At 70.9% G+C, this 115,343-nt stretch carries 89 protein-coding genes, 2 pseudogenes and 1 riboswitch (2 of these 92 running past the window's edge); of the genes and pseudogenes, 58 read left to right on the top strand and 33 right to left on the bottom strand.

The window, feature by feature from the left end; genetic code table 11:
• From ABEA24_RS08370 to ABEA24_RS08355, 4 genes are all read left to right on the top strand, one after another.
• Positions 1 to 178, top strand: partial view of a type VII secretion system-associated protein gene (locus ABEA24_RS08370; protein WP_345430095.1) — the 3' end only. Its footprint begins 554 nt before the window's first position; 178 of the gene's 732 nt are visible here — the last part of the coding sequence; its start codon lies beyond the left edge, outside the window; its stop codon occupies positions 176 to 178.
• 257 nt (positions 179 to 435) lie between these two features.
• A complete protein-coding gene (locus ABEA24_RS08365; RefSeq protein ID WP_345430094.1) occupies positions 436 to 3,483 on the top strand; it encodes a serine/threonine-protein kinase in 3,048 nt (1,015 codons plus the stop codon).
• Between the two features lie 201 nt (positions 3,484 to 3,684).
• Positions 3,685 to 4,890 (top strand): RICIN domain-containing protein, encoded by a 1,206-nt coding sequence (locus ABEA24_RS08360; protein ID WP_345430093.1) that lies wholly within the window; start codon positions 3,685 to 3,687, stop codon positions 4,888 to 4,890.
• Positions 4,891 to 4,972: 82 nt separating this feature from the next.
• Entirely contained in the window at positions 4,973 to 7,177 is a 2,205-nt protein-coding gene (locus ABEA24_RS08355) for an ATP-binding protein (RefSeq protein ID WP_345430092.1), read from the top strand.
• 29 nt (positions 7,178 to 7,206) lie between these two features.
• Here the strand turns inward: ABEA24_RS08355 and ABEA24_RS08350 are convergent, their stop codons facing one another.
• The gene (locus tag ABEA24_RS08350; protein ID WP_345430091.1) at positions 7,207 to 8,085 is read right to left on the bottom strand and encodes a maleate cis-trans isomerase family protein; all 879 of its coding nucleotides are present in this window, start codon (positions 8,083 to 8,085) and stop codon (positions 7,207 to 7,209) included.
• Between the two features lie 235 nt (positions 8,086 to 8,320).
• Here ABEA24_RS08350 and ABEA24_RS08345 point away from each other — a divergent pair, with 235 nt between their 5' ends.
• Together ABEA24_RS08345 and ABEA24_RS08340 are read left to right on the top strand one after the other, a co-directional pair.
• Positions 8,321 to 9,241 (top strand): LysR family transcriptional regulator, encoded by a 921-nt coding sequence (locus tag ABEA24_RS08345; RefSeq protein ID WP_345430090.1) that lies wholly within the window; start codon positions 8,321 to 8,323, stop codon positions 9,239 to 9,241.
• 116 nt (positions 9,242 to 9,357) lie between these two features.
• Entirely contained in the window at positions 9,358 to 9,843 is a 486-nt protein-coding gene (locus ABEA24_RS08340; protein WP_425551166.1) for a DUF3830 family protein, read from the top strand.
• A 93-nt stretch (positions 9,844 to 9,936) separates the two neighbouring features.
• Here ABEA24_RS08340 and ABEA24_RS08335 read toward each other — a convergent pair whose 3' ends face one another.
• Both ABEA24_RS08335 and ABEA24_RS08330 read right to left on the bottom strand, forming a co-directional pair.
• Positions 9,937 to 11,406 (bottom strand): amidase, encoded by a 1,470-nt coding sequence (locus tag ABEA24_RS08335; protein ID WP_345430088.1) that lies wholly within the window; start codon positions 11,404 to 11,406, stop codon positions 9,937 to 9,939.
• Positions 11,406 to 12,410 carry a D-2-hydroxyacid dehydrogenase gene (locus tag ABEA24_RS08330; protein WP_345430087.1) on the bottom strand — a complete coding sequence of 335 codons (1,005 nt, stop codon included), beginning with the start codon at positions 12,408 to 12,410 and terminating at the stop codon, positions 11,406 to 11,408. The genes ABEA24_RS08335 and ABEA24_RS08330 overlap by 1 nt, the downstream gene beginning before the upstream one ends.
• Before the next feature lie 259 nt (positions 12,411 to 12,669).
• Here ABEA24_RS08330 and ABEA24_RS08325 point away from each other — a divergent pair, with 259 nt between their 5' ends.
• The gene (locus ABEA24_RS08325) at positions 12,670 to 13,434 is read left to right on the top strand and encodes a maleate cis-trans isomerase family protein (protein ID WP_345430086.1); all 765 of its coding nucleotides are present in this window, start codon (positions 12,670 to 12,672) and stop codon (positions 13,432 to 13,434) included.
• Between the two features lie 18 nt (positions 13,435 to 13,452).
• Entirely contained in the window at positions 13,453 to 14,163 is a 711-nt protein-coding gene (locus ABEA24_RS08320) for a GntR family transcriptional regulator (RefSeq protein ID WP_345430085.1), read from the top strand.
• Between the two features lie 96 nt (positions 14,164 to 14,259).
• Here ABEA24_RS08320 and ABEA24_RS08315 read toward each other — a convergent pair whose 3' ends face one another.
• The 6 genes from ABEA24_RS08315 to ABEA24_RS08290 form a co-directional block, all read right to left on the bottom strand.
• Complete coding sequence (locus ABEA24_RS08315) at positions 14,260 to 17,859, bottom strand: discoidin domain-containing protein (RefSeq protein ID WP_345430084.1); 3,600 nt, start codon at positions 17,857 to 17,859, stop codon at positions 14,260 to 14,262.
• Between the two features lie 246 nt (positions 17,860 to 18,105).
• The gene (locus ABEA24_RS08310; protein WP_345430083.1) at positions 18,106 to 19,293 is read right to left on the bottom strand and encodes a glycoside hydrolase family 64 protein; all 1,188 of its coding nucleotides are present in this window, start codon (positions 19,291 to 19,293) and stop codon (positions 18,106 to 18,108) included.
• A gap of 364 nt (positions 19,294 to 19,657) precedes the next feature.
• A complete protein-coding gene (locus tag ABEA24_RS08305) occupies positions 19,658 to 20,308 on the bottom strand; it encodes a Rieske (2Fe-2S) protein (protein ID WP_345430082.1) in 651 nt (216 codons plus the stop codon).
• 3 nt (positions 20,309 to 20,311) lie between these two features.
• Complete coding sequence (locus tag ABEA24_RS08300) at positions 20,312 to 20,914, bottom strand: RNA polymerase sigma factor (protein ID WP_345430081.1); 603 nt, start codon at positions 20,912 to 20,914, stop codon at positions 20,312 to 20,314.
• Between the two features lie 45 nt (positions 20,915 to 20,959).
• Positions 20,960 to 21,913, bottom strand: a complete 954-nt coding sequence (locus tag ABEA24_RS08295) for a metallophosphoesterase family protein (RefSeq protein WP_345430080.1) — start codon at positions 21,911 to 21,913, stop codon at positions 20,960 to 20,962.
• Positions 21,910 to 22,371, bottom strand: a complete 462-nt coding sequence (locus ABEA24_RS08290; RefSeq protein ID WP_345430079.1) for a plastocyanin/azurin family copper-binding protein — start codon at positions 22,369 to 22,371, stop codon at positions 21,910 to 21,912. The genes ABEA24_RS08295 and ABEA24_RS08290 overlap by 4 nt, the downstream gene beginning before the upstream one ends.
• 270 nt (positions 22,372 to 22,641) lie before the next feature.
• Here ABEA24_RS08290 and ABEA24_RS08285 point away from each other — a divergent pair.
• Positions 22,642 to 22,815 (top strand): annotated as a pseudogene (locus ABEA24_RS08285) (DUF5999 family protein); the annotation flags it as partial.
• Positions 22,816 to 22,859: 44 nt separating this feature from the next.
• Here ABEA24_RS08285 and ABEA24_RS08280 read toward each other — a convergent pair.
• From ABEA24_RS08280 to ABEA24_RS08270, 3 genes are read right to left on the bottom strand one after another with little or no spacing between them, the layout of a single operon-like run.
• Positions 22,860 to 25,445, bottom strand: a complete 2,586-nt coding sequence (locus ABEA24_RS08280; RefSeq protein WP_345430078.1) for an NACHT domain-containing protein — start codon at positions 25,443 to 25,445, stop codon at positions 22,860 to 22,862.
• Positions 25,442 to 26,110, bottom strand: a complete 669-nt coding sequence (locus ABEA24_RS08275) for a hypothetical protein (protein WP_345430077.1) — start codon at positions 26,108 to 26,110, stop codon at positions 25,442 to 25,444. The genes ABEA24_RS08280 and ABEA24_RS08275 overlap by 4 nt, the downstream gene beginning before the upstream one ends.
• Before the next feature lie 35 nt (positions 26,111 to 26,145).
• Positions 26,146 to 29,826 carry an nSTAND1 domain-containing NTPase gene (locus ABEA24_RS08270; protein WP_345430076.1) on the bottom strand — a complete coding sequence of 1,227 codons (3,681 nt, stop codon included), beginning with the start codon at positions 29,824 to 29,826 and terminating at the stop codon, positions 26,146 to 26,148.
• Between the two features lie 221 nt (positions 29,827 to 30,047).
• Between ABEA24_RS08270 and ABEA24_RS08265 the strand changes: the two genes are divergently transcribed.
• On the top strand, positions 30,048 to 31,025 hold the full coding sequence (locus ABEA24_RS08265; RefSeq protein WP_345430075.1) for a LysR family transcriptional regulator: 978 nt from the start codon (positions 30,048 to 30,050) through the stop codon (positions 31,023 to 31,025).
• 148 nt (positions 31,026 to 31,173) lie between these two features.
• The gene (locus tag ABEA24_RS08260; protein ID WP_345430074.1) at positions 31,174 to 32,427 is read left to right on the top strand and encodes an extracellular solute-binding protein; all 1,254 of its coding nucleotides are present in this window, start codon (positions 31,174 to 31,176) and stop codon (positions 32,425 to 32,427) included.
• A gap of 29 nt (positions 32,428 to 32,456) precedes the next feature.
• Here ABEA24_RS08260 and ABEA24_RS08255 read toward each other — a convergent pair.
• Positions 32,457 to 33,660 (bottom strand): annotated as a pseudogene (locus ABEA24_RS08255) (RNA-guided endonuclease InsQ/TnpB family protein).
• 140 nt (positions 33,661 to 33,800) lie between these two features.
• Here ABEA24_RS08255 and ABEA24_RS08250 point away from each other — a divergent pair.
• The 14 genes from ABEA24_RS08250 (at position 33,801) to ABEA24_RS08185 (ending at position 45,151) form a co-directional block, all read left to right on the top strand.
• A complete protein-coding gene (locus ABEA24_RS08250; RefSeq protein ID WP_345430073.1) occupies positions 33,801 to 34,787 on the top strand; it encodes a carbohydrate ABC transporter permease in 987 nt (328 codons plus the stop codon).
• Positions 34,784 to 35,695, top strand: coding sequence for a carbohydrate ABC transporter permease (locus tag ABEA24_RS08245; protein ID WP_345430072.1), 912 nt, complete (start codon positions 34,784 to 34,786; stop codon positions 35,693 to 35,695). Before ABEA24_RS08250 ends, ABEA24_RS08245 begins: the two co-directional genes overlap by 4 nt.
• A 135-nt stretch (positions 35,696 to 35,830) precedes the next feature.
• Positions 35,831 to 37,021: a cytochrome P450 family protein gene (locus tag ABEA24_RS08240; RefSeq protein WP_345430071.1), complete on the top strand. Its 1,191-nt coding sequence runs from the start codon at positions 35,831 to 35,833 to the stop codon at positions 37,019 to 37,021.
• Positions 37,022 to 37,059: 38 nt separating this feature from the next.
• Positions 37,060 to 39,333 carry an FdhF/YdeP family oxidoreductase gene (locus ABEA24_RS08235; RefSeq protein WP_345430070.1) on the top strand — a complete coding sequence of 758 codons (2,274 nt, stop codon included), beginning with the start codon at positions 37,060 to 37,062 and terminating at the stop codon, positions 39,331 to 39,333.
• 204 nt (positions 39,334 to 39,537) lie between these two features.
• On the top strand, positions 39,538 to 40,125 hold the full coding sequence (locus ABEA24_RS08230) for a hypothetical protein (protein ID WP_345430069.1): 588 nt from the start codon (positions 39,538 to 39,540) through the stop codon (positions 40,123 to 40,125).
• Between the two features lie 5 nt (positions 40,126 to 40,130).
• Entirely contained in the window at positions 40,131 to 41,390 is a 1,260-nt protein-coding gene (locus ABEA24_RS08225; protein WP_345430068.1) for an SRPBCC family protein, read from the top strand.
• Positions 41,391 to 41,449: 59 nt separating this feature from the next.
• Positions 41,450 to 41,812 (top strand): gas vesicle protein GvpJ, encoded by a 363-nt coding sequence (gvpJ, locus tag ABEA24_RS08220; protein WP_425551154.1) that lies wholly within the window; start codon positions 41,450 to 41,452, stop codon positions 41,810 to 41,812.
• Position 41,813: 1 nt separating this feature from the next.
• Complete coding sequence (locus ABEA24_RS08215) at positions 41,814 to 42,599, top strand: GvpL/GvpF family gas vesicle protein (protein ID WP_345430066.1); 786 nt, start codon at positions 41,814 to 41,816, stop codon at positions 42,597 to 42,599.
• A 4-nt stretch (positions 42,600 to 42,603) separates the two neighbouring features.
• A complete protein-coding gene (locus ABEA24_RS08210; RefSeq protein ID WP_345430065.1) occupies positions 42,604 to 42,846 on the top strand; it encodes a gas vesicle protein GvpG in 243 nt (80 codons plus the stop codon).
• A gap of 45 nt (positions 42,847 to 42,891) precedes the next feature.
• Complete coding sequence (gene gvpO, locus ABEA24_RS08205; RefSeq protein ID WP_345430064.1) at positions 42,892 to 43,296, top strand: gas vesicle protein GvpO; 405 nt, start codon at positions 42,892 to 42,894, stop codon at positions 43,294 to 43,296.
• Positions 43,293 to 43,775 (top strand): gas vesicle protein, encoded by a 483-nt coding sequence (locus ABEA24_RS08200; protein ID WP_345430063.1) that lies wholly within the window; start codon positions 43,293 to 43,295, stop codon positions 43,773 to 43,775. The genes gvpO and ABEA24_RS08200 overlap by 4 nt, the downstream gene beginning before the upstream one ends.
• Positions 43,768 to 44,559, top strand: coding sequence for a GvpL/GvpF family gas vesicle protein (locus ABEA24_RS08195; RefSeq protein ID WP_345430062.1), 792 nt, complete (start codon positions 43,768 to 43,770; stop codon positions 44,557 to 44,559). Before ABEA24_RS08200 ends, ABEA24_RS08195 begins: the two co-directional genes overlap by 8 nt.
• Positions 44,556 to 44,801 (top strand): gas vesicle protein, encoded by a 246-nt coding sequence (locus ABEA24_RS08190; RefSeq protein WP_345430061.1) that lies wholly within the window; start codon positions 44,556 to 44,558, stop codon positions 44,799 to 44,801. The genes ABEA24_RS08195 and ABEA24_RS08190 overlap by 4 nt, the downstream gene beginning before the upstream one ends.
• Positions 44,798 to 45,151, top strand: a complete 354-nt coding sequence (locus tag ABEA24_RS08185) for a gas vesicle protein K (RefSeq protein WP_345430060.1) — start codon at positions 44,798 to 44,800, stop codon at positions 45,149 to 45,151. Before ABEA24_RS08190 ends, ABEA24_RS08185 begins: the two co-directional genes overlap by 4 nt.
• A gap of 19 nt (positions 45,152 to 45,170) precedes the next feature.
• Here ABEA24_RS08185 and ABEA24_RS08180 read toward each other — a convergent pair whose 3' ends face one another.
• A complete protein-coding gene (locus ABEA24_RS08180; RefSeq protein ID WP_345430059.1) occupies positions 45,171 to 46,190 on the bottom strand; it encodes a LacI family DNA-binding transcriptional regulator in 1,020 nt (339 codons plus the stop codon).
• A 97-nt stretch (positions 46,191 to 46,287) separates the two neighbouring features.
• On the bottom strand, positions 46,288 to 48,654 hold the full coding sequence (locus ABEA24_RS08175) for a hypothetical protein (protein WP_345430058.1): 2,367 nt from the start codon (positions 48,652 to 48,654) through the stop codon (positions 46,288 to 46,290).
• 156 nt (positions 48,655 to 48,810) lie between these two features.
• Here ABEA24_RS08175 and ABEA24_RS08170 point away from each other — a divergent pair, with 156 nt between their 5' ends.
• From ABEA24_RS08170 to ABEA24_RS08160, 3 genes are read left to right on the top strand one after another with little or no spacing between them, the layout of a single operon-like run.
• A complete protein-coding gene (locus ABEA24_RS08170; protein WP_345430057.1) occupies positions 48,811 to 49,170 on the top strand; it encodes a response regulator in 360 nt (119 codons plus the stop codon).
• Between the two features lie 59 nt (positions 49,171 to 49,229).
• A complete protein-coding gene (locus ABEA24_RS08165) occupies positions 49,230 to 51,002 on the top strand; it encodes a sensor histidine kinase (protein ID WP_345430056.1) in 1,773 nt (590 codons plus the stop codon).
• Positions 50,993 to 51,643: a LuxR C-terminal-related transcriptional regulator gene (locus ABEA24_RS08160; RefSeq protein WP_345430055.1), complete on the top strand. Its 651-nt coding sequence runs from the start codon at positions 50,993 to 50,995 to the stop codon at positions 51,641 to 51,643. Before ABEA24_RS08165 ends, ABEA24_RS08160 begins: the two co-directional genes overlap by 10 nt.
• Before the next feature lie 9 nt (positions 51,644 to 51,652).
• On the opposite strand, the gene ABEA24_RS08155 is transcribed toward ABEA24_RS08160, so the two are convergent.
• Positions 51,653 to 54,136, bottom strand: a complete 2,484-nt coding sequence (locus ABEA24_RS08155; protein WP_345430054.1) for an ATP-binding protein — start codon at positions 54,134 to 54,136, stop codon at positions 51,653 to 51,655.
• 216 nt (positions 54,137 to 54,352) lie between these two features.
• On the opposite strand from ABEA24_RS08155, the gene ABEA24_RS08150 reads away from it, so the two are divergent.
• A complete protein-coding gene (locus ABEA24_RS08150; RefSeq protein WP_345430053.1) occupies positions 54,353 to 56,737 on the top strand; it encodes a xanthine dehydrogenase family protein molybdopterin-binding subunit in 2,385 nt (794 codons plus the stop codon).
• A gap of 4 nt (positions 56,738 to 56,741) precedes the next feature.
• Here ABEA24_RS08150 and ABEA24_RS08145 read toward each other — a convergent pair whose 3' ends face one another.
• Positions 56,742 to 58,127, bottom strand: a complete 1,386-nt coding sequence (locus ABEA24_RS08145; protein WP_345430052.1) for a cytochrome P450 — start codon at positions 58,125 to 58,127, stop codon at positions 56,742 to 56,744.
• 233 nt (positions 58,128 to 58,360) lie between these two features.
• On the opposite strand from ABEA24_RS08145, the gene ABEA24_RS08140 reads away from it, so the two are divergent.
• Complete coding sequence (locus ABEA24_RS08140; protein WP_345430050.1) at positions 58,361 to 59,221, top strand: haloalkane dehalogenase; 861 nt, start codon at positions 58,361 to 58,363, stop codon at positions 59,219 to 59,221.
• 198 nt (positions 59,222 to 59,419) lie between these two features.
• Positions 59,420 to 61,021, top strand: coding sequence for an FAD-dependent oxidoreductase (locus tag ABEA24_RS08135; protein ID WP_345430049.1), 1,602 nt, complete (start codon positions 59,420 to 59,422; stop codon positions 61,019 to 61,021).
• 412 nt (positions 61,022 to 61,433) lie between these two features.
• Here ABEA24_RS08135 and ABEA24_RS08130 read toward each other — a convergent pair whose 3' ends face one another.
• Positions 61,434 to 62,768, bottom strand: a complete 1,335-nt coding sequence (locus ABEA24_RS08130) for a hypothetical protein (RefSeq protein ID WP_345430048.1) — start codon at positions 62,766 to 62,768, stop codon at positions 61,434 to 61,436.
• 303 nt (positions 62,769 to 63,071) lie between these two features.
• Positions 63,072 to 63,269, bottom strand: coding sequence for a hypothetical protein (locus ABEA24_RS08125; RefSeq protein WP_345430047.1), 198 nt, complete (start codon positions 63,267 to 63,269; stop codon positions 63,072 to 63,074).
• Positions 63,270 to 63,430: 161 nt separating this feature from the next.
• Between ABEA24_RS08125 and ABEA24_RS08120 the strand changes: the two genes are divergently transcribed.
• Complete coding sequence (locus ABEA24_RS08120; protein WP_345430046.1) at positions 63,431 to 65,755, top strand: ATP-binding protein; 2,325 nt, start codon at positions 63,431 to 63,433, stop codon at positions 65,753 to 65,755.
• A gap of 26 nt (positions 65,756 to 65,781) precedes the next feature.
• On the opposite strand, the gene ABEA24_RS08115 is transcribed toward ABEA24_RS08120, so the two are convergent.
• A complete protein-coding gene (locus tag ABEA24_RS08115; RefSeq protein ID WP_345430045.1) occupies positions 65,782 to 66,132 on the bottom strand; it encodes a DUF3054 domain-containing protein in 351 nt (116 codons plus the stop codon).
• Positions 66,133 to 66,157: 25 nt separating this feature from the next.
• A complete protein-coding gene (locus ABEA24_RS08110; RefSeq protein WP_345430044.1) occupies positions 66,158 to 66,706 on the bottom strand; it encodes a TetR/AcrR family transcriptional regulator in 549 nt (182 codons plus the stop codon).
• Between the two features lie 131 nt (positions 66,707 to 66,837).
• On the opposite strand from ABEA24_RS08110, the gene ABEA24_RS08105 reads away from it, so the two are divergent.
• Together ABEA24_RS08105 and ABEA24_RS08100 are read left to right on the top strand one after the other, a co-directional pair.
• Positions 66,838 to 67,677 (top strand): oxidoreductase, encoded by an 840-nt coding sequence (locus ABEA24_RS08105; RefSeq protein ID WP_345430043.1) that lies wholly within the window; start codon positions 66,838 to 66,840, stop codon positions 67,675 to 67,677.
• A gap of 367 nt (positions 67,678 to 68,044) precedes the next feature.
• Positions 68,045 to 69,349, top strand: coding sequence for a cation:proton antiporter (locus ABEA24_RS08100; RefSeq protein ID WP_345430042.1), 1,305 nt, complete (start codon positions 68,045 to 68,047; stop codon positions 69,347 to 69,349).
• 3 nt (positions 69,350 to 69,352) lie between these two features.
• On the opposite strand, the gene ABEA24_RS08095 is transcribed toward ABEA24_RS08100, so the two are convergent.
• Genes ABEA24_RS08095 through ABEA24_RS08085 form a run of 3 tightly spaced genes read right to left on the bottom strand, consistent with a single transcriptional unit; the run spans position 69,353 to position 71,816 of the window.
• A complete protein-coding gene (locus tag ABEA24_RS08095) occupies positions 69,353 to 69,847 on the bottom strand; it encodes a VOC family protein (protein ID WP_345430041.1) in 495 nt (164 codons plus the stop codon).
• Complete coding sequence (locus ABEA24_RS08090) at positions 69,844 to 70,500, bottom strand: hypothetical protein (RefSeq protein WP_345430040.1); 657 nt, start codon at positions 70,498 to 70,500, stop codon at positions 69,844 to 69,846. The genes ABEA24_RS08095 and ABEA24_RS08090 overlap by 4 nt, the downstream gene beginning before the upstream one ends.
• The gene (locus ABEA24_RS08085) at positions 70,497 to 71,816 is read right to left on the bottom strand and encodes an APC family permease (protein ID WP_345430039.1); all 1,320 of its coding nucleotides are present in this window, start codon (positions 71,814 to 71,816) and stop codon (positions 70,497 to 70,499) included. The genes ABEA24_RS08090 and ABEA24_RS08085 overlap by 4 nt, the downstream gene beginning before the upstream one ends.
• 1,201 nt (positions 71,817 to 73,017) lie before the next feature.
• Here ABEA24_RS08085 and ABEA24_RS08080 point away from each other — a divergent pair.
• The 16 genes from ABEA24_RS08080 (at position 73,018) to ABEA24_RS08005 (ending at position 91,832) form a co-directional block, all read left to right on the top strand.
• Positions 73,018 to 73,818, top strand: coding sequence for a streptomycin biosynthesis protein (locus ABEA24_RS08080; RefSeq protein ID WP_486303920.1), 801 nt, complete (start codon positions 73,018 to 73,020; stop codon positions 73,816 to 73,818).
• Between the two features lie 95 nt (positions 73,819 to 73,913).
• Complete coding sequence (pepN, locus tag ABEA24_RS08075; protein WP_345430037.1) at positions 73,914 to 76,424, top strand: aminopeptidase N; 2,511 nt, start codon at positions 73,914 to 73,916, stop codon at positions 76,422 to 76,424.
• A 30-nt stretch (positions 76,425 to 76,454) separates the two neighbouring features.
• Positions 76,455 to 77,468 carry an FAD-dependent oxidoreductase gene (locus tag ABEA24_RS08070; protein ID WP_345430036.1) on the top strand — a complete coding sequence of 338 codons (1,014 nt, stop codon included), beginning with the start codon at positions 76,455 to 76,457 and terminating at the stop codon, positions 77,466 to 77,468.
• Between the two features lie 305 nt (positions 77,469 to 77,773).
• On the top strand, positions 77,774 to 78,739 hold the full coding sequence (locus ABEA24_RS08065; RefSeq protein ID WP_345430035.1) for a 3-oxoacyl-ACP synthase III family protein: 966 nt from the start codon (positions 77,774 to 77,776) through the stop codon (positions 78,737 to 78,739).
• 17 nt (positions 78,740 to 78,756) lie between these two features.
• Positions 78,757 to 80,580, top strand: a complete 1,824-nt coding sequence (locus tag ABEA24_RS08060) for an HAD-IIIC family phosphatase (protein WP_345430034.1) — start codon at positions 78,757 to 78,759, stop codon at positions 80,578 to 80,580.
• 1 nt (position 80,581) lies between these two features.
• Entirely contained in the window at positions 80,582 to 80,842 is a 261-nt protein-coding gene (locus ABEA24_RS08055) for an acyl carrier protein (RefSeq protein ID WP_345430033.1), read from the top strand.
• Between the two features lie 38 nt (positions 80,843 to 80,880).
• Positions 80,881 to 82,167 carry a lysine N(6)-hydroxylase/L-ornithine N(5)-oxygenase family protein gene (locus ABEA24_RS08050; protein WP_345430032.1) on the top strand — a complete coding sequence of 429 codons (1,287 nt, stop codon included), beginning with the start codon at positions 80,881 to 80,883 and terminating at the stop codon, positions 82,165 to 82,167.
• A gap of 9 nt (positions 82,168 to 82,176) precedes the next feature.
• Positions 82,177 to 82,542 carry a cupin domain-containing protein gene (locus ABEA24_RS08045; protein ID WP_345430031.1) on the top strand — a complete coding sequence of 122 codons (366 nt, stop codon included), beginning with the start codon at positions 82,177 to 82,179 and terminating at the stop codon, positions 82,540 to 82,542.
• Positions 82,539 to 84,137, top strand: coding sequence for a class I tRNA ligase family protein (locus ABEA24_RS08040; RefSeq protein WP_345430030.1), 1,599 nt, complete (start codon positions 82,539 to 82,541; stop codon positions 84,135 to 84,137). Before ABEA24_RS08045 ends, ABEA24_RS08040 begins: the two co-directional genes overlap by 4 nt.
• A gap of 24 nt (positions 84,138 to 84,161) precedes the next feature.
• On the top strand, positions 84,162 to 85,406 hold the full coding sequence (locus tag ABEA24_RS08035) for an ATP-grasp domain-containing protein (RefSeq protein ID WP_345430029.1): 1,245 nt from the start codon (positions 84,162 to 84,164) through the stop codon (positions 85,404 to 85,406).
• Positions 85,407 to 85,422: 16 nt separating this feature from the next.
• Positions 85,423 to 86,295 carry a dimethylargininase gene (gene ddaH / locus ABEA24_RS08030; RefSeq protein WP_345430028.1) on the top strand — a complete coding sequence of 291 codons (873 nt, stop codon included), beginning with the start codon at positions 85,423 to 85,425 and terminating at the stop codon, positions 86,293 to 86,295.
• Positions 86,288 to 86,614 carry an avidin-fold protein gene (locus tag ABEA24_RS08025; protein WP_345430027.1) on the top strand — a complete coding sequence of 109 codons (327 nt, stop codon included), beginning with the start codon at positions 86,288 to 86,290 and terminating at the stop codon, positions 86,612 to 86,614. Before ddaH ends, ABEA24_RS08025 begins: the two co-directional genes overlap by 8 nt.
• A 13-nt stretch (positions 86,615 to 86,627) precedes the next feature.
• Positions 86,628 to 88,433 (top strand): ABC transporter substrate-binding protein, encoded by a 1,806-nt coding sequence (locus tag ABEA24_RS08020; RefSeq protein WP_345430026.1) that lies wholly within the window; start codon positions 86,628 to 86,630, stop codon positions 88,431 to 88,433.
• Positions 88,434 to 88,448: 15 nt separating this feature from the next.
• Positions 88,449 to 89,690, top strand: coding sequence for an ATP-grasp domain-containing protein (locus tag ABEA24_RS08015; protein WP_345430025.1), 1,242 nt, complete (start codon positions 88,449 to 88,451; stop codon positions 89,688 to 89,690).
• Entirely contained in the window at positions 89,687 to 90,919 is a 1,233-nt protein-coding gene (locus ABEA24_RS08010; RefSeq protein ID WP_345430024.1) for an MFS transporter, read from the top strand. Before ABEA24_RS08015 ends, ABEA24_RS08010 begins: the two co-directional genes overlap by 4 nt.
• Before the next feature lie 22 nt (positions 90,920 to 90,941).
• On the top strand, positions 90,942 to 91,832 hold the full coding sequence (locus tag ABEA24_RS08005) for a TIGR03621 family F420-dependent LLM class oxidoreductase (RefSeq protein ID WP_345430023.1): 891 nt from the start codon (positions 90,942 to 90,944) through the stop codon (positions 91,830 to 91,832).
• A 61-nt stretch (positions 91,833 to 91,893) separates the two neighbouring features.
• Here ABEA24_RS08005 and ABEA24_RS08000 read toward each other — a convergent pair whose 3' ends face one another.
• From ABEA24_RS08000 to ABEA24_RS07990, 3 genes are all read right to left on the bottom strand, one after another.
• Positions 91,894 to 92,241: a hypothetical protein gene (locus ABEA24_RS08000; protein ID WP_345430022.1), complete on the bottom strand. Its 348-nt coding sequence runs from the start codon at positions 92,239 to 92,241 to the stop codon at positions 91,894 to 91,896.
• The gene (locus tag ABEA24_RS07995) at positions 92,231 to 93,460 is read right to left on the bottom strand and encodes a metal-dependent hydrolase family protein (protein ID WP_345430021.1); all 1,230 of its coding nucleotides are present in this window, start codon (positions 93,458 to 93,460) and stop codon (positions 92,231 to 92,233) included. The genes ABEA24_RS08000 and ABEA24_RS07995 overlap by 11 nt, the downstream gene beginning before the upstream one ends.
• Before the next feature lie 83 nt (positions 93,461 to 93,543).
• Positions 93,544 to 94,320 (bottom strand): DUF4386 domain-containing protein, encoded by a 777-nt coding sequence (locus ABEA24_RS07990; RefSeq protein WP_345430020.1) that lies wholly within the window; start codon positions 94,318 to 94,320, stop codon positions 93,544 to 93,546.
• 107 nt (positions 94,321 to 94,427) lie between these two features.
• Here ABEA24_RS07990 and ABEA24_RS07985 point away from each other — a divergent pair, with 107 nt between their 5' ends.
• Both ABEA24_RS07985 and ABEA24_RS07980 read left to right on the top strand, forming a co-directional pair.
• The gene (locus tag ABEA24_RS07985; protein WP_345430019.1) at positions 94,428 to 96,569 is read left to right on the top strand and encodes an ATP-binding protein; all 2,142 of its coding nucleotides are present in this window, start codon (positions 94,428 to 94,430) and stop codon (positions 96,567 to 96,569) included.
• On the top strand, positions 96,526 to 96,714 hold the full coding sequence (locus tag ABEA24_RS07980) for a response regulator transcription factor (RefSeq protein WP_345430632.1): 189 nt from the start codon (positions 96,526 to 96,528) through the stop codon (positions 96,712 to 96,714). The genes ABEA24_RS07985 and ABEA24_RS07980 overlap by 44 nt, the downstream gene beginning before the upstream one ends.
• Before the next feature lie 9 nt (positions 96,715 to 96,723).
• Here ABEA24_RS07980 and ABEA24_RS07975 read toward each other — a convergent pair whose 3' ends face one another.
• A complete protein-coding gene (locus ABEA24_RS07975; protein WP_345430018.1) occupies positions 96,724 to 98,802 on the bottom strand; it encodes an ATP-binding protein in 2,079 nt (692 codons plus the stop codon).
• Between the two features lie 6 nt (positions 98,803 to 98,808).
• Complete coding sequence (locus ABEA24_RS07970; RefSeq protein WP_345430017.1) at positions 98,809 to 101,127, bottom strand: LuxR C-terminal-related transcriptional regulator; 2,319 nt, start codon at positions 101,125 to 101,127, stop codon at positions 98,809 to 98,811.
• 123 nt (positions 101,128 to 101,250) lie between these two features.
• On the opposite strand from ABEA24_RS07970, the gene ABEA24_RS07965 reads away from it, so the two are divergent.
• From ABEA24_RS07965 to ABEA24_RS07950, 4 genes are all read left to right on the top strand, one after another.
• Positions 101,251 to 102,702 (top strand): purine-cytosine permease family protein, encoded by a 1,452-nt coding sequence (locus tag ABEA24_RS07965; protein WP_345430016.1) that lies wholly within the window; start codon positions 101,251 to 101,253, stop codon positions 102,700 to 102,702.
• Between the two features lie 200 nt (positions 102,703 to 102,902).
• A complete protein-coding gene (locus tag ABEA24_RS07960) occupies positions 102,903 to 104,990 on the top strand; it encodes a GH36-type glycosyl hydrolase domain-containing protein (protein WP_345430015.1) in 2,088 nt (695 codons plus the stop codon).
• 143 nt (positions 104,991 to 105,133) lie between these two features.
• A complete protein-coding gene (locus ABEA24_RS07955; RefSeq protein WP_345430014.1) occupies positions 105,134 to 107,341 on the top strand; it encodes a glycoside hydrolase family 15 protein in 2,208 nt (735 codons plus the stop codon).
• 631 nt (positions 107,342 to 107,972) lie between these two features.
• Entirely contained in the window at positions 107,973 to 108,794 is an 822-nt protein-coding gene (locus tag ABEA24_RS07950; RefSeq protein WP_345430013.1) for an SAM-dependent methyltransferase, read from the top strand.
• 14 nt (positions 108,795 to 108,808) lie between these two features.
• On the opposite strand, the gene ABEA24_RS07945 is transcribed toward ABEA24_RS07950, so the two are convergent.
• Positions 108,809 to 109,174: a hypothetical protein gene (locus ABEA24_RS07945; protein ID WP_345430012.1), complete on the bottom strand. Its 366-nt coding sequence runs from the start codon at positions 109,172 to 109,174 to the stop codon at positions 108,809 to 108,811.
• Positions 109,175 to 109,531: 357 nt separating this feature from the next.
• Positions 109,532 to 109,752, top strand: a riboswitch (cobalamin riboswitch).
• A gap of 98 nt (positions 109,753 to 109,850) precedes the next feature.
• Between ABEA24_RS07945 and ABEA24_RS07940 the strand changes: the two genes are divergently transcribed.
• The gene (locus tag ABEA24_RS07940; protein ID WP_345430011.1) at positions 109,851 to 112,112 is read left to right on the top strand and encodes a ribonucleoside-diphosphate reductase subunit alpha; all 2,262 of its coding nucleotides are present in this window, start codon (positions 109,851 to 109,853) and stop codon (positions 112,110 to 112,112) included.
• The gene (locus tag ABEA24_RS07935; RefSeq protein ID WP_345430010.1) at positions 112,109 to 113,107 is read left to right on the top strand and encodes a ribonucleotide-diphosphate reductase subunit beta; all 999 of its coding nucleotides are present in this window, start codon (positions 112,109 to 112,111) and stop codon (positions 113,105 to 113,107) included. The genes ABEA24_RS07940 and ABEA24_RS07935 overlap by 4 nt, the downstream gene beginning before the upstream one ends.
• Positions 113,108 to 113,138: 31 nt before the next feature.
• Here the strand turns inward: ABEA24_RS07935 and ABEA24_RS07930 are convergent, their stop codons facing one another.
• The 3 genes in view from ABEA24_RS07930 to ABEA24_RS07920 are tightly spaced (each overlapping or abutting the next) and all read right to left on the bottom strand, a layout consistent with a single transcriptional unit that may run on beyond the window.
• Entirely contained in the window at positions 113,139 to 113,960 is an 822-nt protein-coding gene (locus tag ABEA24_RS07930; protein ID WP_345430009.1) for an ABC transporter ATP-binding protein, read from the bottom strand.
• Positions 113,957 to 115,084 carry a FecCD family ABC transporter permease gene (locus tag ABEA24_RS07925; RefSeq protein ID WP_345430008.1) on the bottom strand — a complete coding sequence of 376 codons (1,128 nt, stop codon included), beginning with the start codon at positions 115,082 to 115,084 and terminating at the stop codon, positions 113,957 to 113,959. The genes ABEA24_RS07930 and ABEA24_RS07925 overlap by 4 nt, the downstream gene beginning before the upstream one ends.
• Positions 115,081 to 115,343, bottom strand: the end of a protein-coding gene (locus ABEA24_RS07920; RefSeq protein WP_345430007.1) for a FecCD family ABC transporter permease. It continues 742 nt past the right edge of the window; only the last 263 of its 1,005 coding nucleotides appear in the window; its start codon lies off the right edge, out of view; the stop codon is at positions 115,081 to 115,083. Before ABEA24_RS07920 ends, ABEA24_RS07925 begins: the two co-directional genes overlap by 4 nt.

Below are 115,343 nucleotides of genomic sequence, written 5' to 3'. Positions count from 1 at the left end.
CCACGTCCTCTATCTCAACCCCTCGGCCCCGGTGAGCATGACCGTGGACACCGGCATGCTCCTGGCGGCGCTGGAACAGACCGGCGCGGACGCCGACGAGGCCGGTGATCAGGACGACGTCGTCGAGCCGCCGGCGCGTCCGGCCACCGTCGGCGGCTCTGCCGGTGAGGATGCCTGATCCCACCCCCGCCGCTGGGCCGAGACCGTCGAAAACAGTCGCAAACGGGCGTGACCGGAAAAATACGGTCGCCTGCGGTGAACGAAAGCGCCATCGGGTCCGTATGCGTATGCGGGGCCACCTTTCGCCGAATCGCCTCCTTACGGACCGAAAGGTGACCTTAGTTCGCTGTGCGTAACGCCAAGGAGGCGCGCGGTGACGGATCCGCCGACCGGGCGGCCCTTCGCCGCGACCGCAGCCGTCGCCGGAGGTGAATCGTGACCCGCTGGAGAAGAGCGCCCGGCCGCCGGCCAGGACAGGGCGGGCAGGACGCCTCCGCCTCGACCGGGCCGGGAGACCGCGGCGCCGCCCGCGCGAAGAGCCGGGCAGCGGTCGTGGTCGACGAGTACGACGGTCTGATCCTGCTGCGCCCCTCTCCGGACGCGACGCCGCGCCGCGAGGACGTCGCCGAACTCGCCCGCGCCCTCGCCGGCGTGGACGAGTACTTCACCCTCGTCGTCGGTGCGGACGACGCGGGCGGTGAGCTCTGGGCCCGGCTCGGCACCGTGCTCGACTCCCTGCGCGCCAAGGGGGTCACCGCGGTTCGGCTCGTGCTGTCGGGCGCGGGTGCTCGACGCGCCGGCCGCCCCGCCCTCGCGCAGCGGATCGCCGACGGCTGGGGGATCGAGGTGATCGCTCCGGACGCGGGCGTCCTGATCCTGCCGGGCGGATCCCTGTTCGCCCTCGGTGCCGACGTGCCCGGCCACGGCTGGCGGGCGTTCACGCCGGGCGCGGAGCCGAGGCTCCTCGGGCCGCGCAGCCCGGTGCCGGCCTGGCAGTCCGCGCTGGCGCGGCTGCCCGGCCGTACCGCCGGTGGATACATCGTGGAGCAGGTTCCCGCCGGCGTCCTCGTGCGGTCGGCGCGCGAGCCGAGAGCCTGGGCGGCGAACCTCTGCTACTCGGTCCCGGTGGACGGTGAGCGCCTCACCGTTCTCGTCGGCGCCCCCCGGCTCAGCGGCGACGCGGAGCTCCGGGCCGACGAACTCGCCTCCCTGCTGACGGCCCTGCCCACGGCGACCCGTGCATCGGTCCGTCTCGCCCCGTGCGGCCCCATCGACCTGCTGTCCGTCGCGCAGGACACCGCCGAGATCCTGGGCGCCGAGCTGGAGATGTGGACCGGCCTCCCGCTGGTCGTCGGCTCCGAGACCGAGCCCGTCGTCCGGCCGGTCCTGATCGGTGCCGACGCCGAACCGACCTGGGCGCCGTTCGTCGAGACCGTCGCCTGCCGGCCGTACGGCGCCGACGGCACGGACGGTCCCGCCGCGCCCCGGCTGCTCCGCTGGCGCTCACCCCTGTCCGGAGGCGTCCAGACGGACGATGGCGTCATCCGCCTCTCGGATCGCTGGCAGGTCGCCGTGACGAGGTCCGGGCTGATCGTGGGGCCCCACGGCGAGCCGCCCACCCTCGCCGGACGGCCCGTGGCACCGGAACAGTTGGCCATCGAGGTGAACCTCCGCGGCGCGCCGGCCGACGACGCGCTCTTCGCCGGTCTGTCCCGCGTGCTCGCTGACCTGGACGCCGATGTCCGTGAGTTCGTCGCCCTGCACCGGGTCGCGCAGCCGGAGGGGTCGGACGACGATGGGTTCCGCCTGCTCCGGCTGGCCATCGAGCACAACGTGTCGCTCGTGGAGCCGACACCGGTCGAGGCGGCGCCCGCTCCCGCGTCGCCCACCGTACGGACCGTCGCGACGCCGCACACGACCCGGGCTCAGGCGGAGCCGTCCGCCTCTCCACCGGCGGCGAGAGCGGAGGCTTCCGCCTTCGCGGCCGAACACTCGGCGCCCGCACGAGCCAACGCCGCAGGACCGGCTGCCGACGGCTTCCCTTCGCCCACGCGGCCGTCCCTTCCCGATCGCGTGGCCTTCCCACCGTCCGCGCAGGCGAGTTCGCCCGCGCCTGTACCCGAAGAGTCCGTGGCCCCCGGGCGAGCGAATCCTTCCGGGGACCCGACGGAGGGCTCCGCACCGCCTCCGAACGGCGATCCGTCCCACGCGCCGGAACCGCCGGTCCCTCCGTCCTCCGCGGTCACGGACCCGACGCGTACCGATTCGTCGGCGCCGACCGGGCCGCGGCAGGGGAGTGACGCGAAATCGCTCCCGCCGAACCTGGCGGGGATCCCGCTGACCCCCGTTACGCCGAGAGAACCGGCCGAGCCCTCGGCACCGGCCGCCCCCGCACGGCCGGTGGAGCCTGAGACACCCGTACGGCCGGCGGAGTCTCAGGCTCCCGTACCGACGGCCGAATCCCAGGCTCCCGTACGGCCGACGGAGTCTCAGGCCCCCGTACCGTCGCCGAACCCTCGGCCGTCGGCGCCGTCCGCCGAGCCCATCGCCGCCGAGCGGCCGTCGACGACGACGGTCGCCGGCCCGGCCGCCTCCGATCCCGTGACGCCCTCCCGTACCGCCGAGCCGTCCCCGGCCGACCGGGCCGTGCCGCCGGCTCCGCCCGCCGAGCCACAGCCTGGTCCGGCCTCCGTCGCGGGGGGAGCGCGGCCCGGACCTGTCGCGAGACCCCTCCGCCGCAGCACCGAGGCGGAACGAGCGGAGTTCCGGTCCCTCATACAACCGATTTGGGAGCGGCACAGCGCTGCGGTGAACCGGGCGTTGACGCGGATGCCGGCGCTGCGCGGCGGGCAGGTGGACGCGGCACGGATCGATCTCGTCGCGGTGCACGTCCACCTGTCGGGCGGGCTCGGCGAGCCGTACGGCCGTGAGTCGGGATCACCGGGCGGACCCGGATTCCCCGACTCGTACCGCGCCTGCCTCACCTCCGGTCTGAGCCGTCTGCCGTCGTACCGGGGGGCGGCGGTTCGCGGCGGACTGTCCGCCGGCGCCGGTCTGGAGCGGTTCGTGCCGGGAACGGTCCTGCGCGGACCCGGGCCGGTCAGCGCGCTGCCGATCGGCGGCGCCGCGGGTCTGTCGGCCGCGGTGGGCGGATACGTCATCTGGTCCTCGACCGGTCGGCGGGTGCGCCCGCTGCTCGGCTCCGGATCAGGTGCCGGCTCCGAGGAGGTCGTGTTCTCCCCGGGAACCGCCTTCCGCGTGCTCGGCGTACGGTCCGACGGCCAGGCCCCGATCGTCCTCCTGAGCGAGGTCCTCGGCGGGGGATCGAAGACAGACGACCGGCCCGGCGTGCTCGGCGCCGCCGATCAGGCCGTTCTGGAGAAGCTCGGTGAAGCGCTGCGCCGGCACCCGGCCGCGGCCGAGGGAGCGTCTCCGGGCGGCTGGCCCGTCCGCTGCGCCGAGCCACTGGGCGGAGCCATGTGATGGAGGCCGCCTCGGGAAACGGCGAACAACCGGCCCCATCCGTGACTCTAATTTACAAATATGTAAGGAGAAAATATCGTGCCCTCCCAGTCGGGATCCGGCGAACCCACGGAGTCGCTCGGCGTCCGTCGACCGGTCAAGTTGCCTGAAGCGGACATAGATGCGGCAGAGGACCTGGCACCGGCCTCCGGTCCGACGTCCGTGGACGAGCCGGCGCCGGCCTCCGATCCCGCGTCCGCGGAGGAACAGGCTCCCGCGTCCGCTTCTCCTCCCGCGGAGGAGCAGACCCCGGCCTCTGAATCCACGTCCGAGCGGGAGGACGACAAGCCCGCCTCCGCCGGAGGGGAGACCGCCGACGCCGGTGAGGCCGCGCCGGAGGAAGAAGGCTCCGGCGGTGCTCAGGAACCGGCGGCGTCACCGGACGAGGCCACGAAGCCGGCGGCCGACGGCAAGGCACCTGAGGACGGCAAGAAGGACGACAAGGCCGCCAAGAAGGAGAAGCGCACCGCGTGGCTGCGGAACGTCGCGGTGGCGCCGGCGTCCCCGGACGGCGCTGCGGCGGCCGGCGACGAGATGCCGCCGGACCGGCCGCGCAAACCCGTTCTCGCCGCCGTGGCGATCGGCGGAGTCGTCCTGCTCTCGATCCCGATCTTGCTGGTCGGGAAGGGGTCCCACGACGGCAAGAAGCAACGCACCACCGCCGCGGCGGACAGGGTGATGACCGGCGGCGGGCAGGGCGCGGCAGGCGCGTACGCCTCCGCCTCGCCGACCGCCACCGCGTCACCGTCACCGTCGGCGTCCGCGTCTCCGAAGAAGGGCACGAAGGCCGGCACGGCCGGGTCCAAGGACGCCGCCGGGAAGCACGGGACCAAGGCGGGCAAGGGCAAGGTCGGCGTGACGAGCGGCGGGGGACGCTTCCCTACCGGGCCGAACTTCTCCACGACCACGCGCGTCCTGCTCCACAACACGATGACCGGCCTGTGCGCCGACGTCCCCGGCTACGGCAATGGCAGCATCGAGGGCCCGATCAACCAGTTCACGTGCACCCGGTCAAATAGTGACAACCAACTCTGGGATCTCGTCGTCAATATGAAGGGCGGCGGACCGCACGGGGCCGACCTGTTCACCATCCGCAACAGTAAGGACGACTACTGCTTCGATGTGCCTGGTGCGGGGCCCGCGCCCGCCCGTACCGCTCTGTCGGAAAACCTTTGCTATCCCGGGCTGAGCGACAACCAGATGTGGTATCTCGACGAGAGAAGCAGTGGCCACTTCTGGATCCGCAACTACGTCAGCCACAAGTTGTGCCTGGATGTGTCGGGCTATTACGGGTCCGGGGGGAAGGACGCCCGGCTCACCCTCTTCCCATGTGATCCCAAGGACGATCACATCTGGTCCTTCGGCTGATCGATCAGCGGGCTTGCCGATCCCCGACAAGCCATGCCCCGAGCCGGCCGAGCAGGCGAACGCGGCTGTGGAAGGCGAACGATTGAGCGACCACCTCAGGTTCGTGCTGTTGGGCCCGCTGGAGGCCTGGTCGGGTGACACCCGGCTCGACCTGGGCCCGCCTAAACGCCGTGTCCTCCTCGCCCGGCTGCTGATCGCCGACAGCCGTCCGGTGTCGGCGGACCGCCTGGGAGAGGACCTGTGGGAAGGGAATCCGCCTGCGGGTGCCCTGTCCTCCATCCACTCGCACATCAGTCGGCTGCGCGCCGTGCTGGAGCCGGATCGTACGCGGCGGGGAGGGCACACCGTCCTGCTCAGCGGATCGGCGGGGTACACGCTCAACGCGGCGCCCCACATCCGGGACTCGACCCGGTTCGAGGAGGCGGTCAACCACGCGCGCGGGCTGCTGACCCGCGGACGACTCACCGAGGCCCGCCGGGAGGTGCAGCGCGGCCTGACCCTGTGGCGCGGCACCGCCCTGGCCGACGCCGCCAACTACGCCTTCGCCGAGAGAGAGATCGCCCGGCTGGAGGAGATCCGGCTGGCGGCCGGTGAGCTGCACGCCACCGTTCTCCTCCACGAGGGCCGTCCCGATGAGGCGGCCGTCATCGCCGAGGAACTCACCACGCGGTCTCCGCTGCGCGAGGCCGCCTGGGCGCTGCTGCTGCGCGCCCTGTACCTGGTGGGCCGGCCCGCGGAGGCGCTACGGCGTTTCGAGACGATCCGTGCGCTGCTCGCCGATGAGCTGGGCACCGTGCCGGGACCCGAGCTCAGCGACGTTCACGTGGCGGTGCTCCGCCAGGACCTGGCAGCCCTGGCTCCCCGCCGCTCGCACGCGGCACCCGTCCCACTGGTGCGCCCGGCGGGCGCGGCCTCGGTCATCGTCGGCCGGACCGGCGAACTGACCCGGTTCGACGAGATCCTGAGCGACGCGGGCCAGGGCCGTACCCGCTGGGTGGTGCTGTCCGGGGAAGGGGGCATCGGCAAGACGCGGCTGGCCGAGGAGTTCGCGGCCCGTGCCGCGGACGCCGGGTTCAAGACCGTGTGGGTCCGGTGCGGCATCGACATCGGTTCGGAGGCGGACGGCGGGGACGGGGCGGACCCCATGGGCCGGCTGATCTCGATGGCGTACCCGGACATCCGCCTGGATGTCGGATCCGAGGCGGTCGTCGGCGAGCTGACGGAACGGCTGACCCGGCAGCCCACCATCTGCCTCATCGAGGATCTGCACCGGGCCGGCCCGCGTTTCCGGCGCCTGCTCGCCAGCTACGCCGCACTGCTGCGGGATGTGCCGCTCATCGTCGTCTGTACGACGCAGGACACCGACGACGCCGGCCTGCGCGAGCTCCTGGCCCTGCTCGTCCGGCAGACCCGCGCCACCCTCCTGCCGTTGGACCCGCTCACCGTCGCGGACATCCACGAGCTGATGCGACATCGGTCCACCCCGTTCAACCCGAGCGCACCGGGCAGCGAGCTCCATCAGCGAGAGGCGGCCGCGCTGCATCGGCGCGGCGAGGGGAACCCCTTCCTCATCACCGAGATCCTCGAGCTGCCCAGTGAGGAACGGACGGGACCGGGGGCGCGGCTTCCCGCGTCCGTCAGCAGGGTGCTGCGCGCACGCATGGACCTGCTGGACGACCGCGTGCTCACGATGCTGCAGGCCGTCGCGGTGACGGGTGGAGAGCTCGATCCCGAGCTCCTCCTCCGGATCCGGACGATCAGCCGCGAAGAGCTGCTGTCCCTCATCGACGCGGCCGTCACCACTCGGGTGCTGAACTGGGAGGACGGCACCGGCCCCGGCCGCCCAGGGCGGTACCTCATGCCCGATCTCGTCCGCGAGCTGGTGCTGCAGGACCTCACCCCGGCACGCCGTCAGTTGCTGCACACGGCCGCGGCCCGCGCGCTGGCCGAGTTGCCGCACCGCCATCCCGTGCACATCGCCCGCCATCTCATGGCCGCCGGTCCGCTCATCGCCCGTGAGGAGCTGGTCGACGCGGCGTTCGCGGCCGGCAACCGTTGCGCCGAGGACGACCAGCACGCCGAGGCGGCACTCTGGTTCGACCACGCCGCCGCGCTGGCGGACGATCCCGGCGTACGGGCGGAGGCCCGGCACGCGGCGGACACGGCTCGCCGACAGCTCGACCAGCTCGAGCGATGGATCGGCCATCCGTGCGATCCCGCCGATCTCCCCGGCGGCCCGGCGTGGCCGACGGACCCCGAATCCCGTGCCGGCCGACATAGCTCATAGGTCCCTCGGTACTCCGGACGCACACCCCCTCAGTTGAGGAGCGGATCATCCGGCACAGGAGGCGGGTCCAGCGCCTCGAGCACCTCCCCGTCGCCGAGCGTCTGACCTGCCAGCGCGACCTCGGGGAACGGCTGACCGGCGGGTAGTTGCGGCACAGGGCCGATCCCGATGCGTGTGGCCGGGTCGATCAGCGTCTGATTCGGACCGACCGCCGATATGTTCATGCGCCGGAGTGCGGCCCATATCGTCACCTGGTTGGCGGAGAGCACCGGACGTTGCAACTCGGCCTCAAGGTGCGGGATCACGTCGTACGTGGGCAGATTCGTGCAGCTGATGAACAGCGCGTCGGCGGTGTCGACCGCCGCCTGGCGAGCCATCTCCGCGACGTCGCGATACGGCACCTTCCATATCTCCCGGGTCAACCCGAGGTAGGCCCGCCCGGTCACCGCGACACCCGCCTCGCCGAGAAAGTCCTCCAGTGAATCGGTCACCGATTTGGTGTACGGGGTGACGATCGCGATGTTGCGCGCACCGATCTCCGCCAGCGCTTCGAGGAGCGCGCCCGAGGTGGTCACCGCGGGCAGTTCCGCGGCCTCGCTCATCGCCGTGGACATCGCCCGCTCGCCCGTCGTCCCACCGACGAAGCTGCCGGAGGTGCACGCGTAGGCGATCACCTCGGGCCGCACCGCGTGGAGCGCGCGGACGGCCTCACGCAGCGTCTCGTGCTCGCTGACGATCCGCGCCATGTCGAGGCTGACCTCGACCGGGACGAACGGCGTACGCGTCAGATGCAGCGACGTATCGTCCGGTACCCATCGCCACAGCTCGCGGTCGAGCGCGAAGTCGAACGGCGCGACGATGCCGATGCCGCGCTGCGGGATCGGACCGCCGAGAAAAGCGATCTGCAAGAAGACCCCCTTAGGGGCGGAGGGTACCGGGAAGGGCGAACATTGCTGACTGTTGACAATCTCCTACCGTCAGGGGTGCACGGCAAGGCGGACGGCCGGGAGTGGTCGAAGCGAGAAACACGAGGCCGGCGGGTGTGGACCGCCGGTAAGAGCTCGGGCGTCACGGGTTCAGTCTGCGATGCGGCCCGTCACCGCACCAGCAAGAATTTCCACGGTCTGCCATTAGCATCCCTACATGTTCGAGGTGCGTCGGCTCAGGCTGCTCTGGGAGTTGGCCGCGCACGGGACGATCGCAGCCGTGGCCGAGGCCTGCGCGCTGTCACCGTCGGCCGTGTCGCAGCAGTTGTCGTTGCTGGAGCGGGAGGTGCGCACCCCGCTGCTCATCCGGGACGGCAGACGGCTGGTACTGACCGAGGCCGCCCGCATCCTCGTCGCACACACCGAGCGCGTCCTGGCCGAGCTGGAACAGGCGCGCGCGGAGGTGGCGGCGCTCGATCACAACGTACGGGGGACGGTGGGGTTGGTCGCCTTCCCGAGCGCGGCGGGCGTGCTCGCCGCGCCGGCCATCGCCGAGTGCCAGGCGACCTATCCGGATCTGCGCGTCCTGCTCGGCGAAGAGGAGCCCGAGCAGAGCGTGGCGGGTCTCCGGGCCCGGCGAATCGATGTGGCACTGGTGTACGAGTACAACGTCCTGCCACGGCTGCATGACGCGGGTATCGAGCTACAGCCGCTGCTGCACGAGCCCCTGCTGCTGGCCCTGCCGCCGAGACGCGCCACCCAGATGGGGGACGGTGGTCCCGGCAGCCTCGAAGGGCTCAGCCAGGCGCGCTGGATCGCGCCGGGCAGCGACAGTGCGCTGCGGTCCGTGCTGGTGCGGGCCTGTAACGCCGCGGGGTTCGATCCGCAGCTGGACTACATCAGCGACGACTACAGGGTGATCATGGCACTCGTGCAGGCCGGAGTCGGAGTGTCGCTGATCCCTCGTCTCGCGGCGGAACAGCTGGCCGCCGAGGTGCGCCTGCACCCGGTCACCGACCTGCGTCTGACCCGTACCGTGTCGGTGGCCGTGCGGTCGGGCAGCGGCGGCGACCCGGCGATCGCCGCGCTCGTCCGCTCGCTGCGTCGCGTGGCCGGCCCCTTGCCAAACGGTGGCTGAGGCTGTTCTCATGACCGGACCATGTCGACATTCGATTGTCGACAAGAGGGCGGTCGGCTGCAGCGGGGCTCCGGCTGCCGATCCGAACGATCGGAGGATCGACAGTGGATCGCTACATCGAGATCACGCTTGAGAAGCGCGGCGTGAGCTGCGTTGCGAAGCTGCTGGACGACAAGGCCCCGCGGACCTGCGAGGCGGTCTGGAACGCCCTGCCCCTGGGCAAGGACGTCTTCCACGGCAAGTACGCCCGCAATGAGATCTACACGCTGGTACCGGCGTTCGCCGAGGTCGAGCCGGGCACCGAGAACCCAACGATCACCCCGATTCCAGGCGACGTCGCCTACTTCACCTTCGCCAACTGGCAGCTGAGCACCAGCTCGCACGGCTATGCGCAGGGAGGCCGTCCGCAGGAGGCGGAGAGCATCGTCGACCTCGCGTTGTTCTACGAGCGCAACAATCTGCTGCTCAACCCGGACACCGGCTTCGTGCCCGGCAACATCTTCGCCACCATCACCGAAGGCCTGGACCGGATCGCCGAGGCGGCGCAGGACCTGTGGCTGTCCGGCGTGATCGGGGAGTCCCTGACCTTCAAGCGCGCCTGACCGGTATCCGGCATTCCGCACGAAAGCCCGGAACCGGCAGGCAAGAAGGGGCGGGGAACGAGTGAACTCCCCGCACCGCCCCGCCCTGCTCGATCAGCCGTGCGGCCGGACCGGGCCCGCGGATACGACCCCATCGCTCACCAGCGCCTCGAAGAGGGTGTGGGAGGCGCGCAGCACCAGCGCGTCCTGGTGCCGGGCGGCGACCAGTTGCACACCCACCGGAAGTCCCTCCGCGGTCGTGCCACAGGGCACGCTGGCCGCCGGCTGCTGGGTGAGGTTGAAGGGGTAGGTGAACGGCGTCCAACCGGTCCAGCGCTCGAGACCGCTGTCCTCGGGGACCTCCCGGCCGGCCTCGAAGGCGGGTATCGGCAGGGTCGGGGTCACCAGCAGGTCATGGCGTTCGTGGAACGCGCCCATCCGCCGGCCCAGCGACATGCGCTCGTCCACCGCGCCGAGGTAGTCGAGCGCGCTCATGGCCGCCCCCTGCCGGCATATCTCCCGCAGCCCGGGGTCGAGTCGCTCCGACTGCTCGGACGTCAGGTGCTCGACCACCTTGGCCGCTCCGGAGAACCACAGGGTGTGGTAGGCCTGCACCGGATCGGCGAATCCGGGGTCCACCTCCTCGACGTGCGCACCCGACTCGGCGAGCAGCGCGACCGCCCGTCGCACCCGGACGGCCACCTGCGGGTCCACCGGCGCGCCCGCCAGGGTCGGGCTGTAGGCGACGCGTAGGCCGCGCACCCCGCCGGCCTGGGGAGCGATCTCAGCCCGGAAGCTGCCCGCGTACGGCGCCAGGGCCGACCAGTCGCGGCCGTCGGCGCCACAGATCACGTCCATCATGAGGGCCGCGTCCGCCACGGTACGGGTCATCGGCCCGGCATGGGCCAGCGTGCCGAACGGGCTCGCCGGATAGAGCGGGATCCTGCCGTACGTGGGTTTGAGACCGAAAATGCCGCAGAACGCGGCGGGGATGCGCACCGAGCCGCCGCCGTCGGTACCCACGGACAGCGGGGCCAGGCCCAGCGCGACAGCGGCCGCGCTGCCCCCGCTGGACCCACCGGAGGTGCGCGAGGGATCCCACGGATTACGCGTCACTCCGGTCAGCGGATTGTCGGTGACTCCCTTCCAGCCGAATTCCGGAGTCGTCGTCTTGCCGACGAAGACCGCTCCGTGCTCGCGCAGCCGGGCCACGCTCGGCGCGTCCTCGTCCCAGTCGCGGTCGGGGTCCACGCTCAGCGAGCCGCGCAGCGTCGGCCGGCCCTTGGTGAGCAGCAGGTCCTTGATGGACACCGGAACGCCGTCGAGGAGGCCCTGTGGTTCACCTCGGCGCCAGCGCTCCTGCGATGTCCGCGCCTGCGCGCGCGCCGTGTCACGGTCGACCAGGCAGAAGGCGTTCACCAGGGGATCGAGCCGCTCGATGCGGTCGAGCACGGCATCGACAACCTCCACGGGGGACAGGCTCCGGTTCGCGTACGCCGTGACCAGCTCCGTCGCGGTGTACGCACAGAGTTCGTCGGTGCCGGTGCCCTCCGTCTCGGTCCTGCCACGGTCGAGCTCGGTCATCACATGCCCTCCTCGATCTTCGGCGTGTCCGCCGCGGCCACGGGTACGTATCCCAGCTTCTTGTCCACGATGTTGTGCAGGGGGCGACCGGACACCCAGCGCTCGAAGTTGCTCAGGAAGACCTCGGCGAGATCTTCCAGCCAGCCGTGCGTGTCGGCCGACATGTGCGGGGAGACGAGCAGCCCGGGGGTCTGCCACAGCGGGCTGTCGCCGGGCAGTGGCTCCTCCCGGAACACGTCCAGGGCCGCCCCTCCCAGCCGGCCCTCGCGCAGCGCCGCCACCAGGTCGTCCTCGACGACCAGCGGGCCGCGGCCGACGTTGATGAAGCGTGCGCCCCGCTTCATCCGGCCGAACGTCGCGGCGTCGAACATGTCGGCCGTCTCGTCGGTCAGCGGCGCGGCACTGACCACCCAGTCCGCCTCCGGAAGCAGCCGGGGCAACTCGCCGAAGCCGTGGACGCGGCCGAAGTCCGGATCGGCCTCACGGGCGGTGCGTGCCACGAGTGCCGTTCGCAGGCCGAGCGCGGACAGCAGGCGGGCCGTGGCGCGCCCGATGGGACCGCCGCCCACCACCACGGCACGGGTGCCGGCCACTCGTTCCGTCTCTCGGTGCCGCCAGATTTGAGAGCGCTGCAAGTCGTACGTGCCGGGGAGATCCTTGGCCATGGCCAGGACCAGACCGGCCACGTACTCGGCGATCGGCCGCTCGAAGACCCCACGGGAATTGGTGATCACGGCGTCCGAGTCGATCAGCGCGGGGAAGATCAGGCGATCCACGCCGGCGCTGGCGGTGTGCACCCACCGCGGTCCGCCGTGTTCGGGCCAGGCCTCGGGCAGGGCATCGGTCAGGAAGTCCCACACCAGGAGGACGTCGGCCTCCGCCAGCGCCTCCCGCAGGCCCTTCTGTGTGACCTGCCGTAGCCGGGCCGCCTGACCTAGACGTTCCAGGAGCGGGGGCCTGTCGTCCCCGAGAACCACGACGACAGGGGGTCCGGTCTCGCTCATCAGGCGCCCTTCATTTCGCTGCGACGTGCTGGGGGTCCCGCATGCCCGGGCGGGGAGTCGTCAGGGCATCCGAAAACGCCGCCTCGTCATGGTGTTGACACGCTAGGTACCCGTTCCTACTGTTGTCAACAATCTACAGATCGGCGTCGAGGCGGTTCGGCGCCGACCGCTTTCCTCGGCCAAGCTCGCGGCTTATTGCCGAATGTCAACAGGCTTCAAGGCGACTTAGACTGTCCCCCGTTCGAAAGGGCGCTGACGCATGACTGACCGGACCGCGACGGTGGGATTCCTCTACCCGGGATACTCCGCGGAGGACGACTACCCGCTGCTGGAGAGCAAGGTCGCGGGCGGGGTCCGGCTTCCCCTCGTGCACACGGACATCGGGGAGGACGCCCACCGTGTGGACGCTCTGCTGGAGATGGGGGCGATCCACCGGTTGGCCGACCGGGTGGGACGGCTCAGGGAGCACGACGTCGATGCGGTGGTGTGGGCCTGCACCAGCGCGAGTTTCATCTACGGATGGGACGGCGCCCGGCGGCAGATCGAGGAGCTCTCGCGGGTGAGCGGCCTGCCGGCGTCCAGCACTTCTTTCGCCTTCGCGCACGCGGTGCGGGCACTGGGCGTGCGCCGCCTCGCGGTGGCCGCCACCTATCCCGAGGATGTCGCGGCCTATTTCGTCCGCTTTCTCGAGGCCTCGGGCGCCGAGGTGATCCAGGTCTCCGGCCGGGGCATCATCACCGCGGCGGAGGTGGGCACGCTCGGGCGCGAGCAGGTGCTCGAACTGGCGTGCTCGAACGATCACCCGGACGCCGATGCCGTGCTTCTTCCCGATACCGCGCTGCACACCGCCGCATGGCTCGACGAACTGGAGGAGGCCGTCGGCAAGCCGGTCCTGACGGCGAATCAGGTCAGCGTGTGGGAAGGTCTTCGGCTGGCGGGCGACACCCGGCCGCGGAATGGGCTCGGTTCCCTTTTTCGAAGTACCCACATCACCGCTCCTGTGGGAATTGAGGAGCGGCCTTGACGAAGGAACGAACTCATCATGGCGGAATCGAGAACGCTGCGGCCGCTCAAACGAGAACCGGCGGTGACCATCATCGCGTCCCGGCTGACCGACGCGATCATGGACGGCACGCTTCCACCGGGCAGTCAGCTCGGTGAGGCGGAGCTGGCCGCGCAGCTCGGCGTCAGCCGCGGCCCGTTGCGCGAGGCCATGCAACGCCTCGTGCAACAGGGCATCGCCCGCAGTGTGCCCCACCGCGGCGTGTTCGTCATGAGCCTGGACGAGGACGATGTGCGCGACATCTACCTGGCCCGGACGGCCATCGAGTCCGCCGCCTGCCGCCTGGTGCTACAGCAGGATCCACAACGTACCGCCGACCGTTTGGCCACGGTGCACCGTGCCATGGCCACCGCTGCTCGCAACGGAGACCCGGCCGCCCTCAGCGCGGCCGACATGGAGCTGCACCAGGTGCTCGTCGAGGAGTCGGGCAGCGTCCGGCTGAAGCGGATGGCGGAGACGCTGTTCGTCGAGACCCGGATGTGCATGACCGCGCTGGCGGACGAATACCCGATGCCGGTGGAGATGGTCGAGGAGCACGCCGCGATCATCGAGGCCCTGCGCGCGGGCGACGAGGAGCGGCTGTACGCCCTGCTGGACGAGCACATGCAGGACGCCGTCCGCCGGCTGACCGGTCACGGCCAGATCACCGATCCGTCCGGAGCGATCGCGGCGGCCGACCGGACGGCCTGACGCGTACTGGCGCCAGGTGCTCACCCGGTTACCCGCGACCGCCGACACGAACGCGCCCCCGGCCGGGTCCAGGCCGGGGGCGCGATTCCGCTTCTGCTACGGCTGGACGTCGATGGTGAAGGTGGACGTCGTGTTCCTGATGTCGACGGCGTTGTCGCTCATCTTGAGGTTGTGGAAGGTCACCGAGCCGACCGCCGGGCCCTGGCCGGCCTCGGGCAACTCATTCGCCCAGAGACCGAACCCCGACTTGGCGTCGTAGGCGTCGCCGCTCTTGTGCGCACCCGTGATGGTGATGTTGGTGAGCACGGTGTCGGTGACCGGGTTCAGCGGCGCTCCGTTGACGTAGTCGGTCTGGAACATGATCCCTGAGTACGTCGGGTCGATGATGTCGACGTCACTGACCCGGATCGCCCGGAACTGCTTCGAGGCCGAGAACATCCAGATTCCGGGGAAGGTCTGCGCGCCCCAGAAGTGGCCGCCGGCCCGCACGATCGAGATGTTGCTGAAAGTCGTCTGGTCCGGTCCGAAGTCCTCCATCGGGTAGCCGAAGTCCAGCGAGCTGATCGTGATGCCGGAGTAGGTCAACGTGTCGGCGATGTAGATGTTCTTGACGGTGTTGTCCTGCCCGCCGTACACCGCGACGCCCGCCGCACGCCACGGCAGGATCGCCGTGAGGTTCTGGAAGACGTTGTTCTTCTCACCGGTGCCGCCGGAGTCGGTCGCGGCGAACAGCGCGAAGCTGTCGTCGCCGGTCGCGCGGGCCTCGTCGTTGGACACCAGGTTGTCCGAACTGCCGTTGGTCATGTTGATGCCGTCGGCGAAGGTGTCCCGGATCCGCGCGTTGGTGATCGTCATGTGGTCGGTGTTGTTGCCCCAGTACATGCAGACCATGTGCTCGACCCAGAGGTTGTCGATCGTGTCGTTCGCGACGTTCTGGAGGTCGAACACCTTGCCCGGCCCGTCGATCCGCGAGGTGTAGTTGCCGAAGTAGGCGAAGCCGGAGAAGGTCGAGCCGTTCGCGGTCGCGTCCGCCCGGATCCCGATGTCGGTGTTCTCCTGGCCGGTGGGCGCCTGGAATTGTGTGTACCAGGGACCGGCGCCGATCAACTTGATCGCCTTGCCGTACACCTGGAGCTTGCCGGACGTCTCGTACGTGCCTGCGGGCAGGTAAACGCCGACCAGGGTGGAGTCCTGCCGCACCTTGTCCAGCGCGTTCTGCACGTCCTGCTGGGTGAAGCCGGCCGGCACGGCGTACTTGGCCGGGTCGGGGTTGGCGATGGGGGAGACCTGCTCGGTGTTGATGAAGTCGATCGAGTAGTAGGCCGCCGTGTTGGCCGCGTCCTTCTGCAGCCTGATCTTGTGCCCGGCCGGTACGGTCGTGCCGAGCATGACGTGCGCCTCGTCGTAGATGTGCCGCGGCGAGGAGTCCGGCGAGTTGCCCGGGCCCGTCTCGCTGCCGTAGAGCCACGCGAAGTGCGAGGTCAGGTCGATGGTCTTGAGGAACGTCCCGTCGACGTAGACGTCCAGGGTCGAGTTGATCCCGCCGCCGCCCGACGCGTCGGGGATCGCGAACCGGGTCACGAGCGTGTTGGTGCTCGCCTTGGTGGTGAACTCCACGCTGCTGCCGGTGGTGGCCAGCTTCACCGCGCGGCGGCCGGACGCCTCACCGGCCAGGTCGCCGATCGTACGGTTCGGTCCGACGGTCGTCGCTCCGCCGGCCAGGGCGCCGTCCTCGGCCTCGTACGTGTCGTACGGCATGTTCGCGCCGCGTCCGACGAAGAACGGCGTGCTGCTGGTGTTGTTGGCCTGTTTGACCGGCAGCTCGTTCGTGTCGTTGGCCAGCACGACCTTGACGGTGTACTTGCCGTTCACCGCCGTCCACGATCCGAGGTCCACAGGGGCCGCGGTGGCGCCCGCAGCGATGGTCCCGCTGACCGAGCCGGTGAACGTCTTCACGGTCGCGTTGTTCGCGTCGAGGAGTGTGAGCGTGATGCCGTGTGAGCCGGAGCCGGAGGCCACGGTGCCCTGGTTCTTCACCGTGACGCTGAACGTCACGTTGTTGCCGCTCGCGGGGTTGCCGGGTGTCCAGGTCACCGACGACGCGATCAGGTCGGAGCTGGCGACCGGCGCCACCGTCAGTGACGTCGGGTTGGTGTAGGAGTTGTTGTCCTCGTTCAGCTCCAGGACGTCGTCGGCCTCGTCGACCTTCGCGCTGAGCTGGTAGGTCCCCGCGTCACGGGTCCCGGCGGACGCGGAGACCGTGGTCGAGGCCCCGGCCGCGAGGGCGCCAACGTCCGCGGTGCCGACCTTCTGTCCGGCCAGGTAGAAGTTGACGTTGGTCGGGTCGGACGCCGCCGTCCCGGTGTTCTTCACCGTCGCCGTGAGCGAGACGGCGTCGGTCTCGGTCGGCGACGCCGGGCTCCAGGACATGCCGCCGATCGTCAGGTCGGGCGCGGGGGCCGGGGTGCCGATGACCTGGAGTTCGGCGACCTGACCACCGGTGGCGCCGGAGTTGGCGGTGAACTTCAGCTGCACCTCGGCAGCCGTGGTGGTCACCGGGATCGTCACCGTATTGCCGGACGCCGGGTCGAAGGTGTACGTCTTGGCCGCGACGACGCTGGTGAAGTCGCCGGAGTGCTTCGGCCGGGCGAGTACCTCGATGGTCTGGGTGCGCCGGCTCCAGGCGGCGTCCGGGTTGAGCTTGACGACGACGGAGCTGATGTCGGCCTTCACCCGGAGGTTCACCGTGAGGGTGTCCGGGTAGCTGTTCGCGGCCGCCTCCCAGTACGTGCCCACGTTGTCGTCGTTCGCGTTCGTCTCCACGAAGTCGTAGATGTGGGACGAGGCCGTGATCGGCTTACCGGACGCGAGGTTGGTGCCGGTGCCGCCGCTGCCCGTACGGGTGACCGAGCCGCTGTCGGGTGACTGGTTGCCGGCGGCGTCCTTCGCCCGGACGAAGTAGGTGACGGTCACGGTGGTCGGCTGGGTGTCGGTGTAGGTCAGCACGTTCCCCGCGACGCTGCCGCGCAGTGCGCCGTTGGCGTACACGTCGTAGCCGGTCACGCCCACGTTGTCCGTGGCGGCGTTCCAGGTCAGCTTGATCTGACCCGCGCTGGGCTCGGTGTAGGCCAGGTTCGTCGGCGCGGTCGGCGGCTGCTGGTCGCCGGTGCTCGGCCCGTACACCTCGAACTCCGACACCTGCCCGGCCGGCCAGCCGGTGTTGGCGGTGATGTTCAGGCGCAGGTACCGCGTGACGACGGTGTTGAACCCGATGGTCACCGTGTTGTTGCTCGCGGGGTCGAACGTGTGCCCCGCCGAGCCGACGATGTCGGTGTAGTTCGTGCCGTTGGTGCTGCCCTGGATCGCGAAGGTCTCGGTCCGGGCGCCCCAGTTGGCGGTCGGCAGCTTCAGCACGACCTTGTCGGTGCTGACCGCCGCGCCGAGGTCCACCTGGATCCACTGCGGGAAGGCGTTGTTGGCGCTCTCCCAGTAGGTCGACTGGTTCCCGTCGTTGGCGTTGGCAGGGGTGTACACGTCGGTGTAGCTGCTGGCGGAGACGGTCTTTCCCGCCGCCAGGTTGGGGCCGTCCGCGGCGGACGCGGGCGATACCAACCCGAGGACGGCGGCTGCGGAGGTGAGGAGGCTGATGACAGCGCTTCCAGCGAGGAACCGCAGCCGTGCGTGCTTCGGTTTCATTGCGCCTCTCGTTTCGGACAGCGCCGACCCGGATCGCGGGCGGGCGCCTGGGCGGGGCCACATGCCAGCGAGGCATGTGGGGGGCACAACACCGAGGCTAAATTTCTTGACAATTCATTGCAAGAACGGAACAGGTAGATGAAATCGCGCTCAGGCGAAGGCGTCGAGGCCTGTGCGAGGCTCCAGTCCGGAGACCGACCGGGAAGGGCCGCCGCCGACCGTCCGGCGGCGACCTTCCCTATCGGCTCAGTCGAGCGGGTCCAGCGTCACGTATGCCGTGGTCGGGTTTGAATCGTTGACGAGCGACTCGAAGTTGCCCACGTCGTCGAAGGCGAACGCGTACGCCTTGCCGTCCTGCATCTGGGCGTGGATCTTGCGCGCGTAGTGGTTGGTCACCACGTCCGTGTAGAAGTCCGCGGCGTTGGTGTCCGGTTGGGTGGTGCTGGTGAGCAGCGTGCTGCGGTTGAAGCCCGCGCACAGCGTCCGGGAGATCGGGCCGCGGACCTGGTCGTTGGGCGCGTCGAGCAGCTTGTAGCAGCCGAAGATGCTGTCCGAATCGGGCTTCTGGAAGCTGGTGACGACCTGGCCGGCGCCGTTGGTGAAGTTCATGACGTTGCCGGAGACGCGGCCGTAGTACCGGACGCCGGGCTGGTCGGCGAACGGCTGCACGGTGAGGGTGGCCGAGCTGTACTTGGCCCAGACCCGGTTGACGTAGTCGTTCATCACGTCCGCCGGCAACGCGCCGGCGGCGATCCCGTGGCCGGGCGCTATGGCCCGAAGGATGTTGCCGCTCGGGTCGCGCTGGATCAGGTTGGCCCAGCCGCCGGGCTGTCCGGTGAGAGCGTTGAAGAAGCCGCGGTATCCGCCGGATTTGAGATGACCGGTGTTGCGCACCGTCCCGCTCGTGTTCTTGACACCGACGGCGTACGGCGCGGAGAACATGTCGACCTGCGTGCTGTTGATCCACAGGCCGGAGTCGTTCAGCGTGTACTCGCTCCAGTTGAACAGGATGTTGCGGTTCGGATCGGACGGGTTGTTGACGTCCGGCTGGACCAGCCCACCGGTCGTCACGAAGAACTTGAGCTTCTGGCCGTAGGAGAAGTACACGCGCCCGGAGAACTTGGGCAGCCGGATGGTGATCGACTGGCCGTTCGCGGGTCCGGGGATCGACGCGTCGGGCGCGGGCGTCGGCGGTGTACCGCCCGCCGGCCACGCATGGAACCCGCCACCGGCGTCCGCCCATCCCTGCTGACCGGTCGCCAGGTTGGTACCCAGCACGTAGAGGTAGACGGCGTCCGTCCGGCCGGACTTGTTCGCCACCTCCAGCGGAACGGTCGCGGCGGTGACGTTGGCCTCCGCCGCGGGCGCGACGGTCGTGATCGAGCCGCCTGCCACGACCATGGCTGCGATCAGCAGTCCATGCAGTTTGCGCATCCTCATGTCCCTCTTCTCTCTTCTGGAGAGCAGGTAGAAGCCGAACGGGCATGCGATCGCCGTCTCGCGGGCTGATGGCCTCCGCGGCCGACCTCAGCTGCGGTTCGTCTGTATACGATCGAACCTTTCCTCGCGAGAGCGCCTTCAGGATGGCTTCTTTACTATTTCCCGTCAATAGCAAAGTTAGTTTTCTGTTAACTCCTCTCGGGTGGCGGCCGAGCCTCGAACATCACGTTCGACAACATCGACATCGAGCGCCTGACCCACACGAACGAGAACGCCTGCACACCGTGGACGGCGTCAAGATCTACTGGGAGGTGGCGTACGCAAGGGCACTCGTCACCACGGTGACCGGCTCGGCGCCTCAGGCGGAGGAGACGTACACCTGGACGACGCCGCCCGCCTCGCGTACGGCCAGCCGGGGCAGAGCCGGAATCGGTGCCGGAAGCCGGTGATGGAGGACGGCGCCGTTGAGCGCGAAGAGCGCCTGGTGGCAGGGGCACCGCAGCCGTGCGCCGCCCTCCACGTGCAGACGGCACCCCTGGTGCGTGCACACACCGGAGACGGCGCGCAGCCGGCCGCCGTCTCGGGTCACGAAGCCGGTGGTGCTGCCGGCGTCGAAGGAGTGCACCGCGCCGTCCGGCAGGTCGGCCGCGGCGACCACCGGATGCCACCTGCCGCTGTCGGGGGTCATCGTCCCGTCGCTCGGCGGCGTCTCGCCGCCAGTGATCGCGCGATCGATCGTCACTCCCGCCACGGCGCCGACCCCGGCGAGCGCGCCGCCCAGGACCAGGCGGCGCCCGACCGGCATCGGTGCTCGCGCGACGTTGTCCGGCTCCGCAAGGCGACGGTGCAGGTCGGCGACGAACTCCTCGCGGGGCGCGTCCGATCCCGGACGCGCGGCACGCAGCTCGATGGCGAGGCGGAGCGCGTCGGCGTCCGCCTCCTCGACCGGGAAGGAACGCGGGCGGCGGCCCTTGAGCAGATCCTCGACGTAACGCCGTAGACCCTTCACGGGTCACCTCCCCATCCTGTCGTCCGAATGATCCTCCCGCACGACCTCGGCCGCGAGCCTGAGCGCACGGTGCTGCAGGACCTTCGCGTTGCCGACACTGACCCCCAGCTCCCGCGCCGCCTCACGGATCGTGTAGGACCGGAGGAACCGCAGCTCCAGGACACGCCGGTACCGATCGGGCAGTGCCGCCAGGATCCCGGCCACGCGTTCGGCCGAACGACCCGCCTCGGGCGGCCGGCCGAAGTCGGCCGCCACGCGTTCGATGTCGATGGCGGTGATCTCCTGCCCGAGCGTCCGGCGCCAGTGCGCGGCCAGCACCGAACGCGCGGTCGCCAGCAGGTACGCGCGGACCTCGCCCACACTGGCGGAGGTCCGCAGCGGGCGCAGCGCGGAGAGGAAGACCTCGGCGGTGAGGTCCTCGGCGTCCGGCCGGTTGCCGACCTTGGAGAACATCAACCGGTAGATCCGGTGAACGTTGTCCAGGTAGATGGCCTCCCACCCGGTGTAGGTCTCACCCTCCACCAGGCGGAGCGGCGTCCGGGGCTCAGGCGGAGTCTCGGCATCCGGCCCCGGGCGCTCGCGTCTGCCCGGGATCCAGCGGTTCATGACCAGCCCCCTTCACCATCTTCACATGGCGCTACGGCCGGGGTGTCATCCGAGCCTCTCGTCGCGGATCGCCAGGGCGTGCCGGCCCCGTACGTAACCGACCTCGCGGATGCCGAGGGCATGCCGCAACCGGCCGGCCGGAAGGGTGACCGGAGTGGGCGCCGGGCCGTCCCCGGGATGTGGCAGCGGGTAGGCGGTGGTCGTCGCGCTGTGGAAGGTGACGTTGCCCTCGGTCTTGGTGAACAGCTGGTGGATGTGGCCGTTGAGGCAGGTCACGGAAGCGAAGCGGCGCAGGAGACCCAGCGCCTGTACCGAGTCGTCGGTCGCCCATCCCCAGCTCGGGTACAGCGCGAACATCGGGATGTGACTGAACACGACGATCGGCGTGTCGCTCGACAGACCGGCCACGTCCTTGCGGATGAAGTCGAGCTGCTCGGTGCCGAGATGGCCGAGCTTGCTCATGTGCAGCGTGTTCACCAGCGCGATGAAGTGCATCCCCTTCATGTCGAAGCTGTACCAGCCCTCACCGCGGGTGCCGCTGCCGAAGGCCCGGCGGTACTTCTGGCCCGCGTCGTCGATGGAGTCGTGCTCGCCCGGCACCGTGAAGACGTGACCCGTCTTCAGCCCGGTCATCATCTGCTTGACCTGGTCGAACTGGCCCGGTGTGGCCAGGTGGGTCAGGTCCCCGGTGTGAATGACGAAGTCCGGCCGGTGCTCCAGCGCGTCGATCCGGTGCAGCGCGTCGGAGAACGAGTCGGCGACGTCGGTGTTCGCCGGTCCGTGGAAGCCGATGTGGCTGTCGCTGATCTGCGCGAACCGTAGCGTGGCGTCGGCGGGCAGGGCGTCGCTCGATCCGGCGACGCGGCTGACCACCTCACCCGCGGCGACCGCGAGGACGACCGCGCCGCCGAACCACGCGCTGTGCCGGAGCAGTTGGCGTCGGGTCATGCCGGCCGGGTCGTTCTGGTCTTCGGGCGGTGGAATGTTCGGCGCGTTCACGGCCGCACCACCACCGTTCCGCGCATGAACGGGTGGATCGTGCAGGAGTACGGGTAGCTGCCGGGCTTGGTGAAGGTGTACCGGAAGGTCTTCCCGGCTGTCAGCGGTGCGGAGCGGAACGAGCCGCCGTCGGCCGTCACCGTGTGCGGTTCCTCGTCCTTGTTCGTCCAGGTCACGGTGGTGCCGACCTTGACGGACGCCGACGCGGGCGTGAACGCGAAGCTCTTGATCGACACCGTGTTCGCGGCGACGGGAGCGCCTCGCGGCGCCGTTCCGGAGCCGCCGGCCATTCTCATCCCGGGCATCGAATCGGCGGGCGCGTTCGCCCGAGGGGCGGGCCGGGCCCCGGTCGAGGTGCTCGGCCCCCAGCCGCAGGCGGCCTGCACGGCCAGCCCGCCGATGGCCACGAGCGCCGCGGGCCGGCGTCGCCCGCGCGCGAAGTATGTGGAGAGGTTCATCTGTCGTCCCATCCGTTCCGCCTGGGCGGACGTCGTCGCGTATCCGCTGTTCGCGGACCTTCGACCACAGATAGGACCGGGGGTTACACCGTGATCTCCGTACGCCGCCCGTAACCTCCGCGCCTATCTCCTTTTGAAGACGGTCGCCGCCGGGCGACGCCCGACCCGGCCGCCGCTGCCGTCTCGGCCAGGGCCCTGGCGGCGGCACGTACTCGACAAGATCACCTTCATGCCGCGGACTCACGTCCACGGGTTTTCAGGAGATATGCCATGTGCTGCCATCGACCGCAATGTCCACCGGCCGACGCCGTCGACCGGGACGCCGCGCACACCGTCGCGTCCCATCCCGAGCAGGGATGGAGCCTGCTGTGCAACGGCGTGATCGTCTTCGACGACACGGGAGAGCTTCTGCCGGACGGCGGCGTCGTCCCGCCGCACCGTCCGACCGACGTCCCTCGCGGACCCGTACCCGGACCGCGGATCAGGTCTCAGTCGCCACCGGCGTCTCGGGGAGGGGTGAGGAAGTCCTGGAGCTCGCGGTGCCGAAACTGATAGGTGGCGCCGCTGACGCGGAGCAGCCGTGCCTCGCAGGCCCAGTCGAGAAAGGCCCAGAGCCGCAGTGGCAGCAGGCCACGTGCGGCCGCCACGATCAAACCGATCATGGCGCGGGACCAGGTGATCGCGCCGAAGGCCAGGCCGAACGCCACACCGCCGATCAGCGCACAGGCCAGCGACTCGACGACGCCGTTGTTCATGACGAACACGAGAATGGCCGCGACGCCGCCGGTGAGGCCGAAGGCCACCCCGATGATCGGGTTGCGGCGGAGCGCCTCGCGCGGGTGGGCCAGTTCCGCGTCCTTGCTCCACCCGCCCGTCGCGATTTCGAAGACGACCCCGAGCGCGAACGCCAGGGCGAAGGCGCCGATGCCCCCCACGACCAGGGGGAGCGGGCCCGCGCCGGCGAGCCGTAGCGGCGGCAGTCCGGTGAGCGCACCGCACAGGCCGAAGCCCAGGAGGGTGACGGGCTCCGCGCGGATCACCTCGGACACGGCCAGGTGCTCGGTCCGCGGCCGCCCGGCGGCGGTCAGCCCGATGAGCGCCCCGAACACCGAGCCCCCGGCCGCCCCCGAGGCGACGGCGAAGACCGGCCCGAAGACCCGGCCGTCCGTGAGCACGAGCCCGGCCAGTCCGCCGAGCACTCCCAGCGGGCCGCCCGCGAGAGCGCCGAGCAGCCCGCCGATCACCCGCCGTCGGCGGGGTACGTTGGCGCGCCCGCCGGCGGCGGCCGGCCACGGCGACAGCGACACGCCGACGGCGATGGCCACCCAGCCCGCCATGAGCGCCAGGGTGAGCCCCTCACCCGCGCCGATCCCGTGGCGGAGGCCGGAGTGACGATCGACGGCCGATCCCGCCCAGAACGCGAGCATGGCGGTGATCGCCAGTACCGCGCAGCACAGAGCGTGGAGCGCCCGGACCCGGCGCCGGCCGCCGATCGGCCACAGCAGGTGCGGAACGACGTCGATCGCCGTCAGGCCGGGCGGCGGCCGATCCGTCGCGGCGGCGCGGGCCGCCTGCCAGCGCAGGTGGCCGGCCAGGCGCATGAGCCATGCGCGCACCTGCGCGGGGTCGTACGGAGTGCCGTGCGCGGTGCGCGGAGTGAGCCCGGTCGCGGCCGGGACGTACGCATCGAGGAGACGCCGGCCTATCGCGGCCGCGGCTTCGCGGGGATCGGCGGCAGGGTCGACGCGCACCAGTTCGGCCGGGTCCGCGCCGGACTCCACGGCGGTCGCGGTCAGCGACAACCGCCACGGTGTGCGGAGGGCGGAGTGGACCGCCGTTCCCGATTCTCCGGACAGTGCCGCATGGATGTCGTCGCGGTACGGACGGCACGGATGGTCGTCCGGCCAGCGGGCGCGCAGGTACGCGCCGATCTGTTCGACGGTCAGGTCGCGCAGACGTATGCGGGCGGCGTCGTCGAGTCCGCATCGGGCTTCGACCAACTGGGCATGGCGGTCGGCCCGGCAGGTCACGACGACCGCCCCCGGCCGCCGGCCGGAGAGGTCGCTGTACCGGTTGAGCTCGCTCAGCAGCGCGATCGCCCGGCGGGGCGGGCCTGGGGACGGTTCGGGGTCCAGCTCGTCCAGCCCGTCCAGTACCGGCAGCACGCGGCGGTCCCGCACCAGCCGCGCCGCGTCGGTGGCAGCGAGCCCGAAGACCTGCATCAGCTGATCGCCCAGCCACCGCTCGAACGGGTTCCCCGGGGTCCATCGGGCGGCGTTCAGGCGTACCGGCACCATCGGCCGACCGCCGGGCCGCTCGCCGCCGTCCACGAAGGGCTCCACCAACTGCAGCACCAGTTCGATGGCGAGCACCGTCTTGCCCGCCCCTGATCCGCCCACGACCATCAGGCGCTGAGGGCGCAGGCCGCTGAAGAAAGGGCCGATCGAGTGCAGGCCGTCCCGTACTTCGTCGGCGGCGTCGTCGCGGACCGTACCGGCGTGCGGTTCGAAGGAGACCGGTGCGACGCTGTAGCCGCCGAGCAGCCCTTTACGTGCCCTGTCCTCCTCCCGGGCCACTCGCCGTGCGAGCAGTTCGAGGGCGTGGTCCGGTTCGGGACGAGCGGTGATGTCCCCCTGAGCCGTCGTGCCCGCCGCCTCGACGTCCGGCCTTCCGGGTTCGGGCGAGGCCTGTGCCGTGACCACCGGGGACGTCCCGGCCGCGTCGCCCGGTGGGGGCGACGCGGCCAGGGCGCTTCTGGCCGCCCGCCAGCGTTCGATCTCACCGGGGATCAGCTCGGCCGGATGGTCGCCGTAGCGCAGGCACGCGGTGACGAACGCCTTGACGAAGTCCCATCGCGGCAGCTTGTCGGCCTGCCGCAGGACATGGGAGGTCGTGCTCTTGGGCAGCGCGTCGACCATGGTCCCGTCCGGGGTCACCATGCTGCCGCCGAGTGATCGCAGCTTGCTCAGCGGCGGATCGCCCGCCCACTGCTTGAGCCGGATCAGGGACCGGACGAAGTCCTCCACGGTGTCGATACCGGCGGGATCCGGGGGACGCGGGCGGTCCGCGGTCACTGCCGGCCCGTCCTCACCAGCGACCATGCGAAGGCCGCCGCGCCGCGCCGGGGCCACCGGCGGTCCGGCACGGTGCCCGCCAGCGTCTGGACATGACGAGACTCCATCAGGAAGTTGCGTGCGTCGTCGGAGTCGACCAGCTCCCGGCCGACGGCGATGGGGACGAACCCATGCCGGGGAATGTAGACCCAACGGCCACGGTCCCAGTCATAGGGGTCGAACCAGTGGTGGCGGACCGTACCGGACACCTCCACGTTCGGGCCGGTCCGGGTGAGGATGAACGATCCCTGTGAGCGCAGCAGGCTCATTCTGCTGACGTAGAACAGCTCGGTGCCGATGAACGCGTTGATCCGGGCGTCCCAGTGGTCGTGGAGCCAGGTCGAGGCGCCGTCGGGCAAGCGCCTCGCCTCACGCGCGAGCTGGCGTTCGAAACGGCGCTGGTTCTTCCGCTCGGCCTCCTGGATCACTCTGAAGGAGCGCAGCCAGCGCGGCGACAGTGTCCTGGAGGCACCGGCGCCGTCCATGAAGTGCTGCAGGAAGTCGGACGCGATCGGATGGACGTCACGCCCGTCGTCGATGATCGAGCGGAACAACGCGGCCAGCTCCGGGGCGGACCGGCCGGTTCGCCGCCGGAAGCCGCGCAGGAACATTCTTGTCTTATCCATGCGGAGTCAGTGGGGGCTCATCCTCTGGGGCAGGGTCACGAACATGTCCGCCGATACGTCTCGTGCGGCGCGTAACGCTTCCACTCGGCGCGGGTGAGGGAGCGGCCGGCGATGGCGCACGCGGTGCTGACCGGATCGGCGGGCACGGCGACGTTCCACAGCCTCGCGGTCCCGTCGTCGCCCACCGATGTGAGGGTCGTGCCATCCGGGCCGTAGACGATGTCGGTCACGGCGTCGGCATGTCCGATCAGCGGAGGCCCGATCTGACGGTAGCTTTGCAGATCCCAGAGCCGCACGGTGTGATCCGTGGAACCCGTCGCGAGGACCTTGCGGTCCGGACTGAACGCGATCGTGGTGATCCGACCGGTATGACCGGTCAGGGCGGCCCCGACCAGGCGGTGGCCCGCCACGTCCCACAGCCGTACGGTGTCGTCGTCGGCCGCGATGGCCAGGAACCTGCCGTCGGGGCTGAACGTCATCGAGGCGAAGATCCCGCTGCTGGCGACGGGCACCGAGCCGCCGATCTGGCGGCGCGTGGCCACGTCGAAGAGCCGCACGCCGCGATCGAAGTCGGCGGCGGCAAGGGTGGTGCCGTCGCGGCTGATGGCCATCGCCACGATGACATCGCTGTGGGGAAGGCGGATCCGCGTCCCGATCTCGCGGCGGGCGGCGATATCCCAGAACGCCACTGAATCGTCCCGTTGGACGGCGAGGAACCTGCCGTCGGGGCTGAGTTGCCCGACACCGCTGCGCTTGTCCGCATAGACGGTGGAACCGACCTGACGTCCGCTCGCCACGTCCCATGTCCTTACGCCGCCGGGGCCGATGGTGGTGAGTGTGCGCCCGCCGGGGCCGAAGACGATGTGGTACGGGGGTCCGGCGTTCGCCGGGCCGTCCGTCGGCGTCAGCGGGCGGCCGACAGGACGTCGGGTGGCCACGTCCCAGAGGCGGACCGTCGGATCGTTCTTGCCGGCTCCGCCGATGGCGAGCGTTCTTCCATCCGGGCTCAGCGCGATGGCCGACCCTCCGGGCACGGTGCCGCCGATCTGCCAGTGGGCCACGGGCTCCCACAGCCGCACCACGCCGTCGTCGCCCGCGGCGGCGACGAGTCTCCCGTCAGGGCTGAACACCGCTCGCGAGAGGGAGAAACGGTTGTCGCCCAGCGCGCTGCCCACCTGCTGATGGTCGGCCACGTTCCAGAGGCGGGTGAGACCGTCGCCTCCGGCGGTGACGAGCCGCGTGCCATCCGGGCTGAAGGCGATCGCATGGAAGGGGGCCTTGCCGAGCCTGCCGCCGGCCGTCGTCAGGGCGGCACCGATCTGTCGATGAGCGGCCACGCTCCACAGCCGCGCGGTTCCGTCCGTGCCCGCGGTCGCGAGAGTCGCTCCGTCCGGGCTGAAGGCGACGTCATCGACCGCTTTCGCGTGTCTGAACGGGGCGCCGATCTGGTCGTGGGTCGCGGTGTCCCAGAGGCGGGCGGTCCCGTCCGCGCTCCCCGTGGCCAGGCGCTTTCCGTCGGGGCTGAACACCACCGCGTTGACGTTGGTGTCCCCGCCCGACCCGGCACGGCCCAGGTCTCCGCCGCGCGGACGCCGGGCGGCCACGTCCCACAGCCGGACGGTGCCCTGGAAGCCCGCGGTCGCCAGAGTCCTCCCGTCCGGGGCGAACGCGATCGCCGACACCACGCCCCGGTCGCGCAGCGGACCGCCCACCGGCTGGTGGGTGGACACGTCCCAGAACCGGACGGTCCGCACGCACGCCGAAGCCAGCGTCCGCCCATCGGGACTGAGGGCCGCTCGCACGGTCGAGGCGAAGCACTCCTGCTGGGGCGGGACGATCGGGGCTCCAAGTTGCCGATGCGAGGCCGTGTCCCAAAGGCGAACGGCCCCGTCCGCGCGCCCGGTGACGACGACCCTGCCGTCGCGACTGAACGCCAGTGTCGTGATGGACGACGTGCCCCCGACGAGGGTCCCGCGATCCGCGCTCGCCGCAGCGATCAGCAGACGGTAGCGGGCCTCCGTGGTGGGAGCGACCCGCCACGCCCCGATGGCCAGCAGCGCGGAGGTGACCGGGTCGCCGACGACCTCGCTCTGCGCGGCCATCTGGCGGGAGACCGCCAGGTCGCGTTGGTGATCCGCCTCGTCCGCCACGCTGACGGCGGTGCCGGCGGCGATGAGGGCGAAGACCGTCAGCACCGCGAGACCGGCCATCACGAGACGGCGGCGGCGGACCGTTCGCCGCGCCTCCCGCGCCGATGCCGCGACGAATCCCTCCACCGTGGGACCGGGCGGCGGAAAGCTGTCGGGATCGCGTTCCCAACGGGGCCGGCTGTCCTGGACGGACAGCAACCGCGCGCCCCGGTAGAGGAAGGCGGGATCGCCGTGGTGATCGGCCCACTCCGTGGCGTCGTCGATGAGCCCGTCGTACACCGCCTGAGCGGTCAGATCGGGGGCGAGCCACTGACGGAGCGCCGGCCAGGCGGACAGCAGCGCGTCATGCGCGATCTCGACGGCGTCCTCGTACAGCGTGATCAGCCGCCGGTCGGCGAACGCCGAGAGCAGCGCCTCGATCCGCTGTCGCCGCTCCGCCGAGTCCGCGGACGCGGCGGCATGGATCTCGGCCAGCGTCACCTTGCGCCGCGCCACGCGGCCGCCCGCGGTGATCAAGGTCATCCGCCGGAACAGTTTGAGCGCGGTCCTGCGGTCCTCCGCCGGCAGCCGCTCGAGGACCTCGTCGGCCGTACGCCGGATGGAGTCGCGGATCCGGCCGGACTCCTCATACCCCCGGACGGTCAGCCGGCCGTTCTCCCGCCTCTCCCAAATGTTGCGCAGGGCCTGCGAGAGCAGGGGCAGGGCTCCGGCCTCGTACCGCTCGCCGGCGGCCCGGTCGGCGCGCAGCTCGCCCAGGATGGTCTCGACCAGGCCGGACTCGATCTCCAGGCCCACGGCGGCCGCGGGCCCGGTGATGGCCAGCCGCAGATCTTCCTCCGTCATCGGCTCGACGATGACCTGGCCGTCCTGGATGGCCTCGGCGAACTGCGGGTAGGCCGCGCACCGGTCCCAGTAGTCCGCGCGCACACCGATGATCACTCCGGCGCGCGCCGGGCCCTCGGCCAGGGCATGCAGAGCCCCGACGTACGCCTGGCGCTCTCGCTCGTCGGTGACCAGGGTGAACAGTTCCTCGAACTGATCGATCACCAGTACGGGCCGGCCATCCGGTGGGAGGTCTCCGGACAGGGCCTCCCACGGATCGTCCCGCAGCCGTTCGTGCACCGTTTCGCGGTCCCCGCCGAGCGCCTCCGCCCAGCCCTCGGCCAACGCGCGCAACGGGTGGGCCGTGGGCGTCACGAGCAGGACCGGAGAAGGCTGCGACGCGACCGCCGGCAGCATGCCTTTGGCCAGCGCCGGGATGAGCCCGGCCCGCAGGAGCGACGACTTGCCGACACCGGAGGCACCCGAGACCAGCAGGATGGTTCCCCGCTCCGTCAGACGCGGCCCCAGGCGCTCGAGGACGCCGCGCGTCGCACGCGCGCGTCCGAAGAAGAAATCGGCTCCCTCCGCGTCGAACGGCGCCAGGCCCTGGTACGGGCAGAAATCGTCGGCGGCGGCGGTCGGCGACGGGGGACCGTGATGACGCGGAGGACGGACTCCTGCGGGCATCCCCGACCGCACCGGTGCCCGCGGCCGGCGGTGGCCGCGGTGGTCCCCTTGAGGCATGGCGCTCATTCTGGCCAATTGCCGCGGTATCGACCAATCGCGGCGGCGCCGGTCGATCCGGCGGCCGCCGGCGACGATCCGCAGGCCACCTGGGCCAGGGGTGGATTCGCGACGCTTGGGAGAGCGTCCGATTCCGTGCGCTTCCGTCCGAGCGATGGCTTGAACGGCTGGAACGCCCCTTGTATGTACCTGTCGGTCGGCCATTCTTTCCGGGGGAGATCATGGAACTGCGGGACGTCGAGACGTTCCTGGTGCTTTCGGAGGAATTGCACTTCGGCCGGACGGCCCGGCGTCTGCACGTCACACAGGGCCGGGTCAGCCAGATGATTCAGGCACTCGAGCGCGAGATCGGCGGGAGGCTGTTCGAGCGCACGAGCCGGCAGGTACGGCTGACGGCCCTCGGCCGGCACTTCCACACCGACGCGGGCGCCGGACACCGGACGCTGATGCGGAGCCTTCGGGAATGCCAGGCCATGGCCCGCCACAGTCTCGGTCGGCTGCGCATCGGCTACGCGGCGACGATCGGTGCGGAACTGGCCGTCGGCGCGGCGGACGCCTTCGAGGTCGGTCATCCCGAATACGAGGTGAGCCTGACCGCGATCAGGATGTTCCGGCCGGATCTGGCCCTGGCCCGCACCGAGGCCGACGTCGTCCTGGCGTGGTCCCCCGGCGGTGACGGCGCCGCCCTGCGGAAGCTGGGGCTGGAGGTCGGGCCGGTGCTCGCCGAGGTGCCTCGCGGACTTCTGGTTCCGGCCGGCCACTCGCTCGCCGCCCGCCGTGAGGTCGGTCTGGAGGACCTGACCGACTACGAGCTGCTGTGGCCGCCCGCGGACACCGCCACGCCAGAGCTCTGCGACCTGTGGGTTCCGCGGTTCGCCCCCTCCGGCCGGCCCCTCCGGCGCGCCGCCGACGATCTGGTCACCATGACCGGCGCGGCAGAGCTCGTCGAGGACGACGTGATCACGCTCGTCGCACGTGGCCGTGGACTGCACTGCACGGTGATCACGCTGCTGGAGCATCTGCCCTTCCCCGGCCTGACCGTCATTCCGATCAGCGACATGCCTCCGATGGTCGTCGTCCCGGCATGGCCGGCCGGCGGCGAGAACGCCGCCATCCGGGACTTCGCCGACTCCCTCGCCGGCTTCCGGAGCCGTCGCCACGACCGGCCGCCAGTGGCGGCGATCGGTGGCCGGCCCTGAACGACGCGGCGGCCTGTTCGTCCGGTGAAAGCGGATGAAAGGCCATTGCGGGTTGATCGTCCGATTGTTGTGCTTTTCGCAGCCCGGCGAAGTCCTCCGTCCGTGACCGTCCCGTCACGGACGGATTCCAGAGGATCGGAGACCCGGTATGCGAAGGACCCTGGCCGCCTGCGCCGCCCTGCTCGCCGTCCTCGGCGCGGGCTGCGCGACCAGCGGCACGTCCGGTCAGAAGCAGGCCGACCAGAACGCCCCGGCCACGCTCACCTACTGGTCGACCGGAGGCGACGACGACACCGCCATCTTCCAGGGGGCGGCCGACCTCTACCACCGGTCGCATCCCCGGGTGACGATCAGGGTCCAGACGCTGACCTGGGACGACGCGTACGCCAAGATCCTGGCCGCGGTGACCGCTCGCAATGGACCGGACATCATCTCCGGCGGCATGACGTGGGGCATCCAGTTCGGCCGCAGAGGCGGCATGGTCGACCTGCGCAAGTACGGGATCGACGCGCTCAAGGCGCAGGCGCATCCGGCCCAGTGGAAGTCGGCCGTCTCGCCCGACGGGACCATCTACGGCGTTCCGCTCGACATGTCCACCGAGCTTCTCTACTACCGCACCGACCTGCTGAAGAAGGCGAAGGTGGCCGCGCCGCCGAAGACCTGGGAGGAGCTGACCGCCGACATCGGCCGGCTCAAGGCGGCCGGGGTCACGCGGCCGTTCAGCATCGACTGGGGCAACCTCGACTGGATCGGCTACTTCAACTTCCTCTACCAGGCGGGCGGCTCCTTCTACACGCCGGACTGCAAGCCCGCGTTGGAGACGCCGCAGGCGCGCCGGGCCCTGGACTTCTGGGTCGGCCTCTACCGGACGTACGGCGCGCCGACCGCGAACATCAGCGGCGAGAACGCCCTGGAGACCGGGACCGCGATGACGTACGCCGGGAACTGGATCGGCAACACGATCACCGCCTCCAAGCCGAGGTTGAAGGGCCGGTGGGCGGTGACGACGATCCCGGCGGGGCCGACGAGTCCGACGGCGTTCATCGGCGGGCGCGCGATCGGCGTGATGTCGTCCAGTAAGCACGTCGCGCAGACGGTCGACTTCATCAAATTCCTCTACACCGATCAGGCGATCGAGACGATGGCCGGCGTCGCCAAGGGCCGCGGTGTGCCCTACATCCCGCCCCGGCCCGACCGGCTGGACCGGGTGGATCTGACCCCCGGCGAGCGCACGGCCATCGCCGAGGCGTTCAAGACCGGCGTCGCCGCGCCCGGCTGCCCGGGCTGGGACGAGAGCGCGCCGGAGGTGGGCAAGCAGCTGCAGGCGGCCATCCTCGGCAAGACCGATGCGGGGACGGCGCTACAGCGCAGCGCACAGGTGATGCAGCGGAACGCGGGTTGACTTCCTTCCCCTCGTGAACGAGGGGATTCCTACAGCTCGCGCAGTAGAGCTTCCTGCTTCAGCGCCGACAGCCCCGTCCGGGAGGACTCCCAGTTGAGGTCTTACATCGGCTCCACAGGCCGACACCGCCAGCCCGGCGGCCAAAAGGTTCTTCGCCGCGTTCACATCGCGGTCATGGGTGATATCGCAGGCGCACGTCCACTCCCGGACGCCCAGCGGCATCGCCGGTTGCAGGGTGCCGCAAGCCGAACACAGCTTGGAGGAGGGGAACCAGCGGTCCGCCACGATCACGTGCCGCCCGTACCAGGCGGCCTTGTACTCCAGCATGCTGCGGAACTCGCGCCATGCGGCATCGGAGATCGCCCGGGACAGGCTGCGGTTCTTCAGCATGTTCCGGACGGTGAGGTCCTCGATCACGATCGTTTGGTTTTCACGAACGAGCCGAGTCGTCAGTTTGTGCAACAGATCCCGGCGCCGGTCGGCGATCCGGGCATGGATACGGGCCACCTTCCGACGTGCCTTAGCCCGGTTGGCTCCATCACCGGGGGCCTTGCGGGAAAGTTCCCGCTGCGCCCGGGCCAGGCGCTTGCGGTCTTTGCGTTCGTGGCGGGGGTTGGTGACCTTCTCGCCAGTGGACAAGGTGAGCAGGTGATCCAAGCCCGCATCCACGCCGACCGCAACATCCGTCGCTGGCAGCGGATTCACACTGGGGTCCTCCACCAGCAACGAGACGAACCACCGCCCCGCCGCATCCTGGGAGACGGTCACGGTCGAGGGCTCCGCGCCATCCGGCAATGGCCTCGACCAGGCGATGGCCAGCGGCTCGATCATCTTCGCGAGAGTGAGCCGACCGTCGCGGAATCGGAACGCGCTGCGGGTGTACTCCGCCGACTTCCTGCTCCTCTTCTTTGCTTTGAAGCGCGGGTACTTCGCCCGCTTGGCGAAGAAGTTGTTGAACGCCGTCTGCAGGTGGCGCAACGCCTGCTGCAGCGGCACGCAGGAAACCTCGTTGAGGTAGGCCAGTTCCTCGGTCTTCTTCCAGGCCGTCAACAACGCGGAGGTGGCGTTGAAGTCAATCCGTTCACCCCGGGTGTGCCAGGCATCGGCGCGGGCCGTGAGCGCCATGTTGTAGACCTTCCGCACGCACCCGAACGTCCGCGCAAGCTCGGCGGCCTGCTGCGGGGTCGGGTAGAAGCGGTACTTGAACGCCCGCTTCACACGTCTGGTCGGCATGGCGCGAAAGCTAACAGCGAACTGCGAGCAGCCGCAGGCGGACGACCAGTCGTCCTCACAATTCGCCTTCGCCCGCCTTATGTGACAGAAGTGCGATTCACCCCCGCCCTGAACGAGCGGGTTCTCCTCGGAGGCCTCTGATGACAGGCGGCGCAGCGGACACCTCCGGCGAGGTCGGAGGCCGTCCGGCCGGGAGAACGGCGAAGGCGGGCGCGGGTGAGCAGCGCGATGCGCGGGCGCGCGTGCGGCGTGGCGCCGTGTCGTACGTGATGCTGCTGCCGTTCGCCGCGCTGTTCGTCGCGTTCCTGCTGTGGCCGCTCGCCAACTCGCTGTACCTCAGCCTGACCGACTTCGACGGGATCAACGCCCCGCGGTTCACCGGGCTCGGGAACTTCCGCCGGATGCTGCACGACGACCGGTTCCGGCACGCCCTGGCCAACACCGCGCTGTACGTGGTCGCGACGGTCGTGCTCACGACGGTGCTGTCGCTGGCGATCGCGCTGGCCTTCCGGGGTTCGGCCTGGCGGGACCGCGTGATGCGGACGATCTTCTTCCTGCCGTCGGTCACCTCCACGATCGCGATCATGCTGATCTGGAAGTGGATCTTCGATCCGAACGACTTCGGGCTGGCCAACACGGTCATCGGCTGGTTCGGCCACGGGCCGGTCCAGTGGCTGGCGACCCCCGGCCTGAGCGTGCCGATCCTCGTGCTGATGGCGGTCTGGGGCGGCATGGGCTACGGGATGGTCATCTTCGTGGCCGGCCTGAACGCCATTCCCGAGGAGTACTACGAGGCCGCCCGGATCGACGGGGCGTCCACGTGGCAGCAGTTCCGCCGGATCACCCTTCCGCTGCTGCGCCCGGTGACGACGTACGTCGTCGTGACCTCGCTGATCGGCGCCTTCCAGGTGTTCGAGGCGGTTTACATCGTCTACCGCACACAGGCCAACACCATCGGCGGCGTCCTGGACTCGGCGCTGATGATCGTGCCGTACCTGTACGACATGGGGTTCACCCACTTCCAGCTCGGCTACGCCTCGGCGATCGCCTGGGTGCTGTTCGCCGTCATCTTCGGGATCAGCCTGGTCAACCTGCGCGCCGGCCGGGCGCTGGAGGAGATTCGATGACCGCCGTGGGAGCCACCGGCCGCCGCCGGGACGTACGGGGACAACTGCTGCGGCTGCCGTTCTACCTGCTCGCGCTGACGATGATCATGCCGTTCTACTGGATGCTGATCACCGTCTTCAAACCGTTCTCCGAGGTGACCCGCCAGCCGCCCTCCTTCGTGCCGGAGCATCCGACGTTCGACTCCTTCTACGACCCGGCCTGGACACCCCACCGGACCTCGGCCGCGCACACCAACGGGCTGTTCCAGCGCTTCCCGCAGGTGTCGCTCGGGTTCTGGCGCTTCCTGATCAACAGCCTGCTCATCACGACGACGATCACGGTCGGCTCGCTCCTGATCTGCTCCCTGGCCGCCTACGTCATCGCCAAGCACCGGATCCGCGGCAGGCGGGTGATCTTCCTCGTGATCGTCGCGTCGATGATGGTGCCGTGGCAGACGACCCTGGTGCCGAACTACGTGATCGTCCGCAACCTCGGCTGGCTCGACACCTACCAGGGGTACATCGTGCCCGCGCTGGCCAAGGCGTTCGTCGTGTTCTTCCTCGTGCAGTACCTGCACGCGATCCCCGACGAGCTGATCCACGCCGCCCGCGTCGACGGCGCGGGGGAGTGGCGGATCTGGTGGCGGATCGTGCTGCCGTTGCTCCGGCCGGCCCTCGCCGCCATGTCGATCCTTATCGTGCTGGCGGAGTGGAACAACTTCCTGTGGCCGCTGATCATCGTGCAGAGCGACCGGATGGCGAACGTCCCGGTCGCGCTGGCCCGGATGAACTCCTACTACGTCGGCGCGCAGAGCGAGGGCGCGATCATGGCAGGGGCCCTGCTGGCGTCGCTGCCGACGATCGTCTTCTTCCTGGCCTTCCAGCGGCACTTCACCCGCGGGATCGTCCTGTCAGGCATGAAGGGCTGAGCCGCGGGCGCGGAATCCATGTGCGTGAGCGCCTCTGCACTTCGCTCTTGCCGTCCGCCTCGGGCCGGCGGCAGGCGGCGCGGCGCGGCGCGACGGTTCCGTCCTCGCCCGCGGCCACCCGGTACATTCAGGGCGGTGCAGCCGGTAAAGATCGACAGCGAGTTCGTCACGAGTCCACGCGCCGTATACGCCCGCCTCCGCGAGGAGGGACCGGTGCATCGCGCCCTGGCCCCGGACGGCACGCAGGTCTGGCTGGTCACCCGGTACGAGGACGTCCGCAAGGCGCTGGCCGATCCGCGGTTGTCGCTGGACAAGGCCCGGTCCAACGGCGGGTACAAGGGGTTCTCGCTGCCGCCCGCCCTGGACGCGAACCTGCTGAACATGGACCCGCCGGCCCACACGCGGCTGCGCCGCATCGTGGCGAAGGGGTTCACGCCGCGCCGGATCGAGCGGCTCCGGCCACGCGTACGGGTCATCGCCGAGGAGTTGCTGGACGCGCTCGACGGACGCGAGGAGGTCGACCTCCTCGCCGCGTACTGCGCGCCGCTGCCGATCATCGTGATCTGCGAGCTCCTCGGCGTCGACGCGGCGGACCGGCCGGATTTCCGTTCCTGGACCGATGGCCTGCTCGCGCCCGCGACACCGCAGCACGCGCGCGACTCGCTGGGCTCGTTGTACCGCTTCATCCTCGACCTCATCGCGGCCAAGCGGGCGGCGCCGGGCGAGGACATGCTCAGCGCGCTGATCCAGCTCCGTGACGAGGAGGACCGGCTCAGCGAGGACGAACTGACCTCCGCCGCCTTCCTGGTCCTGTTCGCCGGCTACGAGAACACCATGCACCTGCTGGGCAACGGCCTCGTCGCGCTGCTGACCCGGCCGGACGCGCTGATCGCGGCGCGCGCGGAGCTCACCCCGGCCGTGGTGGACGAGTTGCTGCGGTTCGATCCGCCGCCACAGCTCGCCATCCGCCGGTTCCCGGTGACGGACGTGGAGATCGGCGGGGTGACGATCCCGGCGGGAGAGACGGTCATGCTCTCCCTGGTGTCCGCCCACCACGACGCGGCCCGGTTCCCCGATCCGGACCGGCTGGACCCGGGCCGCACCGACAATCCGCACCTGGGCTTCGGGCACGGTCCGCATTACTGCCTCGGCGCGTCGCTGGCGCGCATGGAGGTCGAGGCGGGCATCGCCGTGCTGCTTCACCGGTTCCCGCACCTCGCGCTCGCCGTCGCCGAGGAGGATCTTGAGTGGCGCGATTCCTTCCGCAACCGCGGGCTCCGGGCCCTCCCGGTCACGCTCCGCCAAATCGGGGAATGTCATCCTTGACTCGGACGGGCGCCGAACCCGGGAACAGGAGAACAGCGATGTCATGGCGCAGGCCTCCAACCGACGATGCCGACGACGCGGGGATGGAGGTCAGTTCGCCGGAGCACGTCGCCGCCGGTCTCCCCGGCGTCCGCGCCGGTCTGGGCGGTGCGCTGCGGGAGATGGGGACGCGCCGCACGGCCCTCACCCTGCTCCGGGTGAACCAGAAGGACGGGTTCGACTGTCCCGGCTGTGCCTGGCCGGAGGGCGACCACCGGCACGTGGCGGAGTTCTGCGAGAACGGCGCCAAGGCCGTCGCGGAGGAGGCCACGACCCACCGGGTGACGCGGGAGTTCTTCGCCGCCCACCCGGTGACGGAGCTGGCGGAGCGGAGCGACCACTGGCTCGGAAAGCAGGGCCGGCTCACCGAGCCGATGCTGAAGCGGGCCGGGAGCGACCACTACGAGCCCGTCTCGTGGGACGAGGCGTTCGCGCTGGTGGCGGCCGAGCTGAACGCGCTGTCCTCGCCGGACGAGGCCGTCTTCTACACCTCCGGCCGTACGAGCAATGAGGCCGCGTTCGCCTACCAGCTCTTCGTCCGGGCCTTCGGCACGAACAACCTGCCGGACTGCTCGAACATGTGCCACGAGTCGTCGGGTTCGGCGCTGACCGAGACGCTCGGCGTCGGCAAGGGATCGGTGCTGCTGGAGGACCTGCACACCGCCGACCTCATCTTCGTGGTCGGGCAGAACCCGGGAACGAACCATCCGCGCATGCTGACCGCCCTGGAGCGGGCCAAGAAGGCCGGGGCGCGGATCGTGGCGGTCAACCCGCTGCCCGAGGCCGGGCTGATCCGCTTCAAGAACCCGCAGACGGCGTCCGGGCTGGTGGGGAAGGGCACGCCGCTGGCCGACCTGTTCCTGCAGATCCGGGTGAACGGCGACCTGGCGCTGTTCCAGGCCCTGAACCGCCTGCTGCTGGACAAGGACGCGGTCGACCACGAGTTCCTGGCGGCGCACACGAGCGGGTTCGACGAGCTCGCCGCCCACCTGCGCGCCCTGGACTGGGAGCAGGTCCTGGAGGCGACCGGGCTGTCGAGGGAGCAGATCGACGAGGCGCTCGCCGAGGTGCTGCGGGCCGACCGGATCGTCGTCTGCTGGGCGATGGGGCTGACCCAGCACAAGAACTCCGTACCGACGATCCGCGAGGTCGTGAACTTCCTGCTGCTGCGCGGCAACATCGGCCGGCCCGGCGCCGGGGTGTGCCCGGTGCGCGGGCACTCGAACGTCCAGGGCGACCGGACGATGGGCATCAACGAGAAGCCGCCCGCGGGGTTCCTGGACGCGCTGGGCGCCGAGTTCGGGTTCGAGCCGCCGCGCGAGCACGGCGTCGACACGGTCGCGGCGATCCGGGCGATGCGGGAGGGCCGGATCAAGGTCTTCTTCGGCATGGGCGGCAACTTCGTCCGGGCGGCCCCGGACTCGGCCGTGACCGAGGCGGCCATGCGGGCCTGCCGGCTCACCGTCCAGGTGTCCACCAAGCTCAACCGTTCGCACGCGGTCGCGGGGGAGCAGGCGCTGATCCTGCCGACGCTGGGCCGGACGGAGCTGGACGTACGGGCGGGCGGCCCGCAGTTCGTGTCGGTCGAGGACTCGATGGGCATGGTGCACGCCTCGCGCGGCCGGCTGCGGCCCGCCTCCCCGCACCTGCTGTCGGAGGTCGCGATCGTGTGCCGCCTGGCCCGGGCCGCCCTGCCCGGCGCGGGGATCGACTGGGCGGCGCTGGAGGACGACTACGACCGGATCCGGGACCACATCTCCCGCGTCGTCCCGGGCTTCGCGGACTACAACGCCCGCGTCCGCGCGCCGGGTGGGTTCACACTGCCGCACGCTCCGCGCGACGAGCGGCGCTTCCCGACGGCCTCGGGGAAGGCCCGGATCACGGTCAACCCCCTGGAGGTGCTGCGGGTGCCGGAGGGGCGTCTGTTGCTGCAGACCATCCGGAGCCACGACCAGTACAACACGACCGTGTACGGCCTGGACGATCGCTACCGGGGCGTACGGGCCGGACGCCGGGTGGTGTTCGTCAACCCGGCCGACCTGGAGGCGCTCGGGATCGCCGAGGGTGCCGTCGTCGATCTGGTCGGCGAGTGGGCCGACGGCGTGGAGCGGCGGGCGCCCGCCTTTCGCGCCGTCGGGTATCCGACGGCGCGCGGCTGCGCGGCGGCCTACTTCCCCGAGACGAACGTCCTGGTCCCCCTGGACAGCACGGCCGACGTCAGCAACACCCCGACGTCCAAGTCCGTGATCGTCAGGCTCGAACCGGTGGGGTGACGGACGGGCATACCCGGCCGCTCGCGGAGCGTGTTTTGGGGGCGACCTTGCGGGTAAGGCGAAGCGTGTTAGACGTACGAATTGATCGTATGTGCGCCTGATTTCGACGTCTTCGGCATCGGGGGATGGCCGAGTTCGGGATCGGTCCGGGGCGGTGCGGGGGCACGGCATCCGCCCCGGCGACGGCGCCAAAGGGGGACGATCATGAAGGACGGACTGCGGATTGCCCTGGCCGTCGGCGCGGGCTACCTGATGGGGCGCAGACGCAAGATGAAGCTCGCGTTGACGCTCGCGGCGGCCGGGGCGTCCGGCCGTATCGCCAAGGACCCGGCCGGACTGGTCAAGCAGGGCACCAAGCTGCTCAGCGGCTCTCCCGAGCTCAAGACCCTGACCGACACCGTTCGCGTACGCCTCGTCGAGGCGGGCAAGGCGGCCGCCGTCACGGCGGCGAGCAGCCAGATCGACGCGCTGAGCGACCGCCTCGAGCGGCGGACCGACTCTCTGCTCCGGCCACGGATGCCCGGTGGCGCGCGGGAGGAGGAAGAGGACGTCGCGGACCGGGGCGCGTACGAGGACCATGACGAGGAGCGCGAGGAACGGCCGAGGCGCCGGCCTCCTGCGGGCCGCGGCAGGCCCCGCGCCTCCCGGGAGGACACCGAGGACGTCGAGCGGCCGCGCGCCGCACGGCGCGGAGCGGGGGCGGAGCCCGAGGACGAGTTCGACGAAGAGCCCGAGCGGCCACGCCGGGCCGGCCGGTTCGGCGGGTCGCCCGTCCGGCGGACGCGGAGGTGAGCGCCGTGACGGAGGCAAGACGCGCGGCAAGGGAAGCGACGCGCTCGGCGACCAGGCCGCTGGAAGAGGCCACGGAACGCCTTCCCGGCGGCGAACTGCTCAAGGACCTGCACGCCGACCGGCTGTTCGACGAGTTCCAGGGCCTCGTCACCGCGATGGCCACACGCGCCGCGCTCTCCCTGCTCGCCAAGGTCGAAGGCGCGGCGGAGCGGCTCGGTGACTACTCCGAGCGCGGTGGGGGAGGCCTGCTGTCCGCGCTGACGGGAGGCGCGGGAGGAGGGCTGCTGTCCGCCGTGACCAAGGGCGGCGGCGAGGGCCTGCTGTCCGCGGTCACCAAGGGCGGGGGCGGCCTGCTGTCCACCCTGACGGGGGGAGGCGAGGGCGACGGCGGGGGATCGCTGAAGGACCGGCTCGCCCCCGGCTTCAACGCGCTGAAGGCGTACGCCAAGACCAAGCTCGAACAGAAGGCGCGCGGAGGCAAGGGCGGCAAGGGCAAGAAGCTCAAGGTCATCAACATCGTCGAGACGCTCGACGTCGGCGTGCCGCGGCGACTGGCCTACGACCAGTGGACCCGGTTCGAGGACTTCCCGTCGTTCACCAAGAAGGTGGAGGACGTCCACCAGGAGTCCGACGAGAAGGTCCGCTGGAAGGCCCAGATCTTCTGGTCGCACCGCAACTGGGAGTCGACGATCGTCGAGCAGGTCCCCGACCGGCGCATCGTCTGGCGCTCCCGGGGACCCAAGGGGTACGTGGACGGCGCGGTGGTGTTCAGCGAGATCGGGCCGGACATGACCCGCATCGCGCTCGTGCTGGAGTACCACCCGCAGGGGCTCTTCGAGCACACCGGCAACCTGTGGCGCGCCCAGGGACGCCGCGCGCGCCTGGAGTTCAAGCACTTCCGGCGGCACGTCATGACCCAGGCGATCCTGCGCCCGGACGATATCGAGGGCTGGCGCGGGGAGATCCGCGACGGTGAGGTGGTCAAGGACCACGAGACCGCGCTGCGAGAGGAGCGGGAGGCCGAAGGCCGGCCCGCGGAGCGCGAGGAGTACGGCGAGGAAGAGCCGGAACGCGCGGAGCGGCGCGGACGCGAGGAACGGTATGAGGGCGAGGAGGAGCCCGGGTACGAGTACGACTACGAGGAAGAAGAGCCTGGGGAGGAGGAGCCCCGGCGCCGCGAGACGGTGCGCTCCGGGCGGGGGAGGGGCGAGGCCGGGCGCGGGGATCGGCCCGACCGCCCGGCACACCGCGAGCGCCGCGGCTGACCGAGGACACATTGGGGGGGACCATGACCACGGCAGTACAGCCGGCGGGCGGAGGCGGCATGGGGCGGCCTTCGGGAGGCGGCCTGGCCGACGTGATCGACACGATCCTGGACAAGGGCCTGGTCATCGACGCGTACGTCCGGGTTTCGCTGGTCGGCATCGAGGTGCTGACCATCGACGCGCGCATCGTGGTGGCCAGCGTCGAGACGTACCTGCAGTTCGCCGAGGCGGCCAACCGCCTGGACCTGACGCAGACCGAGGAGCAGGGGATCCCCGGGCTGATGAAGGACATTCAGGAGGGCGGCGCCAAGCACAAGACCCGGGGCGCCATCGAGGGCGTCGGCGAGAAGCTCCGTGAGTTCGCGGGCGTCGATGACGCCGAGCGGGCGGTGCGGCGGCGCCACCGGCAGGGGGAGGAGTGAGATGGCAGCACCCGAGCAGACCCGAGAGGCGCAGGAGGAGCGCGCCGTCGGCTGCTACGTGTACGGCATCCTGCCCGGAGACGTCGAGGTGAGCCCCGACGCGCGCGGCCTGCGGGACGGCGGCGTCGACCTGGTCCGCCACGGGCGGATCGCCGCCCTCGTGAGCGAGATCCGGGTCGGCACCCCGATCGGCCGGCCGGAGGACCTCACCGCGCACCAGCGGCTGCTGGACGATGCCGCCGTGGAGGTCCCGGTGCTCCCGCTGCGCTTCGGCGCGGTGCTCACGAGCCGCGAGGCCGTGGAGGAGGAGCTCCTGGCCGCCAACCACGACCGGTTCCTGGCCGCGCTGGACGAGATGGAAGGGCGCGTCGAGTACGTCCTGAAGGGCCGTTACGAGGAGCGTGCCGTGCTCCGCGAGATCATGGCCGAGGTCCCGGAGGCCGGCCGCCTCCGCGAGGAGATCCGCGACCGGCCCGAAGAGCTCACCCGCGACGCCCGGATCCGGCTCGGCGAGACCATCAACCAGGCGATCTCCGCCAAGCGTGAGGCCGACACCCAGCGAGCCGTCGAGGCGCTGTCCGGCCACGCGGTGGCGACGGTCCTTCGCGAGCCGACGCACCGCGAGGACGCCGTCCAGGCCGCCTTCCTCGTCGAGACCGCGCAGCGGCAGCGGTTCGAGAAGGCCGTGGAGGAGCTCGCCCAAGAGTGGCAGGGCCGCGTGGGCCTCCGCCGGCTCGGCCCGATGGCACCGTACGACTTCGTCGTCACGCCGAGGCCGGGAGGGTGATCCGATGGGTCTCGTCTCGTCGATCCTCACGTTGCCGCTCCTCCCGGTGAAAGGCGTGATCAAGCTGGGCGAGGTGATCCAGCAGCAGGTCGAGCAGGAGCTCACGAGCCCGATGGCGATCCGCGCGCAGCTCGAGGAGCTCGAGCGGCAACGACAGGCCGGCCTCATCTCGGAGGAGGAAGAGGCCGAGGCGCAGCAGGAGATCCTCGGCCGTCTGATCGGCGGCCAGGCCACCGGCGCCCCGTAAGGAGCCCCGGCCGCCTCACCGGAAGCCCGCCGGAAGGGAGAGACCGTGTCCGCCAGCCGCAGAGACCGGCCGGAACGCGCGCGCGGGCGGCTCGACGAGTTCGAGGAGGACCATGCGGCCGAGTACGAGGACGCCTACGAGGAGGACGAGCCGGAGACGCGGTCGAGGCGCCGCCAGGCGACCTCGGGCGCGCGGCTGTCCGCAGCCGAGGCGGCCAGGGCCGCACTGCGGGAGATCACCACGCTGACCGGCAAGAGCGCGGAGGGCGTGACGTCCGTGCACCCGGCGGAGGACGGCTGGGTCGCCGGGGTGGAACTGCTCGAGGCGCGCCGCATCCCCTCCTCTTCGGACACGCTCGCCCTCTACGAGGTCGAGATCGACGACGGCGGCGACCTGACGTCGTACCGCCGGATCCAGCGGTACCCGCGCGGCCGCAGTGAGGCGTCATGACCCCGGGCGGGCCGCGCGGAGGCTACGTCACCCCTTACGGGGCGGGGCAGGGCGGCGGGCGCGAGCCCGCCAACCTCGGCGACATCCTCGAGCGGGTCCTGGACAAGGGCATCGTGATCGCCGGCGACATCCAGGTGAACCTCCTCGACATCGAGCTGCTGACCATCAAGCTGCGGCTGCTGATCGTGTCGGTGGAGACCGCGCGGGAGCTGGGCATCGACTGGTGGGAGCACGACCCGTGGCTGACGGGCGACCGGCGCGGCCTGGAAGAGGAGAACCGCCGGCTGCGGGAGCGGGTCGCCGACCTGGAAGAGGACCGCGGCGGCCGGCGGGCCGCCGAGCTGGGAGAGGGCCGGCGGGCCGCCGGTCTGGAGGAGGGCCGGGGCGGGCGGCGCGCCGTCGAGGCCCCGTACGAGGAGTCGTCCGGCCGCCCGGACCCGGAGCGCCGCCGTACCGATCGGGAGCGCCGCCGTGACTGAGTCCGGAACGTACCTGTACGCCATCGCCCGGGACACCGGGGCGGCCCTGCCGCCGGGTCTGACGGGGCTGCTCGGCGCACCGGTGCGGACGGTCGCGGAGGCGGGGCTCGCCGCACACGTCGGGACCGTGCCGCTCGAGCAGTTCGGCGAGGAGGGCCTGAAGCGCAACCTGGAGGACCTGGCGTGGCTGGAGGCCACCGCCCGCGCCCACCACCAGGTCGTGGAGGCGGCCGCGGCAGCGGGGCCGGTCGCTCCCGTCCGGCTCGTGACCGTCTACCGCGACGACGAGCAGGTACGCCGTCTGCTGCGGGAACGCGCCGAGGAGTTCACCGAGGTGCTCGCCCGGGTGACCGGACGCCGGGAGTGGGGCGTGAAGGTGTACGCGACCGCCCAGCACACTCCCTCCGGCGACGTGCGGACGCCCGAACGTCCGGAGCAGGCCACCGGACGGCCCGGCACCGCGTACCTCAAGCGCCGCCGGACGGACCTGCGCACTCGCGAGGAGGCGTGGCGGCAGGCGGCCTCGCGCGCCGAGCGGATCGACGCGGTCCTGGCCGGGATCGCGGTGGCGCGCCGCCACCACCGGGCTCAGGACCCTCAGCTGTCCGGCCGCGAGGACTGGATGGTGCTGAACGGCGCGTACCTCGTCGACGACGATCGCGGCGAGGAGTTCGCCGCCACGGTCGCCGCGCTCCGCGAGCCGGAGCTGGAGGTACAGCTCACCGGGCCGTGGGCGCCGTACTCCTTCACGATCTCCGAACCCGGCGCGGGAGGGACCGCGTGACGGTCGACCGCGCCATCGGGCCCTCGCCGGCCGCGCGAAGCGGCGTCCCCGCACAGCGCGTCGCGCTCGTCGACCTGCTCGACCGCCTGCTGGCCGGCGGTGTCGTCATCAGCGGCGACCTGGTCCTGTCCATCGCCGATGTCGACCTCGTCCGGATCTCGCTGCGAGTGCTGATCGGCTCGGTCGGCGGGGACGACGTCATCGCCCCGCGGGATCCCGAACGCGGGAGGGCGGCACCGTGAACGAGCCCATCCGCGCCCGCCCGCTCGACCCGGACGCCGTCCACCCGGCGGGCGCCCCGGCTCGCCGCGGAGCCCGGCGCATCGAGGCCGACTCCGAGACCGTCCAGCGCGACCTGGCCCAGCTGGTCCTCACCGTCGTCGAACTCGTACGGCAGCTGGTCGAACGCCAGTGCATCCGCCGGGTCGACCAGGGCGACCTGTCCGACGAGCAGGTCGAGGAGATCGGCGTCACGCTGATGCGGCTGGAGGAGGCCATGGAGGAGCTGTGCGACCGGTTCGACCTCACGATGTCCGACCTCAACCTCGACCTCGGCCCGCTCGGCACCCTCCTTCCCACCGACCGCGACTGACGATCGCCGGGTCCCGACGTCAGGCCGGGGCCGGCGCGGTGGAGTCGCGGACGACCAGACGGCACGGCATCCGGTGGACGCCCGGGGTCGCGCCGCCGTCGATCGCGGCGAACAGCTGCTGCGCCGCCGTGCGGCCGAGACTCTCCAGGTTCATGTCGACGGTGGTCAGCGGGGGCCTGGACTCGGTGGCCAGCACCTCCCAGTTGTCGTAGCCGACGACCGCGACGTCGTCGGGCACGCGACGGCCCCGTTCGCGGGCCGCGTCGATGAAACCGGCGGCGATCTGGTCGTTGCCGCACACCACGGCATCGGGCTCCGGGTCGGTCCGGAACACCATCTCCGCGGCCTGCCGCCCCCACCGCTGGGACCACGCGCCGTGCCACGCCTGGCCGCAGAGCGTCAGTCCGGCGTCCTCCAGGGCCGCTCGCACGCCGGCGGCCCGATCGCGGGCGGCCTGGTAGTGGACCGGCCCGGTGATGTGGGCGATCCGGCGACGTCCCAGGGCCAGCAGGTGCTCGACGGCGAGCCTCGCGCCGCCGACGTCGTCCGGCACGAACGAGACGTCGTCGGGGTCCTCGGACGGGGCGTAGGCGTAGACGACCGGGACCGGCAGGCCCCGGCTGAGCGAGGGACGCGGGTCGGTGCTCTGGCCGACGACGATGAGCCCGTCGACCCGGTGACTCAGCAGCGTGCGCAGGTGATGCTGCTCGCGGATCGAGTCGCCGCGGGCGTCGCAGAGCAGGACGGCCATCTCTCCGACCCCGAAGGCGTCCTCGGCGCCGAACATCACCGGGATGCCGAAGCGCCCGACGCTGTCGCTCGTCAGCAGTCCCACCATCCGGCTCTGACCGGACAGGAGGCTGCGGGCGATCGCGTTCGGCCGGAACCCCAGCTCCTCGGCGGCCTGGAGAACGCGCTCCCGGGTCTCGGCGCGGACCTGCGCCCGGCCGTTGATCGCCTTCGAGGCCGTCGCGATGGACACCCCGGCGCGGGTTGCGACGTCCGTGATCGTGACCGGTCGTGGTCGCTGAGATGGCAAAGAGAAATCCTTTTCGGTAGCCGCCGAAACGATCGCTCATCGAAGCCGTTGACAGGCCCAGAGCAAAGCCTACGCCACCGAAAACCTTTCAGGTCACTCATCGACCGGTCGGTGACGGGCACGACGGGCCCGCGGAGCATTGCGCACGTCCCGACGTCGCGGGGCCGATGCGGGCGAGAAGCCGGATCTCGCGGTCCGGGGTTCCCACCCCCGGAATGACCAGGGAGGCGCTCACCGACTGAGTGGCCCTGGTCGCGTACAGCAGGACCTCGACGAAGCACCTCGAGGAATGTACCGGGAGCGTGTCCGGGCACGCGGTGCTGCGGCCGATACGGAAGAGATCGGCGTCCTTCCCGGTGAAGTGCACGCTGCCGGTCGCCAGCGCGCCCTCGCACGTGGTTCCGGACGAGACGAGACGGAAGCCCGCGGGTTCGCCGTTGTCCTGGTAGGGCACGTCGCCGAAGTCGACGGGTCCGGTGCGGTCGGGGGTGCAGGACGGCCCGCCGCCGTTCCCGCCGGTCTTCCCACCGCCGCCATCGCCACCGTTCGTCCCGCCCTCGTCGCCGGTGCCGCGCGCTCCGATCACCCAGAGGTCGGCGTGCGCGGTGCGGTGGGACACCTCGCCTTCCGCCGAGATCGGGTACGGCCGGGAGTCGGCGAGCGACTGCGACCGCGGGATCTGGTGTGCGATCTCGGCGCGCCCGGAGTCGTCCGCGCGGGCACTGTCGATCTGCGCGCTGGTGACGGCGGAGGTCATGGAGAAGCTCACGACCTCACCCGGCTGGAATCCGGTGGCGATCGCGCGGAACGTCTCGCCCGCCGCCACCCGCGACGGCCGCAGCGTCAGATCCGCCGGGCCCGGCCGCCGCGACGATCTGACCGGAACGGGCCGGGAGCTCTTGATCGGTACGGCCGGAGCCGAATAGGCCGGTCCGGACGCGGCGGCCGGGCGTTCTGGGCTGCCGCCCATCGCCGCTCCCACGCCGACGACCGCCCCGGCCACCACGACGGCGGCCGCGCCGGCGATGAGCGCGGGGTGTCCGGCGGCGGCGCCCGTGACCTTTCCCGCGGTCGCCTTCGCGCCCGTGGCCAGGGCGCCGTGCGCGGCGATCAAGCCGCCGCCGGCCGCAGCGCCGGCGGCGACCCCGGCCGTCAGCCCGAGGACCCGGTTGCGCACCTGGAGTTCGTGGGTGAAGTAGGCGACGTCCTCGGCGGCGCCGAGGCTCTCGGCGGCCCGCAGGCCGAGTTGGAGCACCTGCCGCCAGGCTCCCCAGCGCAGGGCGCGGCCGAGCGCGGGAGCGGCGGCGCGGGCGAGGTCACGGGCCTGCTCATGACGTCCGGCGCTCACCGCGGCGGCGAGGACCCGCAGGATCACCGGCGCCTCCTCGGCGGTCTCCCGAGGCGTCGCGGACCGGGCCCACTCGGTGAGCGGTTCGGCGTACCCCGCCGGCTCGGGAGGGTCCACCGACAGCGCCTCGGGGTCCGCGGCGAGGCGGTAGCGGGTCCCGGAGGACGCCGCGAGACGGGCGCGCTCCAGCTCGGCCAGCGCCTCGCCGCTGTCGGACGACCCGGTGAGCACGGTGGCCATGGCCGCCGACAGGGGAGCATCGGCCAGCGCCAGCAGGACGCCCAGCGCCGTCCGGGCGGGCGCCGCGAGCCCGGCGGCCAGGGCCCGCGTGAGCGCCCCGGCGTCGGCGGTCAACGTCGTGGCGGCCCCGGTGCGTACCGCCGCGGCCGCCCGGGCCAGCACCCCGGGATGGCCGCCGGAGGCCTCGAACAGGCGCCGGGCCGCCGTCTGTTCCTCCTCGGTGAGGTCCCGGCCCGCCTCCGCCCCGACCAACCGCAGCGCGGGTTCGCCGGCCAGGCCGCCGAGCTCCAGTGATCGGCCGGCGGCCCCCATCACCGGGTCGACCGAGGAGACGAGCAGCCGGCCGGCCGGGATCGCGTCCAGCAGGACCTCCAGGTCGTCGGCCGGCCCCTCGAAGTCGTCCACGACGACCAGCGCCTGGATCGACCCCATCAGCCGCCGTAGCCGGGCGCGCGTGGGCCGGTAGCCGTCGGTGTCGTAGCAGGCCTGAAAGAGCTCCTGGACGATGTCCTCGACCGCCAGACCGGCTGCGGGGAGGAAGACCACGTCGGCCCCCGCCGTCACCTGGTCCTCCGCCACCCGGCGGAGCAACGCCGACCTGCCGATCCCCGGCACGCCGTGGACGCCGACCGCCTCGCCCTGCTCCAGCCACCGCCGTACCCGGGCGGTCTCCTCCTCCCGGCCGATCAGCGGCCCGGTGGGGTCGGGAAGCGGACGCCCGGCCGGGCGGGTGCGCGGCCGCACCTCCGGCGGTGGGCCGTCCGCCGGCGAGGAGGACGACCCGTGCCGCTGGATGATCACGTTGTGGTCGCCGACCACGACCTGGCCACTGACATCGCGCCCGATATGCACGTGCCGTTCTGCGGAATCCGACATAACGCCCTCTTGATCGCCCCGTGCCGATGCGTCGTCGCCGCATCCGGGACGAGTATGGCTCGCGCCGGATTTTCCGAACTCCTGGGAAATCAGGAGATTCGGCGAAGAATGCCTTCCAAACGATCTTTGTCCCGTCGTTGAATGTCATCATGAGCCATGGCTGCGGGCATTCTCCTGGTGGACGATCACCCCGGGTTCCGGCGGCTGACACGCCGTCTGCTGGAGGCCGGCGGCCTTGAGGTGGTGGGGGAGGCGGCCGATGGCCGCGAGGCGCTCCGACGTGTGGCCGCGCTTTGTCCGGGTGTCGTGGTAATGGACGTGTTTTTGCCTGATATGGACGGATTTGCCGTTGCGGAACGGCTGGCCGCGTCCGAAGAGCCGCCGGTGGTGGTGCTCATTTCCAGCCATTGCAGGGCGGAACTCGGAACGCGCCTCGACCGTGCGCCGATCACCGGATTCCTGGCCAAGGACGAACTCTCCGTACAGCGCCTGACCGAGCTCCTGAGTCGCCGGTGATGGCGCATCTCATCCGTCCCCGTTCCGCCGAACCCCCGGCGGCCCGGACGCGGCCGGGCGTGGACTCTCGTACGGTCCGGCGGCGGACGGCCATCCTCCTGACCGGACTGGCGATGACGGGCGCGGACGGCTGGCTCGCCGCCCGCTGGGGCACCTTCGGCCCGGCGTTCTACGTCAAGGAACTCACCCAGGTCGCGGTCTGGCTGGTCGCCGGTCACCTCGTCACCCGGGTCCGGCCGCACACGCCGATGGGCACGTCGATGATGCTGCTGGGCGTGCTCCTGGCCGCCGACGCGCCCGCGGCCTTCGGCCTGGTCGTCGGCGGCCCCGTTCCGAGGCTCCTGGTCACCCTCGCGTTACTGCTGACCGCCTGGCAACTGCCGCTCGGCGCCCACGTCTTCCTGGCCTATCCCTCCGGGGTGATACGCGACCGGGCCGGCCGTACCGTCATGGTCTGCGGGTACGCCTTCGGCGCCCTGGCCGGCCTCAGCCTGGCGGTGTTCGGGCCGGTGGAACCGGCCGGCCGGTGCCGCGACGTCTGCGCGCCGATGCGGATCGTCGACCGGCTGCCGCTCACCGACACCGCGGCCCAGGGCGTCGCGTTCGGCACGGCGGTGTTCGTCCTCGTCGGCGGCGGCGTCATCGCGCGGCGCTTTCTGCGCGCGGGCCGCCGGGAACGCCGGGTGCTGGCCTTTCCGGCCGTCACGATGATCGCGACCGCGGTGCTGTGGGCGGTGGTCAGCGCGCGTTCGACGGCGAATCCGGACAGCGGGGCCGACCGGTTCGACTCCGTCCTGGCGCTCGCCCAGTTCGCGTCGCTCGTCGCCGTTCCCGCCTCGTACTTCCTCGGGCTGTTGCGCGAGCGACTCGACGAGGCACGGGTCTCGGACCTGGTCCGCCAGATCGCCGCCACGGCACCGGACCGGCTGCGTCCCGCGCTGGCCACCGCGCTCGGCGACCCGCACCTGCAGATCGCCTTCCCCACGCCGAACGGTCACGTCGACGCCGGCGGCGCGCCGGTGCGCCTCTCCGAGCCGCTCGACCCGGCGCGTACGACCGTCATCGGCGACCAGGATCACCCGATCGCGGTGCTCATCCACGACGTCAGCCTGCGGGCGGAACCGGGGCTGCTCCAGGCGGTCAGCGCGACCGCGCGGCTGGCCCTGGAGAACGCCCGCCTCCAGGCGGAGGTCCGCGCCCAGCTCGCCGAGGTGCGCGCGTCCCGCGCCCGGATCGTCGCGGCCGAGGACCGGGCGCGCCGGCGCCTCGAACGCGACCTGCACGACGGAGCCCAGCAACGACTGCTGTCGGTCGGCTTCGCGCTGAGCCTGCTCAGGCAGAGCCTGAGCGGCCGGGAGACGACCGCGGAGACGACGGAACTGCTCGCCGAGGCCCAGGCCGAGCTCGGCGCGGCCACCGCGGAGCTCCGCGAGCTCGCGCGCGGCATCCACCCGGCCGTGCTGACCATCCAGGGCCTGCGGCCCGCCCTCGAACAGCTCGCCCTCCGCGGCCCGGTCCCCGTACGCCTGCGCGTGGCCGAGCTGCCGCGCCTCGGGCCGGCGGTGGAGGCCACCGCGTACTTCGTGGTGAGCGAGGCGCTCGCCAACGTCATACGCCACTCCCGCGCCGGCCGCGCGGACGTCACCGTCGGGCTGTCGGCCGGGCGGCTGCGGGTCCGGGTGGACGACGACGGCATCGGAGGCGCCGTGGCGCGCCCCGGCTCCGGACTCGCCGGACTCGCCGACCGCGTCGCCGCCCTGGACGGCGAGATGCTCCTCGACAGCCCACCCCAGAAGGGAACCGTACTCACCGTGAGCCTGCCATGCGGCTGATCACCGCCGACGACTCGCTGATCGAACGCGAGGGACTGAGCCGCCTGCTCGACCGGCTGGGACACCAGGTGGCCGCCACCGCCACCCGGGCCGACCAGGTCCTCGGCCTGGTCGTACGGCACAACCCCGACGTCGTGGTGCTGGACGTCCGGCTGCCGCCGACCTTCACCGACGAGGGCATCCGGCTGGGCACCGCCATCCGCCGGCGTCATCCGCGGATCGCCGTCCTCCTCCTGTCCCACTACGTGGAGTCCTCCTACGCGGCGGCCCTGTTCGAGCACGGCACCACCAAGGTCGGCTACCTCCTCAAGGAACGCCTGCTGGACGCCGAGACGCTCGACGAGGTCCTTCACCGGCTCCACGGCGGAGGCACGGCCGTCGACCCGGAGGTCATCGCCGGCGTACTGCGCCCCCGCGACACCCGGGATCCGCTCGCCCGGCTCACCGACCGGGAACGCGAGGTGCTATCCCTGATGGCCCAAGGCCTGTCGGATCGGGGCATCGCCACCCGCCTCGCCATCTCCGACACGACCGTCGGCACCCACATCCGCAACCTCTTCCGCAAGCTCGACATCGACGCGACCCCCTCCAGCAACCGCCGGGTCCACGCCGTCCTCACCTATCTGGGCAGTCCCCGTTGAGCCGCGATCTCACGGTCGCGTCTCGTCCTGCGGACGGTCGGCGGCGTCCTGCCGCTGCGCCGTGACCCAGGCGGCGATCTGGGAGCGCGAGGTGAAGCCCAGCTTCTTCAGGATGTTCTGGATGTGGCCCTCCGCCGTACGGGTGGCGATCACCAGCTCCGCGGCGATGTCACGGTTGCGCATGCCGGTGGCGACGAGCTCGGCGATCTGCCGCTCACGCCGGGTCAGGGCGCCGACGGTGGCGGCAGGCCCGGGCACGGTGTCCCCGAGGTGGGCCCCCGGCACGGGGCCGGACGGCGACACGTCGTCGGCGTGGGACGGGCCGGCCGCCGAGCGAGTGACCGGGCGAGCGCGGCCCTGAGCACCGCGCCGGTCGGCCGCGACCTCCAGCGCGTAGTCGAGCGCCTCCTCCATGGTGCGCTCCGCGCCCTCGCGGAAGGCGGTGTCGTAGGCGGTGTCCCCCAACACGCGACGCGCCATGGCCGCAGCCATCTCGTGCTCCGCGACGAGATGCCCGAACGTCGACAGGCGTGCCCCGATCGCTCGCAGGATCGCCTCCGCCGCGCCCAGCAGGCGCGCGCCACGCTCGACCCGGCCGTCCGCGACGGTGCTCCAGGCCATCACCTCGACGGCAAGACCGCTGACGACGGCATCGTTGAACGGCCGTTTGAGCAGAACGCTCTCCTGCGCCGCGGCGACGGCGCGCCGATGTTCACCCTGACGCGACAGCGCGATCGCGAGAGCGTACAGGCCCAGACACCGGAGCCAGCGCTCGCCCGAGGCGGCGCATTCGGCCAGGCACTCCTCGTACAGCTCCCGGGCGCGGTCGTGCTCGTCCAGCAGGGACAGGGCCTGGCCCAGCTCGATCTTGTCGTGGATCACCCCTGCCTCGTCCCCGGCGACCTGGTGATGGACGAGCGCCTGCTCGCACAGTGGCGCCGCGCCGGTCGGATCGCCGCCGAACAGCGCGATCAGGCCGAGGACCTGCGCGATGTAGCCGGTATCGGCCTCAGGGAGAGAGCCGCCGCCGAGCTCCCGTACGAGCGTGTCGACCTCGCGCATCCGGCCGATCGCGGCGGCCCGGTCGCTGAGCAGCAGGGCCAGGTAGGCGTCGACGTAGAGGCCCCTCACCCGGATCGAGCCGGGTGTCGTGTCGGCGGCGAGCAGGCGGCCGAGCCAGTGCCGTCCTTCGTGGAACAGGCCACCGCCGACCCAGTAGAAGCGCAGGGCGGCCGCGATGGTCAGTCCCGCCGCCACCTCGCCGGCCTCGGTGAGGCTGAAGTTCAACGCGGAGCGCAGGTTGGCCAGGTCGGACCGCAGGCGGGCCAGCCATTCCAGCTGGGCCGGACCGAACCACTCCCGCTCGGCGCGCTCGGCGATCCGCTGGTACCAGTCCCGGTGCCGCCGCCGCAGCATCGGCAGCTCACCGGACTCGGCCAGGCGCTCCTGCCCGTACTCGCGGAGCGTCTCCAACAGCACGAAGCGCACCTCATCGCCGTACGGCTCACGCGCCACGATCGACTTGTCGACCAGGGCGGACAGCAGATCGTGCAGCGTTTCCGGCGGCAGCGTCTCGTCGGCGCACACCGCCACGACGGCCTCGATGTCGAAGCGCTCGGCGAACACCGACAGCCGTGCCCACAGCGTCTGCTCCGGCACCGAGCACAGCGCGTGACTCCAGTCGATCAGCGCGCGCAGGGTCTGCTGGCGCGGCATCGCGGTGCGGTAGCCGGAGGTCAGCAACTCGAACCGGTTCGTGAGCCGGTCGAGGATCTGCTGGGCCGACAGGGCGCGCAGCCGTACGGCCGCGAGTTCGATCGCGAGAGGGATCCCGTCCAGGCGCCGGCAGATCCGGGCGGCCGTGACGTGCGATCGCGTGTCGGCCGCGAAATCGTTCACCACCGCTTCGGCGCGGTCGAGGAACAGCGCCACGGCCTCGCTCTGGGTGAGGTCGGCCGCCTGCGGCTCCTGATCGGGCGGGGGGACCGACATCGGCGGCACCGTGAGGATGTACTCGCCGGCGATGCCGAGTGACTGACGACTGGTGGCGAGGACCTGCACGCCCGGGCACTGCCGGAGAAGGTCGTCGACCACCGAGGCGCAGGTGGCGTGAAGGTGTTCGCAGTTGTCCAGGACCAGAAGCAGCCGCCGGTCCTCGAGGTACTGCGTGAGACTCGCCAGGGGCTGCCGGGTCGAGTGGTCGCAGGCGCCCACCGTGACGGCGGCCGTCAGGGCGACGAGCTCGGGATCCTCCAGCCCGGCGAGCTGGACCAGCCACGCGCCGTCCGTGAAGGATCGATCGAGATCGGACGCGGCGCGGAGCGCCAGCCGGGTCTTGCCGACACCGCCGACGCCGGTGAGCGTCACCAGGCGTGAGCGCGACAGCAGACGCCGGACCTCGGCCAAGAGGTCCCGGCGTCCGACGAAACTCGTCACGTCGGCCGGAAGATTGCCCTTGCGGCTGCGTGGCGTTCGCCCCTCGGCGCACGTCATGGGCACACGATCGATCGAACTCGGCAATCCCGTTGATCACTCGCTGTACGGTACAATTTACCAGGCGTGAAATGGGTGACCCGCTGCGGTTCTCCGCGGGGATGAACGGCGTGGTCCGCGCCGAGCCCCGCACACATCGGCCCCCGGCCGTACGCTCCGGTGCCGGGGCGTCGCCGGACGACACGCCTCGGTCGTCCGGTGGCCGAGGAGGACGCCATGAGCGACGCGCGCTCGGCGGGACCGTCCGTCTCGTCGCCGTCCCGCTATGGCATCGGCGCCGCGTGCCTCCGCGTCGAGGACGCCCGCCACCTGCGCGGCCAGGGCCGCTTCCTCGCGGACATCGCGCTGCCCGGCATGCGGGACGCGGTCTTCGTGCGCAGCCCCGTGGCGCACGGCCGGCTGCTCGACGTGCTGCCGCCCCCGGACACGCCGCCCGGCGCCTGCTGGACCGCCGCGGACCTGGGCGCGTCGGTGCGTCCCGTGGCGGCCACCGCCGCCCTGCCGGGCTTCCGGGCTGCCGCCTATCCGCCGCTGGCCACGGACACGGTGCGTTACGTCGGCGAGCCGATCGCGATGGTCCTGGGCGACGACCGGGCGGCCGCGGCGGACCTCGCCGACCGTGTCGGCGTGCGGATCGAGGCCCTCCCGGCCGTCGGCGACCTCGACCAGGCCCTGGCCGAGCGGCCCGCGCTCGTGCACGACTCCTGGCCCGACAACGTCTACGTCCGCGCCGCGCGCTCCTTCGGCGACGTCGATGCCGCCGCGCGGGCGGCGGACCTGTCGATCACGCGGGAGTACCGGTTCGCCCGGCAGTCCTGTGCGCCCCTGGAGTGCCGGGGCGTCATCGCCCACTACGACCCCGGCCTGGACCAGCTGGTCGTCTACTCCGCCACGCAGTTCCCCCACGTCCTCCGCGACGCTCTGGCCGAGCGGCTCGAGCCGGCGGTTCGGCGCCTCCGGGTGATCGCGCCGGACATCGGCGGGGGCTTCGGCGCCAAGGTGTCGTTGTATCCGGAGGAGCTGGCGGTCGCGGCCGTGGCGCTCCGGTGCGGCCATCCGATCCGGTGGGTGGAGAGCCGCCGGGAGCACCTCGTCGCCGCGACCCAGGCGCACGGCCACCGCGTACGGGTCACGGCCCACGCCTCGGCGAGCGGTGAGATCCTCGCCGTCGAAGCGGACATCGTGGCCGACGCCGGCGCCTACTCCATCTGGCCCTGGACCGCGTCGATGGACGCGACCATGGCCGCGGCGATGATCCCCGGCCCGTACCGGATCCGCGACTACCGGTTCACGAGCACGACGGTCGCGACGAACAAGGCCCCACTGGGCCCGTACCGCGGAGTCAGCCGTCCGGTGGCCTGCTTCGCGATCGAGCGCACCGTTGACGAGCTGGCACGCCGCCTGGGCGCCGAGCCGTACGACCTGCGCGTCCGGAACATGGTGCGCCCGGAGCAGATGCCCTACACCTCGGTGACCGGCAAGGTCTACGACAGCGGCGACTACCCCGAGGCCGTACGCCAGGCGGCGAAGCTCATCGGGCACGACGCCTGGCGACACCGGCAGCGGCAGGCGGACCCGCGGGAACGCGCCCGGATCGGCGTCGGGTACGCCGCGTTCACCGAACAGACGGCCCACGGCATCGCGGAGTGGACCAGCCGCGGCATGCCGATCACGTTTGGGGCCGAGAGCGCGCGCATCGCCTTGGACGCCACCGGGACGCTCACCGTGGCCTGCGGGATCAAGGATCTGGGCCAGGGGCTGGAGACCTCTCTCGCCCAGGTGGTGGGCGAGGTGTTCGACGTCGACCCGGGCGCCGTCGCCGTCGTCCAGGGCGACACCGCCCTGACCCCGCGCGGGGACGGGACGTTCTCCTCGCGCAGCATCGTCATGGCCGGCGGCGCCGCGTACGGCGCGGCGACCACGCTCGCGGCGAAGGCGCTGCGGGTCGCCGCGGCCCTGCTCGACCGCCCGGCCGACGAGCTCCGGTTCACCGACGGCCGGATCGCCGCCTCCGACGCGTCGATCACGTTGCGGGAGCTGGCCCGGACCTTCCTCCTCCGCCCCGAACGCATCCCGGCCGAGATCGAGCCGGGGCTGGAGGCCACCTGCCACTACCGGCCGGACGTGCAGACGGGGGCCTTCACCTACGCGACGCACGCCGCCGTGGTCGAGGTGGACATCGACACCGGGCTGGTCCGGCTCCTCGACTACGCGGTCGTCGAGGACTGCGGGACCGTCGTCAACCCCCTCATCGTGGACGATCAGATCGTCGGCGGAGTCGCCCAGGGCATCGGCACCGCGCTCCTGGAGGAGCTGATCTACGACGGCGACGGCCGGCCCCGGGCGACCTCACTGACCGACTATTTCGTCCCGGGCGTGTCGGACGTCCCGCGCATCCGCGTTCATCACCTCGAGACGCCGTCCCCGCACACGGTCCACGGTACGAAGGGGGTGGGCGAGAGCGGGGCGATCGCGCCGGCGGCCGCGATCGCCAACGCCGTCAGCGACGCTCTCACCGAGTTCGGCGTCTTCATCGGGGAGGTCCCCCTCACCCCCGACCGGGTCTGGACGGCCCTGCGAGACGCCGGGGACGGGTCCTGAGGCGTCATCGCCCGCGCCACCAGCCGACGAGGGAGCTCCACCAGCGGGGCCGTTCCGCGCCCGCCGCGGCGACCTGCCGTGGTTCGGCGGCCGGCGGCATCGGCGCCGAAGGGGCGGGCGGCTCCGGCCGGCTCATCGCCGGGGCCGGGCTCGGCCGGGACGACACCGACGTGGGAGGGAAGCGGACCGGCAGCGCGGTCAGCGCGCGGTGGAACATGCCCGGCCGCCACGTCAGCCGGTCGGCGGGAACCGCGAGCTCCATGTCGGGGAGGCCGTCGAGGAGCTTCTCGACCGCGATGGAGGCGATGAGGCGGCCCTGGCCCTGCGCCGGGCAGGTGTGCGGCCCGGCGCCCCACGCCAGGTGTGCCCGGTTACCCGCCCGGCGATCCGTCGAGAGCGACGGATCGGTGTTCGCGGCGCCGAAGCTGACGACGACGGGCTGGTCGGCGGGCAGCCGGACACCGGCGAGCTCGGTCTCCTGCCGGGGGTAGGTCACCGCGTAGTTGGCGATGGGCGGGTCCGTCCACAGCACCTCGTCGAGGGCGTCCTCGACGGGCAGGCTGCCGCCCGACAGGTCACCCGCGAAACGGTCGTCGGACAGCAGGAGCATCATCGTGTTGGCGATCAGGTTCTGCTCGGGCTCGGTACCGCCGCCCAGGAGCGTGACGAGCTGGTGCAGCATCTCCTCGTCCGTCAGCCGCGCCGGGTGGGCCATCAGCCAGGAGGTGACGTCCGCGCCGGGCCGGGAGCGCTTGAGGGCGACCAGCTCCATGATGGCCTCGCCCAGGATCATGTTCGACTTCTCCGGGTCGAGGCCGTCGAAGATCCCGCTCATGCCCTCGACCAGCCGGTCGCCGATCGCCGGCGGGCAGCCGAACAGCGAGTTGAACACGTGGAGCGGCAGGATGCGGGCGTACTCGGTGATCAGATCGGCCTCGCCGTTCGCCGCGAACCGCCCGATGAGCAGATCGGCGCTGCTCTCGACGTAGCCCCGCAGGAGGTTCGGGTCGACGCGCGCCAGGCTGTCGGTGACCGCGGCCCGCAGGCGGGCGTGGACGCTGCCGTCGGAGAACAGGGCGTTCGGCCGGTAGCCCATCATCGGCAGGAGCGGGCAGTCGGGCGGGACGGTCGCCTGCCAGCGGCGGGGGTCCTTCGGGAACGTGATCGGGTCGCGCAGCACCTCCAGCGCGGCCTCGTAGCCGATGGCGAGCATGCCCGGCACGCCGGGCGCGAGCTCCACCGGGGCGACGGCGCCGTACCGGCGCAACTGGGAGTACGTCCGCGCGGGGTCGGCGGCGAACTCCGGCCCGTACAAAGGGGCCGGACCGGAGTGGGCCGGGCAACCCGGAGGCGCCGACGAGGGACCGGTGGCGAAGGAATCGGAGGTCACACGGGCTCCTGTTCGGAACGGTGGGGCGGGGACTCGGCGAAACGATCGACGCGCCTGCGTCCTTCCGGGCACGGATCGGACGGCGAGGATCCCAGGGGGCTCTCGTGAGCCCAAGAGATTACAGCTAGTGATCTTCTTGTACCAGTGCGATGCCCTATTCCGGTCATGTCATTTTCGTGTAAGTTAGTCAACTGACTCAACCGGGTCGCAATCGATGAGGAAGAGGTTCTGCCATGCCCATCCAGCGCGTTCTCGACTCGACGATCTTCTACCGGGAGGTCGGAACGGGCGTCCCGATGGTGTTCCTGCACGGGAACCCGACGTCGTCCTACCTCTGGCGGAACATCCTGCCCGCGGTCGGTGATCCCGGTCGGCGTCTCGCGCCGGACCTGATCGGCATGGGCGACTCCGGCAAGCCGGACATCGACTACACCTTCGATGATCACGCTCGGTACCTGGACGCCTGGTTCGACGCCCTCGACCTCGAGAGCGTCGTGCTGGTCGGACACGACTGGGGTGGTGCGCTCGCCTTCGACTGGGCCGCCCGTCATCCCGGGCGGGTCCGCGGCGTCGCCTTCGCCGAGACGATCCTGAAGCCGATGTACGGAGGGGAGTTCCCCGAGGCCGGCCGCGCGCTGTTCGAGACGATCAAGACGGAGGGGGTGGGGGAGTCCTTGATCCTGGAACAGAACGCCTTCATCGACCAGGCGCTGCCGAACAGCGCCGCCACCCCTCTCAGCGAGGAGGACCTCGCGGAGTACCGCCGGCCCTATCCCACGCCGGAGAGCCGTCGGCCGATCCTGCAGTGGGCGCGGGCGATGCCGCTGGACGGACGGCCCGCCGACGTGGTGGCCAGAGTCGAGCGGTATGACGAGTGGCTGGCGACCAGCGCCGACGTTCCCAAGCTCCTGCTCGCCTTCGAACCCGGCCCCGGTGCGATGACCGGCCCGGACAGCGTCGACTGGTGCGCCGAGCACATCGCGAACCTGGAGATCTCCCGGCACGGGGTCGCCGGGCACCACGTCCAGGAGGACCAGCCCGAGGCGATCGCCGCGGCCATCGCCGCATGGGTGGACAAGCACAATCTGCGATGAGCCGGCCGCCCGCCGGCGATGATCACTGTTCGGCGGCGTCGGTCAACCCACGGTGACGACCCCGGGGTATGCTGGGGGCGACGTCAAAAAGTTACGCATCCCCACCCGATGACGTCGCCCCTTGCACGCCGGACGTTCCCCCGTCCCCGCGCGCGTCGCCGAGCCGGCGGGCGGCCGTTCACAGGAGCCTTCCCCCAAATGGAGATTCGCACCGATGTCCTCGTCGTGGGCGGAGGACTGGGCGGCGTCGCCGCCGCGCTGGCGCTGCTGAAGGCGGGCCGTTCGGTCGTGCTGACCGAGGAGTACGACTGGCTGGGCGGCCAGCTCACCAGCCAGGCGGTTCCGCCGGACGAGCACACCTGGGTCGAGCGCTTCGGCGTCACCGCCGGCTACCGCGCGCTGCGCGACGGCATCCGCGGCTACTACCGCGACCATTACCCCCTGACCGGGCGGGCTCGCGCCTGGGGCGAGCTGAACCCCGGCGCCGGCTGGGTGAGCCGGCTCTGCCACGAGCCCCACGTCGCGGTCGCGGTCATCGAGGCCATGCTCGCCCCCTACCGCGGCTCGGGCCGGCTGCGGGTTCTCCAGCCGTACCGGCCGGCCGGGGCGGACGTCGACGGCGACCGCGTGACCGCCGTGACCCTGGCGCACCGCGACACGGGCGCGCGGGTGACCGTCTCAGCCCCGTACGTGCTGGACGCCACCGAGACCGGCGAGCTGCTGCCCCTGACGGGCACGGAGTACGTCACCGGCTTCGAGTCGCAGGCCGAGACCGGCGAGCCCAGCGCGCCGGCGGCGGCCCAGCCGCAGAACATGCAGGCCATCTCGGTGTGCTTCGCCATCGACCACGTCGATGGCGACCACACGATCGAGCGGCCGAGGACCTACGACCACTGGCGGGAGTACCAGCCGGAGTTCTGGGGCGACCGCCTGCTGTCCTGGCGGGCACCGGTGCCGCGCACGCTGGAGCCCGTCGAGCGGTCCTTCACGCCCAACCCGGACGGCGACCCGATGGACGTCCTCGGCGACCAGCGGCGCTTCGGCGGCGACCTGGACCTGTGGACGTTCCGCCGGATCGCCGCGCGGCGCAACTTCGAGGACGGCGCCTACGCCAGCGACATCACGCTCGTGAACTGGCCGATGATCGACTACTTCGACGGCTCGATCATCGACGTCCCGGACGCCGACCGGCACCTGGAGGCCGCGCGCGAGCTGTCGCGATCGGCGCTGTACTGGATGCAGACCGAGGCGCCGCGGCCGGACGGCGGCACCGGCTACCCGGGCCTGCGACTGCGCGGCGACATCACCGGAGGCACCGACGGCCTCGCCCAGGCGCCGTACATCCGGGAGTCGCGCCGCGTCCGCGCCCTCTACACCGTCCCCGAGCAGGACCTGTCCCTCGCCGTACGCGGCGACGAGGGCGCCGTCCGCTACCGCGACTCGGTGGGAGTCGGCATGTACCGGATCGACCTGCACCCCTCGACCGGCGGCGACAACTACATCGACGTGGGCTGCTCGCCGTTCGAGATCCCGCTCGGCGCCCTGATCCCGCGGCGCATGGACAATCTCCTCGCGGCGGCCAAGAACATCGGCACCACCCACATCAGCAACGGCGCCTATCGCCTGCACCCCGTCGAATGGAACATCGGCGAGGCGGCGGGGACCCTGGCGGCGTTCTGCCTGGACACCGCCGCGACGCCGCACGCCGTCCGCAAGAAGGACGAGCTGCTGGCCGACTACCAGGACCGGCTCGTCCGGTCGGGCGTCGAGCTGCACTGGCCGCAGGTCAGCGGCTACTGATCGACGGCGCACCGCAGATTCGGCGTCGCTCCACCGGATCTCCGCCGTCCGGCGGCCGCCGTGACGCGGGTGCCTCGGACGGCCGCCGTGATCCGGGTCCCTGCAGCGGCCGTGATCCGGGTGCCCTCGGCGGTCTCCGGGGCGGGCCGCGGTCGCGGTTTCGTCGTCGCTGACTTTCGCATGTTCCTCTTTCGCCTTAGCCGTTCGAGAACGTGAAACCGGAATTCGTGGAGCGAGTCCGCCGGTGGAATTCAGTTTGATGAGCCGCGCCGAAGTGGAACAAGAACGAATTCTTAATGCAGCGATCAGTCCGCCTAATCGATGCGGTGAGCGTGAGACCACGCGGCCACGGGTAGGCCGCGGCGATGCGATGGCTTGCCGCCCCCACCGGCTCCCGGTGGGGGCGGTGAGGTCATTCGTGCGCCGTGTGGATCGTCCTCGCGACGAAGGAGACGTCCGGTGCGGTGTGGGCGCGCAGCCCGCGCAGCAGGTCCCGCCACGTCTGGGGCCAGCCCGCGCGTGGACCGTGGCGCTCGGCGAGCGCGCACGCGAACAGGCCGCCGGCCAGGTCGCCGCGTGCGGCGAGCCGGGCGGCGTGCGGGTACACCTGGTCCGGATCGGGCAGATCGTGCCGGGCGAAGACCGCGCCGGCGCGGGGATGGCGCCCCTCGAGCGGCCCCCCGGCCAGCGCGTCCGCGACGTGCCGTACGGCCAGTGGCCCGCCCGTGCACCGGTCGGCCAGCGCGTCGACGGCCTCGGCGGCGCCGGGGGAGTCCCACCGCAGGGCGGCGGCGGTGAGCTCGCCCGCGAGGGGCTCGGGCAGGCGCCCGTCCACGGCGCGGACGGCACGATCGGCGCCGTCGCGGTCGCGCGCGGCGGTGCCGCGGACGGCGTCCACCAGCGCGGTCAGCCGCTGCAGGGCGGGAAGGTCACGGTCGGCCGCGGCGTCGGGCAGATCCGGCGCGGCGCCCAGTTCGGCCGCGACCGTGCGCAGCTCCGCCGCACCGGCGCCCTCGGCCACGCAACCGACGAGCGCGGACAGGGCCCGCCGCCAGCTCCGCGTCTCGCCGAGGTCGGTGATCAGGGCGGCGAGCACGGCCGGGGCGTCCGGCGCCCAGGGCGCCCACGCCGGAACGGCGGTCAGCGCCGCGTCCCGCGCCTCCGGGTCCGCGGACCGCGCCACGCGCACCACCAGCGCGGCGTACTCCGTCCGGAACCGTTCGTCGATCTGCAGCGGCAGCGCGCCGAGCACCTGGCGGGCCAGGTCCCGCGGCCCCTCGGCGGCCTCGGCCAGGATCCGCCGGGCGGCCGGCTCGGCCAGGCGCTCGCGGACGGCCGAGACGATCGCCGCGCGCACGTCGCGATGCTGGCCGGGGTCCTCCCACGCCGCCGTGACCAGGTCCATCGCCTCCGGAACCCGGTCGCGCAGCAGGATCCGCAGCGCTTCCTTCCGCGCGGTGATCTTTCCTTCGGTCAGGACCGGCCCGAGCGCGGCCGCCAGCGCCGACGGTGGTACGAAGCGCGCGGCCCGGCTCGCGGCGTACACGGCGACGTGCGCGTCGTCCGAGGAGGCGTGCGCGAGCAGGTCCGGCAGGACGTCCTGCGGCGACGCCGTCCACGCGACGGCGGTGAGCGCCACCCGGCGGATGTAGCCCTCCGAGGCGAGGTAGGGCCGCAGCCGCGTCGCGTTCGTCCCGGGGACGTGCGCGATGGCCGAGACGGCGGCCGCCCGCTGACTTTCCGGCACGCCCGGCGATGCCGCGGCGCGTTCGAGGAGCGCGAGGTAGGCGTCGCGCTGCCGGCCCGTCCAGCGCCGGACCCACGACCGTCCGCGAGCGGCACGTAGGTCACGTCCGCGCGCTGGAACCGGCCTGCCGGGGTGTTCCCGGTCAGTACGAGGTGCAGCAGGTCGGTGCGCCCGCACGCGATGGCGGCGAGGACCGCGGGGATCGCCACCGCCGACGGATCTCGTTCGACGATCGCCGCGACGCGCTCGCCCCGGGTGCGCGGCGGGGCGAGCCAGAGCCCGATCACCTCCCGCAGGACGGAGTCACTGGGGGCGTCCAGCGCCGCCCGCAGCGCGTCCTGGATCGGGGCGACGTCGCAGGCGCGGCGGCCGAGCGCCCAGCCCGTCCAGCAGGACGGCGAGCGCGGGGTCGCCCGCCAGGCGGCGCAGCCCCGCCAGCCGCTCGCAGCGCCGGTTGTAGGTCAGCGGTTCGATCTCGTTCAGCAGATCATCGACGCGCATGACGCGCCCCATCTTGCCGGACGGACGGCCTGGTTTCACCGGAATCACCCCAGGGCGGCGGGGGTGTACGCGCTGGTGGCGCCCGGGATACGAGGAAGATTAGGGTGAGGATGTCGGCTCGTCTCAGTCGACGGCGAGCGCGGAGCCGATACGAGGCGACGATGACCACTGCCACATCGAGCACCTCGAGGCGGAGGACTGATCCCGGGCTCCCCGCCGAGGTGACCGGTTTCATCGGACGTCGGCATGAGGTTGCCGAGGTCAAGCGCCTCCTGTCCGCCTCGCGGATGGTGACCCTCACCGGTCCGGGCGGTGTCGGGAAGACCCGGCTGGCGCTCCGCGTCGCCACCGAGGTGCGGCGCGGCTTCCCCGACGGTGTCTGGCTGGTCGAACTCGCGGAGCTGGACAATCCCACGCTGCTGCCCCAGGCCCTGGTCGCCGCGCTACAGATCGAGGACCACTCGGCACGGCGGCCCGTCGACGTACTGGTCGAGCGGCTGTGCGGCGACCAGATGCTAGTGATCTTGGACAGCTGCGAGCATGTCATCCACGAATCCGCCGTACTGGCGCAGACGCTGCTGCCCGCCGTTCCAGGGCTGCGGATCCTGGCCACCAGCCGGCAACCGTTGGGGATCTTCAGCGAGCAGACGTTCACCGTTCCGATGCTGTCCCTGCCGGACGGGCCGCGGCACGGCACGTCGACGACGTCCGACGCCGTCCGGCTCTTCGCCGAGCGGGCCGAGGCGGTGATTCCGGGATTCGCCCTCACGGACCGGAATCGGGACGTCGTCGAACGGATCTGCCGGCGCCTGGACGGCCTCCCGCTCGCCATCGAGCTCGCCGCCGTGCGGCTGCGCGCGCTGTCCGTCGAGCAGTTGCTGGACCGGCTGGACGACCGCTTCCGGCTGCTCAACACGGGATTGAAGACCGCCGCGCCCCGGCACCAGACGCTCCGCGCCCTGATCGACTGGAGTTACTCCTTGTGCACCCAGAGGGAGCGCCTGCTGTGGGCGCGCGTCTCGGTGTTCACCGGCAGCCTGGACCTGGATGGGGCCGAGGAGATCTGCTCCGGGGACGGCATCTCGCGTGACGAGATCATCGGCCTGATCATCGGCCTGGTGGAGAAGTCCGTTCTCGTCCGCGATGAGTACCCGTGCGGCGTCCGCTACCGCCTGCTGGACACGATCCGGCAGTACGGCCGGGAGCGGCTCGCCGCCTCGGGGGAGGAACCAGCGGTGAAACGGCGGTACCGCGACTACTACCGGCGGCTCTCGCGGGAGGCGAAGGCCCGGATGTTCGGCCCGGGGCAGATCGAACTCCTCACCCGGCTGCGCGTGGAGCACCCGAACCTGCGCACCGCCCTGGAGTACTGCCACGCCGAACACGTCGGGCTGTGCATCGACATGGCCAGCGACCTCCTGCACCACTGGATCACCAGCTGCCACATGGGGGAGGGGCGCGTCTGGCTCGAACTGGGGCTCGCGGACAACAGCGGCCGTACCGAGGTCAGGGCGCGGGCGCTGGGGGCGTGCAGCTGGCTCGCCATCATCCAGGGCGATCAGGCCACGGCCACGAAGATGCTCGCCGAGAGCCGGGCCCTCGGGGAGGGTCTCGGACTGGAGCCGGTCCTCGGCTACGTCGCCCTCTACTCCGGAATGGTCGCCATGCACCAGGGAGACGGCGCGTCGGCGGTCCGGCTCTTCGAGGAGGCGGTGGCCCGCCATCGCGCCACCGAAGACCCCTTCGGCGAGGTCCTGGCCCTGACCCGGCTCTCCCTCGCGTACTCCTTCCTCGGGGACGCGGAGCGTGCCATCGCCGCCGCCGAGGAGAGCATGTCCGTCTGCGACGCCCACGGAGCGCACTGGCAGAAGGCGTACGCGATGACGGCGCTCGGCATCGAGGCCTGGCGCGAGGGTGACACGCGGCGTGCCACTCGTCTGGAACAGGAGAGTCTGCGGTTCAACCGTTCGCTCGGCGATTCACTCGGGGTCGGATTGAACCTCGAGGTGCTGGCCTGGATCGCCGCAACCGACGGGGATCACGAGCGGGCCGCCGAGATGCTGGGCATCCTGCGGAACGTCTGGGAGGCGGTCGGCCTGTCGCTGCCGGGATACGCCCATCTCGCGGGCTACCACGATGAATGTGAGGCCCGTACGCGCGAGGTCCTCGGCGGGGCGGTCTTCCGAGCGGCCGTCGAACGTGGCGCGAGGCTCTCCAATGACGAGGCGCTCGTCTACGCCCTCGAGGAGCGTGGGCCCGCGCCTGTCCGATCCGGCGGGACCGACCGGTGGTCGCCCCTGACCCGGCGAGAGACGGAGATCGCCCGGCTCGTCGGTCAGGGGATGAGCAACAAGGAGATCGCGGCGTCACTGGTGATCGCGCAGCGCACCGCCGAAGGTCACATCGAGCACATCCTCCGCAAACTCGGGTTCACCTCCCGCGCCCAGATCGCCGCCTGGGTCACCGAGCAGACCCCGCTCGCTTGATCACGGCATTGTCGGCAGCGGAATCGTCATGCCCTCATGAGTCGATGGGCCACGGCGCGCCAGCCGAACATGACCAGCCCGAGAAAGATCAGCGCGACGAGGACGAAGGTCACCGCGGTCCCCTGACCGGAGACGACACGCAACGCCATACCGGCGGCGACGGTCACCAGCCAGACGCCGACACCGGTGCCCACGAGCGCCGCGGGTCGCCGCCAGGCCCGGGTCACCGCCCAGCCGATCAGTAGTCCCAGTAGGAACGGCCAGGCCGTCTTCGCGATCCCGGCAATGGTCTCGCCCTCACTGTGCCCGGCCCGCCCGATGACCACGAACGCCAGCACACAGCACAGGTCAAGGGCCACCGCGGTTACCGAACGCATGTGCGTCAGCGTACCGGCGGGCGCTTCAAGAGGGTCGGCCCAGGCCGTTCAGCAAGGTGTCCACGACGAGGTCGGCGGCTTGCGGGGGCCTCAGGTCGGGGAATCGGTGGGCCGCGCTGTCGACGAGATCGTCCAGTACGGCGCGGGCCCAGCCGGCCGGCAGTCCGGCCCTCAGGAACCCTTCGTCGGCCGCCCGCCGCATGAAGGCGTCCAGGCGGCGGCTCAGCTCTTCCCGACGCAGGCCCGCGGTGGGGTGGTCGAGCATCAACCGGCGTGTGTCGACCGGCCACTCCCGGCTGACCGGGATGATGCCCTCCACGTAGCGGTGAAGGGCGACCGGGACCGGTGCCTCGGTGAGCCGTGCCTCGTCGAGGACCCGCTCGGACGAGTCGAGCTTCGCCTCGAAGACGGCGGCGAGCAGGGCCTCGCGCGTGGCGAACCGCCGGTAGACGGTTCTCCGGTCGACTCCGGCCTCGGCGGCGATGGTCGAGATCGTCGTCGAGGGATCCTCGGCCAGGAGGCGGGCTCCGGTGCGGAGCACCGCGTCCAGGTTGCGGGCGGCGTCAGCTCTCATCTCGGCTCCCGGGCGCTCGTGCGGCGGTCCATCGATCAAACTTCCCCTCCGATGAGGAAATAATCCTCACAAGTGCCACGTTACTGTGACAGTTACCTCAAGAGGTTCCTCACCTGGAAGGAAGATAGATCATGGCTCGAACCTGGCTCATCACCGGCAGTTCGCGCGGTCTCGGCCGCGCGCTGGCCGTGGCCGCGCTGGAGCGCGGGGACAACGTCGTGGCGACCGCCCGCCGCCCCGATCAACTCGCCGACCTCGCGGACCGGTACGGCGACCGCGTCCGCGCGTTCGCGCTGGACGTCACCGACGCCGAGGCCGCGCGCGCCGCCGTCCGTTTCGCCGTCGACGCGTTCGGCCACCTCGACGTGGTCGCCAACAACGCCGGGTACGCCAATTCCTCGGCGATCGAGGAGACCACGGACGAGGACTTCCGCGCGCAGGTGGAGGCGAACTTCTTCGGCGTCGTCAATGTCACGAAGGCCGCGCTTCCGGTGCTGCGCGCGCAGCGTTCCGGCCACTTCGTGCAGTTCTCCTCGGTCGGCGGCCGCGTGGGCGGCTCGCCGGGCGTCGCCGCCTACCAGGCGTCGAAGTACGCGGTCGAAGGCTTCTCCGAGGTCCTGAACAACGAGGTGAAGCCCCTCGGCATCAAGGTCACGCTCATCGAGCCGGGGGCGTTCCGCACAGACTGGGCCGGTTCGTCCATGGCGCTCGCGTCCGTCGGCCCCGACTACGAACAGACCGTCGGCGCGATGAACCGCCGCCGCGCGGGCTTCGACCGGTCCGCGCCCGGAGACCCGGAGCGGGCGGCGCGGGTCATCCTGGACATCGTCGACCTGGACGAGCCGCCGCTGCGCCTCCTGCTCGGCTCGGACGCGCTGACGGCGGTGGAGCGGTCCTCCCGGGAACGCGCGGCCGAAGCGGACCGGTGGGCCGAAGTGAGCCGCTCCACCGACTTCCCCGACGTGTCCTGATCCACCACCCCGCCGTACGCCCGCCTCCGTGACCGGGCCCGGTCACGGAGGCGGGAACGTTCAACTGAATCGATGCCGCAGTTGAACACCCGGGTCGGCGGGGACGGCCGGGTGCCGTGTGACCGCAGAACCCATTCATCAGGAAAACGAGAAGTCATGTCAAGGAGAATGTGAGCGGGAAGTCGGCATTATGTGAGAAGCCCTTTCCTTGACTCGCTCGACACTGTCGGGTGAGGATTCGCCGTGTCGATCAGGACGGAAAGCCGTGGCGAAATTCGACGCCACAATGCCAGGCGCGAATGAAGTCTTCGAAGTCGCGCCGAGCGGGCTGCGTTCTGTGACTCGTGTGAAGAGTGAGGAACTGCTCATGGCGCCTGTCGCTCCTCTCAACGCCCACCAACTCCTGGTGTTCCTTCTTCAAATCGCGCTGCTCCTGGGGTCGGCGCTCGTGCTGGGCCGGCTGGCGCGATGGCTGGGCATGCCTCCCATCGTGGGCGAGCTGTTCGCCGGCGTGATCATGGGGCCCTCACTGCTCACTCACGTGGCGCCCGGGTTCGCGGCGTGGCTGCTGCCGCAGCGGCCCGACCAGCAGCATCTGCTCGACGCGCTCGGGCAGTTCGGCGTCATTCTCCTCATCGGCATCACCGGCATGCACATCGACCTCGCCATGGTCAAACGCCAGGGCATGACGGCGGTGCGCGTCAGCGCCGGCGGCCTGCTCGTACCGCTCGGAGCCGGGGTCGGCATCGGCCTCGTCCTGCCCGCCTCGCTCCTGGCCGCCGATGGCGACCGCACGGCCTTCGCCTGGTTCATCGGGGTCGCGATGTGCGTGAGCGCGATCCCGGTCATCGCCAAGACGCTGCTGGAGATGCGGCTGCTCCACCGCGACATCGGCCAGCAGATCGTCAACTCGGCGGTGGTGGACGACGCGATCGGATGGCTGCTGCTGTCGGTCGTGTCGGCGATGGCCACCACGGGGGTGCACGCCGCCGGCGTCGCGACCTCCGTGGTCAGACTGGCCGGAGTGGTCGCGTTCACCATCGTCCTCGGGCGACCGCTGGTTAACCTCATCACGCGGTTCGCCGGCCGATCGGAGGAGACGGGCGTCGGCATGGCGGCGGCCGTGGTGGTGATCTTCTTGTGCGCGGCCGGCACCCAGGCCCTGGGCATGGAGCCGGTCTTCGGCGCCTTCCTCGCGGGCGTCCTGCTCAGCTCGGTGGGCTGGGGCGCCGGCTCGGGGCGGCTCGCGTCGCTGCGGACGTTCGTGATGGCCGTGCCGGCCCCGCTGTACTTCGCCACCGCGGGCCTGCGCACGGACCTCACCGCGCTCGCCCGGCCGACCGTGGCGGTGGCGGCCGTGGCGGTCCTGCTGGTCGCGGTGGTCGGCAAGTTCGTCGGCGCCTACGCGGGGGCCCGGGCCAGCCGGCTCGGCCACTGGGAGGCGCTGTCCCTTGGCGCGGGGATGAACGCCCGGGGGGTCATCGGGCTGGTCATCGCGATGGTCGGGCTGCGGCTCGGCGTACTGTCCACGGCGATGTACACGATCGTCGTCCTCATGGCGATCGTGACCTCGGTGATGGCGCCGCCGATCCTCCGCTACACGGTGCGGCGGATCGAGGTCACCAGTGAGGAACAGCACCGGGAGCAGGTGCTGCTCGGCGGATATCGGTGATCGTCATCCCCGTGGCGCCCCGAAGCCGTCGTCCTCCGGGCGTACGCCGGTGGTTCCCTCAGGGCCTGGATCCGGCGTGTCCCCGGGCGGGCGTCCCCGGTACCGGACGAGTTCGATCAGCAGTGCGGCCGGGCGGCGCGAGTACATGAACGCGACCTCCATGCCCTCCTTGGCGCCGGCGCACGGCCGCGCGTCGACCGGGACGAACCCGTGCCCGCGCAGTCGGCGGAGCTCGGCGTCGATGTCGTCCACGACGAGGGCCAGGTGGTACAGCCCGGGTCCGCTGCGCTCGAGATGGCCGGTCACCGAGGAGTCCTCGGTGACCGGGGAGACGATCTCCACGGCGGGCTGGCCCGGGTACTGCCAGAACTCGCAGGCGACGCCGTACGCGTCGGCGATGCCCGCGTCGGTCTTGGACATGCCCAGCGCGGCCATGAAGACCCCGACTCCGGCGGGGTCGTCGCTCGCGAGTCCAATGTGGTCGATGCCGAGGATCATCCGGACTCCGATCTCGTGAAGCGCAGGTAGCAGTAGTCGTCCAGCAGCTTGGCCAGCGGGCGGCCCGGTCGGCCGAGCCGGCCGGCCAGTTCCTCTTCGTCCACGCCCGCCTCGGCGAGCAGCGCGGTGGCCCACGCGCGGCCGAGACGCTGGTGCGCGGCGTACGCCGCGGCGTCGCGGGCCCCGTGAAGGTGGTCGGCGATCGCCTCGTCCCAGGGCATGAGCGCCTTCGGGCGCAGCACGTGGAGCAGTTTGGACGCCGCGGTCGGCCCGAGCGAACGCCGCCGTACGGGGCTGCCGACGTTCGCCGTGACCAGGTCCGCGTAGCACTCGCCGAGCTCGGCGATCGCCTCGTCGGTGAGCGCGGACAGAGCGGTGTCCTCGTCCGGCAGCGCGTGCCGCCGGCGGTCCCACCACGCGCCGACGCTGAGGTCGAACAGGTCCGGCTCGCCGGGACGCGGGTACCTGATCCGGCAGCCCCAGGCGTTCAACCAGGTCAGCAGGGCACGCCGGTGCGCGGGCACGGTCAGGTCCGGCCGCGGCGCGGTCGCCTGCGCGAACACCGCGGACGCGCGGTCCACCCCGGTGAAACCGGCGAAGGTGGTCGCGGCGGTACGGAGGCTCTCCAGATCGGGCCTGAGGTCGGTCGTCACGGGCTGCTGCTCTCCGGTGCTTCGAGGGCGGGCACGGGCGGTGGCGCGACCTCGTGGCGACGCCGGCCCACCCGCAGGTACAGCAGTGCGGCGCCGGTCACAAGCAGCGGCCAGACGAGGTAGATCCCGGCCATGACGAGCAGCGCGACGACGCCGACGAGCGACACCAGAGCCGCGACGTGCGCCTTGCCGCCGCGGGGGAGCAGCCGGATCGCCGCCGCGACGCCCACGGCGTACACGGTCGTGAACTGGCCCGTGGCGAGCAGCACGAGCGGCCGGGTGCCCACGCCGGTTCCGATGACGATGAACAGCGCGAGGAAGTACAGGGCCGCAACGACGACGAGGCTGCGCCGTGGGACCTCACCCGCCATGCTGCCCCGTGACAGGCCGCGAGGGAAGGCGCCGTCCCGGCTCAGTGCGGAGCCGAGCTTCGCGGCGGCGGCGCAGTAGACGTTCATGGTGGCGAGCGTGACGAGGGTCGCCACGATCGCGGCGAGCACGCGGGCGTTCCCGCCGAGTCCTCGCGCCATCAGCTCGCCCAGCGGCGCCTCGCTCCTCCCCGCGGACGCGCCGAGCACGGAGATGATCGCGAAGGCCAGGGAGACGTACAGCGCGCCCACCGTCACGACGGCCACCGCGGTCGCCCGGGGCAGGTCGCGATGCGGACGGCGGAACTCCGCGGCCAGGTGCGTGATGGCCTCCCAGCCGGCGAAGCTCCACACCAGCAGCGCCGCCGCCGGGCCGATGGCCGTCCACCCATGAGGTGCGAACGGAGTCAGGTTGTGGAGCCTGGCGTGGGGGAGGGACAGCGCGATCGAGACGAGCAGGAGGCCGACCAGCAGCCCGGCGAACGCGAACTGCAGCCGCCCGGTCAGCTGCACGCCCACGGCGTTGGCCACGGTGACCACGACCGTCATCGTCACCGCCGTGATGACCGTGGTCGTCGTCCCGCCGCCGAGGGCGGCGGAGACGTACGCGCCGCCGAACAGGGCGGCGGCCGACATGCCCGGCGGCACGGCGAAGAAGAAACACCAGCCCACGACCGCCGCGGCACGTTCTCCGAACGCCAGGCGCGCGTACGTCGAGACGCCCCCGGCATCGGGATGGCGGGCGCCGAGGGCGGCGAAGACCGCGGCGAGCGGCGCGGACAGGACGACGAGGGCGAGCCACGCCAGCAGCGACGCCGGTCCGGCGACTCTGGCGGCGAGAGCGGGGAGGGCGATGACACCCGTGCCGAGCACCGCGCCCACGTACATCGCGGTCCCTTGAGCCAGGGTCAGCCGCCCTGCGGGATTCTCTGGAATTGTGTCCGCCACGATCGCCTAGCCTTCCATATCCGCACCCCGCCATCCAGGGAGAAATGAGCCGTCCCATTTCGCCGTGCGTCACGGAGCGCTGACATATTGTTCCGCCGGATGCCGCGCGCAGGGTGTCCGGTCTGAACGATTTTGAATTCCCATCGGCTCATGAAATTTCAGTTGACAGGCGGCTCACCAGCCTGTTCGGCGAGAGTGACGCGTGGACACCGGGTCATGGATCTGACTCGTCCGGTCCACCGGGAGGCACGGCCCTGTCCGAGATGGCTCGGTCCGGGTGTCGTTCGGGGATCCGTACGCCTGGCCGCCGGCCCGCGTCGGTGTCGCGCGGCGCCGATGCTCCGTGTCCGCCCGCGCGTGGCGTCAGACCCCGCCCAGGGTGCGTCGGTTCGGAGGCTGTGCGTGTCGCGAGCCGCCGGGCCGGCGTCGGCGCGGCCGGGTGCTCGCGGGAGTTGCGCACAACACCTATTCCGGAAAGTGCGAACGTACTTGAACTAACTTGCGTCACATCTGACTATGAACTTCACTCCAGTCACGACCTTAACCACGTGCCCGGTGTGGGATCGGTCTCACCGGTCACTCCGGTTGAGTCCGTGCGCACTAGTGACATCTGACTCACTGATCAGAGCGACAACATGCCTGCTCATCGGCCCCAGGTCTGGTTTTCGGCTGTCCGATCAGATTGCTTCGGGTCGCGTAAAAAGGCAACTTTCTATCTCCGAAAAGGCCAAGAATCGCTTCTCCAAGAGGCGGCATCGCCCGTCGGCGACGGCGCTCCGTAAGCGATCACCGTCGGTCGGTAAGCGTTCGAATAATTGCGCATCAGCGAAGGCTATGGCAGCCTACTTTCGAGCTACAAAGGCCGTAGATTCATTTCGCCTGCCGTGGCTACCTTCCGGATCTTTCTGCATTGTTTCATGGTACGGAGGCGGGGTCGTTGATCGAAGTAAATGAACGGGGATGGGCGCACGATGGAGGCAATGAATCCATTGCGCACCCATGCGATGACCTCCTATCTGACGCGCCGGAAACCGGCCCGATCACCGTCGTTCCGGTGGATTCTCTGCTGCCGGCCGACTCGCCTCGCCTGGCCGGGGAGGACGCGGCGCACACGCAGGTCCTGGCCGGCCTCGAATCAAGACTCCCCCCTATTCTCGTCCATCGCGAAACCATGCGGGTCATCGACGGAATGCACCGCCTCATGGCCGCGAAGATGTGCGGATCGAAGACCATCGAAGTGCGATTTTTCGACGGCACCGAGACCATGGCGTTCCTGCTGGCGGTCAAATCGAACATCACCCACGGCCTACCGCTCTCGCTGGCCGACCGGGAGGCCGCGGCCGCTCGGATCGTCTCCTCCCAGCCGGAGTGGTCCGATCGGGCGATCGGCGCCGCGACCGGACTCTCCGCCAAGACCGTGGGCGCGATCCGTCAGCGTGCAACTGCGGATTCCCCGCAGTTGCACGCCCGGATCGGCAGGGACGGGCGCGTCCGCCCCCTCGACGCCAGCCAGGGACGGCTGCGGGCCAGCGAGATCATCCGGGACCGGCCCGACGCGGCACTCCGGGAGATCGCGCGGGAGGCGGGCATCTCCGTAGGGACGGCTCGTGACGTGCGCGAACGCATAAAGGACGGCCGGGATCCGCTCCCGCTCAGGCAGCGCGCGACGGAGCGGAGTGCCGCCGGCCCCATCGCCCCCGCCGCTGCGCGGCCGGCCATTCGGCCACCGCTGCTGCGCCGCGCCCGGCGGAGCATCGAGGTCATCGACTGGGGCTCGACGCGGGAGAAGTTGAGGGCCGATCCCGCGTTGAAGTACGCCGAGTCCGGTCGGCAATTCCTGCGCTGGTTCGACGCGCACGTCGTCGGCCTCGACGACTGGAAATTGGTCGTCGACGCCGTCCCTCCGCACTGGGCGAATGACATCGTCGTGCTGGCTCGTTACTGTTCTGACCGATGGCTGGATATCGCTCGACAGGTCGAGCAGAATTGCAGCACTTTGTAGGGCGTTCATTAGGCGCTGACCAGGTCAGGCATCCGGCACCCGCATTTACGTGGAGTGTCGGATGCCTTGACTCTAACGTCATGGAGGATAAACGCATGCGCAGTCTTACTCGAATCGAGGCCGCTGGACGAAGTGCGTTGCTGAGCGTTCGCTCGTACCACGTCGACCTTGATCTGACGACCGGCCCGAGCACCTTCCGCTCCACGACGACGATCGCGTTCGACGCCACCGATCCGGATGAGACTACATTTCTCGATGTCAAGCCGGAGACACTGCATTCGGCGTACCTGAACGGCAGGCCATTGGACGTCGGCGCGCTCAGCGACGGACGGCTGCCGCTGACCGGTCTCGCGGAGCGGAACGAGATCGTCGTGACCGCGGACATGAGGTACTCCAACGAGTGCGAGGGCATGCACCGCTACGTCGACCCCGCCGACGGCCAGGTGTACCTCTACACGTTCGTGTACGTCGACAACGCGCCCCGCGTGTTCGCCTGCTTCGACCAGCCGGATCTCAAGGCGCCGTACACCTTCACCGTGACGGCTCCGGACGACTGGAAGGTGCTGGGCACCAGCGCGTCGGTCAAGACCGGCCCGGGCCGCTGGGAGCTGGCCGAGACGCCGCCACAGGCGACGTATCTCACCGCGCTGGCCGCCGGGCCGTACGCCTCCTTCCATACCGAGCACGGCGGCACCACCCTGGGCCTGCACTGCCGGGCGTCGCTGAGGGACTCCCTCGCCCCCGACGTCGACGAGGTGTTCGAGATCACCGGGCAGTGCCTGGACGCGTGCGGGCGGCTGTTCGGCGTGGACTATCCGTTCGGGAAGTTCGACCAGCTGTTCGCTCCGGAGTTCAGCGTGCTGTCGCTCGACCATCCGGGTCTCGTCCTGCTCAGGGAGCTGTACCTGTTCAGTTCCGCGGCAGCCGTGAGCGAGCGTGAGACCCGCGCCGTCGTCCTCGCACACGGGATATCGCTCATGTGGATGGCCGGCCTGGTGACGAACAGATGGTGGGACGACCTGTGGCTCGGCCAGGCGTTCGCCGACTACCTGGCGCACCGGGTGCCCAGTGAGGCCACCCGGTTCCCCGGCCCGCCGACGACGTTCGCGGTGCGCCGCAAGGCGCAGGCGTACGTCGCCGACCAGCGCCCGTCGACGCATCCGATCAGTCTCGAGGGGCCGGACGTGCAGACCGTGCTGCTGGAGATGGACCGCATCTCCTACTTCAAGGGCCACTCGGCGCTGCGCCAGCTCGCCGCGCGGGTCGGCGACGAGGCGCTGCGCACGGGCCTGCGGATCTACTTCGAGCGGCACGCGTACGGCAGCGCGACGTTCAGCGACTTCATGGCCGCGCTGAGCACGGCCGTGGGCACCGACCTCAGCGGCTGGGCGGACAAGTGGCTGAAGTCGGCGAACGTGAACACGCTGTGGCCGGAGATCACCGTCGCGGACGGCCGTATCCGCACGGCGGCGATCTGTCAGTCCGCGCCCGACACTCACCCGATCCTGCGGCCTCACACGTTCGACATCGGCCTGTACGGCCCGGGCGCGGCACGGTCGACGCTGCGCGTCCAGGTCGACGGGCAACGCCGCCCGCTGCCGGAGCTCGTCGGCCGGCCGGCGCCGTCGCTGCTGCTGCTCAACGACGGCGACCTGACGTACGCGAAGATCAGGTTCGACGCCGCGTCGCTGGCCGCCCTGCCGGACCTGCTGCCGACGCTCGCCCCGATCAACCGGGCGATGGTGTGGTGCGCGCTGCTGCTCGGGGTCCAGGACGGCGTCTTCCCGCCCGCGGACCATCTCGCGCTGGTCTGCCGGATGATCGCGGTGGAGACCGAGCCGTCCATCCTGGCCGAGGTTCTCGAACAGGCCCGCGACGACGTCGCCGACCGTTTCCTCCTGCCCGAAGAGCGCCCGGCCGCACTCGCCCGCATCGCCGAAAGCCTGCGGGAACGCCTCGCGCGGACGGGCGCGGGCGACGAACGCCAGATCACGCTGTTCCGCGCGCTGATCGGCTCGACCGCGGACGCCGGGGAGCTGCGGGGCTGGCTCGCGGGCACCGGGCTGCCGGCCGGGCTCACGCTCGACGCCGACCTGGCCTGGCGGATCCGCTACCGGCTCACGATCCTGGGCGCGCTGACGGAGGCGGAGATCTCCGCCGCGTACGACGCCGACCCCACGAGCGAGAGCGAGCGGTTCGCCACGAAGTGCCGTGCCGCGCGCCCCGACCCGGCGGCGAAGGAGTCGGCCTGGAACGCGATCATCAACGACACCAGCCTGTCCAGCTACACGCTGTGGGCCCTCGCCGAGGGGTTCTGGCAGCCGGAGCAGGACGAGCTCACGGCGCCGTACGTCGAGCGGTTCTTCGCGACGATGCCGGAGGCGGCCGGGCGGCGCGGCGACCTGGTGCTGGACGTCCTGCTCCGTTTCCTCTACCCCCGGTACGCCGCGACGATCGAGACCCTGGAGCTGGCCGGCGCGATGCTCGCGCGCGACGACGTTCCGGTGCCCCTGCATCTCCGGGTGACCGACTTCACCGACGACCTGCGGCGCGTGGCCGAGGCGAGGGACCGGCAGGTCCGCCGGACGACCGCGATGTCGCGGTGAGCCGGGCTCCGGCGTCGGCGAGGAGGAGCCATGCGGATAGCGATCATCGGCGGCGGCATCGCGGGCGCCCTGCTCGCGCTGCGGCTGCGGCAGGCGTCCCGGCGGGTCGAGCCGGTGGTGTACACGGGTTCGGCCGCTGACGCCTCCGGCGCTTCCGGCGGTCTGACCCGTGCGTTCGAGAGCGATCCGGAGGCGTGCCGGACCGCGGCCGAGGGCCTCGCCGAGCTCCGGGCGAGCGCCACGCTCCGCGACTGGGCCGGATTCCGGGAGACCGGGTCGCTGTACCTCCTGCCCGCCGACGCCGACCCGGCCGGCCCGCTCGCGGTGGTCGACGAGCTGCTGCCCGGGTCGGCCGCGGTCCTCGACCGGGAAGGTCTCCGGCGGGCGTACCCGTTCCGCGACCTCCCGGCCGGCACGCTCGGCGTCGCCGAGCGTCACGCCGGTCACATTCATCCGGACCGGCTGCGCGCCGCCGCGCTCCGCGATCCCGGGATCTCGGTACGGCGGACCCCGGTCCTGGCGGTCACGCCGAAGGCGGAGGTACGGCTGCCCGGTGGCGCGACGGCCGGCCATGACGCCGTGGTCGTGGCGGCCGGTGCGTGGACGTCCCGCCTGCTGGCCCGCAGCGGCCTGCCCGCCGACGGCCTGCGCACCAAGCAGATCCAGTACACCGTGTGCGCCGCGGACATCCGCGGCCTCGGCGCCTTCGTCGACGAGTCCACCGGCTTCTACGGCCGCCCCGCCGAACCCGGCACGTTCCTGCTGGGCCTGCCCGCGGACCGATGGGACGTCGATCCGGACGCGGTGACGCCCGACGCGGAGCTGGCACACCGGACGGTCGCGCACGCGCGTGACACGTTCGGGACGCCCGTGGAGCCGATCCGCACCGTCGCGTCGTTCGACTGCTACCACGATCCGGCCGGGCTGCGGCTGCGCCCGGTCGCGGCCGGCGCGCCGGTCTTCACCTTCACCGGGGGCAGCGGCGGCGCCGCCAAGACGATCCTGGCGACCAGCCGGACCGCGGCAGCGGCCCTGCTGGCCTAGGACGGAGCACTACGCCGGCAGGCCGCGACGCGGCCTGCCGATGTGGCGTGCGTGCCGTTCTCGCTCGCAAGAAGTATTCGGCATAACGCCGGCCGCATTCGATCACCTGCCAAGGGTGCCGCTCGCGTGCCTTTCCGTGGGTTGATGATTATCCGACTCCGTTCAATATCCGCTGCTATTGCCGCTGTATGCCTCCACGGGACAGAATTTCGGCGTATCGGGCAAAAGAAGGAGTGGTGATGGCGAGTCCATCGGTAGATTTCGGAATTGTTGGATTCGGATATGCCTTCGGCGAAGACCAGGACGTGGAAAAGACCGCCGGCTCCTATGTGAGCGACCCGGAACGGGTTCTTCAGTGGGGTTATCGCACCTTCCACCGGGCCGCGGACGGCGTCACCGCCACCGACCTGGCGGCCGAGGCCGCCCAGGACGCGCTCAACCGTACGGAGCTGAGCGTCGACGACATCGACCTCGTGGTGCTCGTGACCTCGGAAATGCCGGAATACCCGCACTGGGACTCGTCGGCGGCGCTCGCCAGAGAGCTGAAGATCCGCCAGACGCAGACGCTCCTGCTCAATGAGGGATGCGCGTCAGGCGTCACGGGCCTGGGCATCGTAGCCGGAGTCCTCGCCGTTCAACCAGAGATCGAGACCGTTCTCTTCACTGCGGTCAACCGGGTCAGCGAATACCACCGGAACCGCATGAAGGTGAACAACGCCGTGCACAGCGACGGCGCGGTCGCCGCGGTCATCCGCCGGGGCCACCCCCGCAACCGGTGGCTGTCGACCGACCAGTTCACCGACCCCGACCTGTGCGACTGGTTCCGTACGGACTACGGCGGGGCCGTCGCGCCGGTGGCACCGGAAGGATGGTCCAGCCTGACGGCCCCGGCCGGGCACGAGCGGGTCCAGGCGCACTTCCAGAAGGACCCGCGCCGGCTGCGGGAGTTCGCCGAGCGTGCCATCGCGCGCTCCGTCGAGGTCATCGAGGGGGCGTGCCGCCGGGCGGGCGTGAGCCGCGACGACGTCGACCACGTGATCTACATCAACGACAGCCCGGACTCCATCGAGGACATCGCCCGTCCGTTCGGCGTCCCGCTGGAACGGACCAACGCCGCGATCTCCGTCACCCACGGGCACATGGGCGCCGCCGACCAGCTCGTGTCCCTCGGCCAGCTGACCGAGCAGGGCGCCGTCGCATCCGGGGACCTGGTCGCGCTGACCGGGATCTCCATCGGCATGCGCTGGTACTGCACGCTCGTCCGGGTCTGACGGCGGTGACGAACCCGATGAGTGACAACACGCTGGACGAACTGCGGACCGCCGTCGCCGAGCGCCGGCTGCCGGCACCGGCCGTACGCCGGGCGCTGGCCGGGTCCGCCGAAGCCGCCCTGATGCGGAAGGCCGGCCGGCTGCTGGCCGGTCTGGAGGCCGAGAACGCACCGGCCGTGAGCGTGGCGGTGCACGCGACGTTCACCGCGGGCTCCTTCGAGCCGCTGCTGCGCGCCGCGCTCGTCGGCGCCGGGCTCGCGCCCGCGATCGAGCACGGGGAGTACGGCACCTTCGACCTGACCCTGGCCACGGCCGCCCTCACCGCCGACGTCGTCACGCTGCTGCTGGACGCGGCGTACTTCCTGCCCCGTGACTGGAGCGCCGACCTCGAGACGCTGGAGAAGCACGTCGAGGCGCGCCTGGCGGAGTTCCGCGGCCTGCTCGCGGGGGCGCGGGAACGCACGTCCGCGCTCCTGGTATTGCACACCGTCCCGCTGACGTCCGAGGTGCGCGACGCCTTCATCAGCGTGCGGGCGCGGGCCGGCGTGGCACGCCTGTGGTGCGAGCTCAACGCGTCCCTGCTCCGCCTCGTCGAGGAGGACCCCCAGGTCGTGACCGTGGACCTGGTCGGTGCGCTGGCCGAGGCGCCGGTGCCCGTACGGGACGCGCGGCTGCACCGGTACGGGGACATGCCCTACACCGACGGCGCGCTGCTCGTCCTGGCCGGGCAGGTACGCCGGGTCGTGCAGGCGAAGCGAGGGCTGTCGCGCAAGGTGCTCGCCCTCGATCTCGACAACACCCTGTGGGGTGGCGTCGTCGGCGAGGTGGGCGCGCAGGGCGTCCAGCTCGGCGGCCTGTATCCGGGCAACTGCTACCTGGAGCTGCAGCGCACCGCGCGGCGGCTGCGCGACCAGGGCGTCATCCTGGTGCTGGCCAGTAAGAACGACCCGCAGGTGGTCGAGGAGGCGCTCACCGGGCATCCGGAGGTGCTGCTGCGGCCGGACGCCTTCTCGGTGAGCGCGGTGAACTGGTCGGCGAAGGCCGGCAACCTGCGTGACGCCGCGCGGTCGCTGGGCCTGTCCACCGACGCGTTCGTTTTCATGGACGACTCGGACTTCGAGCGCGGTCACGTCGCCGGGGAACTGCCCGAGGTCGCGCTCGTCCCGGCGAACGGCGATCCCGCGTACCTCGTGGGCGCGCTCCTTCGCGACGGCTGGTTCGACGTCATGGCGCTCACCGAGACCGACCGCCGGCGCCCGGAGCTGTACCGGACCCGCGCGTTGCGCAGCGACTTCGCCACCGGATTCGGGTCCTCCGAGGAGTACCTCGCGGAGCTGGGCATCGGGGTGGAGATCGCGCCGGCGACCGGCTTCACCGTGGCCCGCCTGGCGCAGCTCGCCGCGCGGACCAACCAGTTCAACCTGACCGGGATCCGCTTCGACGAGGCCGAGACCGCCGCGATGAGCGCCGACCCGGGGCACCTGGTCGCCTCGATCGCGGTGGCGGACCGCTTCGGAGACGACGGGATCGTCGGAGCCGTCTGGGTGGATCGCCGGGCCGGCGCCTGGAAGGTGCTGAACCTGGTCCTGAGCTGCCGCGTCCTGGGCCGCGGCGTCGAACTCGCGATCGCCGGATGGCTCCTGCGGACGGCGCGGGACGGCGGCGCCGGAACGGTCGAGGGCCGGTTCACGCGCTCGCCGAAGAACGGCGTGGCCGCCGACTTCTGGACGCGGGCCGGATTCACCCAGGCCGGCGACGGCGAGGTGTTCGCCTTCGACCTGAGCGACGCGTTCCCCGACCTGCCGGAATGGATCACCTTGCGCGAGCGGAGTGACGATTGACATGAGCGCCTCATCCTCGGTCGAGCCGACCGTGCTGGACATTCTCAGCGACGTACTGCGCGAGACGCCCGACGGCCTTTACGCCGAACCGGTCCTCGCGGCGCACGGGTGGGACAGCATCGCCTCCCTCGAAGCCCTCGCGCAGCTGGAGGACCGGCTCCAGATCACGCTGGACCTGCGGTCCTTCCACGCCGCGCACACGGTCCCCGACATGGTCGCCCTCGTCACGGACGCCGTGGCCGGCAAGGCACGGATCCCATGACCGAGAGACCCCGCATCCCGGAATCCTTGGAGGACAGAGTGGAGCGTCAAGAAGTCGAGCTACTCGCGATCGGCGCCGGTCCGGCGAATCTCGCGCTGGCCGTGGCGCTGGAGGAGATGGCGCCCGAGGAGATCGCCCGCGACACGCTGATCGTCGAACAGCACGACAGCGTCGAATGGCAGCGGGGAATGCTGCTCCCCTGGACCCAGAGTCAGGTGTCGTTCCTGAAGGACCTGGTGACACTGCGCAACCCGCGGAGCCGGTTCTCGTTCGTCAACTACCTGCACTCGGTGGGCCGCCTCGACGCCTTCATCAACCTCGGCAGCTTCACGCCGTACCGGCTGGAGATCTCCGGCTACCTGCGCTGGGTCGCCGAGTCGCTGCGCGCCGTGCGGATCCAGCACGGGCGACGCTGCGTCTCGATCAAGCCCTGCCATTCGAGCACCGGGCAGGTGGGCGAGTGGCTGGTCGAACTGTCCGACGGCGGGCAGATCGTCTGCCGGAACCTGGTCATCGGCGCGGGGCGGGATGCGCACATCCCCGCGGAGTTCTCCGGGCTGCCGCGCACGCGGGTGATCCACAGCACCGAGTTCTCGATGCGCGTCGCCGAGCTGGACACGGACGCGCCGCTGCGGGTCGCGGTGATCGGCGGCGCGCAGAGCGCCGCAGAGATGCTGTGGGCGACCTACCAGGGCTTCCCCCGCGCGCGGTGCACGATGGTCATGCGGTCGATCGGCCTCAACGCGTACGAGACCAGCAAGTTCACCAACGAGCTGTTCTACCCGTCGTTCATCGACGAGTTCCACGCGGCGCTGCCCGAGGCCCGCGAGCAGCTCCTGCGCGAGATGCACCGCACGAACTACGCCGGCCTCGCGCCGGGCATGCTCGAGTCCCTGTACCGGGCGATCTACCAGGACCGGCTCACGGGCACCGAGCGGCTCCGCATGGTCACGATGGCGGAGGTCACCGACGCCCGCATGGACGGCGGCGACGTCGTGCTGACCCTCGCCGACCGCAAGAGCCACCACGTCGAGGAACTCCGCTGCGACGTCGTGATGCTCGGCACCGGCTTCGTCCGCGGAATGCCGCGGATGGTGCGCGACCTGGCGGCGACGGCCGGCGTCGGCGAAGCGCGCGTGAACCGCAACTACCGGATGGACCTGCCGCCCTCGTTCACCGCGGGCTGCTACCTGCAGGGAGTCAACGAGGCCACCCACGGTATCGCGGACTCCCTGCTCAGCGTGCTGGCCGCCCGCTCCCAGGAGATCGTCACCGAGCTCCTCGCCAGCCGCCACGACCCCGAACTCGTCCTCAACGTCCAGTAAGGAGCGATCGTGGAGATTCGCAAGCTCGACCGGGACAACCTCAAGCAGGACAACGGGCTGATCGCGCAGCGCCTGATGCCCTGGCCGGTCCTCAACGCGCCCTTCGAGGGGTCGTGGTGCGTCGTCAAGCCCGGCGCGTCCTCCGGCGCCCACGGGCACCACGAGTACGAGATCTGGGTCGCGATGACCGGCGCCGCCGAGATCATCAGCGAGGGGAAGAGAGTGCCGTTCGTCGCCGGCGACATCGTGCACTTCCCGCCGGAGCAGCGCCACCAGGTCGTCAACGACGGCGACGCCGACTTCGAGATGTACGCCGTCTGGTGGGACGCCGAGATGGCCGAGCGGTTCAGCGCCCGCCACGGCGGTCCGGCGTGACCGCCGGCGGGCGTCCGGCGATCGTCGTCGCCGCGACGCCGACCTCCAACGGCGACCTGCACGTCGGTCACATGGCCGGACCGTACCTCGCCGGCGACGTCTACAGCCGCTACCTGGCGGCCACAGGCCGCCCGGTGATCTACACGACCTGCACCGACGACAGCCAGAGCTATGTGATCACGACGGCGCACCGGAAGGGCGTCCCGCCCGAGCGCCTGTGCGCGACATCGACGGAGGCGATCGAGCGGACCCTCACCGCGATGGGCATCTCGATGGCCGGGCTGCCGCCGATCGACGACCGCTACCGCGAGACCGTGCGGGAGTTCTTCACGGCCCTGCACCAGGCGGGACGACTCCGGCTCCGCACCGTGCGCCTGCCGTACGCGAACGGCGCCTTCCTCTACGACGGGCTGCTGACCGGCACCTGCCCGGTCTGCCTGGGCGGGAGCAGCGGCGGCGTCTGCGAGGGATGCGGGCACCCGAACAACTTCGACGAGCTGCTCGACCCCCGCTCGACGCTGGATCCCGACGCGCCGGTGACGTTCCGCGAGCAGACCATCCTGGTGCTGCCCATGGAGGAGTACCGGGACCGCCTCACCGGTTACTTCGCCGCGCGGGAGGGGCGCTGGCGGCCGCACGGCATGCAGCTCATCCGCGAGCTCCTGGACCGGCCGCTGCCGGACATCCCGGTGACGTTCCCCGGCACCTGGGGCGTCGCGGCGCCGTTCCCCGAGACCCCCGGGCAGATCCTCTACCCGTGGGTCGAGGCCATGCCGGCCGTGATGTACAGCACGTGGTGGTCGGCGGCACAGCGCGGCGAGCGCGCCGAGACGGCCGACGAGCACTGGCGCGCCGAGCACGGCGCGGAGCTCGTCTACTTCCATGGCTTCGACAACGTCTACCACTGGGGGCTGCTGGACCTGGTCCTGCTGATGGCCCACGGCGACCGCTACGTCCTGCCGGAGGTGAACGTCTGCAACGAGTTCTACGAGCTCGAGGGCCAGAAGTTCTCCACCAGCCGTGACCATCTCATCTGGACCGCGGACCTGCTCGCCGAGGTGCCGCGCGACCTCGTGCGGTTCCACCTCGCGCTGACCGCGCCGGAGTACCAGCGCACCGACTTCAGCGTGGCCGCGCTGCGCGAGGTGACCACGCGGCGGCTGGTCGAGCCGTGGAACGCCCTCGCCGACGCGCTGTGGCTCGTGTCGGCGGGCGCCGGCGACGCGCCGCTGCCCACGTCGGAGACGGGGCGGCGCCGGGCGGAGCTCCTCATCGAGCGCGTTCGGCTCGGGTACGAGCTGCCCAGCCTCACGAGGGTGGCGGACACGATCGCCGGCCGGCTGGACGGGCTGGCGGAGGAGGCGGCGGCGGCCACGGACGGCGATCCGGCCGCGCTCGGCGACCTGTTCCTGCAGGTGCGCGCGCTTCTCGCCTGCGCCGCGCCCATCCTCATCGACGTCGCCGCCGAGGCCGCGGACGCCGGCGTGGACCTCGGCCTCACCGCCGCACAGCCGGCCGAGATCGACGCGTTCACGCTCCCGCGCCTGCGGACCGCGGACGTCGGCGAGACGACCGGCGTACGGGCCGGCGCCTGATCCCCGTTCAAAGGCAGGTAAGCCATGAAGCTGCTCACCATCGAGACGCGCCAGTATCTGAACTACTACCACTCCCGCTACAAGCAGGTGCAGGACCTCGGCGTCGACCTGTACGTCCTGAACGGCGAGGGCACCGAGGACTTCTGGCCCGCCGACCACTACCGGCTCGTCGGCAACAAGAAGATCGACGACATCGTCGCCACGGCCCGCGAGTGGCACGCGGTCGAGAGGTTCGACGGTGTGATCACGTTCTCCGAGTCCGCGGTCATCACGGTCGCGGCGGTCGCCGAGGCCCTCGGGCTGCCCGGCATCGGGGTCGACGCCGCGGTCCGCAGCCGCAACAAGTACCTGATGCGGCAGGCGTACGAGAAGGCCGGCGTGCCGATCCCGTCGTACCGGCTGGTCCCCGACCTGTCCGACGCGCTCCAGGCCGCCGAGGACTTCGGGTACCCGGTGATCCTCAAGCCGACGCTGGGCGCGGGCAGCCACTTCGTCTTCCGGATCGACACGCCGGAGGAGATGGCCGAGCGGTTCGCCCAGGCGTCCGACGGCATCAAGCAGCTGTTCTGGGTGAACTCCGAGGCCGACGGCGTCGACCTGGGCCCGAACGGCCTGCTCGTCGAGTCGTTCCTCGACGGCAAGGAGTACCTGATGGAGGCCGTCGCCTGGGACGACGAGGTCTATCTCGGCTCGGTCGTGGACCGGATCACCGCCGAGGGCGGGACGTTCGACGACGACGTCCACCACGCGCCCACCTCGCTCGGCCCGGAGGACGTCGCCAAGGTGCAGCGCGCGGTCAAGGCCGCCGCGCACGCCCAGGGGCTGCGGCGCAGCGTGATGCACGCGGAGGTCCGCTACCACGAGGGAGAGCCGTACCTCCTGGAGATCGCCGCCCGGGTCGGAGGCGGTGGCCTCGACATGATCGCCCGGCTGACCGCCGACCACGACCCGATCGCCGCGGTCGCCGACATCGGGCTGGGACGACGTCCCAGGGTCCGGCACTTCCAGCCGACCGGGGTGCACGTCACGGCGATGTGCCTCATCTGCGCCGAGGGCGTCGTTGAGCACGTCGAGGTGCCGCCCGAGGTGAGCGAGTCCGACAAGGTGTTCCTGCTCAAGATCACCGCACGCCCGGGGGACGTGATCAAGAGGCCGCCGAACGGCAACACGATCCTCGGCTTCCTCGGCACGACCGGTAGGTCCGAGGCCGAGGCCTTCCGGACCATGAACGAGTTCGCCGACCAGATCAAGGTCACGTTCGCGAAGTAGCGGGGGAGCAGAGTCCGTGCCAGAACAGATCGATGACACGCGCGCCGGCCGTCCGGCGCGCGTGTCCCGGCGCCGCCGTTTCCTGATGTGCCCGCCGACCCACTTCGACGTCCGCTACTCCATCAACCCGTGGATGGATCCCGGCAAGCCGACCGACGCGGCCCTGGCCGTCGCGCAGTGGGAACGGCTGCGGAGCCTGTACCTCGGGCTCGGCCACCAGGTCGAGGTGATCACTCCGTCGCCGGGCCTGCCGGACATGGTGTTCGCCGCCAACGGCGCGACCGTCGTCGACGGCAGGGTCCTGGCCGCCCGGTTCCGGCACGCCGAGCGGGCCGCCGAGGCGCCCGCCTACGCGGCCTGGTTCCGGGAGCGGGGCCATGAGGTGCACGAACCCGTGTTCGTCAACGAGGGCGAGGGCGACTACCTCGTGGCCGGCGAGCGGATCCTGGCGGGCACCGGATTCCGCACGGACCGCCGGTCGCACACGGAGGCGGAGCGGTTCCTCGGCCGCCCGGTGGTCGCCCTGACCCTGGTCGACCCGCGCTTCTACCACCTCGACACCGCCCTGGCCGTCCTCGACGACGACCAGATCATGTACTACCCGGCGGCGTTCTCCGCCGAGAGCCGCGCGCTCCTGCGCGAGCTGTACCCCGACGCGATCCTGGCGACCGACGCCGACGCGGAGGTGTTCGGGCTCAACGCGGTCTCCGACGGCCGGTACGTCGTGCTGGCCGAGCAGGCGACCCATCTGTTCGACGAATTGTGGGCACGTGGATTCGTGCCGATCGGTACGGACCTGTCGGAACTGAACAAATCCGGCGGTGGTGCCAAATGCTGCACGTTGGAATTGCGTGCGCCGTCAACCCGCAAAGGTGCTGAAAATGATTGATTACGACGGCCGCCGGTTCCGCCCGGCGGAGGCCGCCGAGAGCGGCCGGGTGGCGATCTACCGGCAGGACGGCGACCTGCTGTGGGGGGAGTTCACCGGGGGCAAGGCGCGGCGCGGCTCGCTCGCCGGCCGATGCGCCCCCGACGGCTCGCTCGACTTCGCCTACTGCATCGTCCTCGACAGCGGAGAGGTGATCTCCGGGCACTGCCGGAGCACGCCGGAGCTCCGCGCCGACGGCGGCGTCGACCTGCGCGAGGAGTGGGAGCGCTACGGCGCCCACTCCTCCACGGGCGTGTCGTACCTGACCGAGATCCGATAGCGGGAGGGACCCGATGACGCAGCAGACGACCGCCGTGGCGACGGCAGGCGGCCGGCCGAAGAAGGGCGGCGTGGTCACCTGGGCCTGCGCCCCCGGTTTTCCGCCCGCCGTGATCTTCCCGTTCACCCCGGCGGAACGCATGGGGATGCGGAACAACTACGAGTTCCAGATGCTGATGTACCGGCCGCTGTACTACTTCGGCAGCCGCGGCACGCCCGAGGTGGACTACGACCAGAGCATCGGCGAGCCCCCGCAGTGGAGCGAGGACGGCCGCACGGTGACCATCAGGGTCAAGCCGTGGAAATGGTCGAACGGCGAGACGCTGTGCGCGGACAACGTGCTGTTCTGGGTCAACCTCATGAAGGTCAAGGGCGAACGCTACGGCGAGTACGTCCCCGGCTATTTCCCGGACAACTGCACCTCGTACGGCAAGCTCGCCGACGACGTCGTCTACTTCACCTTCGACAAGCCGTACTCCAAGAAATGGGTGCTGATGAACCAGCTCAGCACTATCACCCCGCTGCCGAAGGCATGGGACCGCACCGCCGCCGGCCCGGCGAACGCCTCCGGTGACACCGCGGACGTGCTCGCCGTCTACGACTACCTGATGGAGCAGCAGGGCAACATCGTCGACGAGGGCAACGCGCACCGGACCCGCTGGCCGGACAGCCCCCTCTGGAGCGTCGTCAGCGGACCCTGGCGCCTGAAGAGCTACACCCTCGACGCCGTCGTCACCTTCGTCCCCAACGAGCACTACTCGGGGCCGAACAAGCCGTACCTGGACGAGTTCCGGCAGATTCCGATGGTCTCCGACGAGGGGGAGTTCGAGATCCTCAAGCGCGGGCCGGACGGGCCGGGCTCGGTCCAGGTCGGCTACCTGCCGCTGAGCTTCACCACGGAGCCGACCACGGACCCCACACAGGGCGGCCCGAACCCCCTCGACGAGCACTACCGGCTCGTTCCCCAGGTGGCCTACTGCATCCGGTACACCAGCCTGAACTTCAACAACCCCACCGTCGTCGGGAAGATGTTCAAGCAGACGTACATCCGGCAGGCCCTGCAGCGGACGCTCGACCAGGACTCGGCCGTCCACGACATCTACCACGGGTACGCCTACCGCCAGGACGGCCCCGTGCCGGTCATCCCGGTCAGCGACCTGGTCGCGCCGGAACTGGTCGGCGGGAAGGGGCCGCTGCCGTTCGACCCGGAGGCGGCGCGCGCGCTGCTCGAGGCCAACGGCTGGGACACGAGCACGACCCCGGCCGTGTGCGTGAACCCCGGCACCGGGCCGGGCCAGGCAGGGGAGGGCATCCCGGAGGGCACGCGGCTCAGCATCCTGCTCCGGTACGTCGAGGGCAGGCCCGCCCTCACGCGGTTGATGCGGAAGTACAAGGAGGACGCCGCCGCGGCCGGCATCGAACTCCGCCTGGAAGAGGTGTACGGCTCCATCCTCGTCGCGGAGGACGCCCCCTGCACGCCGGGTCCCGGCGTGCCGTGCCTGTGGGAGATGTGCTGCTGGAACGGCGGCTGGGCGTATCACTACCCGAGCGGCGAGATCCTGTTCAAGACCGACGCCGGCGGCAATTTCGGGCACTACTCCGACCCTCGCTGCGACGAACTGGTCGAGCGCACCGTCACCAGCGACGGCCTGGACGCGCTGCAGGAATTCCAGCGGTTCATCGCCGAAGAGGTGCCGGTCATCTTCAGTCCCAATTTCCCGATCCGGCTGTTCGAGGTGGACAAGAGACTCGGTGGCTTCGAGCCGGTGAATCCGTTCGGGATGCTCAACCCCGAGAACTGGTACTACACCGAGGACTAGTGGAAGGGCGGAAAAATGGCTGAGCAACGTGACCCTCTGCTGCTCGTCGTCGCGACGGGCATGCGCACGTACCGCGAATACCTGCTGCGCTCCATCGGCACCCGATTTCGCATCCACCTCTTCCACGTCAGCGAGCCGACCTGGGAGAAGGAGTACATCAGCGGGTGGACGGTCGTGCCGAGCACGCTCGACGGCCCGGCGATGGCCGAGGCGGCCGTGAAGGTCCACGCGCAGGACCCCGTGGCCGGAGTCCTGTGCTGGGACGAGGGCCGGATCCACGCCACCGCGTACGTCGCCGAGGCGATCGGGGCGCGCAACGGCGACCCGGCGGTCATCTGGCGGCTGCGCGACAAGTGGCAGACCCGCGTCGCGCTCGACGCCGCCGGTGTGCCCCAGCCGCGCTCGGTCGCGGTGAAGACCCTCGACGAGGCCCTCGACGCCGCGGAGCGGGTCGGCTATCCGGCCATCCTCAAGCCGCGCGGGCTGGGCGCGAGCCTCGGCGTCGTCCGCGTCGACGACGCCGGCGAACTCCGTGACCGGTTCGCCTTCTCCCGCGACACCAAGGCGCCGGACCCGGTCGTCTACAGCACCGACCAGCCGCTCCTCGTCGAGGAGCGCGTGACCGGCGAGGAGATCAGCGTCGACGCGCTCGTGCAGGACGGCAAGGTCACCCCGCTGTACGTCGCCCGCAAGGTCGTCGGCTACCCGCCGTACGCCGAGGAGATCGGCCACTTCGTGGACGCCGCCGACCCGCTGCTCGGCGACCCGGCGCTCCTCCAGGCGCTGCAGGACACCCACAGCGCGCTGGGCTTCCTCGACGGCTGGACGCACACCGAGTTCATGCTCACCGCCGACGGCCCGCGGCTCATCGAGGTCAACGGCCGGCTGGGCGGCGACATGATCCCCTACCTCGGGATGCTGGCCACCGGCGTCGACCCGGGCTTGGCGGCGGCGTCCGTGGCCTGTGGCCTGGCGCCGGACACCCATCCGGTGCGCCGGCGCGTCGCGGCGATCCGCTTCTTCTACGTCGACGAGGAGGACACGACCATCGGGTCCGTCGCCTTCGACGAGGACGCCCTGCCGGCCGCGATCGAGCGGGCGGTCGCGGTCGCCGCGCCGGGCGCCGTGGTGTCCCCGCCCCCCAAGGGCACCGTGTGGGGCCGGATCGCCTTCGCGATCGCCGTCGCGGACACCGCCGAGGAGTGCCTGCGCGCGCTGGACGGCGCGGAGGCCGCGCTCACCGTCACGACGGGATGACCATGGCGATCGACATCGAGGCCGAGGAGAGGGGGACCGTCGCCGTCTGGAACACCTTCCGCGAGTCACAGCTCGCGGTGAAGGTGCTCCTCGTCGGCGTCTTCCTGAGCCGGCTCGGCGGATTTCTCAACATCTTCATCGTGCTGTACCTCGCGGCCAAGGGGTACTCCACCGAACGGTCGGCGCTCGCGCTGAGCGTCTACGGCGCCGGCGGGGTGGCCGGGCTGCTCCTCGGCGCGACGCTGGCCGACCGGCTGGGAGCGCGGAACTCCGCCGTGCTCGGCATGACGGCGACCGCCGTGCTCACCGCCTCACTGCTGTACCTGCCCGGCTATCCGGCCGTGCTCGTCGCGGTGGGCCTGGCGAGCGTGGCCGCTCAGATCTACCGGCCGTCCTCGGCCGCGCTGCTCTCCGAGCTGACGCCCGAGGACCGGCAGGTGATGATCTTCGGGATGTACCGGTTCGGCCTGAACCTCGGCGCGACGGCCGCGCCTCTCCTCGGCTTCGCGCTGTTCTACCTGGGAGGCCGGGAGTACACGCTGCTGTTCTGGGGCGAAGGGCTGATCGCGCTCGCGTACGCGGTGCTGGCCCTCGTCGCGATCCCGGCGCGCTCACGTCCCGCGAGTGGCACGGACGCCTCGGCGGAGTCCGGGCCGGCCCGGTACCTCGCCATGTTCCACGACCGCCGTTACCTGCTGTTCCTGTTCGCCACGATGCTCAACGCCGTCGTCTACGTGCAGTACCTGTCCACCCTGCCGCTGGAGGTGAAGGCCGCCCACGTCTGGGTGCTCTGGTACACCGTCGCGGTCTCGCTCAACGGGCTCATCGTCGTGGTGTTCGAGCTCCCGCTGACGAAGATCTCGCAGCACTGGCCCACCCGCTTCACCGTCGGTCTGACCCTGACCCTCGTCGGCCTCGGCAACGCCTGTTACGGATTCCCGATCTCGCCCGTCGTGATCATCGGCGCCACGCTGGTGTGGACGCTGGGCGAGATCCTCGGCGGGCCGTCCGTCTTCGCCTATCCGGCGATGGCCGCCCCGCCTCCGCTGAAGAGCCTGTACATCGGCGGCTTCCAGTTCATGCACACGCTCGGTACGGCGGTGGGTCCCATCATCGGCGGCGCCCTGTTCGTCCGGCTCGGGCACGGGGTCTGGCCGGTGATGGCCCTCGCCGGGCTGGCCGCCGCCGTACTGGGCGTCGCCGCCATCCGTCCCACCGATTCCCCCTGATTCTCGTCACGAGGAGGAGACAATGCGCGACTTCCGATTCGGCTTCACCCTGGGAAACGTCTCGTCATACCGGCAGCTCACGGACACGATCGCCACCGCGGAGGGGTACGGCTTCGACATCGCGCTGGCCGTGGAGCACCTGGGCACCGGGCGGACGTCCCCGTTCCAGGGCCTGCTGGCCGCCGCGACCGTCGCGGACCGGCTGAAGATCGGCACGTACGTGCTCAACAACGGCTACTGGAACCCCACGATCCTCGCGCGGGAGGTCGCCACGGCCGCCCGGCTGAGCGGCGGCCGGTTCGAGCTCGGCCTCGGCGCCGGCATCGTCAAGGAGCAGTACGACGCCGCGCGGATCCCCTGGCACCCCTTTGGGGAGCGGATGGACCGGCTGGCGGCCACGATCGAGGAGGTCGACGCGCTGCTCGCCCTGGAGGAGGACGTCGAACGCCCGCCGCTGCTGCTCGGTGGGGCCAGCGAGCGCGCGCTCCGGCTCGCCGCGGAACGCGCCGACATCGCGAGCTTCGGCGGGCGCTTCCAGCTGCCCGGCGAGCCGCCGGGCACCATGAGGATCATCAAGGCGGCCGAGGCGGACCAGCGCGTCGAGTTCTTCCACGAGATCGCGGGACCGCGGGCCGACGAGATGGAGTGGAACGCCTTCGTCCTGGTGGTCGAGGTCACCGACGACCGCCGCGCGGTGGCCGAGCGGATCGCGGCCGAGAAGGTCCCCTACCTCCAGCTGGAGGACGTACGGGACGCGCTGGAGAGCCCCTTCATGCTGATCGGCACGGAGGAGGAGATCGCCCGGCGCATCCTGGAGAACCGGGAGCGCTACGGCTTCTCCTACATCTGCGTGCAGCGCCCGCACATGGACGTCCTCGGCCCGATCATCAAGCGCGTCCGCGACCTGGCCTGACGGTACGACGAAGCGGCCCGGCCCCCTCTTCGGGGACCGGGCCGCTTCGTCGTCGTGCCCGTCATACGGCGGCGGACCACTCCTCGATGACCCGGCGGGAGACCGGCACCAGCGTGGTGTGGTACTCCTGGATCATCTTCATCACCGGCTCTTCGTAGTTCTCCTCCCACTCCTTCGTGGCGTAGACAGCCGGCGCGAGCTCATTCCGCAGCTCCACCGACGGGAACGCGCGGATCAGGAAGTAACCGTCGTCGTCGGTCGGCGAGGGGCCGTGCGCCAGCACGGTGAGCCCGCATCTGCGCATCAGCGGAATCGTGCCGTCGCGGCTGATCCGGTGGAATTCCGGCCGCGCGTCGGGGCTCACCGTGAAAAGCCGGATCTCAAGGATCCAGTCGTCGTCACTTGACACGTCGGCCCGCCTTCCAGACACCGGTGATGTGGTCGGGTTCGGCCATGATCGCCATGTCCGTCAGGGGGTTCGCGTCGAGGATGATGACGTCGGCGTCGTAGCCGGGCTTCAGCTGTCCGGAGCGCGGCGCCTGCGGGCCCAGAGTGGCCGGGCCGTTGGCCGTCGCCGCCTCGATGATCTCCAGGGGAGTGAGCCCGATCTTGGCGAGCAGGGGCAGCTCGCGCCCGTTGCGCCCCCAGGAGTTGAGCATGTCCGGGCCGGTCGCGGAGATGTCGGTGCCCGAGGCGATCGTGACGCCCTGGTCGCGGGCGATGGCGATGGCCTCCGCGTGCCGGCCCATCGTCTCCTCGAGCTTGCGCACGGCGTACGCCGGAACCTCGGCGCTGTGGTCGAGGAGCTCCTGGAAGATGGTGCGGGTGGTGACGAGGATGGCGCCGGCCTCCCGCATGGCCACGGCAGCCTCTTCGTCGAGGTAGGTGCCGTGCTCGATCGTGGTGACGCCGGCCTCCAGCGCCGCCATGATGCCCGGCTTGCCGTGACAGTGCGCGGCGACGATCCGGTCCGCCATCCCCGCCACCTCGACGATCGCGCGCAGCTCCGCGCCGGTGAACTGCTGGTGGATCGGATGGTCGACCTCCGACAGCACACCGCCGGAGGCGTAGACCTTGATGAGCTTGGCGTTCTGGCGAAGCTGCTCGCGCGCGGCCCGTACGCACTCCGCGGGCCCGTCGACCAGCGTCAGCTCGCCGCCGAGCCGGCTGAAGTCGCGCATCCACGACACCGGGTAGCTGTGCATGTCGCCGTGCCCGCCCGTGGTCGACAGGGTCGACCCGGCCGCGTAGATCGACGGGCCTTCGACGGTGCCCTCGGCCACCGCGCGGGCCATGTGGATGCCGAGGCCGCCCACCTCACGGACCGAGGTGACGCCTGCGTTGAGGGCCGCCCGTAGGTCGCTGCCGACCCGTGCGGCCCGGAGGGCGATGGGCTCCTGGAGCATCACCGTCATGTCCGCGGACCGCAGGCCCATGAAATGCGTGTGGCTGTCCCAGAGCCCGGGCATCACGGTGGGCGTGCGGACGGCGGTGACTCCGGGCGTCGCCGGCGCTTCCGCGGCGGGTCCGGCGTAGCTGATCGTGTCGTCGTCGAGAATGACGACGGCGTCGCCGATGGGGTTGCCTCTTCCTGGAATCAATTGCTCCGCTTCGATACGCTGCAACATATCCGCAGCAAATCAAGATTCCCGGTGGATCACAATGGATCCATGCACTCATAATGTTGAACTCGACGGCGTAATAACGCATTCTAGGATGGAGTCGTGTATTGGTACGGACGCGCCCGCATCCTCCATCGCTCGGCGTCCAGGCCGACTACGAGGAGCCATAGACACAGCGATCCCTCACCGAGGATGATGGGCAGCTGGATCCAGGGGACCAGACGGGCCGCGAATCCCGGTGCCAGAAGGTCCGCGACGCTGTTCACCAGGTAGGAAACGCCGTCGATCGCCATGAGGACGCCGATGGCTCTGGGCAGGAACGTCGACCTGAGCAACAGGTACCCCACGCAGATGATGTCAAGGCCGAAGAACACGGTGTAGATGTCGTAGTCGATGCCCGACAGGTCGCTGGGCAGATATGCCAGCGCGTGCAACTGCGCCGCCGGAACGGCGTTCGTATAGGGTCTGCCGCCCAGAAGGACCGGCGATGCGAACTGGTTGAGGATGCCGGCGGCCTCGATCGCGGTCGCGACCAGTGTGAAGAACGCGTCCAGCAGGGCGAGCCTTCGGTTCACCACCTTGAATAGTTCATAGAAGATCATCGCCAACGGGACGTTGGTAACGGTGACGAGAATGTGCGCCACGAGGCTCGACCGGTAGAGGAACTCGTGGGTCTGAAGATTGTGGACCGTGGCTTCCGGGTCGGGCACGAACAACATGGCGCGAACGATGCCGATGGCGAATGCGCCCGCGACGATGTTGATCAGGTACAGGCCGCCGGCGATCCTCGCCAGCCCGCGCGGCGAAGCGCCGGCAACGGAATCCATCAAGGATTCGACTCGATGGGCCGGATTCTCGGTGGTCATGCTCGGCAAACTACGCAGTACGCGCGCCGCCGCCATCAGTGGAATCCCTGAGCCGGTACTGAGTGCGCGCAGCGGAAATCAGCGCAAGGCCGTAGTACGTTCTTCACGTGCCCAAGCCCAGCCGCCGGTCGGGCAACCTGCCCGCCGAGGTGACGAGTTTCGTCGGCCGGCGCCATGAGCTGGCCGAAGCCAGGAAGCGGTTGACGGTCGCGCGGCTGGTCAGCCTGGTCGGGCCGGGCGGTGTCGGCAAGACCCGCCTCGCGATCCGCGTCGCGGCCGATCTTGGACGCGGTTTCCCGGACGGCGTCCGGCTGATCGAACTCGCTGAGCTGCAGGATCCGGCGCTGGTCGGCAACGCCGTCGTGGCCGCCCTCGACCTGCGCGACCAGGCCGCGATCGAGCCTGTGGCCCTGATCCGGTCGTACCTCAAGGACAAGGAACTGCTGCTGGTCCTGGACAACTGCGAACACGTGCTCGACACGGCCGCTCGGCTCGTCAGCGATGTGATGAGGGCGGCGCCGGGTGTGCGTGTGATCGCGACCAGTCGCGAGCCATTGTCGGTGGCCGGTGAGCATGTGCTGCCCGTTCCGCCGCTCCAACTACCGTCACCCCAGGTCCGCGAGCCGCTCACCCGGCTGCGCCAGAACGAGGCGGTCAGGCTGTTCACCGAGCGGGCGGCGGCGTCGGGCGGCTTCGGGCTGACCGTCTCCAACCAGGAGGCGGTCGTCGACCTGTGCCGCCGACTCGACGGGCTTCCCCTGGCGATCGAGCTGGCGGCCGTCAGGACGCGGGTGCTGAGTCCCGAGCAGGTCCGCGACCGTCTGGACGATCGGTTCGCCCTGCTCACCGGCGGTAGCCGGGCTGCGCTCCCGCGCCATCAGACGCTGCGCGCCACGATCGGGTGGAGCTACGACCTGCTGGCGCCGGCCGAGCGGACGCTGTTCACCCGGTTGTGCGTGTTCGCGGGCCGCTTCACCCTGGCGGACGTCGAGGCGGTGTGCTGCTCCGGCGACCTGCCGGCGGCGGGTGCGCTGGACCTCCTGTCATCGCTGCTCGACAAGTCGTTGGTGATCAAGCAGGACGCCGGCGACGCCGTCTGCTACCGGCTGCACGAGACGATGCGGGAGTACGCGCGCCTCAAACTGCGAGAGGCGGGTGAGGAGGACGCCGTCGAACGGCGCTGCGCCGGCCATTACGAGGCGCGTTGTCGCGCCTTCGCCGCGGAGGGACGGTACCGGCTGGTCGAGTGGCTCGCCTGGATGGAGCTGGAGGTCGACAACGTCCGAGCCGTCCTGCGCGGACGCATGGACCAGGATGACCCCGGCCGCGGAATCGATCTCGCCACCAGTCTGATCTGGTTCTGGGTCACGCGCGCGACGGCCGAAGGCGTGCGATGCCTCGACGAACTGCTCGTTCGAGATGCCGAGCCGGTCGCTCACCCGTGGGCCTACTTCGTCCGTGGATTCCTCGCCGTCCTGCAGGGCGACCCGGCGGCTGCCCTGCCGGCACTCGAACGCGGCGTGGCGGCGGCTCGCGCGGCCGGACAGCCCGATGCGCTGTCGCAGTCACTCGCCATGGCGTCGATCGCCGCGAACATGGCAGGTGATCGCGTGTCATCGAGGCGGCTACTCGACGAGGCGCGAGGCCTCGCCGACGGTCTCGATGACCCGGGCGCCACGCTCATGACGCACCAGGCACGAGCGCTCAACGGCTTCCTCGACGGCGATCTCGAACTGGTCGGATCGGTGGCATCGCTGGGCGCGACGCTGAGCCGCGAGGTGGGTGACCTGTACAGCCTCGAGATGATGCTGATGAACCAGGGTTTCGCCGCGCTGATGTCCCGGGACCGAGCAACGGTTCGCCGAAGGTCTGCGGATCGCCCGCCGACTCGACGACCGGTTGGCACAGTGCTATCTGCTCGGCGCGCTGGGCTGCTGTGCGGCCCGGTCGCGCGAGCCGCGGCTGGCAGCGCGGCTCGTCGGGGCGATGGAGAACCTGCGCGCCGAAGTGGGGGCCACCATCAACGCGGGAATGGCTCCGGCGTTCTCGCATGCCACCACGGTGGCGACGGCGGCACTCGGCCCGTCGAAATTCGAGTCGGAGTTCAAGGCCGGGCAGCAGCTGAGCAGAGATGCCGCAGCGCGGCTCGCCCTCCGCGAGGCCGCCCCTCCCGCCGTCGCGGATTCAGATCATGGGAGCCCCGGAATACTCGGGAAGCGCGAGGCCGATGTCGCGCGACTCCTGGCTGAGGGCCTGACCAACAAAGAGATCGGCGCGCGTCTGTTCATATCCGAACGCACCGTCGAGAGCCACGTTCGCAACATCCTGAACAAGCTCGGCTTCAACTCGCGCGCCCAGATCGCAGGTTGGATGGCGACGTCGGATCACTCCTAGCGACTTCCATCACCCGCCGTCGGCGAGCGCGTAGGCGACGGCCTGGTCGATGGGAAGCCTGCTGCCCTCCTCGAAGGCCTTGCCGAACCGCTCGTCTCCCAGCGCGGCCCGGGCGCACTGCTCACAGAACCGGTGCCCGGCGGCCAGATGCCGCTGGGTCAGGGGTGCGGCGGTGAAACGCCAGATCGCGTGGGCGCAGCCGAGCAGCCGGGCGGCGCGTTCCGGATCGCGCTCGGAGGCGTCCCAGGCGAGGACTTCCAGGCAGTGGGCGATGCCCCACCCGTCGATGTAGGGGGAGACCCTCAGCCTCTCCCGGGTCAGCTCGCCAGCCCGCTCGTGGTCGCCGATCAGCCATTGGGCGATCCCGTACACCCCCAGCGAACGTGCGCGCGTCAACGGAGCGCCGGCCGTTTCCGCGATCTCCAGGCACTGCTCGCCGAAGGCACGGGAACGGTCGGCGTCGCCGAGAAGCGCGGTGGCGTAGGTCAGGTAACGGAGGGTCATCCATACGTCCGCGCGGTCGTCGAGAGCCCGCAGCCGGGTCAGCGCATCCTCGAAGAAGGCCACGGCACGGTGCAGACCATCGCAGAAGAACGCGTGAACGCCGCGGAGCATGACGGCATGAGCTCGGGCCGGCTCGTCACCCAGGCGTTCGGCGAGCGCGAGGCACTGGTCGATCCGCGACAGCCCCGCCTCCCATTCGGCCAGGAGAAGGGCCGTCCATCCGTCGACCCAAAGGGCCTTGGCGCGGGCCGGGCTCGGCTCCTGGTTCAAGACCAGCGCCCGATCAAGCCAGTACCGTCCCTCGCGATGGCGGACCGACATGGTCCAGTAGTGCCGCAGGGAGCCGGCGATTCGTAGCCCGGAGTCCGACTGGCCGGGCTCGCTGAGGCAGAACTCCAGCGCGGCTCGCACGTTGGCGTAATCGCGCTGCAGCAGGTCGAACCCCTCGACCTCTCCCGGGCTCAGGAACTGACACTCCGCTTGCCGGGCCAGCCCGGCGAAGTGGTCGCGGTGACGCGTCCGCACCCCCATGCCCTCACCGGACCGAGCCAGATGCTGGGCGCCGTACTCGCGGATCGCCTCCAGTAGCCGGTAGCGGCAGCCGTCCCCGGACATCGCACGGGTCAGCACGGACTTGTCCAGCAGCCCGTCCACGAGCGCGAGCACCTCCACGTCCTCGATTCCGGCGCCGGAACAGACTCGCTCGGCGTCGTCGAGGTCGAAGCCGCCGCTGAAGACCGACGCTCGCGCCCACAGCCGCTGCTCCGGCGCCGCACACAGGTGGAAACTCCAGTCGATCGCCGACCGCAGGGTCTGCAGCCGTGGCATGGCCACCCGCGCCCCCGCGCCCAGGACTTCCAGAGAGTGCTCTTCCAGGCGGGCCAGGATCGCGTCGACGGACATCGCCCGCACCCGGACCGCGGCCAGCTCGATCGCCAGTGGGATGCCCTCCAGGCGCCGGCAGATCGCGGCCACCTTCGCACGGTTGTCGTCGGTGATGGCGAAGCCGGGGAGCGCGATCGCCGCGCGTTCGGCGAACAGCCGTACCGCGCCGTCGCGCGCCGGCGGCTGATCCTCCTGCGGCACCGGCAGCGGTGCCAGCTCCACCAGCCACTCCCCGGCCACGCGCAGCGCCTGCCGGCTGGTCGCCAGGATCCGCACCCGGGGCGCGGCCCGCAGCAGGTCGGTCACCAGGCGCGCGCAGGGATCCACCAGATGCTCGCAGTTGTCCAGCACCAGCAGAAGGTCCTTGTCCGCCAGGAACCACGTCAGGGCCTCCGGCGCGGCGGACCCCGACTCGCTCGGCATCCCGACCGCGTCCCCGACCGCCCGGGCCAGGAATCGCGCGTCCTCGAGCGCGGCGAGCTCCACCAGCCGCACCCCGTCGGCGAACGTGCGCCCGAGCTGCCCTGCCACCCGCTGGGACAGCCGTGTCTTGCCGACCCCCGGCCCGCCGGTCACGGTCACCAGCCGGTGGTGCCGGAGCAGCCGCTTGATGGCGCCGACCTCACGCCTGCGCCCCACGAAACTGGTCAGCTCGGCGGGAAGGTTACCCGCCGCGCACGCCGAGTCCGAACCCGCCATGGCGGTTCACTTCCCCTCCGTCACGGTCCAGGTCGCGATCTGGACCCGGGAGGCGAAGTCGAGCTTGGTGAGGATGTGCTCGACATGGCCCTCGACGGTGCGCTGAGCGATCATCAGCTTGGCGGCGATCTCCTTGTTGCTCATGCCCTCGGTGATGAGTTCGGCGATCTGGGTTTCGCGGCGCGTGAGGGGCGACGAGCGGCGGGCCTGTGTTTCTGGCGCGTGAGACTCGTCTTCCAGCACGTGACCGAGCAGGTCGGTGTACGACATCGCCGCCCCCCGCGCGAAGGAGGAGCGGTAGGCGGCGGGGCCGAGGGTGGAACGAACCCGCGTCTCACACTCCTCGTGGAAGCCCCGCAGGTAGAGGAATGGCGCGCCGCCGAACGAACGCCACAGGCCGTCCAGCGCGCCGAGGAGGGTGGCGGCCTTCTCCGCCTGTCCGTCCGTGGCGGCGACCCAGGCGAGCACCTCCAGGGCGCGGGCCAGGGCCATGGGGTCATCGAACGGCAGGGTGAGCCGGATGCTCTCCTTCTCCGCCGCGACGGCTCCGGCGGTGTCGCCGCATCGCCAGCGCAGGATGCCGAGCACCCAGTGCAGGTTCGAGGTCAGGGAACGCACCTCGTTGCGTTCGCACCACTCGAGTCCCTCTCGGCAGTAGCCGAGCCCCGCCTCGACGTCCATGGTGAGTGCCGCCAGGATCGCCATCCGGATCAGGGTGAGCACCACGGCGGGTTCGTCGTGCAGAGCGCGGTGGGCCGAGAGGGCCTGTTGATACAGGGACCGGCACTCGGCGAGCCTGCCGTCGTTCATGTCGGCGTAGGCGGTGAGCTGGGCCACCCAGGCGCTGCCGCTCTCGTCCTGCAGCCTTTCGGCCAGTGTGCCGCTCTCCTTCAACAGCAGGCGCGCGGTGCTCAGCTCTCCCTGCATGAGCGCGAGCCAGGCGTCGGCCCACAGGGCCCTGACGCGTGTGCGGGTCGGGCGGGTGTCGAGCGCGAGCGCCTGGTTCAGCCAGCGACGCCCCTCACCGTGGAGGCCCGTCACCTGCCAGTAGTAGCTCAGGCCCGCGGCCATCCGTTGCCCGGTCTCCACCCGATCGGGGTCGCCCAGGCAGTACTCCAGCGCGATGCGGAGGTTGGCGTGGTCCTGGCGAAGCCGGGAGAACAGGATCAGCTGGTCCGCGCCGAACGATCCCTCCGCCACGTCCTGGGCCAGACGCCGATACCAGTCCCAGTGCCGTCTCCGCAGCTCATCGGTATCACCGGACTCGGCGAGGCGGCCGAGGCCGTACTCGCGCAGCGTCTCCAGCATCCGGTAGCGGCTTCGTCGCCGGCTCTCCTCCCGGGACAGCACGGATTTGTCGATCAGCCCGCTCAGCACCTCGAACACCGTGTCCGGGCGCAGGTCGCCGTCCGAGCAGACCGCTTCCGCGGCCTCCAGCTCGAACCCGTCCCGGAACGTGGAGCACCGTGCCCACACGCGCTGCTCCAGCGGAGTGCACAGCTGGAAACTCCAGTCGATGAGCGAGTAGAGGGTCCGCTGGCGGGGAGGGACGTCAGGCCATCCGGCCGCGAGCAGCCGGAACCTGTTCTTCAGCCTGTGCAGCAGTTCTTGCGGCGACATGGCACGGAGCCGGACCGCCGCGAGCTCGATGGTGAGGGGGATCCCCTCCAACTGCCAGCAGATCTCGCTCAGCAACGCGTCGTTGTCCTCATCGATGGTGAATCCTTCGCTCACCAACGCCGCCCGATCGACGAGGAGCCGTACGCTGTCGTACCTGGCGAGGGACTTCGGCGAGACGGGCGGACCGTCCCGATCCGGGAGCGACAACGGTGGCAGCGCGAGGATCCGCTCCCCGGCGATCCCCAGTGCCTCTCGGCTGGTGGCGAGTATCCGAACACTCTGAGTCCGCCGCAGTACCGCGGTGACGAGCGACGCGCAGGCGTCGAGCAGGTGCTCGCAGTTGTCCAGTACGAGGAGCAGGCGTTCGTCCTCCAGATGGGCCATGAGCGCGGGCAGATCCCACTGGCCGGCCTCGTCTCGTAGCCCGAGGGCGTCCGTGACCGTGTGGAGGAGCAGTTCCGGGTTCTGGAGCCGATCCAGGGCGACGAACCGGACCCCGTCAGGGAAGCCGCTGCTCAGATCTTCCACGGCCTGGAGGGCGAGACGGGTCTTCCCGACACCTCCCACGCCGGTCAGCGTCAGCAGACGATGAACCGCGAGCTGGCTCTTGACGTACGCCAGCTCGTCCCGCCGACCGATGAAGGTCGTCAGCTGCTGAGGAAGGTTGCTTCGATGGCCTCGGCCCCCCGAATCCGACCGGCCCATGGCGCAATCATAGGCTGTCCGAATAGTGCCCAGTCCACATGTGAGCTGCGGAAACGTCGATAAGGCGGCGGACGCGACGTGACGGGTCCAGAGTTGATCAGCCCTGCGGCGGGGAGGACGGTGATGAAACCCGCGGCGTACCTCGACGAGTCGGCCGCCGCCGAGGACTACTCGCTCCACCGGGTACCGGACTCGGCCCGTTACTCCTGGTGGTCGGTGGCGACCCAGCGGTTCGGTCAGCTCTCCGCGCTCTCCCAATTCCTGCTCGGGGTGACGTTGGGACTGGGGATGACCTTCTGGCGAGCCGTACTCGCGATCGCTCTGGGCTCGGTACTGCTGGAGATCGTCTCGATCTTCGTCGGCATCGCGGGAACCCGTGAGGGCCTGTCGACGTCCGTGCTCGCGCGCTGGACGGGGTTCGGCACCAAGGGATCCGCGATCGTCGGCCTGACGATCGCGGTCAGCCTGATCGGCTGGTTCGGAGTGCAGAACGCGGTCTTCGCCGGAGGACTGCATTCACTGCTGGGCGGTCCGTCCGTGGCGCTCTGGTCGCTCATCGGCGGCCTCGGCGTCACCGTGATCGTGATGTTCGGTTTCCACGGCATGGCCTGGGTGGCGTACGTCACGGTGCCCGCGTTCGTCGCCCTGGCCGCCTGGGCGGTCGGGCGCCAGTTGGCGAGCTTCTCGCTGCAGGACCTCATCTGGTCCCCGCCGGCCGGCGCGCCGCTCTCGCTCGCGGCCGGTGCGACGCTCGTCGCAGGTGGGTTCATCGTCGGAGCCGTGATGACGCCGGACATGACCCGCTACAACCGCACCGCCGGTGACGTCGTCAAGCAGACCCTGGTCGGGATCACGGTGGGGGAGTTCTTCATCGGGCTCATCGGTGTGCTGCTGGCCCACGCACTGCGCACCGTCGACGTCGTCGCGATCGTGACGATGACGAGCGGCCTGTGGGGCACCGTCATCCTGACCGCGTCCGTCTTGAAGATCAACGACTGGAACCTGTACTCCTCCACGCTCGGACTGGTCAATGCCATCGACGCTCTGGTCGGCCGGCGCGTCAGCCGCCGTCGGCTGACCATCGTGATCGGCGCCCTGGGGGCGGTGCTGTCGGCGACCGGGCTCCTGCACCACTTCATCGAGTTCCTCACCATCCTCGGCATCGTGATCCCGCCGGTGGCCGGCATCATGATCGCGGAGTACTACGTGGTCGGCACCTGGCGCGCGGAGCTGGAGTCGTCCCGGGTTCGAGGACGTCTTCCCCCCGACGCTCCCGAGTGGGTTCCCGCGAGCTTGATCTCCTGGGCCGGCGCAGGCGCCACCGGATACTTCCTCCACGTGGGAATCCCCGCCCTCAACGCGCTCGTGGTGGCCTTCGCCGGCCACATCGCCCTCAGCAAGGTTCGTCACCTCAACAGCACGATGAGCAGCTCACGGAGCGACCACCACAGGCAGACGGCGCAGCCCATGATCGGGCCACCGTGCAGCCGTAATGCCCGGAGGAGACGGCGGGGACGCGACGGCCGCGGGCGCAGTCCGGAGGCCTCTGGCGGAGGCGGCCAGCCGTCGCCGTAGTCCATCCAGTAGCCATCGTCCATCGTCACCCTTTCAGCCCTCCGCCGTAAGGACGCGCCACGGCGAGCCGCGGATGACGACGCGGCTCGACGCGAAGCGGGGCCTCGCTCCTGCCGCGAGACAGTGCGGGTCCGGGGCTGTACGAATGAGTTGACAGCCCCGTAGGCCCCCTGTCCGGTCTGTCCTTGGGAGGCGTTGAAATGAGTGTGTTCGGGCATTGGACGCGAGCCGAAGGCCTTCCCGCGTTCGCCTACCGGGACGCCGGTACGACCTGGGATCCGATCATCGACCCGCCCAGGGGCGGGCACCGGGTGCACCTGGGCAACCGCCGGATCACTCTGGTGGCGGACACTGAGGGGCGCAGCGGCCTGTGGGATGAGCACACGGGATGTCGGTGGATCACCGAACGGGCCGGCGTGTCGCGGTTGGGCGGACTGTCCACGGAGGGCGCGCGCACGGGAGTGTTCGGGCCGACCTTCTCCCGGGTCCGTGTGGCGGACGGAGACACGGCGTTGGAGCGCACCGTGCTGTGCCCTGAGGGCCAGATGCCGTGGGTGCTGATCCGCGTCGAGGTCGTCAATCAGGGCGACGTCGCGCTGCGCCGCACTTTGTCCGAGGAGTGGGTGGTACACCCACGCCTGGTCGACCTGGAGTTCGGCCCGCGCCGCGACGGCGCCGCGGCGGAAGGCGAAGCCGTTCTGCTCGAGAACGTCGGCGGCGAGCGGGCCATGACCGAATCGGGACCGCTGGCCGTCACGGTGGAGGTCGGCCTGGCGCCGGGCGAAAGCCGGACGCTGTGGTTCCGGTTCGGGCTGGACGACGGGTGTTCGCCCGTGGACCCCGTCGCGCTGTACTCCGGCAGCCTGGCCGCATTGCGGGAACGGCTCCCGTCGGCGACGGCGCGGCGGGCACCGGAGGCGGCCGCCGAGGTCCCGTGGCATGCGGCCGTTCTCACCGGGGGAGCGTGCGTCGACGGAGTCCTCGGCGGTCACACTCTCGACCAGGGCTCGGCGTACTCGTTCCGGCACGGCTTCAACGGTGCGGCGCGGGACCCGCTGCAGCACGCGCTGCCGCTGGTCTACATCGAACCCGATCTCGCCCTGTCGGTGCTTCGCAACACCTGTGCCTGGGGAAGCCCGGACGGCGACCTGCCATACGCGCTCGACGGCCGCAAACGACCCTGGACCGGTCTGTTCCGGCCGTCCGACCAGAACCTGTGGGCGCTGTGGCTGGCCGCCGAGTACGCCGCGGCGACCGGGGACCTCGACGCCTTCGCACGGCCGGTGCCGTATCACCCCTGCCATCATGCCGACCCGGTACCGCTCGAAGAGAACCTCCGGCGTCAGTTCCGGTTCTTCGCCGACGAGGTGGGTGTGGGCGAGCACGGTCACGTGCGCATCCTGAACGCGGACTGGAACGACCTCGCGCTCAGCGAGACCGGGATCGACCGGGAGTCGATGATCGAGCACGGCGAGTCGGTGCTCAACTCGGCGATGGCCGCCTGGGTGCTTCCGGTGTACGCGGGACTCGCCGAGCGGCTCGGCGACACGGCCACCGCCGCGGAGGCCCGTGTACGTGCGGCCGACCTTCGCGAGCGGGTCGCGAACGAATGGAACGGCCGCTGGTTCCGACGCGCGTACGGCCCCGGCGCCGAGCCGGTCGGCGACAACGATCTCTGGCTGGAAGTACAGCCGTGGGCGATCCTGTGCGGCGCGGCCGACCCCACGCGGGCACGGGCGCTGCTCACCACGATCGATGAGACCTGCCGGAAGGGGTCACCGCTCGGCGCGCGGGTCCGCTGGCCGCCGAGCGAGGGGAATCGCGGTTCCGTATGGTTCTCCATCAACATGACCCTGATCTGGGCGGCCGCACGACACGATCCTGACCTCGCGTGGGACGAATGGCGGCGCATGACCCTGCACGCGCATTCGGCGGCCTATCCGGACACGTGGGCGGGCACACTTTCCGGTCCGGATGCCTACCTGGCTCCGGAGAGCGATCGTCCCGGGCAGACGTGGGCGTTGCCGGAGCTCGGCGTCGCGATGCAGGCCTATCCCGTCGCCAACCTGCACAGTCACGCCCAGCCGTTGCTGGGCTACCTGCGGCTGCTCGGCGTGGAACCCACCGCTGACGGCCGGGTGCGGTGCGGCGGGGATGGGCATTTCGAAAGCCGTACGCTCACGGTCCGGCCCGACGGCTCAGGACGGCTACGGGGCGTCGGGACGATCGGAGTGCTCACTCGGGACGGCCGCACGGTTCGCGGGAACGGCGAGCTGACCTGGCAGTGAGTCACAGCCCGGCCGAGCCGATCGGGTGCCTTCGGGTTTCCCGGGCTCACCCACCACGTGGCCACGGGTGGATCTTGTGGCGACTCCCGATCCCGCTTATGTTCGGGCAGGCGGTCTGTCACGGAGCGTTGAGGAGCGTTGCCATGGGCTGGTGTGCGCGGCTTGGTCGGCTCGGTACGGCGCTCTTGCTGGGAGCGGTCGCGACGGGGTCGGGAACGGCGTACGCGGCCGGTGACGCGCCCGGCGCGCCGGGCGGCGGCTCCTCCTGGACCACCGGCGACAAGATCTCGCTCGGCACCGCCACCGGCGCGGCCTCCAAGGTCTGGTTCACCGTGGCCAAGGGCGTCACCTCCGAGGTCTTCTATCCCCGGACCGACGTGCCTGACGTGCAGGACCTGCAGTACGTGGTGACCGACGGGTCGAGCTTCACCGATCTCGAACGCGACGCGACCACGCACACGGTGTCGATGCCGGACGAGAGGTCGCCGGAATACACCGTGGCCAACACGGCGACGAGCGGCCGCTATCGGCTGACCGAGACGTATGTGACCGACCCGGCCCGTTCGACCCTGCTCATCAGGACGCGTTTCCAGTCGCTGGACGGCGGCGCGTACAAGCTGTACGCGCTGTTCAACCCCTCACTGGCCGGTAGCGGCGGCAATGACACCGGCGCGTGGGACGCCGCGAACGGCGCGCTGGTCGCCTCGGACGGGCAGGCCGTGTTCGGGTCGACGGTGGCCTCGGCACTGAAGTCCTCGGCCGGCTTCACCACGCACACCAGCGGCTACAGCGGCGCCTCCAGCGACGGCCTCACCGACCTGCGGGCCAACAAGCGGCTGACCGGCCAGTACGACACCGCGAGCAGCGCCGGCAACATCGTGCAGGCCGGCCAGGTCCCGGTCGGCACGGACACGACGTTCACGCTCGCGCTGGGCTTCGGCGCCGACCGTACGGCCGCGGCCTCGGCGGCCACCGCGTCGCTGTCGGCGGGCTTCGCCTCGGCCGAGTCGTCGTACGGGTCCGGCTGGCACGGCTACCTGAGCGGCAAGACCGTGCCCGCGAGCGTGTCCGGCGACACGGCGCGCCGCCGCGCGTACCTGGTGGGCCTGATGACGCTGCACGGCCTGGAGGACAAGACCTTCCCGGGCGCGAACGTCGCGTCCCTGGCCACGCCCTGGGGCGACTACGTCGACGGCGGCGCGCTGAACGACGGCTACCACCGCGTCTGGGCCCGCGACCTGTACCAGCAGGGCACGGCCCTGCTCGCGGCCGGCGACGCCGCGCAGGCGAAACGCATGGCCCAGTGGCTGTGGAACCGTCAGCAGATCACCGCGTGGACCCCGGGCGACGGCGTCACCTACGGGCCCGGGTCCTTCCCCCGCTACTCGCCGGTCGGCGGGGTGAGCGGCGCGACCCCGCAGCAGCTCGGCTGCTGCGAGCAACTCGACGAGGAGGCGTTCCCGATCGTCCTGGCCTGGCAGACCGGGCTCACGGATTCGGCCACCTGGTCGAAGATCAAGCTGACCGCCGACCACATCGTGAGCTTCGGCCCCGCCACGCCGGGGGAGCGCTGGGAGGAACAGGGCGGCCTGTCGCCGTCCACCGTCGCGGCCGAGATCGCCGGCCTGGTCTGCGCCGGCGACATCGCCCGCCGCAACGGCGACACCGCGAGCGCCACGACGTATGAGAACACCGCCGACTCGTGGCGGAACTCACTCGAGGGGAAGACGTTCACCACGACCGGGTACTTCGGCGACCATTCCTACTACGAGCGGATCGAGCACGACAGCGACCCGAACGACACCTTCGCCCGTACCTTCGCCGACGGCACCTGGTGGGAGCGCGACATCGTCGACGGCGGCTTCCTGGACCTGGTGCGGCTCGGCGTCCGCCCCGCGTCCTACGGCGATGTGACGGCCTCCCTGCCCGAACTCGACGCGGTCGACTCGGTCACCGCCCCGAACGGCGACGTGTACTGGCACCGCTACAACCACGACTCCTACGGCGAGAGCCAGGATGACGGCACCGGCTGGCCCGCCGGCCACGGCCACCCGACCGGCCGGGCGTGGCCGTTGCTGTCCGGCGAGCGCGGCGAGTACGAACTGGCCGCGGGCCGGTCGGCGACCGCACAGTTGAAGGCCATGGCCGACAGTGCGAACGCCGGCTATCTGATCCCCGAACAGGTGTGGGACCGGGCCGACCAGTATGGGTTCACCTTCAGTGGCGCGACGGGCTCGGCGGCGCCGCTCGCCTGGGCCGAGGCGCAGTACCTCCGGCTCGCCCTGTCCATCGACGCCGGGCGCCCGGTCGACCGGCCCTCGATCGTCGCCGCCCGCTACGGCATCTCCTGAGCGCCCGCCGGCAGGCCACCGACCGGCGCCGTGATCGCCGCGGTGAAGCTTGGTGGACGGATGCTGAGGGACTCCAGTCCAGGCGCGCGGATGAGATCTGAGGGTTATGCTTTCGGCGTGGGCAGAAGCGCCTGCCCGAGCCGAGCATCGGCTGCCCATGCCGCTGATGTGTTGATGGCCAAGGTGGCTCCCGTCCCAGCGCGGTTTTCCGATGACCACCGGTGTCCGCGAGCCGGAGGCGCATGGGGCTTTCCGGCGAAGAGGGAAAGCACCGATGGGTCGCAGCCATAACCGGCGCAAAGCCGCCCGCGCGAGGAAGTACGCCTCCGGGGAACCGCACGCGCTCGCCGTCCGCCGCATCAGAGAACAGCGCAGCCGAGAGCCCGGCGACGAGACGACGCCACGGGTCGCACGCATCCTCGCCGGCGACACATGGACCGTGCAGGTGAACGACCCCGGGCTCCGCACGCTCGACCCACGCGACGGTTCGTGGACCTTCACCAGCTGGGACACGGGCGTCTCGACGACCGAGCCGTGCCCGCCGGCGAGGATCCATCGGACGCTGCGTCGGCGGGGCTGGGAGTTCGCCGGCGACCGGCCACGGCGAATCGACGTCGGCCTCGAGATACCGGTGCGGGCCATCACCCGGCTCCAAGTCGACCCGACGACGCCCCACCTGGCCCGAATGTACGACTATTACCTCGGCGGGAAGGACAACTTCGCGGCCGACCGTCAAGCAGCCGAGGAACTGAGAGCCGAAGTTCCGGACGTGGCCGATGCGACGAGAACGAGCCGCGACTTCCACCGCAGATCGATTCAGTGGCTGGCCGAAACGCAGGGCATCGACCAGTTCATCGATTTCGGCATCGGCCTCATCACCCCGGACGCCACACCTGACGAGTTGATGTCCGTGCACCCTGCCGCACGTATCGTCTACGTCGATGACGACCCCGTCGCCGTCACACACAAACGGGCCATGTTCGGTGAACGCGACCGGGTAAAGGTGGTCCACACCGACGTACGGGATCCGGAGACTGTGTTCGGCGATCCCGACCTGCTGTCGACCATCGACATGAGCCGCCCGATCGCGATCCTCCTCAACTCCATTCTGCACTTCGTCGCCGACGCCGACGATCCTCAGGGAATAGTCGACCGGTGCATCCAGACGGCCGCGGTGGGCAGCTTCCTCGTGCTTTCACATCTCACGCTCGACGGCGATGCCTCTTCGGCGGTCAGGACATTCCAAAAGCACGTACAAGCGGTGACGGTCACCGAGGTACAGCCGCGATCCGACGCCCAGATCAGCCGATTTGTGGACGGCCTGCAGGTCATCCCGCCGGGTCCGAACACGGGACCCGGCCTCGCCTTCCTGGAAGACTGGCGAACGGAAGGGACCCGGACCGCCGGCGCAGATCCGCGTTGGGAACGCTGCGTCGTCGCACGAAAACCGTGACCAGGATCGCACGCTCACGTCGGCTCGCCGGCACCTGTCGCTGATCGCACGCCGGACGAACGGCGCGACGGCAGATAGTCTTTCGCGTGGGCGCCGAGGAGCAGACAGGCCACCCGAAGACCGGCTTCTCGTTTGTCGGGATCATCTTCCCTGACCGCGGTCCACACGCTGAGCGCCAGCAGAACGAGGAAGACCAGGGGTATCCCGGCCAGTATGCAGCCGAGGAACGGATTCGCCTGATAGGCCGTGACCGAAGCGGCCAGAGCCGTGACCGTTCCCCCTGCCCGCCCAAGATTGGGAAGCCATTTACGACCCATCGGTGCTTTCCCTCTTCGCCGGAAAGCCCCATGCGCCTCCGGCTCGCGGACACCGGTGGTCATCGGAAAACCGCGCTGGGACGGGAGCCACCTTGGCCATCAACACATCAGCGGCATGGGCAGCCGATGCTCGGCTCGGGCAGGCGCTTCTGCCCACGCCAAAAGCATAATCAATCCCTGGAAGATAGCCAACATCCAAACACCGGGACAAAAGCCGCGCTGCACGCCCGCACAGCGCTACGGTCCCGGAATGGCGTCCGCCTGATTCGGCGGCCCGACGGCTGGGTCGCCCGCGCCGTGGAGCCATGGCGGTGGCCCGCCGATGCCGTGCCGGTACGGCGATCGGCATGCCCGGGCTCGCATGCCCTCCGGCAACACACCCAATATCTAGGGGTGATGTGCTTACATCACCACTACATGTATGGTTCTCGTGTTGCTGGTTCACCCGTGGCTTCTGTGGCGGGTGTCGTAAGAGGGAACCCGGTGAGATTCCGGGACTGCCCCGCAGCGGTGAGTGGGAACGACCGCCGTCAATGGCACTGGGCTCGATCGGGCCTGGGAAGCGACGGTCTGTAGGACGCGCCTGATGGATGGGTGCGGTGCCCGCGAGTCCGAAGACCTGCCAGTGACCCGTGCGCGAAAGCGCGCGGTCGTCCAGGCCTCGTGGGAGGGTCGGCGGCGGAGCCTGTCATCCGTGCGCGTCCTTTCCGCGAGGGTGAAGCTCGCGAGGAGAGAGCACGTGACACAACAGATCGTCGCGTCCCCCACGGCCGTCGCCGCCCCCGAGACCACGGTCGCGGCCGAGGTCGAAGGCGTCTGCGCCGGGTTGCCGGATGCCGATCCGTCGCTCATCGCCGGAGCCGGTGATCTGGCCGAGGCCGTACGGCGGGCCGCCGTGCTGGTCGTCGCCGACCCCGTCTATTCCGCGGTGGCGGCTCGGCTGCTGGCCCTGCTGATCGCGGAGGAGACCGGGCCGGTGACGTTCGCCGAGTCCGTCGCGGCGGCCCATGACCAGGGTCTGCTCAACGAGCGGACCGCGGAGTTCGTCGCCTGTAACGCGGCGGCCCTGAACGCCCTGGTGGACCACGGCGCCGACGACCGGTTCACCTACTTCGGGCTCCGCACCGTCTACGACCGTTACCTCCTGCGGCATCCGACGACGCGGCGGGTGCTGGAGCGGCCGCAGCACTTCTTCCTGCGGGTGGCGTGCGGGCTGGCCGAGACCGTGGCCGAGGCGGCGGAGCTTTACGGACTGATGTCGCGGCTGGCGTACCTGCCGAGTTCGCCGACGCTGTTCAACTCCGGCGCCGCCCGCCCGCAACTGTCCTCATGCTTCCTGCTGGACTCCCCGCGTGACGAGCTGGAGACGATCTACGAGCGGTACGGCCAGGTCGCGCGGCTGAGCAAGTACTCGGGCGGCATCGGGATCTCCTGGAGCCGGGTCCGGAGCCGGGGTTCGCTGATCCGCGGCACGAACGGGCATTCCAACGGGATCGTGCCGTGGCTGCGGACGTTGGACGCGAGCGTCGCGGCGGTCAACCAGGGCGGCCGGCGCAAGGGCGCCGCGTGCGTCTACCTCGAACCCTGGCACGCCGACGTCGAGGAGTTCCTCGAGCTGCGGGACAACACGGGTGAGGACGCACGGCGTACGCACAACCTCAACCTCGCCAACTGGGTGCCGGATGAGTTCATGCGGCGGGTCGAGGCGGATGAGGTCTGGTCGCTGTTCGACCCGAAGCAGGTGCCGGAGCTGGTCGACCTGTGGGGGGAGGAGTTCGACCGTGCGTACCGGGCGGCCGAGGCCGAGGGCCGGTTCGTCCGGCAGGTCCCGGCGCGGCAGCTGTACGGGGCGATGATGCGCACCCTCGCGCAGACCGGCAACGGGTGGATGACGTTCAAGGACGCCGCGAACCGCGCCTGCAACCAGACCGCCGAGCCCGGCAACGTCGTGCACCTGTCGAACCTGTGCACCGAGATCCTGGAGGTCACCGGCGACGCCGAGACCGCGGTGTGCAACCTCGGCTCGATCAACCTCGCCGCCCACGTGACCGAGGACGGCGTCGACTGGGCGGGGCTGCGGGCCACGGCGCGTACGGCCGTGCGGTTCCTGGACCGTACGATCGACCGCGGCTTCTACCCGACGCCGGAGGCGGCGAAGGCGAACCGGCGGTGGCGGCCGGTCGGGCTCGGCGTGATGGGCCTGGCGGACGTGTTCTTCCGGCTGCGGCTGCCCTTCGACTCACCCGAGGCGCTGGCGCTTTCCACGCGCATCGCCGAAGAGATCGCGCTCGCGGCCTACGGGGAGTCGGCCGCGCTGGCCGCCACGTACGGCCCGCACCCCTCCTATGACCGGACCCGCGCCGCCCGCGGCGTCCTGCATCCGGACCACTGGCCGGACGCCCACCCGGTCCACGCCGCCGAGTGGGAGGCGCTGCGGGCCCGGATCCGGGAGGTCGGGCTGCGGAACTCGCTGCTGGTCGCGATCGCGCCGACCGCGACCATCGCCTCCATCGCCGGCTGCTACGAGTGCATCGAGCCGCAGGTGTCCAACGTCTTCAAACGCGAGACCCTGTCGGGGGAGTTCCTGCAGATCAACACCTATCTGGTGGCGGACCTGAAGGCGCGCGGGCTGTGGACGTCGCAGGTCCGCGACGCGATCAAGCGCGCTGACGGATCGGTGCAGCAGATCGAGGAGCTCTCCGAGGAGCTGCGGCGGCTGTACCGCACCGCGTGGGAACTCCCGCAGAAGGCGCTGATCGACCTGGCCGCGGCGCGTACGCCCTACGTCGACCAGTCCCAGTCGCTGAACCTGTTCATGGCGAGCCCGACCATCGGGAAGCTGTCCTCGATGTACGCCTACGCCTGGAGATCGGGCCTCAAGACCACCTACTACCTGCGATCGCGACCCGCCACTCGGATCGCGCAGACGACCGTCGCCCCTGTCCAGGAAGCGGTCATGTGCTCCCTGGAGAACCCCGAGACCTGCGAGGCCTGCCAATGAGCCTGCTCGACCCCGGTATGGACCTGACCCTGCGGCCGATGCGTTATCCGGCCTTCTACGAGCGGTTCCGCGCGGCGATCCGCAACACCTGGACGGTCGAGGAGGTCGACCTGCACTCGGACCTGGCCGACCTGTCCCGGCTCACGCCCGGGGAAGTGCACCTGGTCAACCGGCTGGTGGCCTTCTTCGCCACGGGCGACACGATCGTGGCCAACAACCTGGTGCTCAACCTCTACACGCACCTCAACGCGCCCGAGGCGCGCCTGTACCTGTCACGGCAGCTGTTCGAAGAGGCCGTGCACGTGCAGTTCTATCTGACCCTGCTCGACACCTACCTGCCCGACCATGACGAACGCGCCAAGGCGTTCGCCGCGGTGGAGAACATCCCCTCCATCCGCGACAAGGCCGAGTTCTGCTTCCGCTGGATCGACTCCCTCGGCGCGAGGGACCGGCTGCGGACCCGGGAGGACCGGCGGGCGTTCCTGCTCAACCTGGTCTGCTTCGCCGCCTGCATCGAGGGCCTGTTCTTCTACGGCGCCTTCGCCTATGTGTACTGGCTGCGTTCCCGCGGTCTGCTCAACGGCCTCGCCTCGGGTACGAACTGGGTCTTCCGGGACGAGTCGATGCACATGGAGTTCGCCTTCAGCGTCGTCGACACCGTACGCGCCGAGGAGCCCGATCTGTTCGACGAGGAACTGACCGGCCAGGTGACGGCGATGCTGGAGGAGGCCGTCGCCGCCGAGCTGGCCTTCGCCCGCGACCTGTGCGGTGACGGCCTGCCCGGCATGACCGCCACCGACATGCGCGCCTACCTGGAGAACGTCGCCGACCAGCGCCTCGCGCGCCTCGGCATGCCGATCCGGTACGGCACCGCCAACCCGTTCGCGTTCATGGAGTTGCAGGACGTGCAGGAACTGTCCAACTTCTTCGAACGTCGCGTCTCGGCCTACCAGGTCGCGGTCGAGGGAACGGTCAGTCTCGACGAGGCCTTCTGACCTCACGAGGTGCGGCCCGGCCGCTCTGTGGCTACCGAACGCGGTCTTCCTCCGCTTCGGGCTGCCACGCCATGCCGGGTACGACGAGCGGGCCGCCGGTGACCGGGTCCGGGACGACGACGGACGTCAGGCCGAAGACCTCCCGGACCAGGTCCGCGGTGACGATGTCACGCGGCGGGCCCTGGGCGATGATGCGGCCGGCCTTCATGGCGACGAGGTGATCGGCGTAGCGGGCGGCCTGGTTGAGGTCGTGGAGGACGGCGACGACGGTTCGGCCGCGCTCATGGTTGAGCTGCCGGATCAAGTCCAGTACCTCCACCTGATGAGCGATGTCCAGGTACGTCGTGGGCTCGTCGAGGAGCAGCAGATCGGTGTCCTGGGCGAGGGCCATCGCGATCCACGCACGCTGGCGCTGACCACCCGACAGCTCCTCCACCGGCCGCTCGGCGAGGTCCGCGGTGGAGGTGCGCTCCAGCGCCTCCGCGGTGGCCCGCTCGTCGTCCTCCGACCACTGCCGCCACCACGTCTGGTGCGGCTGGCGGCCGCGTGCGACCAGGTCGGCGACGGTGATCCCGTCCGGGGGCGTGGGCGACTGCGGCAGGACGCCCACGGTCCGCGCGATCTGTTTTCGGGGGAGGCGGGCGAGTTCGGCACCGTCCAGCAGCACCGCGCCGCGGCGCGGCTTGAGGAGCCGCCCGAGCGCCCGCAGCAGGGTGGACTTGCCGCAGGCGTTGGGGCCGACGACGACCGTGACCCGCCCGTCGGGGATCTCCAGGTCCAGGCCGTCGACGACGGTCCGGTCCTCGTACGCGAGGGTGAGGTCCCGCGCCGTGAGGCGGCTGGTACGGCTCATGGGGTGGTGCCTCCGGAACGGCTGCGGGTGCGGACGATGAGCCACATCAGGTACGGGGCGCCCACCACGGCGGTGAGGACGCCGACCGGCAGCTCGATCGGGGCGAACAAACGGCGGGCGAGCAGGTCCGCCACGACGACGACCAGGGCGCCGGTCAGCGCGGAGGACAGCAGGGGGATCTGGATCGTACGGGTGAGGCGGCGGGCGATCTGCGGTGCCAGCAGGGCGACGAAGTCGACCGGCCCGGCGGCGCCGGTCGCCACCGACGCCAGGACGACCCCGAGCGCGGCCAGGCCGAGCCGGACCTGGTCCAGCCGTACGCCCAGGGCGGTGGCCGTGTCGTCGTCGAAGGACGCGCCGCGCTGGGCGCGGGCCGCCCACAGCGCGGCCGGGAGTGCCAGGAGCAGGACAAGGGCGAGCGGTGCCGCCTGGTCGTAGCCGCGCCCGTTGAGGGAGCCGGTCAGCCATACCTTGGCCTGCTGCGCGACGAGGTAGTCGCCCTTGGTGAGGAGCAACTGCGTGAGGGAGCCCAGGGCGACCGAGACGCCGATGCCGACCAGCACGAAGCGCGAGGCGTGCAGCCCGCGCCGCCACGCGAAGACGTACACCAGCAGCGTCGCCGCGAGGCCACCGCCGACGGCGACGTACGGCAGGGCGTTGTACGAGACGACGCCGAAGCTCATCGCGGCGACCGTCGCCGCGCCCGCGCCGTGCGTCACACCGATGACGTCGGGGCTGGCCAGCGGGTTGCGGGCGACGGTCTGGATCAGGGCGCCCGCCACGCCGAAGGCGGCCCCGGCGAGCACGCCCACGACGAGGCGTGGCAGCCGCAGGGTGCCGACGACGAGTTGGTCGGGGCTGGGCCGGCCCAGCAGGACCCGGCAGACCTCCACCGGTGAGACGAAGGACTCGCCGACGCACAGGGAGGCGACCACGACCGACGCCAGCAGCACGGCGAGCGCCACCGCGACCACGAGGGCCCGGCGATGCACCAGGAGGCTGCCGCGCCCGAGACGGAGTACGGCATGACCGGGCGGGCGTATGGCCGTCGACATCGCGCGGATCCTGCGGCCGCGTTCGCTGGAGGGACCAGAGGCGCGGAGCTCATCGATTCGCTCGCTCATGCGGTCACCACCGCCTTGCGTCGTACGAGCGCGATGAGGAACGGCACGCCGAGCAGCGCGGTCATGACGGCCACCGGCACCTCCGAGGGTGGGAAGACGATACGGCCGAGCACGTCGGAGACGAGGAGCATCACGGGCCCGAGCAGCGCGGCCAGTGGTAGCACCCAGCGGTGCGCGGCACCGACCAGGGCCCGCGCGATGTGCGGGACGGCCAGGCCGGTGAACGCGATCGGGCCGACGGCGGCCACCGCCACCCCGG

It is taken from the genome of Actinoallomurus vinaceus (assembly GCF_039542055.1).
In the GTDB taxonomy this organism is placed as follows: domain Bacteria; phylum Actinomycetota; class Actinomycetes; order Streptosporangiales; family Streptosporangiaceae; genus Actinoallomurus; species Actinoallomurus vinaceus.
Note: the sequence above shows the minus strand (reverse complement) of the source record. Positions and strands in the feature narration are given on the sequence as shown.

What these genes read in the sequence shown, in the direction of transcription:
- ABEA24_RS08345 (WP_345430090.1), top strand. Translation starts at nt 8,321, where the DNA reads ATGTTCGAGGTGCGTCGGCTCAGGCTGCTCTGGGAGTTGGCCGCGCAC.
- ABEA24_RS08335 (WP_345430088.1), bottom strand. Translation starts at nt 11,406, where the DNA reads ATGACCGAGCTCGACCGTGGCAGGACCGAGACGGAGGGCACCGGCACC.
- ABEA24_RS08330 (WP_345430087.1), bottom strand. Translation starts at nt 12,410, where the DNA reads ATGAGCGAGACCGGACCCCCTGTCGTCGTGGTTCTCGGGGACGACAGG.
- ABEA24_RS08325 (WP_345430086.1), top strand. Translation starts at nt 12,670, where the DNA reads ATGACTGACCGGACCGCGACGGTGGGATTCCTCTACCCGGGATACTCC.
- ABEA24_RS08320 (WP_345430085.1), top strand. Translation starts at nt 13,453, where the DNA reads ATGGCGGAATCGAGAACGCTGCGGCCGCTCAAACGAGAACCGGCGGTG.
- ABEA24_RS08315 (WP_345430084.1), bottom strand. Translation starts at nt 17,859, where the DNA reads ATGAAACCGAAGCACGCACGGCTGCGGTTCCTCGCTGGAAGCGCTGTC.
- ABEA24_RS08310 (WP_345430083.1), bottom strand. Translation starts at nt 19,293, where the DNA reads ATGCGCAAACTGCATGGACTGCTGATCGCAGCCATGGTCGTGGCAGGC.
- ABEA24_RS08300 (WP_345430081.1), bottom strand. Translation starts at nt 20,914, where the DNA reads ATGAACCGCTGGATCCCGGGCAGACGCGAGCGCCCGGGGCCGGATGCC.
- ABEA24_RS08290 (WP_345430079.1), bottom strand. Translation starts at nt 22,371, where the DNA reads ATGAACCTCTCCACATACTTCGCGCGCGGGCGACGCCGGCCCGCGGCG.
- ABEA24_RS08275 (WP_345430077.1), bottom strand. Translation starts at nt 26,110, where the DNA reads ATGGATAAGACAAGAATGTTCCTGCGCGGCTTCCGGCGGCGAACCGGC.
- ABEA24_RS08270 (WP_345430076.1), bottom strand. Translation starts at nt 29,826, where the DNA reads ATGCCTCAAGGGGACCACCGCGGCCACCGCCGGCCGCGGGCACCGGTG.
- ABEA24_RS08265 (WP_345430075.1), top strand. Translation starts at nt 30,048, where the DNA reads ATGGAACTGCGGGACGTCGAGACGTTCCTGGTGCTTTCGGAGGAATTG.
- ABEA24_RS08260 (WP_345430074.1), top strand. Translation starts at nt 31,174, where the DNA reads ATGCGAAGGACCCTGGCCGCCTGCGCCGCCCTGCTCGCCGTCCTCGGC.
- ABEA24_RS08250 (WP_345430073.1), top strand. Translation starts at nt 33,801, where the DNA reads ATGACAGGCGGCGCAGCGGACACCTCCGGCGAGGTCGGAGGCCGTCCG.
- ABEA24_RS08245 (WP_345430072.1), top strand. Translation starts at nt 34,784, where the DNA reads ATGACCGCCGTGGGAGCCACCGGCCGCCGCCGGGACGTACGGGGACAA.
- ABEA24_RS08235 (WP_345430070.1), top strand. Translation starts at nt 37,060, where the DNA reads ATGTCATGGCGCAGGCCTCCAACCGACGATGCCGACGACGCGGGGATG.
- ABEA24_RS08230 (WP_345430069.1), top strand. Translation starts at nt 39,538, where the DNA reads ATGAAGGACGGACTGCGGATTGCCCTGGCCGTCGGCGCGGGCTACCTG.
- gvpJ (WP_425551154.1), top strand. Translation starts at nt 41,450, where the DNA reads ATGGGGCGGCCTTCGGGAGGCGGCCTGGCCGACGTGATCGACACGATC.
- ABEA24_RS08215 (WP_345430066.1), top strand. Translation starts at nt 41,814, where the DNA reads ATGGCAGCACCCGAGCAGACCCGAGAGGCGCAGGAGGAGCGCGCCGTC.
- ABEA24_RS08210 (WP_345430065.1), top strand. Translation starts at nt 42,604, where the DNA reads ATGGGTCTCGTCTCGTCGATCCTCACGTTGCCGCTCCTCCCGGTGAAA.
- ABEA24_RS08200 (WP_345430063.1), top strand. Translation starts at nt 43,293, where the DNA reads ATGACCCCGGGCGGGCCGCGCGGAGGCTACGTCACCCCTTACGGGGCG.
- ABEA24_RS08175 (WP_345430058.1), bottom strand. Translation starts at nt 48,654, where the DNA reads ATGTCGGATTCCGCAGAACGGCACGTGCATATCGGGCGCGATGTCAGT.
- ABEA24_RS08170 (WP_345430057.1), top strand. Translation starts at nt 48,811, where the DNA reads ATGGCTGCGGGCATTCTCCTGGTGGACGATCACCCCGGGTTCCGGCGG.
- ABEA24_RS08160 (WP_345430055.1), top strand. Translation starts at nt 50,993, where the DNA reads ATGCGGCTGATCACCGCCGACGACTCGCTGATCGAACGCGAGGGACTG.
- ABEA24_RS08155 (WP_345430054.1), bottom strand. Translation starts at nt 54,136, where the DNA reads ATGACGTGCGCCGAGGGGCGAACGCCACGCAGCCGCAAGGGCAATCTT.
- ABEA24_RS08150 (WP_345430053.1), top strand. Translation starts at nt 54,353, where the DNA reads ATGAGCGACGCGCGCTCGGCGGGACCGTCCGTCTCGTCGCCGTCCCGC.
- ABEA24_RS08140 (WP_345430050.1), top strand. Translation starts at nt 58,361, where the DNA reads ATGCCCATCCAGCGCGTTCTCGACTCGACGATCTTCTACCGGGAGGTC.
- ABEA24_RS08135 (WP_345430049.1), top strand. Translation starts at nt 59,420, where the DNA reads ATGGAGATTCGCACCGATGTCCTCGTCGTGGGCGGAGGACTGGGCGGC.
- ABEA24_RS08125 (WP_345430047.1), bottom strand. Translation starts at nt 63,269, where the DNA reads ATGCGCGTCGATGATCTGCTGAACGAGATCGAACCGCTGACCTACAAC.
- ABEA24_RS08120 (WP_345430046.1), top strand. Translation starts at nt 63,431, where the DNA reads ATGACCACTGCCACATCGAGCACCTCGAGGCGGAGGACTGATCCCGGG.
- ABEA24_RS08115 (WP_345430045.1), bottom strand. Translation starts at nt 66,132, where the DNA reads ATGCGTTCGGTAACCGCGGTGGCCCTTGACCTGTGCTGTGTGCTGGCG.
- ABEA24_RS08110 (WP_345430044.1), bottom strand. Translation starts at nt 66,706, where the DNA reads ATGAGAGCTGACGCCGCCCGCAACCTGGACGCGGTGCTCCGCACCGGA.
- ABEA24_RS08105 (WP_345430043.1), top strand. Translation starts at nt 66,838, where the DNA reads ATGGCTCGAACCTGGCTCATCACCGGCAGTTCGCGCGGTCTCGGCCGC.
- ABEA24_RS08100 (WP_345430042.1), top strand. Translation starts at nt 68,045, where the DNA reads ATGGCGCCTGTCGCTCCTCTCAACGCCCACCAACTCCTGGTGTTCCTT.
- ABEA24_RS08095 (WP_345430041.1), bottom strand. Translation starts at nt 69,847, where the DNA reads ATGATCCTCGGCATCGACCACATTGGACTCGCGAGCGACGACCCCGCC.
- ABEA24_RS08080 (WP_486303920.1), top strand. Translation starts at nt 73,018, where the DNA reads ATGGCCGCGAAGATGTGCGGATCGAAGACCATCGAAGTGCGATTTTTC.
- pepN (WP_345430037.1), top strand. Translation starts at nt 73,914, where the DNA reads ATGCGCAGTCTTACTCGAATCGAGGCCGCTGGACGAAGTGCGTTGCTG.
- ABEA24_RS08070 (WP_345430036.1), top strand. Translation starts at nt 76,455, where the DNA reads ATGCGGATAGCGATCATCGGCGGCGGCATCGCGGGCGCCCTGCTCGCG.
- ABEA24_RS08060 (WP_345430034.1), top strand. Translation starts at nt 78,757, where the DNA reads ATGAGTGACAACACGCTGGACGAACTGCGGACCGCCGTCGCCGAGCGC.
- ABEA24_RS08055 (WP_345430033.1), top strand. Translation starts at nt 80,582, where the DNA reads ATGAGCGCCTCATCCTCGGTCGAGCCGACCGTGCTGGACATTCTCAGC.
- ABEA24_RS08035 (WP_345430029.1), top strand. Translation starts at nt 84,162, where the DNA reads ATGAAGCTGCTCACCATCGAGACGCGCCAGTATCTGAACTACTACCAC.
- ABEA24_RS08025 (WP_345430027.1), top strand. Translation starts at nt 86,288, where the DNA reads ATGATTGATTACGACGGCCGCCGGTTCCGCCCGGCGGAGGCCGCCGAG.
- ABEA24_RS08020 (WP_345430026.1), top strand. Translation starts at nt 86,628, where the DNA reads ATGACGCAGCAGACGACCGCCGTGGCGACGGCAGGCGGCCGGCCGAAG.
- ABEA24_RS08015 (WP_345430025.1), top strand. Translation starts at nt 88,449, where the DNA reads ATGGCTGAGCAACGTGACCCTCTGCTGCTCGTCGTCGCGACGGGCATG.
- ABEA24_RS08010 (WP_345430024.1), top strand. Translation starts at nt 89,687, where the DNA reads ATGACCATGGCGATCGACATCGAGGCCGAGGAGAGGGGGACCGTCGCC.
- ABEA24_RS08005 (WP_345430023.1), top strand. Translation starts at nt 90,942, where the DNA reads ATGCGCGACTTCCGATTCGGCTTCACCCTGGGAAACGTCTCGTCATAC.
- ABEA24_RS07995 (WP_345430021.1), bottom strand. Translation starts at nt 93,460, where the DNA reads ATGTTGCAGCGTATCGAAGCGGAGCAATTGATTCCAGGAAGAGGCAAC.
- ABEA24_RS07990 (WP_345430020.1), bottom strand. Translation starts at nt 94,320, where the DNA reads ATGACCACCGAGAATCCGGCCCATCGAGTCGAATCCTTGATGGATTCC.
- ABEA24_RS07975 (WP_345430018.1), bottom strand. Translation starts at nt 98,802, where the DNA reads ATGGCGGGTTCGGACTCGGCGTGCGCGGCGGGTAACCTTCCCGCCGAG.
- ABEA24_RS07970 (WP_345430017.1), bottom strand. Translation starts at nt 101,127, where the DNA reads ATGGGCCGGTCGGATTCGGGGGGCCGAGGCCATCGAAGCAACCTTCCT.
- ABEA24_RS07965 (WP_345430016.1), top strand. Translation starts at nt 101,251, where the DNA reads ATGAAACCCGCGGCGTACCTCGACGAGTCGGCCGCCGCCGAGGACTAC.
- ABEA24_RS07960 (WP_345430015.1), top strand. Translation starts at nt 102,903, where the DNA reads ATGAGTGTGTTCGGGCATTGGACGCGAGCCGAAGGCCTTCCCGCGTTC.
- ABEA24_RS07955 (WP_345430014.1), top strand. Translation starts at nt 105,134, where the DNA reads ATGGGCTGGTGTGCGCGGCTTGGTCGGCTCGGTACGGCGCTCTTGCTG.
- ABEA24_RS07945 (WP_345430012.1), bottom strand. Translation starts at nt 109,174, where the DNA reads ATGACCACCGGTGTCCGCGAGCCGGAGGCGCATGGGGCTTTCCGGCGA.
- ABEA24_RS07935 (WP_345430010.1), top strand. Translation starts at nt 112,109, where the DNA reads ATGAGCCTGCTCGACCCCGGTATGGACCTGACCCTGCGGCCGATGCGT.
- ABEA24_RS07930 (WP_345430009.1), bottom strand. Translation starts at nt 113,960, where the DNA reads ATGAGCCGTACCAGCCGCCTCACGGCGCGGGACCTCACCCTCGCGTAC.
- ABEA24_RS07925 (WP_345430008.1), bottom strand. Translation starts at nt 115,084, where the DNA reads ATGAGCGAGCGAATCGATGAGCTCCGCGCCTCTGGTCCCTCCAGCGAA.